The 115,343-nt window shown below is 37.5% G+C and carries 91 protein-coding genes and 1 pseudogene (2 of these 92 running past the window's edge); 50 read left to right on the top strand and 42 right to left on the bottom strand.

Annotated features, from left to right (window positions below):
- Positions 1-3,050, bottom strand: the 5' portion of a protein-coding gene (gene dnaE / locus ND811_RS04655; RefSeq protein ID WP_265350956.1) for a DNA polymerase III subunit alpha. 448 nt of this gene lie to the left of the window's left edge; the window shows 3,050 of its 3,498 coding nt (coding positions 1-3,050); the start codon lies at positions 3,048-3,050; its stop codon lies beyond the left edge, outside the window.
- Positions 3,051-3,213: 163 nt separating this feature from the next.
- Here dnaE and cobT point away from each other — a divergent pair, with 163 nt between their 5' ends.
- Genes cobT through ND811_RS04640 form a run of 3 tightly spaced genes read left to right on the top strand, consistent with a single transcriptional unit; the run spans position 3,214 to position 5,675 of the window.
- A complete protein-coding gene (gene cobT / locus ND811_RS04650) occupies positions 3,214-4,269 on the top strand; it encodes a nicotinate-nucleotide--dimethylbenzimidazole phosphoribosyltransferase (RefSeq protein ID WP_265350133.1) in 1,056 nt (351 codons plus the stop codon).
- A 6-nt stretch (positions 4,270-4,275) separates the two neighbouring features.
- Positions 4,276-5,097 (top strand): adenosylcobinamide-GDP ribazoletransferase, encoded by an 822-nt coding sequence (locus ND811_RS04645; protein WP_265350134.1) that lies wholly within the window; start codon positions 4,276-4,278, stop codon positions 5,095-5,097.
- Positions 5,082-5,675, top strand: a complete 594-nt coding sequence (locus ND811_RS04640; protein WP_265350135.1) for a histidine phosphatase family protein — start codon at positions 5,082-5,084, stop codon at positions 5,673-5,675. The genes ND811_RS04645 and ND811_RS04640 overlap by 16 nt, the downstream gene beginning before the upstream one ends.
- Before the next feature lie 63 nt (positions 5,676-5,738).
- On the opposite strand, the gene gatB is transcribed toward ND811_RS04640, so the two are convergent.
- From gatB to ND811_RS04615, 5 genes are all read right to left on the bottom strand, one after another.
- Positions 5,739-7,202 carry an Asp-tRNA(Asn)/Glu-tRNA(Gln) amidotransferase subunit GatB gene (gatB, locus tag ND811_RS04635; RefSeq protein ID WP_265350136.1) on the bottom strand — a complete coding sequence of 488 codons (1,464 nt, stop codon included), beginning with the start codon at positions 7,200-7,202 and terminating at the stop codon, positions 5,739-5,741.
- A gap of 60 nt (positions 7,203-7,262) precedes the next feature.
- On the bottom strand, positions 7,263-8,366 hold the full coding sequence (locus ND811_RS04630; RefSeq protein ID WP_265350137.1) for a bacteriohemerythrin: 1,104 nt from the start codon (positions 8,364-8,366) through the stop codon (positions 7,263-7,265).
- A gap of 190 nt (positions 8,367-8,556) precedes the next feature.
- The gene (locus tag ND811_RS04625) at positions 8,557-10,032 is read right to left on the bottom strand and encodes an aldehyde dehydrogenase family protein (protein ID WP_265350138.1); all 1,476 of its coding nucleotides are present in this window, start codon (positions 10,030-10,032) and stop codon (positions 8,557-8,559) included.
- Positions 10,033-10,117: 85 nt separating this feature from the next.
- Positions 10,118-12,262: an adenylate/guanylate cyclase domain-containing protein gene (locus tag ND811_RS04620; protein WP_265350139.1), complete on the bottom strand. Its 2,145-nt coding sequence runs from the start codon at positions 12,260-12,262 to the stop codon at positions 10,118-10,120.
- Positions 12,250-14,364 carry an adenylate/guanylate cyclase domain-containing protein gene (locus tag ND811_RS04615; RefSeq protein ID WP_265350140.1) on the bottom strand — a complete coding sequence of 705 codons (2,115 nt, stop codon included), beginning with the start codon at positions 14,362-14,364 and terminating at the stop codon, positions 12,250-12,252. The genes ND811_RS04620 and ND811_RS04615 overlap by 13 nt, the downstream gene beginning before the upstream one ends.
- A 114-nt stretch (positions 14,365-14,478) precedes the next feature.
- On the opposite strand from ND811_RS04615, the gene ND811_RS04610 reads away from it, so the two are divergent.
- The 6 genes from ND811_RS04610 to ND811_RS04585 are packed head-to-tail and all read left to right on the top strand — an operon-like array spanning position 14,479 to position 22,531.
- Positions 14,479-15,708 carry a FliG C-terminal domain-containing protein gene (locus tag ND811_RS04610; RefSeq protein WP_265350141.1) on the top strand — a complete coding sequence of 410 codons (1,230 nt, stop codon included), beginning with the start codon at positions 14,479-14,481 and terminating at the stop codon, positions 15,706-15,708.
- 4 nt (positions 15,709-15,712) lie between these two features.
- Positions 15,713-16,636: a flagellar assembly protein FliH gene (gene fliH / locus ND811_RS04605; protein ID WP_002973208.1), complete on the top strand. Its 924-nt coding sequence runs from the start codon at positions 15,713-15,715 to the stop codon at positions 16,634-16,636.
- Positions 16,633-18,621 (top strand): sensor histidine kinase, encoded by a 1,989-nt coding sequence (locus ND811_RS04600; RefSeq protein ID WP_265350142.1) that lies wholly within the window; start codon positions 16,633-16,635, stop codon positions 18,619-18,621. Before fliH ends, ND811_RS04600 begins: the two co-directional genes overlap by 4 nt.
- Positions 18,618-20,615, top strand: coding sequence for a 7TM-DISM domain-containing protein (locus tag ND811_RS04595; protein ID WP_265350143.1), 1,998 nt, complete (start codon positions 18,618-18,620; stop codon positions 20,613-20,615). The genes ND811_RS04600 and ND811_RS04595 overlap by 4 nt, the downstream gene beginning before the upstream one ends.
- 12 nt (positions 20,616-20,627) lie before the next feature.
- Positions 20,628-21,254, top strand: coding sequence for a Crp/Fnr family transcriptional regulator (locus ND811_RS04590; RefSeq protein ID WP_265350144.1), 627 nt, complete (start codon positions 20,628-20,630; stop codon positions 21,252-21,254).
- Positions 21,255-21,304: 50 nt separating this feature from the next.
- Positions 21,305-22,531: an NnrS family protein gene (locus ND811_RS04585; RefSeq protein ID WP_265350145.1), complete on the top strand. Its 1,227-nt coding sequence runs from the start codon at positions 21,305-21,307 to the stop codon at positions 22,529-22,531.
- A gap of 9 nt (positions 22,532-22,540) precedes the next feature.
- Here the strand turns inward: ND811_RS04585 and ND811_RS04580 are convergent, their stop codons facing one another.
- From ND811_RS04580 to ND811_RS04565, 4 genes are read right to left on the bottom strand one after another with little or no spacing between them, the layout of a single operon-like run.
- The gene (locus tag ND811_RS04580) at positions 22,541-24,313 is read right to left on the bottom strand and encodes a nitric oxide reductase activation protein NorD (protein ID WP_265350146.1); all 1,773 of its coding nucleotides are present in this window, start codon (positions 24,311-24,313) and stop codon (positions 22,541-22,543) included.
- A 9-nt stretch (positions 24,314-24,322) separates the two neighbouring features.
- The gene (locus ND811_RS04575) at positions 24,323-25,105 is read right to left on the bottom strand and encodes a CbbQ/NirQ/NorQ/GpvN family protein (protein WP_265350147.1); all 783 of its coding nucleotides are present in this window, start codon (positions 25,103-25,105) and stop codon (positions 24,323-24,325) included.
- Positions 25,106-25,108: 3 nt separating this feature from the next.
- On the bottom strand, positions 25,109-26,458 hold the full coding sequence (locus tag ND811_RS04570; protein WP_265350148.1) for a cbb3-type cytochrome c oxidase subunit I: 1,350 nt from the start codon (positions 26,456-26,458) through the stop codon (positions 25,109-25,111).
- A gap of 9 nt (positions 26,459-26,467) precedes the next feature.
- On the bottom strand, positions 26,468-27,172 hold the full coding sequence (locus ND811_RS04565) for a c-type cytochrome (RefSeq protein ID WP_100720157.1): 705 nt from the start codon (positions 27,170-27,172) through the stop codon (positions 26,468-26,470).
- Between the two features lie 306 nt (positions 27,173-27,478).
- On the opposite strand from ND811_RS04565, the gene ND811_RS04560 reads away from it, so the two are divergent.
- Complete coding sequence (locus tag ND811_RS04560) at positions 27,479-28,051, top strand: cytochrome c oxidase subunit 3 (RefSeq protein ID WP_265350149.1); 573 nt, start codon at positions 27,479-27,481, stop codon at positions 28,049-28,051.
- A 10-nt stretch (positions 28,052-28,061) separates the two neighbouring features.
- A complete protein-coding gene (locus tag ND811_RS04555) occupies positions 28,062-28,292 on the top strand; it encodes a prokaryotic cytochrome C oxidase subunit IV (protein ID WP_265350150.1) in 231 nt (76 codons plus the stop codon).
- On the opposite strand, the gene mtnC is transcribed toward ND811_RS04555, so the two are convergent.
- The 3 genes from mtnC to ND811_RS04540 are packed head-to-tail and all read right to left on the bottom strand — an operon-like array spanning position 28,289 to position 31,428.
- The gene (gene mtnC / locus ND811_RS04550; RefSeq protein WP_265350151.1) at positions 28,289-29,020 is read right to left on the bottom strand and encodes an acireductone synthase; all 732 of its coding nucleotides are present in this window, start codon (positions 29,018-29,020) and stop codon (positions 28,289-28,291) included. The two genes, ND811_RS04555 and mtnC, sit on opposite strands and share 4 nt — an antisense overlap.
- A 21-nt stretch (positions 29,021-29,041) precedes the next feature.
- Positions 29,042-30,406: an MFS transporter gene (locus ND811_RS04545; protein ID WP_265350152.1), complete on the bottom strand. Its 1,365-nt coding sequence runs from the start codon at positions 30,404-30,406 to the stop codon at positions 29,042-29,044.
- Complete coding sequence (locus ND811_RS04540; RefSeq protein WP_265350153.1) at positions 30,403-31,428, bottom strand: hypothetical protein; 1,026 nt, start codon at positions 31,426-31,428, stop codon at positions 30,403-30,405. Before ND811_RS04540 ends, ND811_RS04545 begins: the two co-directional genes overlap by 4 nt.
- 126 nt (positions 31,429-31,554) lie before the next feature.
- On the opposite strand from ND811_RS04540, the gene ND811_RS04535 reads away from it, so the two are divergent.
- Positions 31,555-32,367, top strand: a complete 813-nt coding sequence (locus ND811_RS04535) for a WecB/TagA/CpsF family glycosyltransferase (protein ID WP_265350154.1) — start codon at positions 31,555-31,557, stop codon at positions 32,365-32,367.
- Between the two features lie 100 nt (positions 32,368-32,467).
- Here the strand turns inward: ND811_RS04535 and ND811_RS04530 are convergent, their stop codons facing one another.
- On the bottom strand, positions 32,468-36,130 hold the full coding sequence (locus ND811_RS04530; RefSeq protein ID WP_265350155.1) for a hypothetical protein: 3,663 nt from the start codon (positions 36,128-36,130) through the stop codon (positions 32,468-32,470).
- A gap of 156 nt (positions 36,131-36,286) precedes the next feature.
- Between ND811_RS04530 and ND811_RS04525 the strand changes: the two genes are divergently transcribed.
- A complete protein-coding gene (locus tag ND811_RS04525) occupies positions 36,287-37,165 on the top strand; it encodes an early set domain-containing protein (RefSeq protein WP_265350156.1) in 879 nt (292 codons plus the stop codon).
- An 18-nt stretch (positions 37,166-37,183) separates the two neighbouring features.
- On the opposite strand, the gene ND811_RS04520 is transcribed toward ND811_RS04525, so the two are convergent.
- From ND811_RS04520 to ND811_RS04490, 7 genes are read right to left on the bottom strand one after another with little or no spacing between them, the layout of a single operon-like run.
- The gene (locus tag ND811_RS04520; protein WP_265350157.1) at positions 37,184-37,510 is read right to left on the bottom strand and encodes an ATP-dependent Clp protease adaptor ClpS; all 327 of its coding nucleotides are present in this window, start codon (positions 37,508-37,510) and stop codon (positions 37,184-37,186) included.
- A gap of 15 nt (positions 37,511-37,525) precedes the next feature.
- Positions 37,526-38,491, bottom strand: a complete 966-nt coding sequence (locus tag ND811_RS04515) for a transketolase family protein (RefSeq protein WP_265350158.1) — start codon at positions 38,489-38,491, stop codon at positions 37,526-37,528.
- A 2-nt stretch (positions 38,492-38,493) separates the two neighbouring features.
- On the bottom strand, positions 38,494-39,660 hold the full coding sequence (metK, locus tag ND811_RS04510; protein ID WP_265350159.1) for a methionine adenosyltransferase: 1,167 nt from the start codon (positions 39,658-39,660) through the stop codon (positions 38,494-38,496).
- 24 nt (positions 39,661-39,684) lie between these two features.
- Complete coding sequence (locus tag ND811_RS04505; protein WP_265368866.1) at positions 39,685-40,422, bottom strand: lysophospholipid acyltransferase family protein; 738 nt, start codon at positions 40,420-40,422, stop codon at positions 39,685-39,687.
- A complete protein-coding gene (locus ND811_RS04500) occupies positions 40,419-41,111 on the bottom strand; it encodes a Rossmann-fold NAD(P)-binding domain-containing protein (protein ID WP_265350161.1) in 693 nt (230 codons plus the stop codon). The genes ND811_RS04505 and ND811_RS04500 overlap by 4 nt, the downstream gene beginning before the upstream one ends.
- A complete protein-coding gene (locus ND811_RS04495; RefSeq protein ID WP_265350162.1) occupies positions 41,108-41,470 on the bottom strand; it encodes a PilZ domain-containing protein in 363 nt (120 codons plus the stop codon). Before ND811_RS04495 ends, ND811_RS04500 begins: the two co-directional genes overlap by 4 nt.
- Positions 41,471-41,502: 32 nt before the next feature.
- A complete protein-coding gene (locus ND811_RS04490; RefSeq protein WP_265350163.1) occupies positions 41,503-42,963 on the bottom strand; it encodes an MBOAT family O-acyltransferase in 1,461 nt (486 codons plus the stop codon).
- Positions 42,964-43,092: 129 nt separating this feature from the next.
- Here ND811_RS04490 and ND811_RS04485 point away from each other — a divergent pair, with 129 nt between their 5' ends.
- A complete protein-coding gene (locus tag ND811_RS04485; RefSeq protein ID WP_135745598.1) occupies positions 43,093-43,599 on the top strand; it encodes a DUF3332 family protein in 507 nt (168 codons plus the stop codon).
- A gap of 52 nt (positions 43,600-43,651) precedes the next feature.
- Positions 43,652-44,725, top strand: coding sequence for a hypothetical protein (locus ND811_RS04480; protein ID WP_322113435.1), 1,074 nt, complete (start codon positions 43,652-43,654; stop codon positions 44,723-44,725).
- Positions 44,726-44,776: 51 nt separating this feature from the next.
- Here ND811_RS04480 and ND811_RS04475 read toward each other — a convergent pair whose 3' ends face one another.
- Complete coding sequence (locus ND811_RS04475; protein WP_265350165.1) at positions 44,777-45,130, bottom strand: single-stranded DNA-binding protein; 354 nt, start codon at positions 45,128-45,130, stop codon at positions 44,777-44,779.
- 157 nt (positions 45,131-45,287) lie between these two features.
- On the opposite strand from ND811_RS04475, the gene ND811_RS04470 reads away from it, so the two are divergent.
- The 4 genes from ND811_RS04470 to ND811_RS04455 are packed head-to-tail and all read left to right on the top strand — an operon-like array spanning position 45,288 to position 50,850.
- The gene (locus tag ND811_RS04470) at positions 45,288-46,787 is read left to right on the top strand and encodes a PAS domain S-box protein (RefSeq protein ID WP_265350166.1); all 1,500 of its coding nucleotides are present in this window, start codon (positions 45,288-45,290) and stop codon (positions 46,785-46,787) included.
- Positions 46,784-47,185, top strand: a complete 402-nt coding sequence (locus tag ND811_RS04465) for a response regulator (RefSeq protein WP_265350168.1) — start codon at positions 46,784-46,786, stop codon at positions 47,183-47,185. Before ND811_RS04470 ends, ND811_RS04465 begins: the two co-directional genes overlap by 4 nt.
- 29 nt (positions 47,186-47,214) lie before the next feature.
- Positions 47,215-48,777: an FMN-binding glutamate synthase family protein gene (locus ND811_RS04460; protein WP_265350169.1), complete on the top strand. Its 1,563-nt coding sequence runs from the start codon at positions 47,215-47,217 to the stop codon at positions 48,775-48,777.
- Positions 48,778-50,850, top strand: a complete 2,073-nt coding sequence (locus ND811_RS04455; protein ID WP_265350170.1) for an adenylate/guanylate cyclase domain-containing protein — start codon at positions 48,778-48,780, stop codon at positions 50,848-50,850. It begins immediately after the preceding gene.
- On the opposite strand, the gene eat is transcribed toward ND811_RS04455, so the two are convergent.
- The gene (gene eat, locus ND811_RS04450; protein ID WP_265350171.1) at positions 50,847-52,142 is read right to left on the bottom strand and encodes an ethanolamine permease; all 1,296 of its coding nucleotides are present in this window, start codon (positions 52,140-52,142) and stop codon (positions 50,847-50,849) included. The genes ND811_RS04455 and eat overlap by 4 nt on opposite strands.
- A 258-nt stretch (positions 52,143-52,400) precedes the next feature.
- On the opposite strand from eat, the gene ND811_RS04445 reads away from it, so the two are divergent.
- The 9 genes from ND811_RS04445 to ND811_RS04405 all read left to right on the top strand — a co-directional run bounded on the left by ND811_RS04445 (position 52,401) and on the right by ND811_RS04405 (position 60,968).
- Positions 52,401-53,222: an LA_0442/LA_0875 N-terminal domain-containing protein gene (locus ND811_RS04445; protein WP_265350172.1), complete on the top strand. Its 822-nt coding sequence runs from the start codon at positions 52,401-52,403 to the stop codon at positions 53,220-53,222.
- Positions 53,223-53,227: 5 nt separating this feature from the next.
- Positions 53,228-54,097 (top strand): Ig-like domain-containing domain, encoded by an 870-nt coding sequence (locus ND811_RS04440; RefSeq protein WP_265350173.1) that lies wholly within the window; start codon positions 53,228-53,230, stop codon positions 54,095-54,097.
- Positions 54,098-54,199: 102 nt separating this feature from the next.
- Positions 54,200-55,003, top strand: coding sequence for an Ig-like domain-containing domain (locus tag ND811_RS04435; protein WP_265350174.1), 804 nt, complete (start codon positions 54,200-54,202; stop codon positions 55,001-55,003).
- 138 nt (positions 55,004-55,141) lie between these two features.
- Positions 55,142-55,948 carry a carboxypeptidase-like regulatory domain-containing protein gene (locus ND811_RS04430; protein WP_265350175.1) on the top strand — a complete coding sequence of 269 codons (807 nt, stop codon included), beginning with the start codon at positions 55,142-55,144 and terminating at the stop codon, positions 55,946-55,948.
- 261 nt (positions 55,949-56,209) lie between these two features.
- Entirely contained in the window at positions 56,210-57,664 is a 1,455-nt protein-coding gene (locus ND811_RS04425) for a TPM domain-containing protein (protein WP_407658858.1), read from the top strand.
- A 149-nt stretch (positions 57,665-57,813) separates the two neighbouring features.
- Entirely contained in the window at positions 57,814-58,752 is a 939-nt protein-coding gene (locus tag ND811_RS04420) for a hypothetical protein (RefSeq protein WP_265350177.1), read from the top strand.
- Between the two features lie 64 nt (positions 58,753-58,816).
- A complete protein-coding gene (locus ND811_RS04415; protein ID WP_407658859.1) occupies positions 58,817-59,323 on the top strand; it encodes a DUF1993 domain-containing protein in 507 nt (168 codons plus the stop codon).
- A gap of 376 nt (positions 59,324-59,699) precedes the next feature.
- The gene (locus tag ND811_RS04410) at positions 59,700-60,464 is read left to right on the top strand and encodes a helix-turn-helix transcriptional regulator (protein WP_265350179.1); all 765 of its coding nucleotides are present in this window, start codon (positions 59,700-59,702) and stop codon (positions 60,462-60,464) included.
- Positions 60,465-60,551: 87 nt separating this feature from the next.
- Positions 60,552-60,968 (top strand): DUF1761 domain-containing protein, encoded by a 417-nt coding sequence (locus ND811_RS04405; protein WP_265350180.1) that lies wholly within the window; start codon positions 60,552-60,554, stop codon positions 60,966-60,968.
- Between the two features lie 133 nt (positions 60,969-61,101).
- On the opposite strand, the gene pckA is transcribed toward ND811_RS04405, so the two are convergent.
- Positions 61,102-62,694, bottom strand: coding sequence for a phosphoenolpyruvate carboxykinase (ATP) (gene pckA / locus ND811_RS04400; protein ID WP_265350181.1), 1,593 nt, complete (start codon positions 62,692-62,694; stop codon positions 61,102-61,104).
- A 70-nt stretch (positions 62,695-62,764) separates the two neighbouring features.
- Here pckA and ND811_RS04395 point away from each other — a divergent pair, with 70 nt between their 5' ends.
- Entirely contained in the window at positions 62,765-64,195 is a 1,431-nt protein-coding gene (locus ND811_RS04395; protein ID WP_265350182.1) for a glycogen/starch synthase, read from the top strand.
- 56 nt (positions 64,196-64,251) lie between these two features.
- The gene (locus ND811_RS04390; protein ID WP_265350183.1) at positions 64,252-65,775 is read left to right on the top strand and encodes a hypothetical protein; all 1,524 of its coding nucleotides are present in this window, start codon (positions 64,252-64,254) and stop codon (positions 65,773-65,775) included.
- Positions 65,776-65,993: 218 nt separating this feature from the next.
- Here ND811_RS04390 and ND811_RS04385 read toward each other — a convergent pair whose 3' ends face one another.
- Positions 65,994-69,398 carry a chitobiase/beta-hexosaminidase C-terminal domain-containing protein gene (locus ND811_RS04385; protein ID WP_265350184.1) on the bottom strand — a complete coding sequence of 1,135 codons (3,405 nt, stop codon included), beginning with the start codon at positions 69,396-69,398 and terminating at the stop codon, positions 65,994-65,996.
- A 367-nt stretch (positions 69,399-69,765) separates the two neighbouring features.
- On the opposite strand from ND811_RS04385, the gene ND811_RS04380 reads away from it, so the two are divergent.
- The 4 genes from ND811_RS04380 to ND811_RS04365 all read left to right on the top strand — a co-directional run bounded on the left by ND811_RS04380 (position 69,766) and on the right by ND811_RS04365 (position 74,562).
- Complete coding sequence (locus ND811_RS04380; protein ID WP_265350185.1) at positions 69,766-71,391, top strand: hypothetical protein; 1,626 nt, start codon at positions 69,766-69,768, stop codon at positions 71,389-71,391.
- 176 nt (positions 71,392-71,567) lie between these two features.
- Positions 71,568-73,175, top strand: a complete 1,608-nt coding sequence (locus tag ND811_RS04375; protein WP_265350186.1) for a hypothetical protein — start codon at positions 71,568-71,570, stop codon at positions 73,173-73,175.
- A 143-nt stretch (positions 73,176-73,318) separates the two neighbouring features.
- Entirely contained in the window at positions 73,319-73,696 is a 378-nt protein-coding gene (locus ND811_RS04370) for a DUF1304 domain-containing protein (RefSeq protein WP_265350187.1), read from the top strand.
- Positions 73,693-74,562, top strand: a complete 870-nt coding sequence (locus tag ND811_RS04365) for an RNA polymerase sigma factor (protein WP_265350188.1) — start codon at positions 73,693-73,695, stop codon at positions 74,560-74,562. The genes ND811_RS04370 and ND811_RS04365 overlap by 4 nt, the downstream gene beginning before the upstream one ends.
- Here ND811_RS04365 and ND811_RS04360 read toward each other — a convergent pair.
- Positions 74,530-75,426, bottom strand: coding sequence for an AraC family transcriptional regulator (locus ND811_RS04360; RefSeq protein WP_265350189.1), 897 nt, complete (start codon positions 75,424-75,426; stop codon positions 74,530-74,532). The genes ND811_RS04365 and ND811_RS04360 overlap by 33 nt on opposite strands.
- A 147-nt stretch (positions 75,427-75,573) precedes the next feature.
- Between ND811_RS04360 and ND811_RS04355 the strand changes: the two genes are divergently transcribed.
- Positions 75,574-76,422, top strand: coding sequence for an NAD(P)H-binding protein (locus tag ND811_RS04355; RefSeq protein ID WP_265350190.1), 849 nt, complete (start codon positions 75,574-75,576; stop codon positions 76,420-76,422).
- 322 nt (positions 76,423-76,744) lie between these two features.
- Entirely contained in the window at positions 76,745-78,292 is a 1,548-nt protein-coding gene (locus ND811_RS04350; RefSeq protein WP_265350191.1) for a hypothetical protein, read from the top strand.
- Between the two features lie 48 nt (positions 78,293-78,340).
- Here ND811_RS04350 and ND811_RS04345 read toward each other — a convergent pair whose 3' ends face one another.
- Entirely contained in the window at positions 78,341-78,751 is a 411-nt protein-coding gene (locus ND811_RS04345; protein ID WP_265350192.1) for a DUF5329 family protein, read from the bottom strand.
- Positions 78,752-78,979: 228 nt separating this feature from the next.
- On the opposite strand from ND811_RS04345, the gene ND811_RS04340 reads away from it, so the two are divergent.
- Positions 78,980-79,651, top strand: a complete 672-nt coding sequence (locus ND811_RS04340) for a TetR/AcrR family transcriptional regulator (protein ID WP_265350193.1) — start codon at positions 78,980-78,982, stop codon at positions 79,649-79,651.
- On the opposite strand, the gene ND811_RS04335 is transcribed toward ND811_RS04340, so the two are convergent.
- Genes ND811_RS04335 through ND811_RS04325 form a run of 3 tightly spaced genes read right to left on the bottom strand, consistent with a single transcriptional unit; the run spans position 79,648 to position 88,527 of the window.
- Positions 79,648-81,288, bottom strand: a complete 1,641-nt coding sequence (locus ND811_RS04335) for a sulfatase-like hydrolase/transferase (protein WP_265365515.1) — start codon at positions 81,286-81,288, stop codon at positions 79,648-79,650. The two genes, ND811_RS04340 and ND811_RS04335, sit on opposite strands and share 4 nt — an antisense overlap.
- Complete coding sequence (locus tag ND811_RS04330; protein ID WP_407658860.1) at positions 81,275-83,401, bottom strand: transglycosylase domain-containing protein; 2,127 nt, start codon at positions 83,399-83,401, stop codon at positions 81,275-81,277. Before ND811_RS04330 ends, ND811_RS04335 begins: the two co-directional genes overlap by 14 nt.
- A 56-nt stretch (positions 83,402-83,457) precedes the next feature.
- The gene (locus ND811_RS04325) at positions 83,458-88,527 is read right to left on the bottom strand and encodes an alpha-2-macroglobulin family protein (RefSeq protein WP_265350196.1); all 5,070 of its coding nucleotides are present in this window, start codon (positions 88,525-88,527) and stop codon (positions 83,458-83,460) included.
- Between the two features lie 146 nt (positions 88,528-88,673).
- Here ND811_RS04325 and ND811_RS04320 point away from each other — a divergent pair, with 146 nt between their 5' ends.
- Together ND811_RS04320 and ND811_RS04315 are read left to right on the top strand one after the other, a co-directional pair.
- On the top strand, positions 88,674-89,108 hold the full coding sequence (locus ND811_RS04320) for a hypothetical protein (protein ID WP_322113423.1): 435 nt from the start codon (positions 88,674-88,676) through the stop codon (positions 89,106-89,108).
- A gap of 44 nt (positions 89,109-89,152) precedes the next feature.
- Positions 89,153-91,531, top strand: a complete 2,379-nt coding sequence (locus ND811_RS04315; RefSeq protein WP_265350198.1) for a PAS domain-containing protein — start codon at positions 89,153-89,155, stop codon at positions 91,529-91,531.
- Here ND811_RS04315 and ahpF read toward each other — a convergent pair.
- The 3 genes from ahpF to ND811_RS04300 all read right to left on the bottom strand — a co-directional run bounded on the left by ahpF (position 91,517) and on the right by ND811_RS04300 (position 94,718).
- Positions 91,517-93,076 carry an alkyl hydroperoxide reductase subunit F gene (gene ahpF, locus ND811_RS04310; RefSeq protein WP_265350199.1) on the bottom strand — a complete coding sequence of 520 codons (1,560 nt, stop codon included), beginning with the start codon at positions 93,074-93,076 and terminating at the stop codon, positions 91,517-91,519. The genes ND811_RS04315 and ahpF overlap by 15 nt on opposite strands.
- A gap of 44 nt (positions 93,077-93,120) precedes the next feature.
- A complete protein-coding gene (gene ahpC / locus ND811_RS04305) occupies positions 93,121-93,684 on the bottom strand; it encodes an alkyl hydroperoxide reductase subunit C (RefSeq protein WP_265350200.1) in 564 nt (187 codons plus the stop codon).
- 116 nt (positions 93,685-93,800) lie between these two features.
- Positions 93,801-94,718, bottom strand: a complete 918-nt coding sequence (locus ND811_RS04300) for a hydrogen peroxide-inducible genes activator (protein WP_265350201.1) — start codon at positions 94,716-94,718, stop codon at positions 93,801-93,803.
- Positions 94,719-94,810: 92 nt separating this feature from the next.
- Here ND811_RS04300 and ND811_RS04295 point away from each other — a divergent pair, with 92 nt between their 5' ends.
- From ND811_RS04295 to ND811_RS04245, 11 genes and pseudogenes are all read left to right on the top strand, one after another.
- Complete coding sequence (locus ND811_RS04295; protein ID WP_265350202.1) at positions 94,811-96,736, top strand: PP2C family protein-serine/threonine phosphatase; 1,926 nt, start codon at positions 94,811-94,813, stop codon at positions 96,734-96,736.
- Positions 96,737-96,745: 9 nt separating this feature from the next.
- On the top strand, positions 96,746-97,483 hold the full coding sequence (locus tag ND811_RS04290) for a LytR/AlgR family response regulator transcription factor (RefSeq protein WP_265350203.1): 738 nt from the start codon (positions 96,746-96,748) through the stop codon (positions 97,481-97,483).
- 125 nt (positions 97,484-97,608) lie between these two features.
- Positions 97,609-97,980, top strand: coding sequence for an LIC20211 family lipoprotein (locus ND811_RS04285; protein ID WP_265350204.1), 372 nt, complete (start codon positions 97,609-97,611; stop codon positions 97,978-97,980).
- A 59-nt stretch (positions 97,981-98,039) separates the two neighbouring features.
- Positions 98,040-98,387 carry a hypothetical protein gene (locus ND811_RS04280; RefSeq protein WP_265350957.1) on the top strand — a complete coding sequence of 116 codons (348 nt, stop codon included), beginning with the start codon at positions 98,040-98,042 and terminating at the stop codon, positions 98,385-98,387.
- Positions 98,384-98,725 (top strand): hypothetical protein, encoded by a 342-nt coding sequence (locus ND811_RS04275; protein WP_265350205.1) that lies wholly within the window; start codon positions 98,384-98,386, stop codon positions 98,723-98,725. The genes ND811_RS04280 and ND811_RS04275 overlap by 4 nt, the downstream gene beginning before the upstream one ends.
- Positions 98,697-101,210, top strand: coding sequence for a TonB-dependent receptor plug domain-containing protein (locus ND811_RS04270; protein ID WP_265350206.1), 2,514 nt, complete (start codon positions 98,697-98,699; stop codon positions 101,208-101,210). The genes ND811_RS04275 and ND811_RS04270 overlap by 29 nt, the downstream gene beginning before the upstream one ends.
- Complete coding sequence (locus ND811_RS04265; RefSeq protein ID WP_265350207.1) at positions 101,210-101,713, top strand: hypothetical protein; 504 nt, start codon at positions 101,210-101,212, stop codon at positions 101,711-101,713. The genes ND811_RS04270 and ND811_RS04265 overlap by 1 nt, the downstream gene beginning before the upstream one ends.
- A gap of 1 nt (position 101,714) precedes the next feature.
- Positions 101,715-102,329, top strand: coding sequence for a MotA/TolQ/ExbB proton channel family protein (locus tag ND811_RS04260; RefSeq protein ID WP_265350208.1), 615 nt, complete (start codon positions 101,715-101,717; stop codon positions 102,327-102,329).
- Positions 102,330-102,331: 2 nt separating this feature from the next.
- Positions 102,332-102,733: an ExbD/TolR family protein gene (locus ND811_RS04255; protein WP_002973390.1), complete on the top strand. Its 402-nt coding sequence runs from the start codon at positions 102,332-102,334 to the stop codon at positions 102,731-102,733.
- 170 nt (positions 102,734-102,903) lie between these two features.
- Positions 102,904-103,383, top strand: a pseudogene (locus ND811_RS04250) (energy transducer TonB); the annotation flags it as partial.
- Between the two features lie 10 nt (positions 103,384-103,393).
- Positions 103,394-105,310 (top strand): sensor histidine kinase, encoded by a 1,917-nt coding sequence (locus ND811_RS04245; RefSeq protein WP_265350210.1) that lies wholly within the window; start codon positions 103,394-103,396, stop codon positions 105,308-105,310.
- Here ND811_RS04245 and ND811_RS04240 read toward each other — a convergent pair.
- The 9 genes from ND811_RS04240 to ND811_RS04200 all read right to left on the bottom strand — a co-directional run.
- Complete coding sequence (locus ND811_RS04240) at positions 105,282-105,854, bottom strand: SCO family protein (protein WP_265350211.1); 573 nt, start codon at positions 105,852-105,854, stop codon at positions 105,282-105,284. The genes ND811_RS04245 and ND811_RS04240 overlap by 29 nt on opposite strands.
- Positions 105,836-106,906 carry a multicopper oxidase domain-containing protein gene (locus ND811_RS04235; RefSeq protein ID WP_265350212.1) on the bottom strand — a complete coding sequence of 357 codons (1,071 nt, stop codon included), beginning with the start codon at positions 106,904-106,906 and terminating at the stop codon, positions 105,836-105,838. Before ND811_RS04235 ends, ND811_RS04240 begins: the two co-directional genes overlap by 19 nt.
- Positions 106,907-106,931: 25 nt before the next feature.
- Positions 106,932-107,243: a PLDc N-terminal domain-containing protein gene (locus ND811_RS04230; RefSeq protein WP_265350213.1), complete on the bottom strand. Its 312-nt coding sequence runs from the start codon at positions 107,241-107,243 to the stop codon at positions 106,932-106,934.
- An 18-nt stretch (positions 107,244-107,261) separates the two neighbouring features.
- On the bottom strand, positions 107,262-109,232 hold the full coding sequence (locus tag ND811_RS04225) for a right-handed parallel beta-helix repeat-containing protein (RefSeq protein ID WP_265350214.1): 1,971 nt from the start codon (positions 109,230-109,232) through the stop codon (positions 107,262-107,264).
- A 77-nt stretch (positions 109,233-109,309) separates the two neighbouring features.
- A complete protein-coding gene (locus ND811_RS04220) occupies positions 109,310-109,936 on the bottom strand; it encodes a TetR/AcrR family transcriptional regulator (RefSeq protein WP_265350215.1) in 627 nt (208 codons plus the stop codon).
- Complete coding sequence (locus ND811_RS04215; protein ID WP_265350216.1) at positions 109,933-111,879, bottom strand: ABC transporter permease; 1,947 nt, start codon at positions 111,877-111,879, stop codon at positions 109,933-109,935. Before ND811_RS04215 ends, ND811_RS04220 begins: the two co-directional genes overlap by 4 nt.
- Before the next feature lie 3 nt (positions 111,880-111,882).
- Positions 111,883-112,827, bottom strand: a complete 945-nt coding sequence (locus ND811_RS04210; protein WP_265350217.1) for an efflux RND transporter periplasmic adaptor subunit — start codon at positions 112,825-112,827, stop codon at positions 111,883-111,885.
- A complete protein-coding gene (locus ND811_RS04205; protein ID WP_265350218.1) occupies positions 112,817-114,169 on the bottom strand; it encodes a TolC family protein in 1,353 nt (450 codons plus the stop codon). Before ND811_RS04205 ends, ND811_RS04210 begins: the two co-directional genes overlap by 11 nt.
- Positions 114,170-114,381: 212 nt before the next feature.
- Positions 114,382-115,343 carry the 3' portion of a SulP family inorganic anion transporter gene (locus ND811_RS04200; protein ID WP_265350219.1) on the bottom strand. Its footprint extends 649 nt past the window's final position, so only the last 962 of its 1,611 coding nucleotides appear in the window; its start codon lies off the right edge, out of view — the gene reads right to left on this strand; it ends in the stop codon at positions 114,382-114,384.

Raw genomic sequence — 115,343 nt, 5'->3', positions numbered from 1 at the left:
TCCCCTGTTTGGTCCTCTAACATAAAATTAACAAACTCTTCTTTTTTCTTTGTGAGTTTGACTACTTTTTTAGAAAGGACACCCGCAATTTCAACTTTTGATTTGGGCTTGACCTCTTCTAAGTTTTCAATGGTAGTTGGTTTTAACGTTTTTAGTTGTTCTGTAAATTTATCTAGTGGGTGGCCGGAAAGATAAAGCCCGGTAGTTTCTTTTTCTCTCCTTAGTAGCTCATCCCCATTCCATTCCATTCCATCTTTTGGTAAATTGAGGTTTTCTTCCCCGCCACCATTCACACCACCAAACAACGAAAACTGGCCTTCTTTTTCTTCCGCCTGTTTTTTGTTAGCATAGCTTAGAATCATGTCCGTTGATTCAAAAATGGTTTTTCTTGTATAACCAAAAGAATCAAAGGCTCCCCCTTGAGCAAGGGACTCCAATACTTTTTTATTAGCAAGCCTTGTATCCAATTTCTTTGTGAAGTCACTTAATTGTTTGTAACCACCAATGGCATTTCGATTGACAATGATGTTTTCGGCCGCAAGCTCTCCCACACCTTTGATAGAAGAAAGACCAAACCTCACTGTTTTATCATCAGTAATTTCAAAAGAAATTCCCGATTCTTTAACATCAGGTCCTAAAATTCGAATTCCCATTTCCTTGGCATTATTGATGTATTTCACAACATCCGTAATTTTCGAATGATCCCCAGATAACAGGGCCGTTAAATATTCAATGGAATAATTAGCCTTTAAGTAAGCAGTCTGGTATGTAACAAAAGCATACGCTACTGAGTGGGATTTGTTGAACCCATATTCACCGAATTTTTCCAACTGCTCAAAAAGTTCCGTGGCAAGTTTTTCACTGATCTTTTTTTCGATCGCCCCTTTTACAAACTTCTCTTTCAATGCAGGAAGTTTAGATTTGTCTTTTTTGGCCATCGCCTTACGAAGAACATCCGAATCTCCCACTGAGTATCCACCCATAATCCGTGAGATACCCATCACCTGCTCTTGGTAAACTACTACTCCGTATGTTTCACCCAAAACTTCTGCCAAACTTTCATGTGGGAAAACAACTTTCTTTTTACCGTTTTTACGGTCTAAATAATCATCCAACATCCCAGATCCCATTGGACCAGGCCTATATAACGCTAGCAAGGCGGCGATTTCTTCAAATTTTTGCACCTGTGCTTTTGCAAAAAGGTCACGTATCCCTGAAGACGAATCCAACTGGAATATCCCAAGGACATTTGCCTTTCGTAACAAACTAAATGTAGCTGGATCGTCCAAAGGAATTTTATCCAAATCAAGAGAAATCCCGTGACGTTTTTCAATGAGTTTAGTGGCGTGATGGATGGTCGTTAAGTTTTTTAAACCCAAAATATCCATCTTAATGAGTCCCACTTGTTCCGACATATTTTTGTCGTATTGAGTGACGATAGAACGACCATCTCTACCGGGTTCGCTCACTGTAGACAAAGGAACAATTTCTTCCAAAGCAGTTGGTGCAATCACAACACCTGCTGCGTGTCTTCCCACCTGACGGTAGTTACCTTCCAGCTTTTGAGCAATGGAAAATACCTTTTTATTTAAATCTGATTTTTCAGCAAGATCACGAAGATCTTTAGATGTATCAACGGCTTCTTGGATGGTAATTCCCAATTTTTTAGGGAAAAGTTTACTCATTTCGTTTACTTCAGAAAACGGAACATTGAATACGCGAGCCACATCTTTTATGGCAGCTTTTGCTGCTAACGAACCGAAGGTGATGATTTGACCAACCCTATCTTCACCGTATCTTTGTTTGATGTAATTGATTACTTCTTCCCGTCTTTCTACACAAAAATCTGTATCAATATCAGGCATATCCTTTCTGTCTGGATTGAGAAATCTTTCAAAAAGTAAGTTGTAACGAATGGGATCCACATTGGTGATTCCAAGGGCATAAGCAATGATAGAACCAGCGGCAGATCCTCGACCCGGGCCAACCGGAATTCCAGCTCGCCGAGCAAAGTTAATATAATCCTGCACAATAAGAAAATAACCAGCAAAATGCATATTCCGAATCGTTTGCATTTCGTATTCAGTACGCTCTCGCACAACAGGTGTTATCTCTTTGTATTTTTCTTGGATTCCTTCCCAAACCAGTTTTTCCAGGTAACTATCTGTATCAAAACCTGTTGGAACTTCAAAAGGAGGTAATAAGGGATTCCCAAATTGAAAGTTGAGAGAACATTTATCTCGGATGGCTAAAGTATTATAAAATGCATCAGTATGGTCAGGAAAAAGACCAATCATCTCGGCTGGAGATTTAACATAAAAGTTCTCATTGAATCCAAATCGCATTTCATCATCAATGTTTTTGCGCATTCCTATTCGAAGTAAGATATCTTGAGCTTCTTTATCGTCCTTCGTTAAAAAGTGAGAATCGTTTGTGAGTACAAGTGGGATTCCTGTTCGTTTGGAGAATCCCATAACAGCTTCAGCAACAGTTCTTTGTTCTGGAATCCCGTGGTCTTGGATTTCTAAATAAAAATCTTCTTTGCGGAAGATTTCATGCAACTTCCCAGCTAACGCATACGCCTTGTCTTCTTTTCCTTCTAAAATCTTTCGATTGACTTCTCCTGCTAAACAGGCAGTCAAACAAACAAGACCTTCACTATAACGTTCTAATAAATCATAATCAATTCTTGGTTTTCGGTAGAACCCCTCTGTAAAGGATCGACTTGCCAGTTTGATGATATTTCGATAACCGATTTCGTTTTTACAAAGTAAGATGATGTGATAAGCACCACCATCTGCAATTTCATCCAATTCCGTTTCAGCACTTCGCGAAGGAGTAACATAAAACTCACATCCAATGATGGGTTTGACATCATGTTTGACAGCTTCTTTATAAAATTCAATGGCACCATACATGTTACCGTGGTCTGTAATGGCGACAGAACTCATACCGAGTTCCTTCACACGTTTCATGAGATCACTGATCCGTATGGCTCCGTCCAACATGGAATAGGTAGTATGCAAATGAAGGTGGGCGAAATCTTGCATGGCTTGGTGACATAGTAACGCCAATGGGTTCCTACGTAAAGCGCCCCAATGAAAGAAATTCCGATTTTTTTCGGCCTAAATTGCCAATTCCCAAACCTCCCTGTCCCGTCCAAGCCCAAAAACGATGGAAGCTGGTGGAGGCTAGTTTAGATTGGTTTTGTTTATGTCCCCATTTTCCCTACCCACGATTTCTCCATTAACCGACGTTTTGCGAAGTTCCATTCGTAGTAAAATAGACAATAAAACTAAACCTTTGGGATCTCTTGGAGATTTGGAAACCATAGCCCTACAATTGGCAGAAATCCAAAATACCCTCTCCCCGGAGTTAAAAAATCCGAAACTCATTCTCTTTGCGGGAGACCACGGAATCACTGAGGAACCAGTTTCCTTATATCCAAAAGATGTTACTTGGCAAATGGTTCTGAATTTTTTATCAGGTGGGGCCTGTGCCAATGTCTTCGCAAAACATAGTCATATCGGTGTTGAAGTGATTGATGCAGGAGTAGATCATGATTGGGATGATAATGGCCTAAGACCCATCGAAAGAAAAATTAGAAAGGGTACTTCCAACTTTTTAAAACAATCAGCTATGTCTTTGGAAGAAGCAAAAGAAACTATTACTCATGGAATAGAACTTCTCTCTGAAGAAAAATATACAACAACCAATATATTTTTATTCGGTGAAATGGGTATCGGCAATACATCTTCTGCCTCGCTCATTTTGTCTCATCTAACAGAAATTCCTCTAAGAAAACTCGTAGGACGAGGTACTGGGCTAAATAACAGCGGGAAGGAAAACAAATTCAAAATTCTTACAGAAGCATTTCAAAGAACAGGGAATTTAAAAGATCCATTGGAAGTTCTTTCCGAATTTGGTGGATTCGAAATTGGAATGATGGCTGGAGCTATGATTGGAGCAGCAGCGCAAAGAAAAACTTTTGTAGTAGATGGTTTTATTGCAACGGCAGCCTTTGCCATTGCATTTGCACTGAATCCTATAGTAAAAAGTTACGCAATTTTTTCGCATCTATCTGAAGAAGAAGGACATACAGTTGTATTGGAACATTGGAAAGTAAGACCACTTCTTCGCCTCAACCTTCGTTTAGGAGAAGGAAGCGGTGCCCTTGCCGCTTATCCACTGATTGAACTGAGTGTTAAGTTTTTAAATGAAATGGCTTCCTTTGCAGATGCTGGTGTAAGCAATTCGGATTCAAAATAATTTTTTATGAATTGGATAATCACCGAAATTCGCCTATTTTTTGTTTGTTTATCTTTTTTATCCCGAATTCCTTCACCGAAGTGGATCGGCTTTAAAGAAGATTGGTTACATAAATCGATTAAATATTCTCCCACGGTGGGTATTGTACTTGGATTCTTACAATGGACGTCATTCACCATTTTCCAAATGTTTTTTGGGCCGGGGATCGCTTTTGTCATTTCCCTTGGATTTTTGCTTATTTTAACTGGAGCTTTTCACGAAGATGGATTTTCTGATTTTTGTGATGGGATTGGTGGCGGTTGGAAAAGGGAAGACATCCTTAGAATTATGAAAGATAGCCGGGTGGGGAGTTTTGGTGCCGCCGGAATTTCTCTTTTGCTGATCCTAAAAATCTTTGGTGGTTTTGAATCGCTAAAAACTACTAAATTCATTTGGAATCAAATATCTTTGGAAGGTCTATACCAACTAACTACCGTATTGCTCTATTTCCTTTCAGCTCATAGTTTTAGTCGTTTTTTTTCCGTCTTAATGATGAAGTTACTTCCTTATGCCAAGGAAGAAGGTTATGCAAAACCAATGGCAAAGGAAATCACATGGCCTCAAACCCTATTCGCAAGCATTTCTGGTCTATTTCCATTTGCAGTACTCGTTTATCTACATCCGAAATTTTCACTAAGTCTGGTTTTGATCCTTCCTTGTTTATATTATATGTATTCATTAATGAAACGTTGGATCGGTGGCTTTACCGGAGATTGTTTAGGAGCCACACAACAAGTGGTAGAAACTTGTCTTTGGATTTCAGGAGTTTTTATATGGACCTCTATTTAATTCGTCATCCAGAAACCATTGCTCCCAAAGGTACTTGTTATGGGCGCACTGACTACCCGCTCAAATATCCTGTGGAGGATACGGCTGATTCAACATTTGCTTATTTGCCACCTTCATTCGATCATTTCCTTTCTAGCCCAGCACCAAGAGCATTGAAACTATCTTCTGCTTTATTATCTAAATACAACTTTTCGCTGACAAACCATGATTCAATTTCAACTGACGAACGTTTGTGGGAAATGAACTTTGGGGATTGGGATGGAAAACTCTGGGAAGAAATTCCAAGAAAAGAAACTATTCCTTGGATGAAAGACTTTGTAAATGCAAAAACCCCAGGAGGCGAAGCCTTTACTGATCTCATCTATCGAATGAATTCATTTATAGATGATTGGAAGTTTGGTGGAAATCTTAGAACCAAATGGGAAAAAACAAATAGTAAATCCTTAAACTCACTGATCGTTGTTTGCCACTCAGGTCCCATCCGTGCAGCTCTATGTAAACAATACGGAACCCCTTATGAGGAAGCTTTTAAATCTCCGGTGGAGTTTGGATCGGTTCACAAACTAGAAATCAACTAATATTTGTTAGACGGCAGAACAACCATTAAAACTGAATCTGCCGTTATTTTCTAAATAAAAAGACTATACCTTCTTTTTCTCACCTAAAGGACCAAGTTTTGCTAGGATCAATTCGTTCACGAGTTTCGGATCGGCCTTACCCTTAGTTTCTTTCATCACTCCTCCAACAATAGCACCAAGCACTCGGTCTTTTCCGTTCTTCCAACCTTCCACTGATTCTGGTTGTGACTCTATCACTCTGATAACAATTTCTTCTAATGCTTTGTCGTCACGAACCACTTTCAAACCTTTCGCTTCGACAATCGTTTCCGGTTGGTCTTTGGAGGTTAACATATCTTCAAAAATAGTTTTTGCAATTTTTCCTGTAATTTCACCAGAGTTGATGAGTTTAACAAGTTTACCTATACGCAATGGATCGATGGCAAACTCTTGGATGGAAATATTTTCTTTGTTTACAATTCCAAGAATCTCATCCTTAACCCAGTTCGATGTCTTTTTTGCATCCCCAGAAATAAGAAGAGCCTCTTCGAAATATTCAGCTATCTCGCGTTCGCTGGTTAAGACTTCAGCATCGTATTCAGGAAGACCAAGTTCCGTTTTGTATCTTTCTTTTTTTTGCCTTGGAAGTTCAGGTAAAGTTTTACGAATATCTTCAATAAATGAATCCGAAATCTGAATCGTTGGGAGGTCTGGCTCTGGGAAGTAACGATAGTCATGACTCATTTCCTTGGTACGCATAGGAATGGTTTTAAGTAAGGTAGCATCCCAAAGTTTTGTCATTTGCCGAAATGTTTCCCCACGAGAATACATATCTTTTTGCCACTCAACTTCATAGTCTATTGCTTGTTTAACGGCCTTAAAAGAGTTAAGGTTCTTTATTTCGACACGAGTCCGAAATCCTTTTTCCCCTTTTGGTCTTATGGAAACGTTTGCATCGCAACGAAGAGATCCTTCTTCCATATTACAATCAGATACTTGAATATATCGCAAAATAGTTTTAAGTTCATTCAAATATACATAAGCTTCATCCGAAGAACGTAAGTCTGGTTCGGATACAATTTCGATCAAAGGAGTTCCGGCACGATTATAGTCAACGTATGAACGGTTGATGGAAGGGTCGTGAGAGTGTATTAGTTTTCCAGCATCCTCTTCCATATGAATCCTTGTTAGAGGAATAAATTTTTCTTCTGTTTCCCCTTTTAGTCTAATATGGATTCCCCCTTGCGTTGCATAAGGTTTATCGAATTGCGATATCTGGTAACCCTTTGGTAAATCGGGATAAAAATAATTTTTACGATCAAATTTGGTAAACCGCGTGATTTCGCATCCTAATGCCACACCAGCACGCACAGCTTTTTCCAATACCACTTCGTTTAACACTGGCAATGTGCCTGGAAGCGCTACACAAAGTGTAGATATATGCGTGTTGGGGCTACCACCAAATTCATTTGTAGCGGTAGAAAAAATTTTAGATAGTGTGTTGAGCTGGACATGTACTTCCAGACCGATGATGACTTCGTATTCCATGCGTTTGATAACAGGATTTTCCTGGAAAATGAACCTGGCAATTCAATTTCCGCAAGGAAATCAATCGAGAGGGTCAGGAGCTGATTGCATTACTAATTTATATAGGTTTTTTTGCTCTCGAGAGATACTAATTTCTCCAGTTTGGTGCAATTTTTTCGTAAACTCAGAAAGTTCTCTCACCCGTGATTCGAATGCGAGTCCAATTTTTTTATCTTCCAGAGCAATATGAGACAATAGCCAATTTCGAAGGTCTTGAACCAAGTGGAGTCCAGCTCGTGGGTTCCCCAATTTAAATTCATCGTTTCTTGTTTTGATAAAATCTATAAACCGCTTGTGTTGGTTCATGTGGTTCACAACATCTGTGAATCGAAAATAACGCATAATTTTATCTTCCACACCAAAATGATCTTTGGTGTATTCAATCGCAGCTGCAATAACTTTCTGAAAGGTTGCGCTTGAACCATCACCTAACTTCAATGAATGATCCAATTCAACGATCATTTTCAAAAGCCAGATGTGTTGTAAATCGATAATGGGAATTCCTGTTGAAAGATTATATGTTTTCCATATATTTCTTATTTCCTGAATTGTATCAATGGAATGTTCCTGGAGCGAAATATGTGTTGTATCCATTTGTACAATATTTTGATAAATCAAAAGTTGTTCTTTGGAGATAGGATATTTACCAGATTTTAAAATTTCGTTACAGTAAGATTTTAAATCAAGACCACTTGCCTTAAAAAATTCAGCATAATCCGTATCATCATGTAAGATATGTTGGAAAAGCCATTTTTTAAGGATTTGCAAAATCCCTAAGGCAGCCATTTGGCTATCTTTCGCTTCGTAATATTTTTCGGTTAACTTTTCTACAAATTTACGATGGCCCTGTATATGTTCTGAAAAACGCGGATAATTAAAATGTTCAAGGATATCTTCTTCTAATACAAAATGTTCCGCTACATAATCTAACGCCTTTCGAAACGAAGAATGAACATCCACTTCTGATCCATCTTTCTCAGATTCAACAATGATTTCTTCTAATTCAAGGATGATATGAACCAACCACACATGTTGGAGGTCGATGATGGGAATTCCCAAATGGAAAGGTTCACTTAACCATGTGATTCGCAAGGAATCTAAATGTGCAGAGTAATCCTTTTGCATAATTCCACAAAAAAGTTAATCATTTGGATGTCACGGATTTAGAATCATTTCAGAAATTGATATTTATCAGTATTTGAGAGAAAACGAGTAGATTGATAAATTCATTTTTCCTACTGGTTCTTTTAACCAATGGATAGTGAAACACTCCCAGTTAAAAACCAGGAGTGTTAAAATGGTAAGTGGGACAAAACTAAACAAAAAATTTGGTTGTTAATTTCACCATTAATCTAACAAAACCGGAGTATGGTGGATACATCAACTTAGCGATGGAAGCCTTAGGTGTTTGTAAAACAGACCTTTCATGTGAAAAAGTTTTGAACCCAAAAAGTCCGTGGTAACTACCATGACCAGAGTGATTTACTCCGCCAAATGGAAGATTTGGATTTACCAAATGAAGAATGACATCATTGATAACAGCACCACCAGAACTAGTTCTACGAATCACATACTTAGATGTACTTCTCTTTTTCGTAAAAATATACAATGCCAATGGTTTTGGTCTTTCGTTAATGATATGAATCGCTTCATCTAGAGTTTTATAAGTAACAATAGGAAGAAGTGGTCCAAAAATTTCATCCTCCATAATACGTGCATCTAAAGAAACATTTGTTAGGATAGTAGGCGAAATAAAATTATCAGAACTTCTTACCTCTCCACCATATGCAATCTTTGCACCCTTTTTCACTGCATCTTCAATATAAGAAGTTACTCTTCCAAAGTTTTTTGCATTCACAATACGACAGAAGTCTGGGCTAGCAGTAAAATTTTCAGGTTTGGACTTAAAAAAACTCTCAGTAGTTTCTTTTGCATATTTTACAAATTCTTCTACTTTGGATTCAGGAATCAAAAGATAATCGGGAGCCACACAAGTTTGGCCTGCGTTCAAAAATTTCCCCCACATGATTCTCTCTGCAGCGACTTTTAAATCAGCATCTTCTGCCACAATCGAAGGCGATTTACCACCTAACTCTAATGTCACGCTAGTAAGATGTTTTGCTGCAGCTGCCATCACAATTTTTCCAACAGGTGTCGACCCGGTAAAAAAGATATGATCAAAAGGAACTTCAAGGAGGGCAGTGGCAACGGACACATCTCCTTCAAAAACTGCAACTTCATCTTCGGTGAACACTTCACTTAACATCAATTTAATGACATCAGCAGTATGAGGAGTGAACTCAGAAGGTTTCAACATGATTGTGTTACCGGCAGCAATTGCCGCTGCTAGTGGAGCAATTGCTAGATGGAAAGGGTAATTCCAAGGAGCAATGATTAGGCAAACACCTTTGGGTTCGTAAACAATTCGGCTAGTGGCACCAAGTAAAGTTGGCGGTGTCATTACGTTTTTTGGCCGCATCCAATGTTTCACATGGCGGATAGCATCATTGATTTCCGCAATGGTTGGCAAAATTTCAGTGATGTCTACTTCACCAGCAGATTTTCTAAAATCAGAATGAAGTGCCCCTTGGATTTCTTTTTGGTATTTGAGGACTGCGTTTTTTAGTTTTTTTAATTTGAGGATACGAGTTTTGAAATTGGATAAACGAAGTTCCAAAGCCTTTTTCTTTTGTGCTTGGAAGATTCGGTCTATATCAGAGGGAGTAAAACTTTTGGTTTGGATCACAGCCTTTCCAGAATTCGAGGTTTGTGAAAGAGTGGCTTGGGTCATGGGAGTCTCCGTATTACTGACTCTCGTTCATTTAGAGAGGAAGTTCAAGAACTTTTTCGAAAACCGGGGCGAATCTATGTCTTTTTTATGCCAAAAAGCCTTTCCCAAATCCTGGGGGAGGCCCATTTTGCGCATAAATTTCAGTTCGCTCTAAATACAATTTGGCCGCTTTATCAGATGAATCGATTTCAAAAACTGCCCGAAATCCTTCCCCGGCTTTTTCAAATTCTCCATCCCAAAATAAATTAACACTCTCTTCAAACTGTTCTTTGGTTTTTAGCTTCAGATCAAAAGAATCTTCCACACCTTCTACCAAAACTTGCGCAATTCCGATTAACTTTTGTTTTGCTGGAATTTTAATAAAATCTAATAACCTGTGCGGATAAGAATCAGGACGTTCCAACTCAAGAAGTGCATCCAAACTAAGTATGATTTTTGCTCCATACTTTTTGGTCATTGATTCCAAAGAATTTGCAACACCCATAGAATCTGATAACACAGCTGATTCTATTCTTTGTTCTTCTCCAATGATTCCTAACATCAATTCTCCGAAATGAATTCCAACCCCAATTTGGATATCCCCTACTCGATGGGGCCGAACTTCCTTATTCCACCTTGCAATTGTTTTATGCATTTCAATCGCAGCAGATAAGGCATCTTCCGGTTGCCTTTCAAACAAAGCAAAAACAGCATCACCAACATATTTTTCGATGAACCCATTATGTGATCGTATGGTTGGACCAACTTGTCTTAAATAATCATTGAGAAACAAAAATGTTTCCTCAGGACTTAAGGTTTCTGAAATTGCCGTAAAATCGCGAATATCCGATGACAAAACAGACATTTGTTTAACGATAAAATCACCACGTTTGACTCTAGCCTTCGATACTTTCGAAAACAATTGAATGAGTCGCAACGGAACAAATTTTGCATAAACTTGGTTAGATGCCTCCAACCGATTGTTTACTTCAATGAGTTCTGTTGTTAAAGTATCCATCGATGAGTAGAACCGGGCATTTCTCCTGGCAAGAAGAATGCTCTGAAACAAAAAGAAGACAAACAAGGAAAACGGCATCAATGGTTGTGATTGAAACCAGTAATTCCCGGCCATCAAATCATGCGTTGATCCAATCATAAGAAGTAGTGATCCATAAAATACCAAGCTACTATCTCTTTTTTTCTGCTTATAAATCTTTAAAATCACATAAAAAGAACAAACACTAAAAAACAAAATTACAACTTGAGAAAAGATGTTAGTTTTCGTGAATAGTTTTGCATCTGTTAACAAAACAAAGGAAACGAAACAAGCCGTTATGCTCCAACAAGAATACAACATCCATTTTGGAACTTCAGACCTTCCAGGAAACAAACTCTTTAAATAACCCAAAAAGAAACAAACAAGAAGAGGTGCGGAAGTATAATCCAAAACCTGCATCCAATGCCAGGAAAAATCTGGAATTGCATATACAATATAATAGTTATCAAGAATTACCAAACGCAGACCAGTAAACAAACAAAACAAAGCAAAAAATAGAGAACTCTTTTCCTCCCTTCTAAAGAAAAACACTGTTAGTTGGTATAACGACATAGTCAACATCGCACCAAAAACAAATACTTCTCCGGCAGAATAGATTAGGGACTGATTTTGAATGACTTCTTTGGTTCCAATTTCGATAGGTTTTCTATAACCACCTCGTGCATGGTGGAAATTACTTACCACATAGAGTATCTCTTGTTCAAAATCTTCTGGTTGGAAGGACACATATTGAATTTGGTATTTTGGAACCGCACTTAGTTCATCAGTACCTACCTTTCCTGAACTTGCAATTTTTTGCCTGTTGATATACAGTTCATACGAACTTGTGGCAGGTTGAACCCTTAGGTAATATCGAATTTTGGGATCTGGAACTTTTAGGGTTAGGCGAAAAACTGCATAACCATCCCCACCTTCTCCCTCCGGTCTATAAGAATTCCAAGTGGAAGGAACTTTCACATAAGTCTTATTAGGTTCTTTAATTTTTTTAAATAAACTTTCACCATAAACTTCTCCCCAATAGAATTCCCATTCGCCACCAGTAGAAAGTTTTTGATTGTTCAAAACAGCTTCAATAGGAAGTTCGAGATAACCTTTGACTGCTTCCCTTGAGGAATTGAAACTACAGGAAAAAAACAAAAAAGAGGAAATAAAAAAGAATAATACAAAAAGGACGGTTTTATTTATTTTTCCCATGCGGAAACCCCATCCCAATCTTCGCCTACTCCAGCTATTTGGTAATATTCACATCTTTCAATATAAATCTGAGCAGCCAAATCTTCAGGATTATTTGCAAATACTTCACGAAAACCTTCTAAGGCGGAAACAAAATCAGCCCGTTCATAATCAAAAATGGCCGCTTCAAACCTGTCCTTATTCTCAATTTTTTTATTGGAGATGATATCGATGTCAGGAATCAAAACCTCCGCAATCATTACTGTTTCTTGTTTTCCTTTGACACGAACAAAGTCCAAAATTCGATAAGGAATTGTGTCCAAATCTTCGTGTAACATAAGTGATGTTAGACTAACAAGTATTCTTGCGCCATATTTTTTAGTTAATCCTTGGATACGACTTGAAAGATTGACTGTATCAGAAATGACAGTGGATTCTAATCTTTCCTCTTCTCCCAAAATCCCAAGCATTGTGTCACCTGAATGAATTCCTATCCCAGCGTGCAGAGGCAAATACCCGAATGTTCGTCTTCGTTCATTGTATTTTTCCAATTCCCATTGAATGTCTTCTGCCGCCTTGATCGAATTTTGAATCCCTCCATCAAATAGCGCCATAATCGCACTTCCGATATATTTATCGATAAATCCATTGTTTTTGCGAACACAAGGTCCAATTCTTCCCAAATAAGAATTAGTAAACAACATGCGATTTTCTAAAGGAATGGAATAAATGATATCCCAATACTCCCAAATGTCCGCAAAGAGAACTGTCATTTCTCGCTCACTACTATCACCTAACCGAACTTCCTCGATACTTTCCTTTCCTAAATGAGTCAAAAAATCACGAGGAATAAACTTGGCATAAAAGCGATTTGTTAGAATAAACTGTTCATTGATCGATTCGAACTCTTCTTTTAATAAAACTTTTTTATGGAAGGTTCTAGTTGTACGAAGTGTAACAATTGTGGACTGGACTCCAAAAAACAGAAATACTGCTATTTGAGATAGTGTTGATTCTCCTTCGTCGCTATAAGCGAGAAATACATCATAAACAAAACCAAAAAATAATACCAAATAACCTAAAAAGAAAATTCCAGCATCGGGTAATCCTCTAGCTACCATTTGGTAGAGCCGAATCCCCAAAAATACTGCATAAACAACACCCAATACTTGAAATACAACTTCAAACTGAGTATAAACTTCTGGTTTAATGATTAAACCATAAACTAACATAAATTGCACGAAAGCACTGAAATAAAGAATTAACTTTGTATCAATAAATCTCGGGAATAGGCCGTCAACAAACCACAAAAATAAAATACCTAAAACAAAAACGGATGCATATTCAACATAAATTACTAACTCCCAAGGAATATTGGGAAAAACTGCATAGATCGTTTTACTTCCGATAAAAGGAATTCTTGCGGCAAAAACTAAACAAAAAAATCCAAAGTAAAATGCTTCTCTTTGTTTGTTCCGATAAAAGAACAAAATAAAATGGTACAAACCGAACATGAATATAGCGCCTGTTAACGCCAAATCGATTGTACTTTGCGCCAAAATATAATTTTGAACACTTTCAGCAAGACCAAAAACTGGCGTATTGAGAAGGCCTCCTTCTTTATGGTGGAAATTACTTACCTCAATACGGATTTGAATATGATCTTTTGCAGAAATTGTAAAACTTTGCCCCTGGGCACTTGGGATCGTTGTTTCTTTTGTCTTGCCAGGCATCCCAGACACCAAACTTCTGTTTCCCGCCTCAAGCCGAAAAGCTGTTCGAACCTCAGGTAAATAAACCGAATAAATCTGGTTTTCTTCGGGAAGTTTGATATCCAAAACATAAGTGCCATACCCTTTTCCATCCCCAAAACCAGAACGGAGTGGCACCTGGTTCCAAAGGGCCGGAACGGGGAGAAGTGTAGGAGCCACTGCATCGGAATCGATATGGAATTCGTTTGGAAAAAATTTCCAATCTCCCTTGAGTGCTAGTGCAGATCTCGATTCGAAGGGGAAATTCTGCAGATCCAATTCGCCTGAATGAATTTGCGGAGATGGGGCCACCATACGACAAGCCGTTGACAAAAGCACTATGAAAAGATAAATGATTGTCTGACGGGTCATCCCTAACCTTCAGAGACTCCCGAGGACACGAATTTGGAAAGGAAGTTTTCGAATTAAAAAAAATAATATTTTTTAGTTTGTACGACTGTATCATTCCGCTATTATGTCACCTAAATGAAAACTCCATCCGGACCCAACAAAGCCGCCTTAGCCTACCAAATCCTAGGTCGCTATTTACCGGATGAAGTGTTCGCGCATTTGAGTGACGCAGAAATTGAATCACTTCTGATCAAAGTGGAATCAAATCCTTCCCCAACAAGGGGCCAGGAAAAGGACATCCTCCTTTCCTTTACCAATTTCCTCCAAAAAAATAAGCAAAAGACAAAAGGAAAATACCCATTCGAGACGGGGCTTCCAGGGAATTTACAATCTAGACCTGGAACTCAAAAAATAGGCGGTTATACGAACAACGGCTACCCACCCAATTCACCGGCGGGGAAATATGCGAAGAGCGGTGATTTCCTTGAAAAAGCAGGGAAATCTGAACTTCCAATCGGAAATTCACCCCTCAAAAGCGGCTTTTCGGATCGCAATGATCAACACGGAGATCTAAACGAATCATCTGACGGAAGATATACGAATAGCGAACATCCAGATTCAAGTGAATTGTATTCGCTCATCCAAGAAATCCTCAAAGAAGAAGAATCCAAATCCCAATCCCCTCTTTGGCAAGAACTACCCAGGTATTCCGTGGAAATGCTTCGCCATTTGACAATGGACGAGTCTTCAGAAGTGGTGGCCAGGGTTCTTAGTTTTTCCGATCCAGAGACGGCTTCCGAGGTTTTATCCGAATATCCAGAAAACCACAGGGAAGATATTATTTTAGCACTTTCTGAAGTTGATTACCATTCGGACCGGGAACGCGACCAACTGGAGCGTTTTCTCAGGTTCAAAATGGAACTGATCGAGAAAAAAATGCCAGTTTCGAAGATCCGCAGCCGCAAAGCCAAAACGGCAGGGGAAATTCTCACCAGACTTCCTTTTTTGCCATCTCAAAATTTAATTGAACGAATTCAGAAAAAAAGCCCAGAATATGCCGAAACTATAGTAGAACACTACTTTCGTTTGGAAGACCTCCTTCATTTAGGAAGGACGAGTCTCACTCGGTTCTTTTCAGAGATCCATCCTCTTGTCATTGCTTGTGCACTGAAAGGAGTGGAAACGGATTTTCGCGACCAAGTATATTCCAATTTGGAATCTTGGCTTGTAAAAGAAATAAAGATCGAATGGGATTCATTAGGCCCTGTGTCTTTAGCAGAAATTGAAGAAGCCCAAAAGGGAATCTTGGATCGACTGCGCGAGGCAATGGACGAAGGCAAAGTGAAACTCTGGAGATTGAAGTAAGTATATGGCAAAACTCGTCTTTAAACCTATTCAAATTGCCGACTTACAAGAAGAAGTTGAGATTCAACTTCCTGATAAGTACAAAAAATTTCATAAAACCGACGAACAAGAAGACTTCGAGATAGACCAAGAAGGAAATATCATCGAACAATACCAAGGTCCATCGATTGAAGAGATCGAAGCGGAACTCCAAAGGTATCGCCAAGAAACAGAAGAACAAGTTCGTCAATTATTAGAAGACGCAAAAAAACAAGCCAAAGCCATTGAAGAAGAAGGTAGAACCAAAGCCTTCCAAATGGTTCAAGACTCTAAAGAAAAAATCAAACTAGAAGAAGACTCCGGCCGTGCCAAAGCGGAACAAATCTTAGATCGTGCTAAGATGGAAGTCGAACGTATGATCAAAGAAGCCGAAATGAAACAGGCTGAGATTGAGCATGAGGCATATCAAAAAGGATATGATGCTGGTCGCGAAGTTGGATTCAAAAAAGGCCAAGGTGAAGTGAGAAGACTCATTGACCGCCTAGGAACTATCATTGGTAAGGCGATCGATATTCGTGAAGAGATGATTGCAGCGTCGGAAAAACAAATGGTAGAGATGATTCTTGTTATTGCAAGAAAAGTCATCAAAGATGAAATTATTGAACGTAAAGAAATCGTACTCAACAATATCCGCGAAGCAATGAAACGAATCAAAGATCGCGATAGGATCGATATTCGAGTTAACTTTGCCGACTTGGAACTTACCACTGCACACAAAGACGAACTTATCAAACTAATGGAATCCCTCAGAAAGGTAAACATCTACGAAGACTCTCGAGTGGATCGTGGTGGCGTGATTATAGAAACAGATGTGGGAGCTATCGACGCAAGAATCTCTACTCAGCTCAAAGAAATCGAAGAGGCCATTCGAAACGTCGAACCGATATGATTTCGAATACCTTTATTTACCGATTCGTTTTCGGTTTCGCATTCGTTTTAATGCCAACTTTACTCGGTTTGGCGGCAGATCCATGCGGAACTTTAATTACTTCCTTTGAAAAACCGATAGTTCTAAAAACTGACTGGTTATTTAGAAAAGGTGACAATTTAGATTGGCGAGACGAAACTGTAGAAGAATCTTTCTGGGTCAAACGTTCAGTCCCCGATTATGGAATTTCTAAAACGGAAAACCTAACAGGCTATCACTGGTATCGCTGCTCTTTCTTTTTGCCAGAAAATTACACAACACCTGTGGAACCAATCGCGATCCAACTTGGACGTATCCGAGACATCGATGAGTTTTATTTAAATGGAACTCTCATTGATAAAACTGGAACGGTTTTACCTAAAATGGAAGTGGATTTTCAAAAAATTCGGATTTACTCCCTTCCCACTCACCTTCTCAAACCTGGCCTAAATATTATGGCCATTCGCATTTATGCAGCAACAAATCTAAATGGGCTAAAAGAAGCACCTACGATTGCCAAGGAACGTCTGTTACGTGAAAATGTTTTTTCAAAAGAAGCATTTGCTATGGTATGCGGATATGTATTTATTTTTATGGGGATTTACTTTTTAGTAGGTTCGATTGTCCGCGGCCGAGCAGGTGAAAACTTTTTCTTCGCTTTGTTTTCTATTTTTATGGGAATTTATGTTCTAATTCGCACACAACATCGCGACATTTTATTTGAAAGTTTTACTTGGTCCTATGTTGCTGAACTCTTAGTTCTCATCTGCCTTCCTGTATTTTTTATCAACTTCATGCACCAGTATCTAAAGATGAAACGTAGTTTGGTGTTGCTTGTTTATGAAGTATTTCTTTTTGCACTATTTGTAATTACTTTATTCTTTAGAACTCCGAAAACTTGGATTTTAGTCATCGCCCTCTTTAATTATACCTTACCTGTAGCAATGGGTCTCGTAATTTATCTGTTTGTAAAAAATGGAAAAGAAAACATTGCAAAAGTTAAATACATCCTTATCGGAATTGCTTGTTTATTACCTACAATCCTGATTGATAGTCTCTCTGCATTAGAAATCATTTCTATGCCAGGAACATTATATCTTGGATTTTTGATATTTCTTGTAATGATTTCTATTCAACTTTCTAACGATATTGTCCTGGGATTAGAAAACTTTATTGAACAAGAAAAAGAACTCATCCAAATGGAGAGAGTAAAGACAGGATTTTTAATTAATTTATCTTCTGAATTCAAATCAGGAATGGAAAAAATTAAAAAAGCTATCGATAATATATCATCAAACCAGACCAAAGTTTCAATAAAAGAACAAACGAAAACAAACCAAAAACAAGCGGCAAAAAAGAAAACAAAGCCTAAAGTCAATAACACAAAACAAGAACTAGATCCAATTAAACAAGCAGAAGACCATATTTCTTACATGGGATATATGGTTGAAGAAGCAATCCTCCTACGTAAATTAGAGGACAAAACATACATACCTTTTTACGAAAATTTTTCCGTATCTGAATTAATCAAACACTGTGTTTCTAATATCGAAAACCATTTAGAGCAATACAGAAGATCTACTACAATCGATGTAAAACCGAATGACTTAGAAATTTACTTCCCCAAAGAATTACTATTCTGTATCTTAAGAAATCTTATAGAAAATGCGTATCAATACACTGATCCAAAAACAGACATTAGCATAGAATTTTTTAACCGAGACGGATATCATCAACTTGTTGTCATGGACGAAGGTATGGGTCTTAGCCAATTAGAAATGGAAACTATATTTCAAAAATTCGTTAGAGGATACCGTGATAAAAAAAATGAAATTCCAGGTGCTGGCATTGGATTAACTTTAGTGGAAGCTACCGCAAAATTTCTTGGTGGTACGGTGAGTTTAAAATCTAGCGAAGGGATGGGAGCAAAATTTACAATTCGTATCCCGGAGAAAATAAAAAAATGAAGTTCTTTCCGTTCAATCGAGCCCACATACTTTGCTTACTTTTCTTTGTTTCATTTTGTTCGCGTTCTACAGGCGAAAACACCGTAGTATTACGATTAGATGGTGAGGATTGGGGAGTTTATTTCAACAATAATGCAGACATACTTAGTAATGATTTTAATGCGAACAATTTAGACATCACCACTGTTCCAAGCAATTTTAGAAACCTAAACAAAGGTTATCGTGGAGCCATTTGGATCAGAAAAAGTTTTGAAATCACAACGGAACAACACCAAAAATCATTAGCATTACAACTTGGAAAAGTGTACCAATCAGATGAAGTATTTATCAACGGAGTTCTTATAGGCAAAAATAATTCTGCTTTCGGGAAAGACCCAGATGAGTTTGCTTTTGGTAGGCCAAGGATCTACCCCATTCCTCATGATCTATTGTTAGAAGGTGAGAACGTTCTTATTATCAAGATCGACTCTTCATTATCGACTTCTGCTGGCATCATTACTGGCCCTATCCGCATCGTTACTTACGAAGAGGCTCTCAACGGAAATCTTTACGATTCGCTTGTTGAATTAATTTTTGTAGGTTTTTATCTCTTTATTGCATTATTCTTCTTTATTAACTTCTTCAATCTTCGAGATAAAAGGGAGTATCTAAGTTTTAGTATTCTAGCTCTCATCTTTTCTGGTTATGAGTTATCAAAAAACGAAGTTCGATTCTTTTTAATCAATCAATTTGCAATACTTAAGTTTATAGAGTATTCATTTCTACTTATACTTCCCTATGGATTCATAAAATTCATCCAAGATTTCTTTGAGCTAAAGCCTTTTAAATATCAAAGATTATACTTATTAACTCAATTTCTCTTTATTGCCGTTTTTGCGGTTATCCCAAATCCAGTATTTTGGTATAACTTTATCGGTTACTGGGACATACATTTACTAGCAGTGATCGGATATGCGATTTACGTAACATTTATTAAATTCCGAGAACAGAAACGAGGATCCGCAATCCACTTATTAGCCCTAATCTATTTACTTTATTCAATTCTTAAAGAAATCTTAATTGAAAGAGGTTATCTAAATTCGCCTTCCTCTCTTGAAACAAGTTTCTTATTTTATTTAATTTTGATGACACTCGCATTGCGTTTCCAGTTTTTAATGATGAAACGTAAACTACAGAACCGGTATGAAAGACTAAAGGAAGCTGATTCACTTCGCGAAAAGATTTTTTATTATATGGATGCTATGATTTCGGGTCCCCTGAAATCAATGAAAGAAAAGTTGATCATTTATCGCGAATCTACTCAAAAAACCAAAGACAAAAGTTTGGTAAAAGAAGTCATCGAAGTTCAATCATCCATTGACAATGTAATGGATGATATCATAGAGCTTTCAAGACTAGAAGTACTCAAAGAAGTACCGTTCAAAGAACAAGTAAACTTTGTTTCCTTTATTAACGAAGTGATTCCAGAAGATGACATCACTTATTCAATTAAGGTAAACCCAGAAACAGAAATACATAATAGTTTGGATTTAATCAATTCTGTTGTTGTCAGATTAGTTGATTTTCCACCTTTTAAAGAATTCAATCATAACGATTTAATCATCACTCAGGATCTAAAAGGAAATGTTCACTTTCGCTTTTTATTGTTTCATAGCAATCCGAAAGTTTCGCAGAGACTATTTAGTGATCTAGTAGAAAACTATAACACTCTCACTCCCGTAAAAGTCAAATGGGCCATTATTCTTGAGATTGTTCGTTTATTAGGGGCTAAGATAGATTTCAAAATTATCAAAAAGAAATATTTAAAGATTGATTTGGGTATTGCTGCGATTGTTCCTGTTTCCGAGTTACAACCAATCAAAGAGCCAAAAACCTCTACTCCATCAGCTTCAACTAAAACAGAAAAGGAAGATTGGAAAGTGACTTTAAAAAGAATTTGGAAATTTTTAAAAGAAACCGAAATAAAGATTCCAAACTTTAAAAAGAAAAAATAGATTCTAGAATCCATGATTATAAAGTATCTAACACAACCAAATCCAGAATCCTTAAGAAAGGCCTTTGAAGGTTGTCAAGAACTCACATTCTCAAAAGATGAATTTCTATTTCATGGTGGTGATCCAGTTGCTTACATGGATCTACTCGTTTCAGGTGATCTCCAAGTATTCAAATACGATGGGAACATGAATGAAGTGACCTTAACATTCTTTCGACCAGTCAGTATCATTGCCGAGTGGGCAGTCATCCAAGGAATTCCATATCCTGCATCTGGAAGGTTCACTAAAAGTAGCACAATCTTTAGAATGCCGCTTTCGGAAGTACAAACACGCATTCACAAGAATATCGAATTAAATCATATTCTAATGCACTCATTGATGAATAAAATTGATACCTTAAATTTAGCAATCAATCGTGGACTTACAATGGATGCAATGCAAAGAGTGGCGCATTTTTTATTTTATGGAACACCCGATTCTCTGGCATTAAAACAAACACAAATGGCATCCCTTCTCTACTTGAGGCCAGAAACATTTTCCCGAATTCTAAAACAATTAAAAGAACAAGGCCTTATCGATAACCAAAAAGGCGAAATTTCCATTTTGGACAAAGAAGGTTTACTAAAAATTTTGGCTTAGTTCTTGATTTGAATCAATGAAATGATTCTAATTTCCATTAGGATCAAATCATGAAGACTTCTTTTTTTCAGTGGAGTTTATGGAATACTGCCTTCCGGCCTTTTTTTTGGTTCGGTTCGGTTTATGGCATTTTAGTGATCGGGATTTGGTTATTAGTACTTTCCAATGCGATAACCAATCCCATTCAAATTAACTCCATTCATTGGCATTCTTATGAAATGGTCTTTGGATTTTCCAAAGCCATTGTCCTTGGATTCCTTTTTACTGCGGTTCAAAATTGGACAAACTCTAGTATCTTAAAAGGAAAAAACTTATTTTACCTCCTTCTTTTTTGGACTTTCGGTAGGTTTTCGATGTTTCCTCTGGGTCTTGTATCCTATTTATCATTCGGTTTAGACATCAGTTCCGATTTGATGGTCATTCTTCTACTTTATCCCAAATTAATCGTTCCAACCCAGAAACACAACCGTCCCATTTTATATCATTACGGACTATTCACCGTATTTCATTTGTTAGCAGGGTTTTCTGCAAGATCGGTGATGGATTCAGAAAAAACTTTATTATATATTCATTTAAGTATTTTTGTGATCCTATTCCTAATCTTGATCATTGGAGGACGCGTAGTCCCCTTTTTTTCCGGCGTAGTCATTCCTGGATATTCGTTCAAAAGAATGCCTAAATTAGAAACAGCTATCTTATACTTGCCGTTTGTATTTTATGTTTCTCAAATGGCCCAAGGTTATTTAGTAAATCATGAATCATTTAACATTGATATTTCGAATATCAATTATGGCAGTGCGATACTTTTCTTCACTTTTTTCGTTAGTTTTTCACTGTTTGTTACCAATCTGATCCGTTACTTATCATGGAAACCTTGGCGATCCTATAAAAAACCTATCCTCTGGATTTTGTATACTGGTTACTTCTGGGTTTGTTTAGGATTTTTATTGTATAGCCTTGTATCTTTGGGATACTTTCCGGTTTCTTCTGCAGTCCACAGTTTGACTGTTGGTGGGATTGGAGTTTTTATCTATGGAATGATCACACGTGTGAGTTTAGGCCATACAGGCAGAAGTATTGTGGCATCCCCACTCACAATATTTGCATATCTCATCTTAAATTTTGCGGTAGTCGTTAGAGTATTTCTCCCTCTCATTGGAAAATACAATATGGCTTACCACCTTTCCGGTATCGCTTGGATTTTTGCTTTTGTATTGTTTATCATCCAATATACAAAAATACTGTTTAGTCCAAGACCAGACGGAAAACCATCTTAAACGATTTGGTTACACTTTTATGGCTCTTCGAAAAAACTCTTGGAGAGAATCGAGGAGCCTTTCGGGGTGGAATAACATTTGGTAACTTGCATTTCTCATCATCGCAGGAATCGTCGGCTTTTCTTCAGTTCCGATTGCTAATGTGTAGACCTGAACTCCATTTAACAAACATTCACCGACTGCTTTATTGACATCCTCAATTCCATATTTTCCTTCATATTTATCATAATCATTTGGACGTGCGTCTGTGATGAGGATGATCCACTTCTGTTTATAAGAAGTATCCTTTAGAATAGAATTAACGTGACGAAGAGAAGGACCCACTCTAGTGTATCCAATAGGAGAAAGAGGACCTAACCGATCACGTGCACTTAGCCAAGGTTCGGAAAGTTGTTTTATATGAATCAATTGATTAAAATTGCGAGTCCTAGAATAAAAACCAGCGATTCCAAATGGGATTTTTAAATCCTCCAAACATTCCGAAAACAGAAGTAAACTTTCTCTTTCCACATCCAATACACGTTTTTCTTGGATCCAAGAATCAGTGGATAAACTCAAATCAACTAAAAAATACAAAGCCATATCGGATACATCTCGAATTGGATTCATATAAATAGATTCCGATGGGCTAATCTTAGCTTTGATATCCGCATAACGATCCACAAGTGCATCCAAATCAATATCTTCTCCTGATACCAATCGTTTTTTGATTCTTGTTTGGTTTAGAAGTGCCATCATTTTCTTTTTAAGATGAATCAAAGTAGAATTTTGTTTTTCTAATACATGTTTTGTGTAGGAAATGTCTTTTTGAATTGGGAATTCTTCAATGACATTGCAATAATTTTGTTTATAGTTTTTTAATTTATAATCCCATTCAGGATAGGAAAAACGGTTTCCCAGGTAAGTTTCATCTAAGATTTCCAGTGTCGTTCCGGCCCCAGATTCACTTCTTCGAGTGGTATGCACGGGGTCTTCTGTGCGAATGATATGTTTTAAGTTTAGCTCTTGTAAGGCTTCTTCTTCCTCCATATCTTCTTCCCCATCTATATCACGCCACTGCCCATCAAACTCTTCGACCGTTTCTATTTTTTCAAAATTATGACCTAATGTATATTCCTCGATTTTTTTCTCATCCACTTCCAAAACTTCGGCATCACTCGGATCCAATTTTTGTTTTGATTCTTTCGACTTAATTTTTTGTTTATCAGTTTGTGATATAAAATCTTTTCCTGTTGGAAACTCATGTTTCAGATCGGAAACAGAGGAAGACGATTGAATTAATAATGAAGTGATTTTTTTGTATTGGATTGGATCTTTTTTTCGAATCTCAATTCTTTCCTTTTTAATTTCTTTCCAATCAGTTTGAATACCAGGAAATACTTTTAAGAACCTTCGAAACTGATAGAAAAAATTTTCTTCTGTTAGCGATATTTCCTCATTTATTTTTTGATGATTCTCTTTCTTTCTTTTTTTTACTTCTTTATCATTCGAAAGAAAAGAAAGATACGCTAAGTAGATACGAACAAATTTTTTAGAACTGGTTTCAGATAAGAACCAATATACTTCTTCAGGAAATTTTAAATAATTTTGGCCAAGAGAAATGGTTTCACCGCCAAGAATCAAAGTGGTAGGTTCTTTTTTTAAGGTTTGTAAATAACGAAGGATTCGAACTTCTTCTAACCCCATTTGATACGCATAATATGGATTTGGTGGAGTTAGCTTTTTACGAATTTTTTTCCAAAGTTTATGGCCTTGGTAGAATACAAATTGGTCCCATTCCAATGAATTGTCCTAAAAAATTAGATCAAAACTATCTTGTAAAGCTGCGACAGTATCCGAATCGTCCGAGAGTGGCAAAATAATTGCAGTTCTTCCTGCCAAGCGTGCCGGTAGACCTTTCGCCATCAACTTAGCACAAGATACAAGTAATCTAGTCGATACCGTTTCTGCCAAACCTAACTCCGATTTGTTTCTTACCAAACCTGCAAATTGGACTAGTTTTTTCGACATAGAATCACTGATTCCTGTTTCTCCCACGATGATTTTTTCTTCTACAGCAGCTTTCGGATAAGGAAAGTCCATTCCAAGAAATCGTTGTTTGGTAGAAGGTTTTAATTCTTTAAATCCTCTTTGGTATCCTGGATTATAGGAAGCTACAAGTAAAAAGTCAGGATGTGCTTGGATTTCTTCATTTTTTCTTTCTAAAAATAAAGTACGACGATGGTCGGTTAAGGAGTGAATGGTTACAAGAGTGTCTGGTCTTGCTTCTGCGACCTCATCTAAGTAAACAATGGCTCCTTCTTTGACTCCTGTTGTCAAAGGCCCATCCATCCAAATGGTATCTGCCCCTTTCACTAAAAATCTTCCAACTAAATCTACAGAAGATGTTTCATCATTACAAAGAATCGTGATAAGTCTTCGGCCTAAAATATGAGCCATATATTCTAAAAATCGTGACTTACCAGATCCAGTAGGACCTTTCAATAAAAGCGGCAGAGAATTCTCTGCCGCCATTTGAAAGATTTCTATTTCCTTACCGATTGGTTCGTAATAGGGTGCTTTCTTCGTTAACATAAATTAATCGAGATCACCGACGTTTTTCCCAACAGCTTCATCGGATGGAAGGCCATGACGAATGAAATCGACGATAAAGTAAGTGATCCCAACTGTAAATAGGGTAGCAGCAAGTAACATTCCAATAAAATGGAATATAATTTCTTTTTGAACCACAAGGAAGTCCATACCCAATTTACGCTCAAGATACACTTGTGTGATTCCCGCAACAGCGAGAGCTCCAGTCATTCCTAACATTCCTATATTCGAAGCCCAAAATGCTAGATATCCAGACATTCCGGTAAATAGTTTCCTTCCTGTTAGATTTGGCATTGCATAGGATATTACAGCTAACACTAACATAGCGTAGGCTCCCCAGAAAGCAAGGTGTCCATGCATTGCAGTGATGAGTGTTCCGTGAGTCCATTGGTTGACGGAAGGCCAAGTATGCGCAAAACCTAAAAAGCCAGCTCCGATGAAAGACATCATAGCACTCCCCAAAGTCCAATAGAGAGCAATTTTGTTAGGATGGTCTTTTCCTTTTTTACGATACATATTGAGGGCCCAAATCGCCATTCCAAGAAAAGCAAGTGGTTCCAAAGCAGAAAAAATTCCACCAACCATAAGCCAATACTTAGGAGTTCCGATCCAATAGTAGTGGTGACCAGTTCCAAGAATCCCAGAAAGGAAAGTTAAACCGACAACCACGTAGAGCCATTTTTCAATGACTTCCCTGTCCACTCCGGTAAGTTTGATGAGTAAAAAAGCAAGGATACCACCCATGATGAGTTCCCAAACTCCTTCCACCCAAAGATGCACTACCCACCAACGAAAGTAGGAATCGAGTGTTTGGTTGTCGAAGTAAATCATACCTGGCAAATAAAGTAGAGCCGCACATAACAGACCAAAGAAAAGAACAAGCTGTGTTGTACTTCTTTTTTTAGCTTCCCAGATGGTCATGGCGATGTTAAACAAAAATGTTAAAACATTCACAACAACCAAGTAATCAAGTGGCCTTGGAATTTCTAAGAACTTACGACCTTCCCACCAATTGAAGTGAAATCCAATGATGGCAATCACTCCAACAACAACCCAAGAAAGAAGTTGGATGTAAGCAAGTTTAACACTATACAACTCTCTATCAGATTCTTCGGGAATGATATAGTAAGCAGCTCCCATAAAGCCAGTTAACAACCATACAACGAGTAAATTTGTATGTGTGGCACGAGCGGTATTAAATGGAATAAAGTCATGTAATCCATCAAAACCAATACGAGCAAAACCCATAATAAAGCCATAAACGATTTGTAAAGATAAGAGTAACATACAAGTTGCAAAGAACCAATATGCGACCTTTTGTGATTGGAATCTCATTGTTTCTCCTTATTTCAACGCCGAAAGATAAGTAACGATATCTTTTCTTTCTGGATCAGTTAACGGCAACTTCGGCATATTTGTTCCCGGTTTGATGGCTTGTGGATCTGATAACCAACGATTGAGATAATCAGAATCGAACTTTGAACCTACATGATCAAGCGCTGGTCCAACGTTCCCACCCTTCCCACCTACAGCATGACAAGCAACACAAAGTTGAGAAAACTTTTCCGGTTGAGGCATGGCAACTGCATTCGACTTTGCTTGCGGGACTTGCGGAGTGGCAATGGAATCGATTGGAATATTTGGTTTTGGAGGCCATCCATTGGCATCAATTTTACCAACCCAATCAAGAAAGGCAATGACTTGCCCCTTTTCTTCCTTAGTGAAGTTGTATTTCACCATCTTACGTTCTCCAGGAAACATCGCTTGTGGATCGTCTAAAAACACATCGATCCAAGTGGCCCCTCTTCTTTCGACAACCTTTGTCAAATCAGGAGCGTAATAAGCACCTTCACCTAACAAAGTATGGCATCCCATACAATTGTTTTTTTCCCAAATTTCCTTCCCCTTCAAAACATCCGATGTCATGTTTTGTACATTGGTTCGGGAATCGTTTTGTCGCAAGGTATCCACAGTGAGAAACACAAAGATAGCACTGAACAAAAAGGTGCCTCCCAAAAAGAACGCCCTGGCTTGCGATTTAGATAGCATCCTTGCCTCCTAATTTCAATTTTTTGAATTGTAGATGCAGATTTTAGTTTTTGCATTGATTTATATCAAGTACGAATTTGAATTTTTCTAATAACATAATGAATGAATATAGAAACAGAGAGAATGGGTTGATACTTAGAATCAATTAAAGATATCAAGAACCATGTTCAGGTATTATCAAAAGGTACAAATTGTTCACTTCTAGAGGAAAACCCTAAAAAATCCCTAAGGACCGAACAGGACAAAGAAGATTAAATAAATTGAACATTCAATTATTTATAAGTAATATTTAGAAAGGAGATTTTGATGCACGAAAATAACATAGAAACAAACCAATCCTTATGGTATCCGCCTGGTGGAATTTTAATTTGGATGATTGTCCTTGTCGAAGTGCTGACATTCTGTTTAGGAATCGGCTCTCTTGTTTATGATAAGTCAAAGGATCTCACTACTTTTACTTATATGCAGTCACATTTAAACAAATCTTTTGCTTTCTGGAATACTGTATTTTTACTCACCAGCGGGTTTTGTATCGCAACCGCAGTGCATTACAGAACTAAAAACAATTTTAAGTTTTTTACAATTTTGTTATCGATTTCCATCGTTTTTGGATTTGCCTTTCTTTTTCTTAAATTCTATGAATTTCGAGAAAAGTGGTTACTCGGATTTGGTCTCGAAACAAGCCAGTTTTTTAGTTATTATTGGTTACTCACTGGATTTCATTATCTCCATGTGGTAGTTGGAGTTATCATTCTAATTATAATCTATATTAGCCGAAAAACAATTTCATTCGAAAATTTAGAAGCCGGAGCTGTATTTTGGCATATGTGTGATTTGATTTGGCTATTATTGTATCCGGCTTTGTATTTAATCCAATAGGAGTTTGGTGATGAAATCGATTTTACTTACTTATGTTGTTCTTTTGGCTATTGTTTATTATTCTTTTTTTGGCATGGGTTCCCTGTTGCCAGCCACTTGGAATTTGATTCTAATGAGTGCGATCAAGTTTCTATTGATTTGTTTTGTATTTATGAATTTGAAAACGGCTCACCCATTTTGGAAGGTGGCCTTTCCGGTTCTCATCGGAATTTATTCCATGAGTATTTGGTTTTTGACTTAAAAATGGTCCCAGATAGGAAAGGAATGTGGTTTTTGCGGTATATTTCCTGGCCGATTTAAAATTACCACATCCATTCCGATCGCATGCGCTGCATCTGCTTCCTCAACAATATCAGTAAAAAAACGAATTTGATTGGGAGAAGACTTTAGTTCACGAGCGATATTTTCATAACTTGTTTTTTCTCTTTTTCCACCAACAGCTGTATCAAAATAAGATACAAAATAGTTTCGAAGATCACCTAACTCTGAATATTGATAAATCAAAATTTGTGCTTCCACAGATCCCGATGAATAAACATGATTTTGGATTCCTGACTCTTGGGCCTTTTTTAAGAATTCAGGTACATCTGGATAAACCGTACTTTTGATTTCTCCTGATTCATATCCCTCTTTCCAAATTTTACCTTGGATTTCTTTCAATGGACCAAACTTCCGATCCTTCTCAATTAAATATTCGAAGTAAGAAGGAATAATATCTGGTGAAAAAACAATCGATTCCATTTTAGTCAGAGAATTTGGGTTGCAAAAGCGAGATAAAAAACCTTCCTCTCGGAGATTCCTATCTTTTTCAAATTCCGATTGGATTTCCTTCATTCGGACTTCCGAAAACTGGAAATCTTTTAAAAAACGTGTTATATGTTTTTTAGCATAAGGAAAAAGGATCTGATGGACAAAAGCAATTGGTGCTGTTGTCCCTTCAATATCGAGTAAGTTGTGTTTGATATTCATCTAACTAAAATAATAAAAAATTTAGGCTTTGGAAACATTTTGTTTCATCAACTGAAGCATTCTATCTTCATCTTTTTCATAATTAAATAAAATTAGTAACCATGCCAATGCGCAAGGAATCCAAAAAAGAATCGAAATAGACAAAGCAAGTCCGCGGTCAGGAGTTAACCCTAAAATCACTGCTGACATCACAGGACCAAGTCCCTTTCCTAAATCATCAGTTAAGTTGTAAATAGAGAAAATAGCACTTCTTGATTTCGGTTCATTCACATTGAGTAACACCGCACGTACGTTAGGTCCTGTGATCGAAATCATAATCCCTGTAAAAATATTCAATGCAATGAAAAGACCCATATAAGGAACGATATCGAATGAATAAAGTAGTAATATCGCAGGAAATACTCCAAAGAAAGTGGTTCCAATACAAAGTAATGGTTGGTATGTTTTTTTGATATTATACAGAATTTGTCCAAGCACTCCACCAAAAAAAGTTCCAATAAAAATTCCTACAGCTGAAAAAGTAATCATACCTGCTGAAATTTCTTTAGAAAGATGGTATGTGTGTTCATAATAATCTGCTAAATAAACAAAGAAAACTCCCCAAGGAATACAACCAGGTAGGCCTTGTAAAAAGGCTCCTAAGTTGGTTTTACTTTCAAAAAGTAATTTAAAATCTTTTAAACTGATTTTATGTGATAACTCATCACCAACAATTCCTTCCGCACCACCACGTTTTGGTTCCTTACAAAAAAATAAATAAATCGCAGCAAATAGAAAAGAAGGAGCAGACATATAAATAAAGGATGCACGCCATCCGTTGATGGGATCAGCACCACCTAAAATTCCACCAAGAAGTTGTCCAACCCCTACCCCAAGTCCCATCGCCAAAGACACGTAACCCGTTGCAATGGCTCTCGATTGGCTTGAAAAATAATCTCCGATCAAACTAAAGAGGAGTGGGAAAATTCCACCCAGACCAAATCCACATAATGTTCTTAAAATCAAAAACTGATCATAAGTCTCTACATAGGCAGTCAAAAAACATGGAATTTCACCAAGAAGGACAGTGGCGAGGAGTAAGTTCTTTCGAGAGAAAGTTTGCGAGAGGTATCCCATAGACAAGGACACAACTCCACCCAAAATAAAAAACAAAACGGGGATGATACCACCTAACTTCCAATCCACTTCATTTGGATCTGTGATCCCCAAGGAAGCACCAATGTTTTTCATATTGGGAGCAATTAGGTTCTGGTCGCCAAACAAAAAGAAGGCCATTCCTAGGATGACCCAAAATGCTAAAATTCCTCTGGCACCATGATCTGCAAGTTCGGCGAGGCCAAAAAATCGTAGATAGGTTGTTTCTCGTTTTGTTTGTTTTTGGTTCATGGATTGTTTTTCCTTTCTCTTTGTTTTCGATACACAAAAATAAATGAGAGCGTAAATAAAAATCCAAGAAACCCAATCACTGCAAAAAGGGATAGGTCCCAACTGGTCAGGATCGAACCATTCCAGATTTCGGGATTTGGATTGTTAGACATTGTGGGAAGTGGTTTTCCACCAGAGAAAGTAAACTCAACAGTAGTTCCGAAGTCCAAAGAACTCAAAACATAAGCACTAAGCCCTGGCGGAACATCTTTGTCAAGTTTGGTGACGGGAGTTTTTTCTCCAGTTTTGATTTCCATATCTTGTGGTTTGACAAAGATAGGAAACTTTCCATTCTCTGACTCAACTAACATACGCTCGCTGAAAGTATCTTGGTTATTTGGAATAAAATAGGAAATTTGCATTTCCGAAACACCAGGAAGAATGGCACGGTCCAGTAACCTTCCTCCATTTGGCCCTTCTGGGATTCCCAAAGGGATAGCCATCTTACTTCCTGGTTGTTGGATTTGTGCCAAAATTTCTGTCGCTCCCGTTGCTACAGAGTATTCTAAAGGAGAAGACTTTGAATCGTAAGATTTCGGAGGTTTACTTGAATTATCTATCAAAAATAATTTAAAAACACGGAGTCCTTTTTTCTCTCGCATAACTTGCATTAAACTCTTGACTGCAACTTGATTCCGATTTGCACCTGTGTCATAAACCAAAACATCTTGCGGAGATGTACGAAACTTGGTGGTTGGCGGAATCATTTTATTATAATTTACGCCTTGGTATTGGATTTGTAAAAGTATGGGTGCTCCTTCCGGTAAATCCGTTTCCGGAAAACGAAATTTACCAGACTGTGGACCAATGTCCGCTAAAGGAACCATAGCTCCTTGTAAAGCAAGCATTCGAATGGAATCTGCTTTGCCTGGTCCACCAGTGGTTCCATTTTGTATCGTTCCGAAAATGGATAGTTTTTCCGCATAACTTGCGCTTGAGAGAAAAAAGAGAATCAAAGTTGAAAAAAGATAGCTACGAAACATTTTGATACTTTTTCTCTTTCTTTCGATTCCAATCCAAGTGAAAAAACGGAAGTTTTTAAAAATTTAGAGGCGACAATTGAGGGTACTGGACATAATGTTTTAGATAGGAAAGGAAAGCCCGGCTACATGAAGCAATTGAGCGAAATCGTTCACAATTCCTCAAAAGATGAGAGGGATATACTACTAGAATACCAAAATATCGATGTTTCCAAGCTAGAAACTCTAAATGTTTTGGGAATTCCCATCGACAACGTTACTACTGACGAAGCGATAGCCAAACTCTTTCGCGTGCTTGAGAAAAAAGAAGGCATGCACCATGTTTTATTTTTAGATCCCATCAAACTCATGAGGATGCGCCCGAAAAAGTCCCTACATCGCATAGCAGAAAAAGCAGGAACCATTCTCGTGGAAGGGGCAGGAATTGGTTGGATGACCTCAGGAAAACTGAAAGAGAGAGTCACCCCTATTGCAGTGATGATGGATCTCATTCGTTTGGCAGAACTTAAAGAATTCACAGCGTTTATCTTTGGAGCCAAAGACGAAATTGTAGAACGAATTTATTTTAACCTTACAAGACATTTTCCAAAAGTTAGAATTGTCGGAAGGCACGCGGGACATCTCGATAGACAAAGAGAAATGCGAGTCAAAGAGGCCATTCGTAAAACGGGCCCCGATATCATTTTTCTTGCGATGGATTTTCCAGACCAAGAAATTTGGATCGAAAACAATACCGGTTATTTTGGCAAAGCGGTTGTGATTGGTGTAGGTGGCGCCTTGGATATGTTATCTGGTGCTGACAAAAAAGCACCTGAGTGGTTTAAGGAAAGAGGACTCATTTGGCTTTGGAGGATCATCGCAAGACCGTACCGTATCCAAAGGATGTGGGAAACTTTTTACTTCTTTCTATTAGGAATCCGAGAACGTTTCCGAAAACATTAATTTAAGACGGGATCTGTAATAAAACAATTTTGGAGGATAGAAATCATCTGTCCTCCACGCCCAACTTTCTTTCCTAAACCTAAAGCCAACTTTACTAAATTTATTTTTTAATCCGATCCAATCGGTCAAGAGTTGGAGCCAACCAATCTTCAAGAAGCGGCTCTCGATCTAGTTTGGCTCTGGCAAACACCAAATCTTTGTTAGAGTTTGCAATTTCACTCACTGACCCTATCTTTCTAGCGGTTTCCATTGCTTTCCAATAGTATTTTAGGGCATTGATGGTATCTTGTTTTTTCTCATACACTGCCCCAATATTATTATAAAGAGCGGTGAGTGTTTCATACACTTCTCTATGGTCTGAATTTTCTGTATCAATCCTTCCCAAACTTTGTTCTTTCAGTTCAAAATCATCTTTTAACTTCAGATAGTTGCCAAGAGCTGCATTGTATTGTCTTGTATAATAGAATGCATTGCCTTTTCCAAAAAGTAAGGTTGCATTGTTATAAATATCTTCTTCTGGAAGTTCTGCCCAAAAATCCAAACTTTGTGCAAAATCTCCATGATTGTAATCGATCCAACCCAAATAATAATAACATTCTCTAACTATCTTTGGATCTTTAGAGATATCACGATCGAGGGCCGCAAGAAAAGATTCACGAGCCATAAAGAGTCCGTTTCTTCTTTCTTTTTCTTCATAAGACAAAGTACCAATACTACGTTCTGGATAGATTTTTTTACCAGGAAATTCTCGTATATTGTCTGTTACATTAATGCCGGCCGCTTCTAAAAATTGGATTTTGCCTAAGTTAAACGAAATCCTGCCAGGGCTTCCTTCGAGTAAGGTTTCATCCTCATCTCTTTCCCCGAGTCGGTCTCTATAATTTTGGTAACGATCATCGGCTTCTCTAAGTAACTTTACGGCTTCATCATAATTTTCTGTTTGGATATAATATTCTGCCATCAAAAGAACTGCTAAGTAATGGCGAATGTCATACGTAGATGCAAGTTCCAATTGTTTGAGACCCCGAGCTGCCTCTTCTTTTTTGAAATAGAACCTAGCGCGTTGGTAATATCCTTCTGCAAATTTAGATCCACCTTCTTTGCCATAGGCAATGTTCAAAAGGTATTCCACATTATCATCAATTTCCATCCCTGTGACTTGGTCTTCTGGGTTGATATTGTATTTGATCCTAACTTCTTCAGAATCCAAATCGATATAGAAGGATGCAAGTTTCGCTAATACAAATAGAGATAATTCATCTTCTATGTTAAGAGCATTACGAACTTGTCTGTGGTGGTTGAGAACATATTGTGGATTTTTATCTCGTTTCCACATTTCGATATATGTCGATAGAATTCCACCATGCCCAATGGCATTTTTGGGATACTTTTCAATGATATCGTTATAATATTTAACAGCTGTTCCAAACTCTTGTTTGTTATAAAAAATCTTAGCAATCCCGGCAATGGCATCAACATTATCAGGATCTCCTCCATCAGTAAACACTCGTTTGAAATATTCAATGGCAAGATGGTCGTTTTTGTACTTTTTACGATTACTACCAGGTGGAACTTCGATAAAATCCTTTCTATGGAATGAGTGAAAAGTTCCGAGTGCAATATATGTATCAATATCATGAATATTGTATTTGAGGCGAGAGGCAATGTATGCTCCTGCTTTTAAAACCTTTCTTGGAACTTTGTCTTGTGAAGTTAAGTAAAATGCAAGTTCTGGTAATGGCCTACGCCCTGCTGTTTCGACACCTGAATCGTTCCATTCTGTTTTTTTCGCAAAACTAATGTTTGGTACTTCTTTTCTGTTTTCCCAAGCACGTTTGTGTTCCTTATCCTCTGGTTCATAACCGAAATCAGGTTCCACTTTGCCAAAACATTTTTCAAAAGCTCTTTCATACTGCCCCGCTTTGGTATAGGCAATACAGTATTTATTCAAAAACTCTAAGTTATGCGGGAAAATCTCTTCCCCTTTGATAAAATAATTTTCAGCATCGGCGAGAAGTTTTTTCTTTTCTAATGCATCCGTTTCATAACTAAATTCTTCAATTTTCTCAAGACCAAGTGCATACTGCGCTTTAGCACGATACGGTACAATCACATACTTCCAAAGAGTGACAATCCCAAATACAAGAAATACTGCAGCAGCGGATGAAAGAATAGTTCTACGAACTAACTCTCGTTTGCGGGCAGCACCTTCTTTGGTGTAAGCATCACGACTAGCAATGATCGGCACACCATCGGCGGCAAACTTTCCAGTAGAATCGCTAAGTTCGACTCGTTCCCCCAGAAGGCCACTTAAGTAACTGGCGATGTCTTCTGGTTTTTGTTGCGCCTTAATGAGTTCAATGATTTCTTTTTGATTACGAACCGGTATCCTTTGGTTCACAATCGTATCGATGATCGTTCTTCGTAGCTTCGGTGGATAACGAAGTAACTCTGATTGGATGACTGCTAATTCTTCATCGGTTAGGTTTGCCTCGAGCGACTCTTCTGGTTCTTCCTCTTTTCCAAGAGACATGAGGTCTTCCTCAAAACCGCCTGGACCATCGGAACCAAAGTCATCCATCGTAGAGACAGGCATATCATCAATGGATGGTGCCAAATCATCAAAAGAAGGAGCCCCTAAGTCATCATCCAGACTTGGTGGTTCCATACCGACACCCAAGTCTCCAAATGGATCATCAAACCCACCACCCATGTCAGCAGGTTCATTGTCTCTAGATGGAGTAGAAGGACTATCATCTCCACCTAAACTTGCAAAAGGATCATCGCCAAAACTTTCTGTAGCTTGGGGTGGGGAGCCCATATCCGCAAAGGGATCATCGCCGAAAGAAGGTTCTCCGCCTGCACTCGGAGTAGAAAGATCACCAAACGGATCATCGGCGGAACCTGTATCTGAAGCAGAACTATCATCCCCACCTAAATTTGCAAAAGGGTCATCTCCAAAACTTTCTGTGGCTTGGGGTGTGGAACCCATATCCGCAAAGGGATCATCGCCACCAGCGGATGGAGTGTCCGCTTCGGCACCAAAATCAAAATCATCCCCCGAAGGAGTGGTTTCTTCTGATCCACTATCAAAACCAGCAAACAGATCTTCGTCTGTGGTCTGGGGACTGTCCTCTCCACCTAAGTTGGCAAAAGGGTCATCTCCAATGACAGGTGCCGGTTTGTCCTCAATGGGAGCTTCATCAATCGCATCTAAATTAGCAAAAGGATCATCACTAAAACTTTCCGTTTGGGCAGGGGTCGAACCCATATCCGCAAACGGATCATCCCCGCCAGCAGATGGAGAGTCCACATCGGATGCAAATGGATCCGTATCGTCAGGAGCGGACGATGGTGCATCAAAGTCAAAATCATCGGCCGCTTTTTGGGTTTCGGTTGGTGGGGGTTTTGGACCGTCCTCACCTAAAAGTTCGTCTAAATCAATGTCGTCATCTTCTTCTGCTTCCCGGTTCGGAAGTTTGGGAGGACCGAAATCGTCGTCCTCTTCTAGGCCAGAAAAAGGGTCTCCTGCATCGGAATCACTTGTGCCTTCGTTTTCAAAGTCATCAAATGTTGAACCTGAATCTCCTTCTGGTTCTGGCTCGGAAGGTGCAATGGGATTCACATATCCCAGTTTCTCACGCAAAACCTTCGCCATCGGATTCAGTTCTTCCGATGAGAGCGGATTTTTATTGAGAGCCGAAAACATCGTCTCGATTTGTTTGATTTCTTCCGGACTCAATTTGTCTATCGGCTCAGCCATTTGAAGGTCTATTCCTAATGAATTATCGGCCCCTTCTAAAAATGACAGAATATTTTTTTTATTATGTCAGATGGTTCTTTCAGAAAAAAACCTTTCACTCTCTTTTTTCAATTCTGCCGAAAATTATCTAGAAGGACAGTTTACAGCCAAACGACTATGATGAAATTGAAATCCGTTCGTATCGCCATCATTTTACTCTTTTTTACAGGAATTGGAATCTTTGCCGAAGACGGAATGGATTGGATTGGAAGTTTTTCCTCAAAAGAGCTGGAAATGTCGGATGAAACGGAAGACCAAGATACGGTTTATTATCTCTGGCAGCTAGAAAGCCTGAAAAAAAATATCGCCCCACGTTACATTCGTTATCTCGATGTAGAATCCTATGTTTCTTCAGGCAAACTAATACATAGAGGGATCCTTTTTACTTACAATGGCTTACGCGATGAATCTGTAGAAATATGTGGAAGTTTTAATAATTGGGAATGTTCTGATATGAAACGGAACCAATACGGGATTTATTATATGGTGATCGAACCTACACAAATCACCGATACTTATGAAGATGATCCTATATACGAATACAAGTTTCGCGTAAACGGACTTCTCACTTACGATCCAGAAAACTTTGATAAGGTGGAAGATGGGTCAGGCTCTTACTATTCACGTTTTGTTTTAGAAGGAAAAGATACAGACCGCCAAACAAAAACGATAGTACTCGAGGATTCTCTGCACGAGGAAAGAGACCTTCGTACTGTAAAATTCCAAATTTATTTGCCCAATGCAGAAGTGGTTCGAGTTGTCGGAAACTTTAATGATTGGAACCCTGAAAATGATTTTCTAAAGAAAGACAGGAAAGGTGTGTTCACTCTCGAAAAGAAATTGTTACCTGGCGAATACCATTACCAATTCATTGTTGATGGGGAGTATATGTTGGACACTTACAATCCTGCAACGAACATCAAAGTGGACACCAATGAATCCGTTTCATCGTTGTTAGTTCCAGAAAGAAATTATGCCTTAGAACGTAAGATGTAATCTATTTTTAGGCAAATCTTACTGCTCTAAAGTAGCAGTCATAGATCCTTTAGAAGAACTCATACGAGGGTCAGGACCATAGTTCAAAATCCGTTCGTGGACAAATTCTGCATGTTCCAACTCACCAAAAAAAACTATGGTTTTTTTTCTAGTATCCACTTCCACTGCATGTTGAAAGGCCTTTTCCCAAGGCATCTGACAAACATCCATCAACATCTCGATGACATACTCATAAGTATGAAAGTCATCATCCCAAAGCACAACCTTCCAAGGCCCATCGCTAAGACGGGGCTTTCGTTCGGTTTCTTCTAAAATGGAAGGTTGGGATGCTCCAAAGCTGGTCATAACCCAACCATAACCTTATTTTTTCTTTTTGGAAATAGCGATTTCTGCGTGAGAAACTACATCTTTTGCGCGGAGACCGAAGTAGTCGAGTAAACCACTCCAAGTTCCTGATTTACCAAAAGTATCTTTCATTCCTACTTTGATCACAGGAACAGGATACTCTTCGGAAAGTAGTTCCGAAACTGCAGAACCTAGTCCACCCACCACATTGTGTTCTTCACAAGTGACGATAGCACCACATTCTTTTGCTTTGGCGATGATGGCATCTTTGTCCAAAGGTTTGATGGTAGCCATATTGAGAAGGCTTGCATGAATCCCTTTTTCTTTAAGTTGTTCCACAGCTGTCATAGCTTCGTTTACCATGACACCGTTGGCAATGATACAAACATCTTTTCCTTCCGAGATGACTTCAGCTTTTCCAATTTGGAATTTATAGTTTTCTCTTTCGATGACAGGGATGGCTGGTCGGCCAACCCTTACATACACAGGACCATTGTAATCAGCGATTGCATGAATGACTTGTTTTGTTTCGTTAAAATCAGAAGGGCAAATCACAGTCATTTCTGGAATAACTCGCATGATGGCAAAATCTTCAATACATTGGTGAGAAGCACCGTCTTCTCCCACGGTGATTCCACCATGAGAAGCCACAAGTTTTACGTTTAACTTTGGATAAACGACGCTATTTCGCACCACTTCCCATGCTCGCCCGGATAAAAACATCGCAAAACTGGAAGCAAAAGGAACAAATCCAGAAATCGCAAGGCCGGCCGCATGGCCAACTAAGTTTTGTTCCGCGACACCTACGTTAAAAAATCGGTCAGGATATTTTTTCTTAAAATCTGCAGTTTTAGTGGAACCAGAAAGATCCGCATCTAAAACCACGACGTCTTGTCTAGATGCACCTAACTCAACTAAGGCTTCACCGTAGGCATCTCTTGTTGCTTTTTTGTCTGCTGTGGATTGGCTAGGTGCTCCCATACTTATCCTTTTTTTAAAGCTTCTGCTTTATCAGTTTTTTCCCAAGTAAATGTACTACCTGTTCTACCAAAGTGACCATAAGCTGCAGTTTCTTGGTATTTTCTTCCTTTTCCAAGAAGATCCAATCCTTCTACGATGCCTTTTGGAGTGAGTTTGAAATTTGCCAAAACTCGTTTTGCAATTTCCTCATCAGAAATATTTCCTGTTCCAAATGTATCAACTAGTACAGATACCGGCTCTGCCACACCAATGGCATATGCAAGTTGCACTTCGCATTTATGAGCAAGACCAGCTGCCACGACGTTTTTCGCAATATAACGTCCCATATAAGCTGCAGAACGGTCCACTTTAGATGGATCTTTTCCAGAGAACGCTCCACCACCATGACGACCCATTCCACCGTAAGTATCCACGATGATCTTACGTCCAGTAAGACCTGTATCACCATGTGGCCCACCGATTTCAAATTTACCAGTAGGATTAATAAAATAACGCGTGTTAGTTAAGAGTTCCTTAGGAATCATTTTTTTGATACATTCCTCAATCACTGCTTCTTCGATTTGTTTGTGAGTCACACCTGGTTTGTGTTGCGTAGAAATAACAACTGTATCAACACGTTTTGGTTTTCCATCTTCATATTGGATGGTGACTTGCGATTTTGCATCAGGACGAAGCCATTCAATTTTGTTTGTATGGCGAAGTTCCGATAAATGTTCTAAAAGTTTATGAGAGTAGTAAAGAGGAGCAGGCATAAGCTCTGGAGTTTCTGCAATCGCAAAACCAAACATAAGGCCTTGGTCACCAGCACCTTGTTCTGTATGAAGTCCCTCGCCTTCGTTTACCCCTTGTGCAATATCAGGAGACTGTGCATGCACGTGAGATGCAACTACAGCAAAATCTGCATCAAAATACATATTGATATCGTTATAACCGATTTTGCGGATCACATCGCGAGCCACTTCTTGAGTGTCTACTTTTCCTTTACTGGTGATCTCACCTGCAATGACTACAAGATTAGTTGTCACAAGAGTTTCACAAGCAACACGGGATTTGGGATCTTGGGCTAAATACGCATCGAGAATGGCATCGGAAATTTGGTCGCAGACTTTGTCTGGGTGTCCTTCAGATACGGACTCGGAAGTGAAGATATAGTTTTTGAGAGATGACATTTTTTTACCTTACTTGGTTAAAATTTAGAGTTTAGGTGGTACGTCAATAGAATTGTCGGAGGATTGTCCACGCACATAAGATTCCAGGATTTCCGCATTTTTTCCCATAGCGATTTCCAATTTTTTGGCATATTCATCCATTTGGCTCTCCGAAAGGCCCTTGGGTACAAAGAAAGGTTCCCCATACTGGATGTATAATTTTGCCCCGAATTTTGGAAAAAAATGCCTGTCCCAACTTTTGAATGTATAAGCGCGGTCGTAACAAGAATGCAAATATAGAATGGGAAATCCAGTCAGAGAGGCAGTTACGATCACACCAGGTTTCACCTCACGTCTTGGGCCTTTCGGACCATCTACAGTAAAAATGGGAACAGCACCTTGTTTCATCTCTTTTAAGATATTCCGAAAGGCACCTGTTCCGCCTCTAGTGGATGATCCCCGAACCGAACGTAACCCTGACCGAGCAAAGGTTTGGTGGATGATTTCTCCATCTTTGGATTGAGAAACAAGAGCCACCATATCTGCTTTTTTCTTTCGCTTCAAATACTGAGTCGCATGCCGGTACAAAGAAAGTGTTGTTTCATGAAAAACAGCAATGATGTAACCGGATCCTTTTTCAATGACCTTGGCACTTTCATCTGGAATGATAAACTTTTGGTTTCGAACAAATAGATACCAAACTCGGACAATAAAATGAACTACCCAACTGAGAATGATGTATTTGGTTTTGGAATAGGGTTTTTGTTTGTTATCAGGAATCAAAAAGAATGGTCCTTGCCGATCTCCCAAAGGACATCGTTTTCATATACTTTTACTAGTGGGGAAGTATCTTGATTTGGTTTATCATGTAACAAAGAATAAATCATGGACTTGGCAACATATTCACCGGGAATTGGTTTGAATTTTTTGAGTCCGAGAAGTCCAAAAGGAATGAGGTTTCCAAGAAACTCACCTACCTTTTCTCCGATTCGAACTTCCTCTCTTTCTCCAATAAGAAGTGAAGGTCTAAAAATACCAAGGAAGGGAAATTGTAATTTACGAAGTTCTGATTCAATTTCCCCTTTCACCCTATTATAGAAAATAGATGAGTTCGCATCAGATCCCATTGCCGTAACAATATAAAATCCTGGAACCATTTTTGCTTTAGCTTGTTTGGCGGCAAGGAGTGGATATTCATAATCGATTTCTTTAAATTTCTCTTGGCTACCCGCTTTATGAATTGTTGTACCCAAACAACAAAATACAGCATCTAAACCATCTGGAATCGAAGTTTTCCCGGATTGGAAATCTTCCCAACTTACTTTGACAACTTCAATGGGAACATTGGGACTAGATGCAGATTGTGAGTTTCTAGCCCAAACAATTACCTTTTTGATTTGTGGATAAAAAACCAAGGAAAGTAACACTTGTTTGCCGATAAGGCCAGTGCCACCAAGAAGTAGTATTTTCATTTAATCTCCAAACTGCGCGCAAGCATGGAATCAGTCAGATTAAGCCTTTCTAAAAACTGAATTCCGGCAATATAATAAACTACATTTTTAATTTTAGAAGTTTGAGTCCAAATAATCGTTCCTTCAAAAAACATTCGCTTGGTGCCTTTTGCCCAAACAATACTTCCTAGAACTTGAGATTCTATTTCATCGCCAAGTAGGTCATCCTCGCCTAAAAAACAAAGACCTTCTTCCGAAATATTCCCTAACTTTCCGAACAAAGTGATCCCTTCCAAATCCAATTGAACCTCAAACCCGGAAAAATCACCGGGAGATATTCTTGGAAGCCTACGCTCACTTTCCATAGCAACAAGATACAAGGATTCCTATTATTGGAAACGAAAAAAGCAAATTAGAATTGAAAGTAAATGAACGGAACGGAATTTTCTGGTGTAGCTAAATTTAAGACAAGAAAGAGTATCGGATACAGGGCAAACTCCAAACTAGCCGGGATTTGTTTACCTTTTCCCCTTTCAAAGATAAAATACCCTATGATATGGCCCAAATACAAAAAGCCAATGATCCAAAGGAAATCCTTCCACATATAAGGTCGAATATGCCCAGACTGGAAGGTGAAGATCCCCTGAATGTGAATCCAAGCATTTTCCCAAGTGAGAGAACGAAAAAAAACTGCCCCCAAAAAGAAAATGGAGCTATTCAGAATATTCTGAAAAAACCAAAGAGGGACCCTATACCAACTTCTGGATTCAATTTCATTTTTTTTGTTAGGAAACCATTCTTTCCAGATTTCCTCCAAAACATAAAAAACACCGTTAAGGGAACCCCAAAAAACAAAGGTCCATTGGGCCCCGTGCCAAACCCCACTCACAAACATGGTAAACCAAAGGTTGAATTTACGTCTTACGGATGTTACTCGACTTCCGCCCATAGGAATATAAATATAATCCCTTAACCAAGAGTTTAAGGTCATATGCCAACGACGCCAAAATCCAGACACAGATGTCGCAAGAAATGGTAAATTAAAGTTAGTGGGGAGTTTGTAACCGAGTAACATGGCACTTCCAATGGCCATATCAGAATACCCACTGAAATCCAAATACACTTGGATGCCACCGAGGGCAGCAGCAATTAACAAAGCATAGGCGTGGTGTCCAGTAGGATCAGCATATATCGTGTCGATGGTGGGCGCCACCATATCAGACAATACTGCTTTTTTAAAATACCCTAACATAAAAAACCGAATCGCTACACGGAACTCAATGTCTTCGAGTTTTTTCGGAGTGTACAACTGTGGCATAAAGGTTCTTGCCGTCACAATAGGACCTGCGACTAGTTGCGGGAAAAAACTCACAAACAAGGCAAACCGAATGAAGTCTGTTTCAGCAGGAATTTCTTTCCTATAAACATCGATGGTATAAGATAAAGACTGGAATGTGAAAAAAGAAATTCCAGCAGGCAAAATGATGTTTAAGACAGGCATTGCATCAGCACCAAACATAGGATTGGTGATTGTATTTATTGATGTCACAACAAAATTGTAATACTTAAAAAATCCTAAAATAAAAACTAAGTTTGTGATCAAACTAAATAGTAATAGATAATATCTAATGTTTTCCCTAGTTTCTTTAGCAAGTCGAAGACCCACATAATAATCAATGGCAGTAGAAAGTAAAATGAGAGCACCAAAACGATAGTCCCAAGACATGTAAAAAAAATAACTACTTACCAGTAGGAAAACATGTAAGATTCGAGTTTCTTTAGATTGATTAAAAAAAATCGCAGGGAATAGGTACCAAACCGTAAAAAAGACAAAGAGAAAGAAGACAAAGTATTCAAAATCAGAAAAGATCAATGGGTTATGCCTTCTATTCCGACCAGGCTCTTTGAAAAAATATGTCTGTCAATCATTTCGACTTGCAGTCTTTGGAAGAATGTTTTAAGATTGGAGCCTAGTTCTTGAATTAGAAACTATGAGGTTACGATGAAAAAAATATTAAAAGCAACCGTTGTAGGACTTTTGTCCTTCGGTCTATTGTCGAATTGTTTTGGAAAATTTGGAGCAGTGAAGGCCGTTTATTCTTTTAATGGAAATATCCAAATTGGAAGTGGAAAAGTTGCTGGGTTCTTCCGTTCCCTTCTTATGATCTTCCCTCTTTACTTTGCTTACGGGATTGGAAGTTTCTTAGACATCGTAGTATTCAACTTAATTGAGTTCTGGACTGACAAAAACCCTATTGCTATGGCAGAGTATGATTTTGACGGAAAGTTAGTGAAAGAATACAACCATGAAGGTCAAACCATCACTCTAACTTACACAGAGTGGGGAAAAGTATTAAAAATGGAAGCTCCAGGCCAAAAAGGAATGGAAGCAATTTATTTCTTAAAAGATCGACCTGAAAAAGCATTCCGTCAAGTAAACGGAAAGTATGTAGAAATCATCCAAACAAGTGGTCCAATCCTCCCTCCTGCAGGCGTAAAACATATCTAAACTTACCCATTGCCCCTAATTTTAGGGGCAATCTATGTCCGATACTTATAATATGAATCGTTTGTATTTTGTTTCCTGCCTGTTACTTTTCGTCATCGGATGCCAAACACCGCAACAGACAGTCACACCGACCTTCCCCAAACACACGGAACAAATCAATCTCAACCGAATCAAAATGATCACCAAATCAGAACCCCTTTACTCCGATACCAAAGAGGGAAAAAAACCTTTGGCCTTAGAACCTGGAGTCAGTATCGAATACTCGGAGAACAAAATTCCCTTCATTCAGTTAGATTTGTTTTTTGAAGATGCAGGAATCAGCATCATCGAGGAAATCATCGCAGGCACTATTTTAGATCACCATATTATAGTTCTAAACCAAAAGGGAGAAATCATCGCCAAACAACCAGTAAACTTCCAAGCTTATGAAATTTTGGAAACAAAAACGGAAGTTATGAGAAACAAAGTGATTGTTGGTGAATCTAAAAAACCCGTTAAAGTCAACAGTACAACCCCTGAAACAAAAATCTCCAGAGAAGCCATTGAGAGACAATACACGGACCGCGACACCGTCCCACAAGTTTTAGAAATTAAGGAAGGAAAAATTCCCGCACTAGGTGAATATATCAACATCTATTTGGAACTAACCTATGTTAATCCACAACTGGAACCAAACTGCGAATCTTACGCAGGAAATTGTAATGGTGCCAAACAAAAATTCTTTGAAGATATAACTGGGCGTAATCGTAGAGAACTAGACATTCTACGAAATCGATATGTGGAAGGGGAAGTAGCACAGTTTCCCAGTTTAACTGAAAAAGAACAGTTAGACTTTAAAGCCAATATCAAATCAAAAATAGATAATTTAAACGGAGTCTTTGGACCAAAACATGGTTTCACAAAATTTATGTTTCGTGAATGGAACTTAGTTTCTTCTCCTCAGTACTTTCGTATCAATTCGATTAACAAAAACGGGAAACAATCATTACTAGATGAGCGTAATGAAGATAAATTACAATCCGATGAATCAGCAGATAAATCAAAATCTGATGGAAATGATTCGCATTCTATTTTTGATTCACCAACTCATTCGAAACATAAAAGAAGAACCATACCTACACCTTAAAATTCTAAAGAACAAAACGGGTGTAGGGAAAATCCAACACCCGTAAAGGCATCAAGCTACCTTTTTTTCTTTTTTCCCCATACTATCAAAGCGGACTGTGGAAGCCGTGACTTTTACCTTAGATCGGGATTCCCCTTCAGGACTTTTCCAACGGTTTTGTTTTAAGTTTCCCATTACCGTCACCTTACTCCCCTTTTTTAGGTATTCCACGCAGTTTTCCCCTAATTTTTCCCAGGCCTCCACTTCAAAGTAAGAAACATCGTCCTTATCCTTTCCTTCTTGGTTGTTGGTTGTGTGGTTTACGGCAACTGTGAAATTTGCCAAAGACTTCCCTCCCGCAATGTTTCTTTCTTCTGGATCTGCGGTTAAATTTCCGTCCAGAATGACGTACGATAGATTTTTCATTTGAGTATCCCTTAAATCAATTTTGTGGCCACAAATTCTTTGGTTCGTTTTTGAGTGGATTGGTTAAAAAAAATACAATGGAAACTAATTTTACAAAATCCCTGTTCCTATTTACATTTGGGATAGACAATCCAAAGGAAGTGAAAAGAATTTTCCTGTGGGTCTTCCCGATTCCGAAATACTACATTTAGTAACAGCCATTAGTCGAGAATTAGTTTGTTTACATGAATCCGACGGAACCTATATTTATGTAAGTCCTAACTCAGAAAATATCATTGGATATAAAGCTGAGGAACTAGTGGGCAAAAATCCATATGATTATTTTCACCCTGACGAGAAGAGACTCATCCAAGAGAGATCTCACCAACCTCTTCTCCGTGGTGATGAAAACATCCACACTACTTTTCGTTTTTTGCATAAAAATGGAAACTATATCTGGCTACAGTCTGATAATCGTTTAACGATTCATCCCACCACTGGAAAAAAATATCTACATACTTCTTCGCGTGATATTTCAGAGAAAATTGATACCGAAGCCAATTTAGCACTTTCCGAACGTCGGTTCAATACGTTATTTCATGACTCACCAATAGGGCTTGTACTGACTGGAAAACATGGTTATATTGATGAGACCAATGATTCCTTCGCCAACTTTTTAGGTTATAAAAGTTTTGAAATTATCGGAAAACATTTTTCAGAAATCAGTGCCGATGAAGAACTCGAAAAAAATTTAAAATATCGAGATGAAGTACAAAAAGGAATCATCGACAACTATTCGATTGAAAAACAATACCTGCACAAATCGGGAAAAAAAGTTTGGGCGTTTACCACAGTCACTGTTCTACGCGATGAAATGGGGCACCCCATCCACTATTTGGCACAAATCGTTGATATCAATGAAAGGAAAAAAACGGAAAAACTGCTTCTTGAAAATAATGATCGTTTGAGGTCCATTACCAACTCAGTTTTAACCCAAAACAAACAACTCCAAGCTTACAATCAAATCATCTCTCATCATCTACGTGCCCCCGTCAGCAATTTAAGAAGCCTTCTGGATTTGATGAAAGTGACAGACAATCTAGAAGAAATTAAGGAATTTGAAAATCATTTGGATGAGGTTACAGTCACCTTAGAAACAGTTCTCTCCGAACTCATCTCTACCTTGAGAATACAAAATCCGGACAATTACAAACCGGAACCTGTCCAAATCAGCCAATCTTTCTCAAATGTAATCCAACTTTTAAAAGGAGAGCTGAAGGACAAAGAGGTCGAAATCCAATCAGATTTTTCGGGAAGAGAATCCATTTTTTTCTCCAAAGAGTATCTAGATACGATTTTCCTACATTTACTGAGTAACTCGATTCGGTACGCCCACCCAGACAGAAAGTTACGTATTTCCGTAGAATCCTTCCAAATCGGATCCCAGACCGCCATTTCTTTTTCCGATAACGGAACAGGGATCGATTTAGAGCGTTATGGTGATCAAATTTTTCAGCTAAAGAAAACTTTTCATCGTCATATCAGTGGTAAAGGACTCGGGTTGTTTCTAATAAAATACAAAATTGAATCTGCCGGTGGCAAGATTGAGGTTCGTTCTAAACCAGGAGAAGGTGCCACTTTCCTTATGTACTTTCCCGATGGGAGAGAAATCATATGAGAACTCCCAAAATTTGTGTGATTGATGATGACAAGATTTACCAATTCACCACAAAAAAAATTATCTCCAACGCCGGGATCAAAGGCGAGGTTTTGGTGTTTTCCGATGCGGAAAATGCTTTGGATTTTTTTCACAAAGAAATTCAAAACAAAGACCAACTTCCCGATATCATCTTCCTGGATATCAATATGCCATTTATGGACGGATGGCAATTTTTAGAAGCCTTTGGCGAAATCTTTCCTCAATTCCCAAAATCCATCGAAGTGTTTCTAGTGAGTTCCTCTGTCGACGAAGCAGATACTGATAGAGCAGCAAAAATCCCGATCATCTCTGGATATATCTTCAAACCGTTTACTAAGGAAAAACTTTTGGAATCTTTGTCCCACTTCCAATCTTAGCTTGTCATCTTTTTGCTTTTGATATAGAAATGGACGCACCCCATATGGACCAGATACTGACTTGGACTAAAACCTATCCCCTATCTTCCACGCTGATTGGATTGTTCACCTTCCTTGTGATCGTCTTTATCAGAGACATCACTCAAAAAAAGCACACGATTCAACGAAACTTTCCGATTGTCGGTCGCCTTCGTTATTTTTTAGAAATGATTGGGCCCGAACTAAGACAATACTGGGTAGCACATGACAAAGAAGAACGTCCATTTGATCGAACGGAAAGAAGTTGGATTTACGCAACAGCCAAAGGTCAAAACAACAACTTTGGTTTTGGAACCACCGAAATCCAATACGAACCTGGATATCCGATCATCAAACATAAAGCCTTTCCTTATCCAGAAACAAAGGCCTATATCCACAAAAATGATGCCAGCTGTATTCCTTGTTTAAAAATCATTGGATCCAAACGTAAGTTTCCATACCGACCTTATTCGATAATCAATATCTCTGCAATGTCATTTGGATCTCTCGGAAAAAATGCGATTATGGCATTGAATAGAGGAGCTAGAGATTCCGGCGCCTATCACAACACAGGCGAAGGTGGTTTAAGCCATTACCATATGGAAGGTGCAGATATGGTTTGGCAAATTGGAACTGGTTACTTTGGTGCAAGAGATAAATCAGGAAAATTTAGTTTAGATGTTTTGAAAGAGAAAGTAACAAAGAATCCTTGCATTAAAATGATCGAAATAAAATTGTCTCAGGGCGCCAAACCAGGCAAAGGTGGAATCCTGCCGGCCAAAAAAGTCAATGCTGAGATTGCCGCGATCCGTCATGTCGAAGAAGGAAAGGATTGTATCTCACCAAACTCGCATAGTGAGTTTACGAATGTAAAAGAACTCATTCAATTCATTGAAAAAATTGCAACGGGAACTGGACTCCCTGTAGGTATCAAAAGTGCCGTCGGTGAAATTGAATTTTGGGAAGAACTCGCTCGTGAAATGAAACAAAGTGGAGAGGGACCTGACTTTATCACGATCGATGGAGGGGAAGGTGGTACGGGAGCCGCTCCCCTCACCTACGCGGATCATGTTTCCTTACCTTTTAAAATTGGATTCCAAAGGGTTTATACTCTCTTCCAAAGTTCGGGTTTGTCCGAACAAATTGTTTGGATAGGGTCAGGAAAACTCGGATTTCCTGACCGGGCCGTGGTTGCGATTGCTATGGGATGTGACCTCATCAATGTGGCAAGAGAAGCCATGTTATCCATCGGTTGTATCCAAGCGCAGAAATGCCATACGGACCATTGTCCTGCCGGCGTTGCTACGCAGAATTGGTGGTTACAAAGAGGAGTCGATCCTGAAATCAAAGGAAAACGTGCGGCAAAATACATCCAAGGATTTCGAAAAGAACTCTTAAGTTTAGCTCATTCCTGTGGATATGAACACCCAGGACAGTTCACTGGCCAAGATATAGAAATTAGTATGGGGATGAATCGTTACCAAACCTTAGAAGGATTACTCGGTTACAAACGAGATGAAGTTAAGTTTACTAAACTAGAAGATTATACAGTATTTCCGAAACGACAAGCCTAAATGAAAAAACTCCTTTTTGTTGTTATGTTATTACATTTTAGCTGCCTTTCCGAAGAGAGGAATACAAAAGCAGAAGCACAAAAAGGTTTTTTAGATCTCAGCCATCATTCCTTTACAAACCAACCATTCGTAGCCTTAAATGGAGAATGGAAATTCTTTTGGAATACGGCCCCTTCGCAAATTCAGGAAACAGATTCCAATTTATTTCTTAACCTTCCAAAACATTGGAATGGATTCCAAATGAATTATGGCACCTTGGGTGGGTTTGGACATGCTAGTTTTAGGATCAAACTAAAACTACCAGACAACCTTCCAGAAACAATGGCTTTAACGGTTCCCGAACAGGACACTTCGTACGCTATTTATATTAATGGGAAATACTTGGGAGGATCAGGGAAACCAGGGGCAAACGGAAACGAATACATTCCCGAAGTAAAATCAACAATGGTAGTTTTGCCGCAAACTTCAGAGATTACCATTGACCTTTATGTTGCGAATTACATTCATAGAAAAGGTGGAATTTGGAATGATATTGTCATTTCCACTTACAATAAAGCAGAGAGTCGGCTCACCAAACGAAAGATCAACGAAACAATGTTGTCCACAGTCCTGGCCTTTGTTGGAATTTTCTTTTTGGTCATGTATTTTTATAATCGAGATGGAAAACATACCATCGGGATCTTTTTATTTTCTACTGCTGTATTACTGAGGACCATTTCGACCGGGGAAAGAATTTTAATAGAATTTATTGATGTTCCATATTGGCTCTTACTACGATTAGAATATCTTTCTTGGTACTGGTCGGCTCCATTACTATATCATTATTTTTATACGGTCTTTCCGGAAGATTTTTCGAAAAAAATTGGTACCTTCTTTTACACCCTTGCCTCAATCTTAACATTCGGTCTTTTATTACCGCCAATTTATTTTACAGAAACTGCTTCTGTTTATCCCATTGCATTTGTCGCTAATGGAATTATTATCTTCGTTTATTTGTATCGTGCTTACATGAAAAAACGAATGGAATCAAAACCATTATTATTTGGAATGTTTTTAGTTTTGATTGCTGCCACTAACGATGTTTTACATGCAGAGTCTTACATTCATACTATGTACATTGCACCTGCGAGTGTTGTTATATTTGTTTTTTTACAAGTCATTACTTTTGGACGAATTGTTCGCCAAAGTATGACAAAAACCTTAGAATTCGCACAGGAGCAAAAACAACTCAGTAATTCTTTTAGTCGTTTTGTTCCAACAGAATTCTTATACCACTTAGGCAAAACCGACATACGGTACGTTGACTTAGGAGACCAAGTACAAAAGCGAATGACCATACTCTTTGCTGACATCAGGTCTTTTACTGAATTTTCAGAGACACTCACACCTAAAGAAAACTTTGATTTTTTAAACAGTTATTTACAACGTGTTGGCCCTATCATTCGACATAACAACGGATTCATCGATAAATTTATTGGTGATGCCGTTATGGCACTATTTCCCTACGATATCAATGATGCGGTAAAAGCGGCAGTCGAAATGCAAGACGCCATTCGTATTTACAACGGCCATAGAGCCAACTGCGGATACATTCCAGTAGAAGTGGGAATCGGGATCCATACAGGAAACCTCACTTTAGGGATATTAGGTGAACACAAACGAATGGAAGGGACTGTTATATCCGACGCAGTTAACTTAGCATCTCGTATCGAAGGAATCACAAAACTTTTTTCCTCTCGAATTGTTATCAGTGCAGATACTTTCATCGAAGCTTCCGAAGGATTGGGATACCATTACCGATTGCTTGATCGTGTGGCGATCAAAGGCAAAACAGATTCGGTGTTCGTTGTAGAAGTATTAGATGGTTATGAACCAGAGAAAGCAGCAAGACTTATCGCCATTAAAGATGATTATACTTTAGCATTAGATGCATTTCGCCGGGAAGATTTTGAAGAGGCAATAGAAGGATTTTCAAAATTGTTAGATAAAAACCCCGACGATTCTGTTTCTAGGTTATTTTTAGATCGTTGTCATGAAGCCAAAGAAAGAACTAAGATGGAACTTGGTAGCTAATTCCGTCTGTTTTTGAAATAAAAACCTATTCCCAAAAGCAAACCAAATCCAAGAACTCCGAGCCCTAAATATGGCTCAGAAACAAAAACGGAACCACAAGCAACAATCCCTAATACAAGAGCAATTCCTGGCAAAATCGGATACAATGGCGCTTTATACGGTCTAGGCATTTGAGGTTCTTTTTTCCTCAATACAAAATAAGATACTAAACTCAAAAGGTACATCCCACATGCACCTAACGCTGAAATTGTGATTAACTCTGCGGTGTCCAAAAAACACATACAAAATATCCCGAGTAATCCACCGCTAAGAACCGCATTTTGCGGGACAAGAGAACCGGAACTTAGTTTCGATAGATATGTTGGCAAGTAACCTTCTTTGGCCATTGCGTAAATCAATCTTGAGTTTCCAAGGATGATTCCAAAAAGGGAGGCCACAAGGCCAAACAAACCGATAAAGGTAAATATAAAAGGCCAAATTTCTTCCCTACCATATAACTTTTGCAATACGTATGATAAAGGGTAATCCAACTCCGCAATTTCTTTGGTATCAACAACAGAAGCTGTAAAAATAAAAATAAGTCCCGCCAAACAAAGTAAGGTGAAAATACCCGCAGTGTATCCGATGGGGATATCACGAGCAGGATTACGAACTTCCTCAGCCGCCAAGGCAACCCCTTCCACTGCCAAAAAAAACCAAATGGCAAACGGTATCGAAAGAAATGCAGATGACCAGGATATAGAACTAACGACAGGAAAATTTGGAATTCGGTCAAAAGAAACATGGGGCCAAAGGAATACCAAATAAAACAAAAGTCCAAACACTGCAACGATGGTCACCAAAAGTTCAAAACGTGCAGTTTGTTTGATACCAGTAAGATTGATCAAAAGCAAAAAACAAAACATAACCATACCGGCACCAAAAGCAGGTATCACCGGAAAAAGAAAATGGATGTATCCACCTAATGCAGATGCAATGGCGGGAGGTGCCAATAAAAACTCAACAAGAACCAAATACCCAGTGATGAGTCCAAACAAATCACCCAGGGCTCTTTTTGCATAAGCAGAAGGACCACCTGACTGAGGAATGCTGGCAGCAAGTTCAGTAAAACAAAGTGCAAAGATTACGTAAAAAGTGGCAATCCAAACCACGGCCATACTAAATTCCCAAAAACTTGCATGGGACCAACCAAAGTTCCAACCGAAATAATCACCAGAAATAACAAGTCCAACGGCAATGCCCCATAAATGGACAGAATGTAAAACTTTATGCATCTTCCCGTCTTCTTTCATGTTACCTCTTTGCAACATCGGCCAAAACCAATTCATAAGCAAATACAATGCCATTGGTATATAAAAATCTCATTTTTTCATAAGCATTCCTTGCGCAAATTTCTGTTTGAACCGTCAGATTGTGTTTGGCGACTCTCACCTAATCGAATCCTACCGGCACGAAATTTCCTAAAGTATTTCTCTGAAATAATTAAATTAGGTATTGCAAATGAATCTAATTCCCAATACTATAGGGAAAATACTAATATAGGTTCCGTGATGCGAAATTTAAAACTATACATAACTTTCCTTTTATACATTTTCATTTTTCCCTTAAATGCCGTACAAACCATCCTTCTCAAACAAGGTAAGTCTATCAAAGGGATTGTCACCAATCAAAATGTGGATAGTGTCGAAGTAGACACACAAAACGGAAAACACATGGTAATTTCTAAAAAAACCGTTTTAAAAATTATCTATAAAGATATTGCGGAATCAGAAGAAGAAATCATCAGAAAAGAAGAAGAAGAAAAAAGAAAACAAGAAAAAGAAAAAGCAATCGCAGCCAAACAAGAAGAGATCCGCAAACGGAGAGAAACCCTCGCACAACAAGAATTGGAAAATCGCAATCAAAAGGGAGAAGGTACAAAGGTCACACATAGCCTTCGAGACTCCTTTGTCCTCACATCGGTTGCCGATGGAAATATGATCACTCTTGCCCCTGAATCAGCAAAATGCCAAACCTTTCAAGAATACCCAGAATACTTTTGGTTGTTTGGTGGACTTAGATTCAAAGAACCAGATTGGAATGTTTTACTTCCAAATGACAGTCGGCCCGTACGAATCCGTCAAACTTCTACTTGGAAAGACTTAGCGATCACACTTCTCGGTGGGTTTGCAATCACCATCACAAGAAAAACCATTATCGTAGATGTCTGCGAAGGAAATGGATTTCGTATGGTCTCTGATTCTGAAATCAATCGTATCAAAGAAGAAGCAGTTGAACAAATCAAAACAGAACAAGAGTTAAAAGAAGCACAAGAAAAGTACGAATTAGAACTACTTGAAAAAGATTTAGAATCATTGAAGAAGAAAAAATGAAATTGATGAACCAAATAAATCAATTGAAACAGTTGATACAAATTTTTGATCAGTTCCATCTTCTAAAACGGAGAATCCTATCAAAGGGAATTTGTATATTCCTCCTCCCGTTTTTGATGTTTCAAAATTGTTATTTGAATCCATTTGTGTATGACTTACTGAATCCAATTTTAGAAGAAGAGAAAAAAGCTGGCCTCTTGGATGGAGGTCTTTTGCTGGCACTGAATGGATTCTCATCTTCATTGTATATAACGGGTGTCATCCGAAATGGATCGGGTATTGCTCAGATTAATAAAGAATATTCCGTCATTGCATCCGAAAGTAATACGTTTGGACCGGACAGCTCTGGAATCACTGATTCCTCTGGAAGATTTTTCTTAAGCATTGGACCCGGAGATACAAACGTTCGTGTTACAGAACTAGGAGAAGATCTCGTGACATTTACATTGAATGTCAGTGGGCCCGAATTCATCCAAGTGAAAAATGTAAATCCAATTAATTATGAGATTAGTAGTATAATTCCATATGCACCAACCAATAAACCTGCATTTTTTGAATTGATCAGCACCTCGCCAGCAAATAACGAAACTTATATTGGAGTCTCTCCTGACTTAACTCTTACATTTTCTGATACACTACCCGAATGGGATTTTTCGACTTTGACAACGTTAGTTGCCAATAATGTATCAGTTACACCCTCAGGTATCAGTTTGCTGAGTCCAAGTTTATCGCCACCAAATACGATTATTATAATGACGAATGTATCGACATACGATATCGAATATACTGTTCAAATTGGTCCTGGTTTTTATTCGACAAATGGGATACCGTTAACTCCTCGTTCAGTCAAATTTCGATTAGAGACTCTTCCATAATAAATTGTAAAATTCTAGATTTTTACAATTTATTGACTTGAGTATTCTACTATCATCTTCTAATATTAGAAACGTTATAGAAAGAGTAAGAGGAAACAACATATGCGATCGGTTCTATTTTACATTTCTTGTATTTTATCTTTTTCATGTTATTTCAATCCACTCGTCAATTCCATTGTAAGCCCGGAAAAACCAGAGGAAAATAATTCCTTCCTTGGCCTTTTAGGACTTTCTGGTCCCACACTTTTAATCACTGGGCAAATCATCGATGCCAATGGGCTGGGGGAAGCAGGACTTGTTTTGCAACCAGGAAAATCCTTTGCTCCCCAATCAAAATCAACAAGTTCAGGTTATACAACAGTTGCTGGTGGTAGATTTTATATCCCTTACCAATCAGGGCAGGTCTCTTTTACGGTATATAAAGAGAATTTGTATTATTTTGAATTTACATTAGATATTGCAAGCACTAGTCAAATCACCTATAGTTTGTACGGTGCTGCTCCAGGGATTCAAATCAATGGACTTGGAGCAATCAACATCGCAGATCAAACAAATGTATTTGATTTGGTAAGAGCGTATACAATTGACGGACAATCAAACCAAGTCCCTCTTAATGCAAATGTAAATGTATATATCAGTGCAATGATTTTTGAATTCTCAGAGGCTCCAATTCATGCATTAGCAAATGAATTCGTAAATGCTTGGATTTCTGAAAATATCAGTGTTTCTCCTGCAACTTCTTTTGACAATGTCATGAATGTTTCAGGTAATACCCTTACCATTTCTCCAATGGGATTAGGAGGAATGACGGCTTATGAAATTACTCTTGGATCAGGAATCCTATCTGCAACTGGCAAACCATTAACACCGAGAACGATACAATTTTTCTATCAATTTAATCCTTGATTCTAAACTTAGGATAAACTGTAATTTCTTCAATAGATTCTCCCGCCTTTTTCCTCTTGACATGATATTTTATTATATTCAATATTTCCTATATTGAGTTTTACTCACGTTCTCTACTCACAATAGGAATGTACGACAATGAACCGAATTCTTAAGACCTTTATTATCCTCCTCTCTATCCTTTTCGTTTCAAATTGTTACTTCAATCCCATCCTTCAAAAATTTGTATTCACGGAACCCGAAAAAGAAAACTCACTTTTGCAAGGCCTATCCTTACTAGCACTACCCTCAGGTCCCTTTGCAATCTCAATCACAGGTCAAATCCGCAATGAAAATGGGTCGACTGTCACAGATGCTCTCCTAACAGTGACCAGTCGCACAAACGAATTGGATGGATTGGATGCAAGTGCTACCACGGATGAAGGGGGAAGGTTTTTCATTCGTGTATCCTCTGGGACAACGACATTTGCCGTTTCGCAAGAGGGATCCCCGTATTTTACATTCAAACTACAAGTCAATTCCCCAACGGACATTCAGGTTGTGGAGATAAGTGACAATTCCTTTCCCGTTGAGGTTGGTAGTTTTGTACCCTATGAACCAGGGAACCAACCTAGTTTTTTTGAATTGTTGAGTTCCAATCCATATCAAAATGAAGTTCGTGCCAATACACCAGAAGGATTTGAATTTTATTTTACAGAAGATGTAGCTGGACCAATACAAGGACAAGACGCGCAGTGGCTTTCCGATAACCTAACGGTCGTTCCGAGTCTTACGTTTGGCCCAGTGGAAATGAGCACGAGTTTTTTTTACGTTGGAACTTTCAATTTTACCAATGGAACAACCTATCAAATCACTTTGACATCAAATTTGCGTTCTTCAGTCTCAGGGATCCCTCTCACTCCAAGGACGATCACTTTTAGTTGTATCTCCCAATGTGGACTGTAACTCATACTTGACAAACCAACAGATTCTTCGTATGTTCTTGAGATCGTGAATCTAGTGAATCCCATTCAATCCCATTCTAATTTCCAAACGACAAAACAAATCCCAAACCAAAGTCACAAAAGACGCGCGGGAATTTTCCTAATTGGTCTTGTTTTGATTTTCACTGGATTACTCAATTTACAATGTTCCGAATCCAATGAAGATTCTCTCGATGCCCTCGTTGCCAAAGTTCCCAATCCCAAAACACTACGCAATAGTTGGGTGGAAGACAGCGCTGGAGTTCTTACAGACACGACAATCATTGACCAAATGATCAATGCGGAAGAACAAAATTCCGGTTTAGAAATTGCTGTTGTTACTCTTCCCACTATTGAAAGTTATGTGCCAAAAGATTTTGCCGTCGCCTTATTTAATCATTGGAAAATTGGTAAAAAAGGCAAAGACAATGGAATTCTCATTTTACATGTGATCGACCAACGTCGTGTGGAAATTGAAATTGGTTATGGCCTGGAAGGAGATCTACCAGATGCAACCGTCAAACGAATCATCGATACCTATACAATCCCAGCATTTAAGGCAGATAATTTCCAAAAAGGACATGCTGATACAGTCGCAGCACTGATTAACAAAATAAACCATCCCGAAATTCCGGTGGAAGATTTAGTTTCAAATGTCACTGATACAAATACTTTAGCTGATACAAGTGTTTATCCATCGAACAATGCTACATCCAATGAATTCAAACGAACTGATTATTATGATTATCAGGGAAAGTCTTACATTCACCTCACAGAAGATGAAAAGAAAATACTAGAAGAAACGATTGAAAAATTTAATACCACTGGAAATTATTTTTTAAACGATGAAGAATCAAGGTTATTAAATGAAAAAATAACAGAACAAGAAAGAATCGAAAAAGAAGAATCATTTCGTTATAAACAATTTTTTATTTTGGGATACCTTGCCCTTTTTGTAATTTTAAATTTACTCCAAAGACTCATTGTTTGGATGACTCCTTCGCCTACGGCTAAATACCACATTGTTCACAAAACAGATTTTATATTGTTTTATGGTATTGTCATTAGTCCCGTCATTATAACAATCACTCTACTTTCTTTGGTTTTGGAGGATGCTTTATTTCCTGTGTCTATCTTTCTTATCATAGGCAGTATTGTCATATTTTTCATTTTCTGGGGTGACTTACGAATGCGTAAGTTAAACGAAAGACTTTTGAAAATTAGAAACATTCCGAGAAAATGCGGAAAATGTGAAACCGTAATGACAAAACTTTCCGAAGAGGAAGATAACATACATTTGTCGAAAGGTCAAATTTCAGAAGAACTTGTCAATTCCATTGATTATGACGTATGGGTTTGCCCAAGTTGTGATTCCAATACCATTTTAAAATTTCCTAATATCAATCCTGAGTACATATACAAAGGAACATCCTTTAAAAAGATTAAGGTTTGCCCCGAATGTAAGTTTGAAACCTTTGTTTGTAAATCAAGTAGCATCATCTCAGAGGCGACTTACAGCAGTTCGGGGAAAGTGGAAGTGAGAAGAAATTGTGCTCATTGCAAACATAGTGCCACCGAGTATGAAACCATTCCCAAAAAACAGAAAAGTAGTTCTGGTGGTTCCTCTGGAGGCGGTGGCGGAGGGGGAAGTTTTGGAGGAGGCTCCTCTGGCGGGGGCGGTAGCGGAGGAAGTTACTAAGGGCGTTTGATTGACAGATCGCACCAAATAAACCGGACAAGAAGAAAACCAAACATAGTATTTATCCCTACTTAAAAATTCTTCTTTTCCGGGCCTACCGCATACACATTCCCCTATTCCAAATAGATACCGATTTAGAAAATGGATTTATGTACAATTTGTATTCCCACAGAAGCAAACAACCGTTTGTTTCCACTAAACATAAATTTTACTTTTTGATTGTTTGTCTTTTGTTTGGTACTGCCATATCTTCCGAGGAAACTGTGGCACCCGTTACCATTCATGAAAAAAAAGGAACCTGGAATATCCAATGGGGTTATAATAGAGACTATTACACCCAAAGTGATATTAACTTTCGGGGTCCCGGTTACAATTATAGTTTAAAGTCAGTGGATGCCAGGGATAAACCAGAATCTTTTAAAGCTGATGTTTATTTAAATCCAACCAAATTCGAGATTCCACAGTACAATTTAAAATTCAGTTATTTTTTTACCGATCGATTCTTTTTATCCTTTGGTGAGGACCATATGAAGTATGTGGTAACGCAAGGCCAGCCAGTAAAATATTCAGGTTATATTGACCCGGGTGTGATTGCTAAAAACCAAATGGCCTTATCCACAGAAGCTGCTCTTTTTATTTACCTGTTTCCTGGACATGTTCAGGAAATGGCAGGCTATCATGGAGGAGACCAATCAATCGCTTTAACTCCCGATATTCTAAAATATGAACATACAGACGGTTTGAATTATCTTTTTTTAGATTTTGGATGGATCACTCCCCTTTATACTTCAGCAGATGGTCTGAGTGGTATTAGTTTAGTATCCTCCATCGGTGGTGGTCCCGTGGTTTGTCGTAGCGACGTACGCGTGTTAGGTAAGGGTCAAAACAATAATTTCCATCTATCTGGTTATGGTGTGTCTGGTTATGTTGCGACTCGTTATGAATTTTCTCGTACTTACTTTTTAGAGTTTGGGGGAAAAGGTGGATACATAGATCTCACCGATGTTTTGACCACTGGAGGTTCCAACCGCGCATCTCAAAATTTTGGATTTTTAGAACTGATTCTCTCTGGTGGAATTGCGATTTAGAATTTTTGATTTAATGGATTGATTTTGTTTAAGCTCAAATTTGAGTAGATTCATGAATGAATCCATTATTTATGAAATTTCTGTCCAATCGTTCAAAAGAGGGCTTGGAAATTTAATTAAAATTTTAGAAAAAGCAGAAATCCATTCGGAAACAAAGAAGTTCCCTTTTGAGAATTTGCTGAATGCCCGATTATTTCCAGACCAATTCCCATTAACCAAACAAATCCAAATTGCCTGTGATACCGCAAAACTTTGTGTCGCTCGCATTTCAGGAAAAGAGGCACCGGTTCATGAAGATTCAGAAACAAACTTGATTGAATTAAAACAAAGAATCCATTCTGTGATCCAATACTTAGAAACCTATCAAAAAGAAGATTTTAAATCAGTTTCCGAAATTAAGGTATCCCAACCGAGATGGGACGGAAAGTACCTAACTGGATTTGAATACCTAACCAATCATGCGATTCCAAACTTTTATTTCCACATAACAACAGCCTATGCGATTCTCCGACATAATGGAATAGAGATTGGTAAAAAAGATTATTTGGGTGAGATGCCTTTTAAGAAATAAAATCCATAGAATTGATTCGAGTTTGTAAAAACTCGAATCATTGCAAAAAGACAGAATTTAGATATGTAAATCGATGATCCATCAGAGGTTCCAAAACAATTGTTTGAACTCATTTCAATTGATTCAATCGAATTGATACGTTTAACCCCCCGCGCCAGGGATCCAAAGGGCTCGGTCTGCCTTTGGGCAGACGGGAGCGTTAGCGCACCCCGGAGTGAGCCCGATCGATTTTTGGATAAAACAAAGATCACCTAACTGATTCGAGGCGCACATTTTCTGAATGTTTAAATCTTGATCACATGCCTCAACCTCCTACGCTATCGCTATCAGGAAAATCCTTTACAAAGAGTCAGAATTAGGTTCATTGGAATCACCAATGGAGCCGACTGTCACTGAATACAAACCTGGGCCACAACTCATTCGTTATATCGAAAGTTATCTTATCATCCAATGTGATGAGAGTTTTAGTAAGTCGATCATTCCGCATCATTCATTTGTTTTGACGATCAAACTCAAAGGCAACCATGATTATCGTATCCATTCCGATCGGAACCAGCTGCCACCTATTTCTTTATCGGGACTTCGAAAGAAAGTAAAACATAATACACTTTCAAAAGGTTCAGAAATCATTATTGTCAAGTTTCAACCCTGGGGTGCATTTTCTTTTTTCAATCGGCCGATGTATGAATTGAACGAGATTGGCATTTCAGGGTATGATTTATTGAACAAAACGGCTCTAGATGAGATGCACTCCCAGTTGTTGGAAACAAAGGACAATCGCTCCAAGATAGACGAACTGGAAAAATTTTTATGGAAGGCAGTTAAAAAGCAAACGATAGACAAAAGGATCATCGAGGCGATTTCACAAATGAACCAAACCCAGGGTAATATCAAAATCAATGAGGTTGCCTCTATTGTGAATTTAAGTATAGATACGTTTGAAAAGAAATTTAGAGAAATCACCGGAGGCACACCCAAAAGAATTTCATCTATCATTCGTATGAGTTCTGCGATAAGAGAAATTCCAAAGTATAATTCTTTTACTAGACTTGCTTATGATTTTGGATATTTTGACCAATCGCATTTTATAAAAGAATTCAAATCCTTCACTGGAAAAACTCCAACACAATATTTGGTATAAAAAATTCCTCCACCCTGATTTTTTACAATCGTTCCTTTGAAAAATCCGCTATAAAGGGAAAACTTATTGATCAAAGGAAAATTGTTTATGTTAGAAATTTTTTTTAGTTTGAACTGGATTAATGTGTTTTTGGCATTATTTCTGTATTCTTTTCTAGGGTTTATTTGGTTTACGATTTTGTTTAAGAAACAGTATCGAATTTCCCTCGGAAAAGAAAATGACACCGAACCACCGTTAGCAATGATTTTTGTACTTGGCCCGATGCTTTGCACACTTGTGATTATAATCACCACAGCCATCTTATTTTCTAGATTAGAAATCGAAAAATCAACCGATGCCCTGGTTTGGGGGAGTTTCATTGGAATTGGATTTTTGTCCGCGAATACCTTTAATATTGCCATCAATCCGAATATTCCAAAACCGATTCTCTATGGTGCGATCTCCAGTGCTTACCATCTTGTAGGGATCAACGTCGCCTCTTTGTTACTAGTTCAAAAATTCTAACGTTATAAAGCCTAAATCCATAAAAAAAGCCACCCCAGGGATTCCCTTTGAGTGGCTTTCACAATTCATCCTTTACACTATACCAACTTACAATTGCAAGTTGGCAATGTTTGATGAAATCTTTTTTTACAACTTACGCTACTGGACCGTATTGGCTGTAATCAAATTCTTTGGAACCAGTGAGGTATTTTTTGTAGTTCTCAATGAATTGTTTTGCAAGGTCAGTTGCTGTTTTGTCGTATTCTTCTTTGTTTTCCCATGCATTTCGTGGGTTGAGGATATGTGCATCCACACCGTTTACGGATTTAGGGAAGGACACTTGGAATACTGGGTGTTTTTCGAACTCGGATTTTTCAATGTTTCCGTTTAAGATTTCATTGATGATTTGGCGAGTGGCAGGAAGGTTCATACGTTTTCCTACACCATACTTTCCACCAACAAGACCTGTGTTGATGAGGTAAGCATTCACTTGGTGTTTTTTCATTTTTTCACCGAGTAACTTTGCATAGTATGTTGGGTGGAGTGTCATAAAGGCCTGACCGAAACAAGCAGAGAAAGTGGCTTGTGGTTCTTTCACACCGCGCTCCGTTCCCGCAACCTTAGCTGTGTAACCAGAAAGGAAGTGATACATTGCTTGTTCGATAGAAAGTTTAGAAACTGCAGGAAGAACACCGTAAGCATCATAAGTAAGGAAGATCACAGTATTTGGGTGACCTGCTTTGGATCCTGGTTGGATGTTATCGATGTGGAAAATTGGGTAAGATACTCTGGTGTTTTCTGTTTTTGCAGCAGAAGAGTAATCTACCTTTTTAGTAGCCGCATCAAACACAACGTTCTCTAGAAGTGCATCACGACGGATGGCTGCATAGATTTCTGGTTCTGTTTTTGGATCGAGGTTGATGGTTTTTGCATAACATCCACCTTCAATATTGAAGATTCCATTGTCGTCCCAACCGTGTTCGTCATCACCAATAAGGCGGCGGTGTGGGTCTGTGGAAAGAGTTGTTTTTCCTGTTCCAGATAAACCAAAGAAAAGAGCACTATCTCCATCTTTACCAACGTTTGCAGAGCAGTGCATTGTGAGCACATTTTTTAGTGGGAGGTAGTAGTTCATTACGGAGAAAATCCCTTTTTTCATTTCTCCACCGTATTCGGTTCCACCGATGATACAGATTTTTTTCGCTAAGTGGAAGATCACAAACACTTCAGAATTGAGGCCGTGTTCTTTGTATTTTGCGTTTTTGTAACCAGAAGCGTTGATGATGGTAAATTCTGGATTTAGTTTTTCTAGTTCTTCCTTAGTTGGGCGAAGGAACATGTTCGTGCAAAAATGGTGTTGCCAAGCTCTTTCCGTAACCACACGGAGAGAGATACGTGTATCGTTATTTGTTCCTGCATGACCATCAAAAACATAAAGTTTTTTGTTATCTAGGAATTTGGTTACTTCTGCGTAAAGTTCGTTAAAAATTGCTTCGGAAACTTTCGTGTTTACTGGTCCCCACCAAATGTTGTTTTGGGAAGAAGGTTCATCGACAAAGTATTTGTCTTTAGGGGAGCGACCCGTAAAAATCCCGGTATCCACCATCATCGTTCCATTATCAGAAGTAACACCTTCTTTGTTATTCAATTCGTGCTGGTAAATTTCTTCGTATGATAAGTTATGGAAGACTTCGGACGGTTTTAGGCCGAGTTCAGCAAGGCCTTTTAGATTAGTAGATACTGACATGGATCTCTCCTCGATTTCACTTTGTGTTTTTCTAGCTTCTTACTTTGCGAGTCGGTGTCAATAACAGAAAATGAAGATTCTCCACGCATCCGCAGAATATTTTCCCTACATTAAGATGGGTGGGCTTGCCGACATGCTTTCCTCCCTTACCAAAGAACAGGCAGAGTCTGAAGAAGTTTATGTCGCATTGCCTTTCATCGCATCGATGGGAAAAGAACCCAAATGGACAGGGAAAGAGTTTCCTGCTCTCCTCCCAGCCGATTCCAAAACGGATTCCCTTGTCATTTCCATACTCAAAAACTCTAGGTTTCTGGAAGCGGAAGAGTCTCAGGTCAAATTGTACTTTTTTGAATCAGACTTATTCCAATCCTTAAACTCGATTTATGGACATGCAGAAGAACATTTTCGATTTGCAATGTTCTCTTACGCCTGTTATGCGCTAAGTCAAATTTTAAAAGTAGATGTATTTCATGCCCATGATTGGCATACAGCCTTGTCACTTGCCTTACAAAAAGATTCAGCTTTCCCTATCCCATCGGTTTTCACAGTCCACAATTTGGCTTACCAAGGAGACCACCCCTATTGGATGACCGGGTTTTTAAAAGAAGAACCTTTTCGCCTGATCACAAGTCCCTTTGACAATGACGGAAAATGTAATTATATGAAAGCAGGGATTCTATCAGCATCCCAAATCACAACGGTGAGTCCCGGATACAAAGAAGAAACCTTGTCTGAACCAAATGGTTTTGGTCTTAGTTATTGTTTAAAACAAAGATCTTCCGATTATTCTGGAATTTTAAACGGAATCGATACGGAAGAATGGAATCCAGAGAAAGACAAAAGAATTTTTAAATCTTATTCCGAAAAAAACTGGAAAGAAGGAAAATTAAAAAACAAAGAAGAGTTATACAAGGAAATTGGAAGGCCTTTTTTACCAGTAGATGTACCTTTGATTGGACTAATTGGAAGGCTTACTTACCAAAAAGGTTTTCCTACATTTTTACAAGCCTTTCTGGACAGAAGGCACCTTCCACACCGTTATGTGGTCCTTGGTTCAGGTGATTTGGAAATGGAAAAAGCTTTTTTTTATCTCTCCGATCACTTTCCGGACATATTTTATTTTTACAGAGGATATAACGAAAGTTTGGCTCACAAAATCGAAGCCGCTAGCGATTTTTTCCTTATGCCTTCTTTGTTTGAACCTTGTGGACTCAACCAAATGTATAGTCACGCCTATGGAACGATTCCCATTGTTTCTCGTGTAGGAGGTTTACGAGATACAGTTGAAGAATCTACTGCATTAAAATACAAAACAGGAATTGTTTTTGAACCAAATGATGCGAGTTCCATTGGTTATGCTTTAGAACGTGCCAAAGACTTATATCATTCTGAAGACCATGCTGCTGTAGTGAAAAACATTATGAAATTAGATTGGAGTTGGAAAAAAAGAAAATTAGAATATGATGAAGTCTATCAAAAAGCGATTGATCTAAAAATATAAGCTATTTCTCATTCCATTGGGAAATTTTTTATTCTCAATTGTTGAAAAGTAAGTATATGAATTTTTTTTATTTTGTCGCAGTTTTATTTACGATATTTACTTTTTCTTGCAAACTCAATCTAAACAATCCCAGTGACCCAAGATCCAAAGATTTTTTTCTAACTAATTTATTAAAGGCCTTCCTACTTTCTGATCCTTGCCTCAATTTTCAAACTTGGAAAAAAACTTATGGTACCGGCGTTTACAAAACAACTGGATCTGATTTAATCATATTATCCAACGGGGATTATTTAGTTTCTGGGATTACTAGAGAATATATAGTTCCTGGCTCACCTACAGGTGTCACAAATAACTTTGCGGGAAGCCCCGGAATCAACCTCAACACATTTTTGATGCGAGTCTCACGCACTAATGGTGAAATCTTATGGGTCGATTATCTAGGAGAGGCTGGTATAGAAGTCAGCTATAGACCAAAATTAAGAAAGTATTCCAATGGAGATATTTCTGTTGCATTCATTGTAAAAGGAGCTGAACAACCGGGAACGATCAACGCAAAATCGGGAGTTGGTACAACTTCCGCACTATTTGTAGGAAGAATTCGAGAAGATGGAACACGCATTTGGTTTACTTATTTAGATTCTGCAAGTATAGGAGATTTTGTGGTCTCTGCAATGGATACTTCCAACCGTTTGCATGTATTTATCGAAAATCTGGGGGGTAGTCCTGCTCATACTTCCTTTGTTGACGGACCTGCAATCAGCAATTCATCGTTAGGTGACAATACTGATCATGACACAATTCATCTAATTGTGAATGAAAATGGAGCCATGATCTTCCAAAAATTTTTTACAAGCGCTGGAAGTGATTTTATCTTTGGAGCGGAAGCCAATGCCAATGGACTTTTTGTCACCGGGACCTCTTCCCAAGGTGCCAATGGAACTACCCATCCCAATGCAACTTACCAAATGCCCTTCGTTATGAAACTAAACGAAACGGATGGAACAACCATTTGGTATCAATATTTTGGAACTACTATGGAGTTGGATTACGGTGCCTCTCGTTTTTTCCTGAAAGATGATATGATTTATATGATTGGCTCAGGTCGATATACTTATGGAAGCCCCGTTGAACCAATCATTGGCGCAGATGGAACGAACAAACATTTTATTTTAACAAAGTTGAATACAACTGGCAATGTATTATGGAATTCTTTTTTAGGAAACGCCGCAGAAAATGTAATGGAAAGAACAGAATCAGAACCAATTCTTCTCTCCAATTCTCAACTTTTAATTCGCATGCAAACCACTGCCATCAATGGCCAATTCAGTTCCCTTCCCGATTCTATTACTGGTAGTGGATCTGGCCCTTATACACTGGCCGATGTTTTTGTGAACTCACAACAAGGAACATTCAACAGGTTTCATTATTCTTCCAACTTAAGTCTGCCTGCCATGGAACAAACCGACAAAATACGAGAAGTATGTTCCGGGAAGTTAACTCGTTTGAATTACACAAGATTTACCACAACTCCACCAATTGAAGCCACACAACTTTCCATCGAAAATGTAAGTGTGCCTTAAGAATCGTAAGTTTGGGCGCCTCGCAATTGCTTAAGTGTATCTATATAAAATGATGTAAGCGACCACGCTTTACGCTCCAATCTTTCGCATCGCGAAAGGATTTCCGCTGCAATCGCTGGCGCATAGTTTTTATTAATAAATTCCTGTTAAAGTTTGGCACTAACTGCCTTAACATTAATTAACAACTGTTTATTCATTTAAAACTTTTTCTATTCTGATTACCATATCACCAGCTTAGGGTTACCTGCACCGAATCCTTTGACTGATAAAACCATTAACTTACCGGATATTGGGTTTATAATAGATACAGGATTTGCCATCGAAGAATATTCTGGATCAGGAGATATATTTTTATGACTACAATTGTTGCCATCAAGTTCACATTGAAATAAACTTAATTTGCCTGAATTAGAACTGTTGTGCGTAACAACTAAGAGTTTTTGATTTACTATATCAATTTTCAGATTAGGATAACTTCCCGAGCCTGCTCCTTGTCCTACCGAAAGGTCATTATGGTTGCAATTGCTTCCATCTAAATTACACCTATATAAACTAGGTTTACTGCTGTTAGCGCCATTCGTTGCCACTACGAGTAATTTCTTATTCTTAAAATCGATTTTGGCATTCAGATTTAAACCAGAATTTGTACCTTGACTTGATGAAATATCTGTATGATTACAATTGTTCCCGTCTAAATCACATATATTTAGACTAGGTTTGTTATTGTTTGTTCCATTCGTTGTAAGAATCATTAACTTTTTGTGAAAAGAATCTATTTCCAAATTATGGATATATCCACTACTATTGTTTTGTACAGAAGATATGTCTTTGTATTCGCAGTTGTTACCATCAAGATCGCATCTAAATAAATTTAGAAGGTCACTACTCCCACTTTTCCTAGTCAGAATGATAATCTTGTTGTTAATCGAATCCAAAATAGCTTTCGGATCTAAACCGGAACCTATTCCTTGGCCAGTGGTTGTCGAAACATCTTTATGAATACAATTATTCCCAGTTAGATCACATCGAAATAGACTCAATTTCTTTTGATTACGGTCATGCTCAGTAGCTATCAAAAGTTTTGCGTTGATTGTATCAACTACTGCGCTTGGTTTCCTTCCCGATCCATCAGCTTGAGTTAACAAAACTGCGTCTGAGATATTTACCATTGAACAATTTAGACCATTCAAATCACAACGTGTAAAATTTAACTTTCCTCCGGTTCGATTTGCTTGAACACTAATTGTAGCTAAAATAAGTAATTTTTTATTGATCGGATCAATTACCATTTCAGGGTACATTTGCCCTGCCGCTGCAAAATCTAAATATATTCCGGTTTCACTGGATCCAGGCGCACTTGCAGTTGTAATGGCTACACTCTCAAACAAAGAAATCGTACTACTTCCAAACGAATTACTTGCCACCACCCGAAAGTAATACAATGTCCCACCATTGAGTCCTGTAATCGTTGCATAAGGATCAGCTACTGGTCCAAAACTAGTCGCTGCTGTTGTGACTCCAGGACTTGTGCTATAGTATACTTCGTACGATGTGGCTCCAGTCACAGGCCACCACTGAACCACGGCACTGGTTCCTCCGGCTTGCGCTTCTACAAAAGCAGGTGCATTTGGTGGACCCACATGGAAACTTTGGTTTCCGGCAGTGCTTAAGTTTCCTGCCAAGTCACGAGCCAAGTATTTGACTTGGTTGCTACCATTGGATAAGGCCACAGGAGAAGAATACACAGTTCCATTGGTAACGGAACCACTCCCATCAAACGCGGGTTCTGCGCCATTTAATGTATAAATAATTTTATCACATCCAGATCCGCCAGTATCAGAACAACTGAGTTGGAGTTGGGTTCCCGATGCAAAAGGTCCTGATCCAGAAGGAGAGGCCATCGTGACGATAGGAGCGGTTGTGTCTTTGTTTGTAGTGCGAGTTGTAGATCCAAAACTACCGATTAGGTTTGCGACACAAATGCGAAGGGCATTATCTCCTTCCGCAAAATGCGAGTTGGCAATCGTAGAAGTGATATCTGTAGCAGCAGCAGCATTGCCAGTCACATTGGCGTTACTTCCGGTATTGGAAAGAGCCGTTCCCGTGGTACAACTAGATCCTCCCAAACGAATATGATATGCTCCTGCTTTGGAACTTTGCCAACTCACCGATACATTTGAAGATCCATTGATGGCTGCTGTATGGGAATTCACGGTGATGGTGGCCACTTGTGTGTCCACAGTATAATTTTGAGAACTTACATTAGAAACATTTCCTGCTTTGTCACGAGCCACAAACTTAGTATAGGTGACAGCTCCATCGGTCATGGTTATGGCTGCAGTGTATAGGCTTCCGCTACTTACCGTTCCTGTCGTACCTTGGATGGCAGGGTTTGAGGGTGCAGAACCAGCTTGCACTGCATAAGCAACCTGCTCACATCCAGAACCACCAGTATCGGAACAAGATAGAGAAACAGAAGTTGCCTCTCCATAACTTCCCGCACCAGGAGATGCGGTGACAGTGGGTGCAGTATCATCTCGTTGCAAACTCAAAGAAACAAATCCAACGAGTCCATTGGAAGCAGTCACACAAATACGATAAGTCTTTGTACCTTCACCAGTGAAGTGAGTGTGAGAACGAATAAAGGTTTGGTCTACATTGGCAGTGACAGAACCAGTAGTGGCGACGGTTCCCGAATCACAAGAGCTTCCCTCTCTTACGGTAAAAGATCCAGAGCGATCGGATTTCCAAGTGGCTGTGGAACTAGATATGGCACCAACACTGGCACTAATCGCAGTTGCCGATTGGCTCACAAGTGTCACTGCTGGGATTTTGGTATCGATCGTATAAACAATGTTTATCGGTGTAGAAAAATTTCCCGCTAAGTCACGGCAGAGGGCTTGGAGGGTATGGGTTCCTTCTGTGGATAAAGATACTGCTTGGGAAGACTTTGCAATGACAGTTCCATTTACGGGTGAGAAACTAGGAGCCGAGGCATCCAAGGTATATACAATCGAACCTGGTGCTTTGTTATCCGAACATGTGAGAGTTGTGGTTTGTGTAGTGGAGAAAGTTCCCGTTGCCAAGGAACTGGTGATGGTGGGTGGAGTTGTATCACCAAGGATGGTAACAATCGCGGTATCATTCGGTGTTCCATCCCCATCGGTATCAAAACCAAGAGGGTTGCCACTTCCATCGACTATGATGACCACAGGATTTCCTGTCCCTCCGGGGCCTGTCGTAAGAAAACCTGGAGGGTTGGGGCTAATGTAATAATCGGGTATCCCGTCCCCATTGGCATCGACTGCATCGGGAGTTCCATCTCCATTGGTATCGATTAAGATAAGATTGGGAGTTGTGCCACCAGTTAGGTTGATTCCATCGGAAACACCATCCCCATCTGAATCCACTAAGGTTCCATCGGGTTTACCATCACCTGACAGGTCTACGGTGGCTCCTGGGCTTAGGTTTTGCGCTGAGGATGGGGAGCCTCCCAAAAGACCGAGTAAAAATGCAAAAGGACTAAAGTTTTGTTCGTTGTTTCCATTGGGCAGGAATAAAAGACATCGATTAGTGAATAAAACAAAAAAGATAAAAAGAAAAATTGATTTTGGAATTCGCATGAAAAAGTTAGCCTAGAAATGTAATATGCAAATTTTAATGTATTTAATCGCAAAATTTCTGAACAGCTAATTTTCATTAGCTTATAGAAAAACCATACAATTACTTTGTAAATTGTTTGAATCCTTTTCCTATCTACTTTATTCATTCTAAAAAAATGATTCGTTTTCTGATCAGATAGAGAAATCAAATCTAAAAAAATTATAAAATTCACTAGGACTATCCACAAAATTCTTAACAATTTTCTTATCATAACCCACAAAAGACTTGTGAAATTTTGTATTTCGATTCCTTTAGGAAACCGAATTTTATTTTCTAATTCCATTCTTCCTCTTTTTCAGATTTTTTGAATGGAACCGAAAGGGAACTATGTCGATATTCAACTTTAATCAGAAAGCTCCGACTATCAAAATCTTAATACTAACACTTTTATTTTCTCTATTTCCAATTAATAACTGTAAACTGGAACTAAACAATCCGAGTGATCCAAGATCAAAGAGTTTTTTTGAAACTGCACTCTGGAATTTCTTTCTAAATTCTTTATGTAATCCAAATACAAGCGGGTATTTTCACTTTGGAAGTGGCAATACTTTAATCATACCTTTATCTCTCAAAGTATTAAATAGTGGAAATACAGTCGTTACTGCAATATCGGGAGAACCACTTTTTTGGAATGGGAGTGCAGGTGGAGTTAATGCAAACCATCAAAATTCGACATTAAATGGAGTTGTTTTCGTCATAGACAAAAGTTTTTCAAGAATATTATGGCTGGATTATATTGGTGAAATGAGTTATGGAGTTGGTGATTGGCCAATACCAGAAACCATCTCGATTGATGAATTTTCCAACGGAGATTTGGCAGTTTATGCTTTGGTAAATGGTGCAGGAAGGTCAAATGTAACCAATGCAAAAACAACTACTAATGCATTCTACCTTGCTCGGCTTAAACAACATTCTGGAGAAATTGTTTGGCAAGGTTATTTGAATAAAGACAACACAAGACTTGAAAAACAGAGTTATGCGATGTCCATCCTTAACTTGGATCGAATTGCACTCCTTTTCCAAGGAATTTCGGAGGCTTCAACTCCAACCCAAGACAATATAGGGCTAGGATACCCAGGTCTTCCATATCCAATCTATGGCTCAAGTGCAACAACGGTAAGCCAAAAGGAACTAGGAATTGCAGTTGTTGATGGAAATGGAAATGGACTTAGTCAAAGTTTTTTGCCTAATACTGGAACTTTAACAGAAGCAGTTTTATTCAAATCAGATGGAAACAAAATTTTAATTGCTGGAGGAACATCAAACAATTTTGTTTCTACTTCAGGTCACCCAAGAGTGAATGAAAGCAGAGTTTTTTATGGAGTTATAAATTCCGGGTTAACTTGGGATGCATTGAGTTATTTTGGACCAACTAATACAGTTGGTACTTTCAATTTACAAAAAGCATTATTTGCTAACAATGAAGTTTTTTTGATTGGAAAAACTGAGGAACCGTATCCTACACCTAACACGTTCTATCCTTTCCAAGGAACATCAGGTCGCAGAAATTACCAAATATTAAAACCAGACAAAGGTAATACTGGTTTAATCTGGGGACAATTTTTGGGAGCCAGTGCCTACAATGTACCAGAAGTATTACCAGGAAATTTAGCATTCAATAGTGGAAGGCAAGAAATCGTTGGGAATCTATTGGCAATAGACAATGGCAATGTATTCACAGGTATATCTCCTGATATCTCTTCAGGGACTTTCCAGTACCCACTGGCTCAAGCAAGATTGAAAATCAATCCTTCTAATGGTGGATTCAAACAATTACAATACTATGATGCAACCTCAGACGTTAGTGGTAATAATGGAAAGTTTCTCACCAATCAAGTGGACGCATGTTCGGGAAGAATGGTAACAATCCATTCCAAATTCGGTGACATTGCAAACTTTAGTACTGGTAGAAATTTTGAAATCTCAACAAAGCCAGCGAGTGCAGAACCATAAAACCATATATACGTAAAAAGTAGTTCGATCGATCTCTAAACAAATTTTTGTTTCGTACTGTATGAAGACTACCCTCTCTTAGGGAAATCGACAAAGGAGTTGAGAAATTCGTCACTTCCCATAGCATGGCCAAAAAAAGAAAAACCTTTCGAACCGAAAGGTAATTTAGTTTGGCGATGAAAGAACAAATATATTTTAAAAAAAAGTTTTCTACACTTCTCATTTTTTCTATTCTATTCATAGAACTTAACAACTGTAAGCTGAGTTTTAACAATTCTAGAGATCCTTTTTCAAAAAGTTATTGGGAAACTTTGCTTTGGGAAGAATATCTTCGAGGATTGTGTAATACGAATTTACGTGCCTCTGTTCGTTTAGGATCAGGTACATACAAAATCTACCCTTACAAATTACTGAAACTTAAAAGTGGAAATTTTGCTGTGACTGCGGGAGTTTATGAAACAGTTAATTGGAGTGGAAATAATTTTGGAAAGAATTTTTCATTTTCTGGAACACAAGGTACTGACCTAAACGTAGTTGCATTCATTGTAAATGGTAAAACTTTTCAAATAGAATGGTTAGATTACCTAGGCCAGCTAGCATCAAATTCTGATAGTAAAGAAATGGTACCAATTACAGAATTATCGAATGGTGATGTTGTTGTAAGTGCTTACACAAAGAGTCCAATACAAGGAACACCGATCTCTTCCAAATCCAATACAAATTCATTAATCATGGTTCGTTTTGATAATAGCGGTAACCGAGTTTGGAGTACTTATTTAGATAAAGTCGACAACTCTATTGTTGAATCCAGGTTTGCCTTGGTTACTGATGATGTAGACAATATACATTTATTTTTTAACGGACGGGCAATTTCAATGACTCCAGATACAAATGGGTTTGGCGAATTTCCGGCTACAGAAGTTCCTTCTAATGCAACTAATACTGGTACAGAAGAAATTGGTTGGGCAATTATTTCGCCAGAGGGTCAGCCTATAAGGCAAAGGTATTTACCATCTTACGGAAGAGTTGTCGTCTTAAATGCCACATATAGTTCGGATCGTTCTATTATACTTTTTGGGGGAGCAGACGATAATTACGTTGGTTATACTGGGCATCCACTACCATCGTATAACTACCAAAGACCAATGGTTACAAAATTATCGCTTTCTGATTATTCGATTCTGAACAAAAACTACCTTGGGTCGAATAGCGTAAGTAATACGATTGGTGCAATTTATGGAATTGCTACGTCAACAGATGGAATTTATACGACGGGTCTCAATTCAGGAAGTTTCGGAACCTCATTTCATCCATTCCAGCTTTTTCCAAGTTCCACTAATTTCCGAAATAATATTTTTTCAAAGTTTGATTGGAATGGAAATCTTATTTGGAATCAATTTCTCGGCTCTACATCGATTGATTCACTCGAAATTCCACCTATCATTAGTTATTTATCTGAAAGTAATAAATTAAAAGCATTTGCATTTTCTCCAGAAAATGGAACGCCGTATACTGGATTAACAATTCCAACAACTGGAAATGGTTTCAATCCACTTCAAAAAACTACCCTAAACATTGAAGGTTCCAACGGACATTACCAATCAATCCATTATGAAACCAGTTTTTATATTTTTCCCCCCACAGCACAAGAACCTATACACAATATAATCTCGGCGTCTGACGCCTGCGGCGGTAGACTTGTTCGATTGCAAAGTATTATAGATTTAAATACTGAAGTCGGGGTGATGGAAGTAGCGACAAGGCCAGCCAGCGAAGAACCATAAGATTTTCTTATGACTAGGTTTGAAATTCAAGCCAGTGATGGAATTCCGAAAAAAAAATCTTTTTTCCGTTTTTTGTTTTCTATTTTGTCACAATCGATAAAATCAATTGTCCCAAGAAGTAAACAATTTTTTAGGAGAATTTTATGAAACTTTTTTCTCTCATCCTGACTGGCTTTGTGGCAGTGGAACATGTGTTTATTTTAGTATTGGAAATGTTCCTCTGGAAAACTGAGTTTGGAATGAAAGTATTCCAACTAACACCGGAAACCGCAGAAATCACAGCAAAGTTAGCAAAAAACCAAGGACTATATAATGGTTTTTTAGCAGCAGGACTTTTTTGGGCAATTCTCTTTATCAAAGACCAAAAACAAAAATTCCAAACCATTTTATTTTTTCTAATTTGTGTGGTGGTAGCCGGTATTTATGGTTCGGCAACCGCTAAGTTTTCGATTTTGTTTTCGCAAGGATTGCCAGCTTTCCTTGCCCTTGTAGTTCACTACATAACTAACAAAAAAAAATGATCGATGATCCGCATCTTCCTTTATTAGAAAATTCCCTGTCAGGTAAAACAAGTGCTTTGGAGGAATTGATCCAAATATTCCAACCCAAAGTTTTTTCTCTGGCGCTGAAATTTTTATGGAATCCAGAAGATGCGGAAGACGCTACCCAAGAAATTTTAGTCAAAGTGATTACGAACTTAGGAGGATTTCGAAGAGAAAGCAAACTTTCCACTTGGATTTACCGGATAGCAAGTAATCACTTAATCAATGTACAAAAATCAAAAATAGAAAGAAGAAAGGTGCACCTTCGCGTGATTCGCGAAGAATTACATAGAACACAAGTCCCCTACAATCAGAATTCCCAAATACCAATTCATCTCCAAGAAAACGAATCCGAACCTAAAATCTCCGAACTGGTTTTACATGTACAAGTTGCTTGCACCTATGCCATGTTACAAGGCCTCACGAGACCTTACAGAATGGCTTATATTCTTGGAGAAGTGTTCCAAACATCAAGTGAAGAAGGCGCCTCTGTAATGGGAGTTCGATCAGAAACTTTTCGACAAAGATTGTCTAGATCAAGAAAACAAATGGAGACCTTTCTTGGAAAAGAATGTAGTTTAACCAACGTAAACAATTCCTGCCAATGTAGCAATCGAATCACATACGCAATGAAAGCAGGTAGGATTAAATCCTATCTCAAACTTTCAGAACAAATGAAACAAGATGGAAGATGGAAAGAGATAAAGCCAATGATGTCAGATACTTCGAAAATTCGCAAAGCAGCAGAAGTATTTCGAAATCAACCTGAATTTCTACCTAAAAAGAACCAATTAGAAAATATAAGAACATTATTAGACAACTCGTTTCCACTCGCGACTCGGTGAACTTCCGAAGATCCGCTTATATGCTTTAGAAAAAGAAAAAGCTGACGCGTAACCTACATTTTGCGCAATTTCTTCAAGGCCCATATTGCCCTTCTGAAATAATTGTTTGGCTTTTTCCATTCTGAGTTTTGCCAAATATTCCATCGGTGGAATCCCTAGAACATCACGGAATCTGTTGGCAAGGTTTGCACGAGATACACCAGTTTCTTTTGCTAAAGATTCAATCGTCCAATCTTTACTATATCCATTGTGCAACTTTTCCAATGCGTATAATACTAATGAGTCATGAAAAGCTTTCACCCAACCAACTTGCGAGGATACATTTTGATTTAACCACATTCGCAACATATAGTATAACAAAATATCTGTTAATCTTTGAACGATTAAATCTGTTCCTAAATTTAATTCTAATTCACGAGAAAGGATTTGAATGATGTCACCAAGTGCGTGGTGGGCCTGGATGGTTTCAAAAGGTACATAAATATAATCAGGCAGTTCTAAAAAAAACGGATGTGTTGGTCCAGGTGGTACTTCATAACGAACCGAAACAAAAGTAGTAACAGGTTTTTCTTTTTTTATACGAATTTCTTGATCACCTAAAAACCGTTCAATGGTTACAACCTTTGCCTTCGGATCAGATAAGAGTTCATGATTGACACCTCGGGTGATAAAAACTAAATCACCTTTATGCAAAGGAATGGTTGTATTACCCATCCTCGCATAACAGCTGCCTTGTGTCACTACATGAAAACCACCACTTTTTTCACAAGGGAAGTGGAATCCAAAACTATCGTAAATTTCCCCTTTGGAAAGTAGGTCGTTTTTCCAACCTGCTGAAGCTAAGATATCAGAAAGTAGATCCATAACCCATTTTCTCCTGCAAATTTCCAAATGTCTATCATTTTATACGATTGGATATATTTTAAATATTTTATGACATAGACAGTCTATATTTTTTAAAGTAAATTATACACACAATCACGGATTTGATTCCGAAATGAAGGATAAACTATGAAAGTATTTGTATACGGCGGTTCTGGACTCGTCGGTGGCCATTTAATCAAAGAATTACTAAATGGTGGGCACGAAGTTTTTGCCGGATCGAGAAAACCCGAAACGCAAAAGAGTTCTGCTAGTCTAAACTGGGTCTTCGCTGATTCTAGCGAACTTACCAAAGGACAAGAAGTTTTAGAAAAGGTTGATGCTGCTTTTTTCCTCAGTCCTCCCGGCCAAACCAACCAGTTTGAAATCTTATCGCCTTGGATTGAAAAAGCAAAACAAGTGGGTCTTAAAAAAATAGTTTTGATGACCGCAATGGGTGTAGACCACGCACCACCAGAAGCACCATTCCGCAAAACAGAAATTATGCTCGAAGGATCGGGCCTACCTTGGAATATCATACGCCCAAACTGGTTCATGCAAAACTTTCATACCTTTTGGATTGCAGGAATTAAACAAGATGGAAAAATCTATTTTCCAGGTGGCACTGCAAAAACAAGTTTCATTGATGCGCGAGATATTGCTTCTGTGGCAGCGGTTCTACTCACTAGCTCAAAAAATGATAACCAGGCATTTACTTTAACAGGACCTGAATCCATAGACCATAATGTAGTCGCAGACCATTTAACAAAAGTAAGTGGAAAAAATATTGGATATGTTGATGTAGACCCAAAAGTATTTGAAGCTTCGCTTGTTTCTGCCGGACTCACAAAAGACTATGCTGCATTTCTTGTTATGATTGCTGGCGCATTAAAAGAAGGATTTGCTTCTCCAATCTTAGATACAGTAAAAACTCTGACAGGGAAAGATCCAATTTCTTTTAGTCAATATGCAAAAGATTTTGCAAATGCTTGGAAATAAGAAATTCAATCATTGAATTAAATGTCTATTTGATTAATTTAGGATTGAATTTTAATCTACGATTAAGATCCGGTTGGTATTTTCACCAGCTGGATCTATTTGCATATTCCTTAATATCAATTTAAGAAAGTTAAAAATACAAATCGAAAGATCACTGCAATCAAAAATTGGGAATTTCCCTTAGCTTATCCTATGGAAGTGATCGCGATGGTATCTTTTAAGATGGTAAAAAACACTACAAGATATCTTGTTTTTCCAACCTTTATATATAGTTTGATTTACAGAACCAAATGATGATCAAAAAAAAATCGTAACCTAACCTATGAATCGATTCAATGGCAATATTGCATTAATTGGTAATGTTATGTTTTACAGATTCTTTTTTCTTAATATTTTAATACTCCTTTTCTCCTGTAAATTAAACCTAAACAATCCGAATGATCCAAATACAAAAGACTATTGGATAAGAGCTTTAATTCAGGACTATTTATTAAATGATGGATGCAGAAATTTTGCAGAGTGGAACAGGCGTTATGGTGAATCTACTTCATCAACTTATGGGGCAGACTTTCTATTTTTGTCCAACGGAGATATCATTCTTATTGGTATAACTAAGAATCCTATCCAACCTGGAGTTACAAGCGGGATCACGGGATCTTTTGAAGGTACACCAGGCGCAGCTAAAAACCTCTTTCTGATGCGCATTGCGAGAAACAATGGAGACATCCAATGGATAGATTACTTAGGACAAGTTTATAGTTCTCCAAACAATCTAAAACTTCATCAATTTTCGAACGGAGAATTAGCTGTTAGCTTTATTGCTTTAGGTTCTGGACAATCAGGATCTGCCCTTATCTCCCCTAAATCAAGTTCAGCGGTGGATAAATCTGTTTATCTTGGAAGACACCGTACTGATGGTAGTCGTGTTTGGTTTACTTATTTAGATTCTTCATCAATAGGTGCAAACCTAGTTACAGCATTAGACAAAAGCGATCGGTTTCATTTATTCGCGGAAAACGATGGTAACACTGGACATATATCTTTCTCTGAACTTCCATCTAGTCAAAATGTCTCACTCGGTGGGGAAAGCGATACAGACATACTCTACGGTCTTGTTGACTCCAATGGGAATGGTGTTTTCCAAAGATACATTACAAGTTCCTATAATGAATCACCATCCAATGCCGTTTATTCCAACGGATATCTTTACTTAGCTGGTATTTCATCCGGGAATTTGGAAGGAACTAGTCACCCATACTTAGGTGGTGCTCTTCCTTTTATTGCAAAATTCAATGCATCCACTGGAAATCGGGAGATGTTTATTTATACAGGATACCCGAGTGCCTCTTTTGATTACAGTAGGCAACTTGTAGTCAGTGATACTTCCATTCTGCAATTGCTAAGAACCAATTTACCCTGGAGTTCTGTGGTCAGAGAACCTATGCAAAGTGATACAGAGCATTATGCCTTTGCACAATATGATTTGAATGGTGGCCTACAATGGGTTTCATTTTTAGGATTTTCTAGTGGTGATGTAGCTACATTAGAAGAACCACCAACCTTATTTGAATCCAATGGACTCTTGAGAAATAGGTCTCGTATTCCCGCATCATTGGGACGCTATACATCTGGAATATCGGTTAGTTCAGGCACTGGCTCAGGAGACTACCAACTAGCAGATGTTTGGATTCGTGCAAACTCAGGATATTTTGAACGTATCCGGTATAGTTCTAATATAAGTGGGACAGAAAATAAACGAACGGATCAAATGAAAACACTTTGCGATGGAAAATACGGATATATGGACAGAGTGTTTTTCTCTGAATCAGAAGAACCAACACAAATAGAGTTCCAAACAGCCCAAGAGTAAAGTGATGCAATTAGTCCTCTATCAGCAGATGAGAAGTTTAACTAACCATTACTTACAATTTTCCAATTGAGCTAACTCAGCAAATAACCAATCAGCTGAAAATAACTCCTTACCTTGTGAAAACTGAATCCGATAAGGAGTTCCTGTTAGAAAGGATTTTGAGGCAATTTTTTCAATGAAAAGTTTAGCAGTCCAATCTTTTGGATCGGGAGCAAAAAATGAGTTTTTTGCTTCTTCTAATTTGTAACGGAGATGTTTTTCTGCTTCTGCTGGAGTGTGACTGTCTCCGTTACGAATAAAATTACCTTGGATTTTACCTACTTTCTTTAATAGTTTTTCAATTTTTTGTTCTTCTGTTAATGGATTACATGATTCAGTTTTTGCATATAGATACGAATGCACAGGAACCAACTCGAATGAAATAAAAAATAGAATCCAAATAGGCCGTAGAGACTTCATAAACATTCCTTTTCCTTGACTTAATTCAAAGTTAATATCTGTGTACAAAATCATTTTTAATCGAAAACAAAGAAATCATTGCGAACAAAAGGTTTTTTTAACTATCAAAAGAATCAGATCCATGACTGTCAGTCATAGTTAACTGACTCAGAGTTGTTTCAAATTGACCTTTAGTCAATAGTATATTTTTTTCTAGCATATTTTTTAAGATTTTCGCATTCTGGAAGTATGAGCCGCGCGCCAATGGTAGAACGTTCGCCCAAAAAAAGAGCCGTATTGGAAAAAGATAAACTTTCCAAACGAACTTCAATTCTCCAATCTGCAGCATTTCTTTTACAAAAAAAAGATTGGGCGGAACTATCAATGGATGAAGTTGCGAAACGAGCAAAAATTGCCAAAGGTACTTTGTACTTATACTTTCCAACAAAGGAAGATCTTTGCCTTCGAGTACACAATGCAGATTATGAAGCCTGGTTTTTGGATATGGAAAGTTTTCTAAAAGAAACCAAATTAGTCGATGCGGAAGTGTTTTCTAATTGGTTTGTTGATTCGATGGATAGACATCTGCGTTTTTTAAAACTATTACCCATAGTCCCAACCATTTTAGAAAAGAATGCAAGTGTGGAAACCATTCGGGAATTTAAACTCAGCCTAAAAGATCAGATATATAAAATTCTTCCACTTCTAATCAAAGTATTTCCTTTATTAAACGAACAATCAGCATTTTTATTTCTGATGCAATGTCATGCTTTAGCTATTGGATCTTGGTCTCATGGATTCCCTTCTAACCAAGTCAAAGATGCAGTTAAAGAAGATGGATTGGATATGTTCGTTTTAGATTACAAAAAATTTCTGCGAACATCTATTCTTACACTTTTAAACGGATACAAAATCACTTAATGAATTCCAGAAATAATTTGATTTACTAACTTATCTTTTAAGCGAACGTCAGTTACTTGTTTCCTATTTCGATCATCTAAGTCCATCTCCAACAACTGATCACGATCACTGTGGTAAATGTATTTTTTGTCCAACGTAATCCAAGATTTTTGAATTTCAGAATTCCAAGTTTTTGAAAATAAATTTAGTTTATAGTCAGCTGAAAAAAAATTTTTACTTTGATCCAAATGGACCTGGTCTTTATCCTCATCTAATAGCCCTAGAATTGTTGTCTTAAAATCTACAGAGGAACCTTTTTTCGGACGATAGATTTCTCCTGATTTGACAAAATACAATAGGAATGGTACATCCGTTTCCTGATTATATAAAGAATAATTGTGCGCATGGGCACCTTCTTCTCCAAAAGATTCACCATGATCTGCCGAAAGAATAACGACAGTTTCACGACTCGAATGTTCTTTCCAATAAGAAATAATCGAATCTATAACTTTTACTTCTTCTTGTAATGCTACCTTATAACGAAAAGAAGGTGATTTCCATTCAGATTCAGAGCGATTTTTTGAAATGAAATAGGGACTATGCGTTTGGCTAAGTCCAACCAAAACAAAAATAGGACTATTTGTTTTTTGGATCATTCTTTTTTGTGCAGAAAGAATTACTCTATCATCCATTCCCCAACTAAATGAGGAATATAGCGAACCATACTCTTTTTCTAATGTAGTTTTATCCCAAACTGATTGAAAAATTTTAGGAAAGAAACTCTCCATACCTTCGAAATAAATAGATTGAGTATAAATCATAATAGTTTGGTAATTATGATCTCTATGCAATAATACGGGAAAACTTGATTCTAAAATAGATTTATCTATATTCAATCGACTAAGATTGAGTTGCGATTGTCCAGTCATCCATGTGAATAAACTTTTAGATGTATGCGGCATAGGAATCCAAAAATGAGCTCCTTCTAACAGAGAAAAATTAATGTATTTTGATGTTTGAGTAGATAAATGTTTTCTAGAAACGCCTTCCAATAATACAAAAACAATATTGGGTTTATCATGGATAGATTCCAAAACCGACTTCACCCTTTTCGCTTGAGATAAGGAAACGGGGAGGTATTTACTAACATCCAATTCCTCATTCTCAGAAATAAATGATAGAAAAAACAAAATGACAACGGACAATGAAATAAAAATCTTTTTTCGATTCTTATTTAGAATCCAATAAAATCCTATAAACAAAACAATCCACTGCGACAACTTCCATTGATATAAAAAACCAATGATATCGGTAGACAGAAGACGAATATGTTTGAAAAAGTATAGAAACAATTCAAAGTTAACAGACGTTTGATACACTTGTTGGTATCCCAGTAGGATTAAATACAAAGTCCATAATATAACACGTAAAATTAAACTATATTTAATTCCTTGGATTTGTTTGTTTCTTAAATAAATTTCTAAAATTAAGACGACAACGGTAAAGGTATTGAGAAAAAAACCATGAAAGTATACCCAAACTCCTATTGCACCAGAAAAGAGTCCCTGAAAGCAATATAAGGACAAATAAATAAAAAACATAGGAGTATTTTTCAAGCTTGATAAAATAGCAGTGATTAGAAACTTATTTAACTTCAAAGTCTACTGTTGCCTTTTGTACGTCACCATCATACAAAACTAATGATTGTTTACCGCGAAAGATTGGCAAACGTAATTCACCGTTAGGTGAAGGTATTAATTCTTTTTCTCCATTCCAAATTAACTTTGGATCTTTTAAGGTTTTAATTTCACGGATTCGAACTGGAATACTCTGTGTCTCTTTTTCATAAGAAGGATGGTATAAATAGATTTGTCCTTTTGAAGGATAAACAAAACCAACTCCAAGTATTAATTTTTTTGTATTACCAGAGTGTTCATCGCAAAATTCAGATGGAATGACTTTTTTTCTTACTTGTAACCCAATAGCGGGACATTTTTCCAATGCTAATTTACCTGTGAGTCGACAAAACCTTTTAGTCTCAGTAAAATTTGGCATAAAGTCTTGTTTTGGTTTATCTTTCATTAAATTTCGGAATATATTTTGTACAATACGTCCTGCACCAAACGAACCAGAAACATCCATTGTCCTTTCACCTGAAAAATTCCCTACCCAAGCACCAACCACATATCTCTCATTAAATGCAACGGTCCATGAATTCCGATAGTCTTTTGATGTTCCTGTTTTAATTGATACGGAAAAAGGGAAATCTAAATAACTTCTTCTACCAAAAGCTCTCTGTCGCAATTTTGGATCTTTTAAAACAAATTTAATTTCTTCGGCTGTATCTGGTGAAAACAAACGTAAAGTGGAACCATAGTATAAAGGTTTTTTATCGATCGAACCAAGACGAATTTTTGGCAGTATTCCGTTTAATACAAACGACCCATAAGCACGAGTTAGCTGCAAAAGACTTGTCCCTCCTGCTCCTAAAGCTAAACCTGGACCATAATACTGCGGAGATTCTTTTAAGTGAGAAAATCCTGCTAACTGAAGAAATCGGAAAAAAAATGGAATACCCATTTGGTTGATTGCCGTGACTGCTGGAATATTCCGAGAATTACCAAGAGCCTCAGCTAAAGTTAAATCTCCCCAATACCTTAAGTCTGCATTTCTCGGAAGATAATTGCCTCCTTGGCCAAGCGAAAAAGAATATTTCTCATCAGAGAAGATTGAATTAACTTTATAATAACCCTTTTCTATAGCAATCGCATATAACAACGGTTTTAGAGTGCTTCCGGCATCCCTATATGCTAGACTACCATTTACCATTCCATTTCCATCTTCGAAGAAATTTTTAGATCCAATCATAGCCCGTAGTTCTAACTCATCTTCTTTGCCAGGCATCCGTTCCAATACAATTGCCGACGCATTCGATACATTCCATCTTGCCAGTCCTTCTAATTCAGAATTTACTATCGAATGCAACTCCGAGTTCAGTTCCGATGAAAGTGAAGATACAAATTCTTCCGATGGAACAGAAATTAACTTTCGAATCCAATTTAGAAAATGTTGGTTTTCGCCTTTCCAATCTTCGGCAAAATCATACTTACTTTTAAATTGAGAATATTCGATCAGTTCGGCTGGATTTTTTAATATCGGAAGTTCATACGGAATTCGATGGACAAGATTGTTATAGCGAGTCAATAACTCTTCTAAACTTGGTTTGTTCTTTCGAATTAAAACCGTTAAGTAAACAGCCTCTTCAATCGACAAAAAACGAATATGTTTTCCAAATATCGCTAGTGAGGCGGAAGGGAATCCAACAAGATTCGAATGAATGGATACAGAATTTAGATAAGCTTCTAAAATTTCAGGTTTTGTAAGCCAAATTTCGTATCGTATAGCTTCAATGATTTCAAAAATTTTTCGCAAAGAAAAAGGATAGGAACGAATCTCTGGATTTTGAATCCGAACAAGTTGCATGGTAATCGTTGACGCTCCACCTCTTTTCCCTTTTGAAAAAAAGTAGGAACGAATTGAATTAAAACCTGCAAATAAGTCAACGCCATGATGAGAATCAAATCGTTTGTCTTCTGCAATTTTTATGATTTCAAAAACAAAGTTTGGATATTCTCTGATTTTTTCCCAATCTTGTTTGGTTTGATTTGAGTTTCTCCCTCTACCAATTAGAGTTCCTTCCTCTGTTACAATACGAACTGTTGAATGATTTCGCAGTGACTCAAAATCAACAGGTCTAAATAAAAACACCATTAGAGTGGCAACGAATATACCACCTAACGGATATATAGTTAAATATTTTTTATAAATCAATCCACTTTCACTCGAATCGTATTGGTATTGCCGTAAAATTGAGGATGATACATTAAAAAAGTTTTAGATGCAGGTAAAATGGAATTTCCTTTTGCTACTGGTCTAAGAATATAATTAAACTCTGTTTCCCCTTTGGAAAGTCTATCGTCTGAAAAGATGACACGATCATCTCGATATTCTTTATATCCTCCGTAGTAACTTTCTGTGACATCGGTTTCTTCAGCATCCGATTTTTTTTCCGTCAAAAATGATGTGTTCACAATTTCAGCATTACTAGGAATCGGATCGACAACCATAGCAAATGCATGTTCAGTGTTACTCAATATTTTCACTTTCACGAGGTAAGTAGACCCTCTTTGGAGATTTGTTACTTCTTTTAAGATTGGATTTCCATTAGAATCTCTCCCATCGATTCGATATAGAATTTTACGAATTTCCAATCCGTTAAACTTTTGTGTGGTGGTATCTTTTACGGGGACATACAATAATCTGGATTGAAAATAAATCCTTCCTTCGGGACTAGTGCGTTTAAAAAGCAAAGGTCTCCCAGAAGGATCTTTGGAATCAAACAAACGATCAAAAGTTATTTCTTCTTTATAAATGGAATCGGATGAAGGAGAAAAAGATTCATTGATCAAAGTTTTTTCGCCAAAAATTGCTTGTCCTTCAGTATCCACCGATGTGGATTCAAATCGATTTCTATATTCCGACAATGCTAATGCTATGGTTCCCACACTATGGCTATCAGACCAAAAATGGTTTTGTCTATCCATCATTATGGATTTTACTAAATCAACTATACGAGGATTTTTAGAATCTACCCGTAACAACAATCGCAAATAATTTCCAAGCACTGTTGAAGAATTATAATAGGAGTAATAGTATGGTTCATCTGTATTTTCCTTTAAAGGTTTTAACGAGAACAACTCCTTTTCATACGAAATGTACTTTGTATATTCTAAAAATAATCTTTTGAATACTGAATCAGATTCGTAAGATTCTAGTTTATGCGTCTCTGCATAAGAAGTAAGAAAAATTCCACGAGATTTTAAATTAAGTTCTTCAAAGTGATCAATTAATGTTTTTTCTAATGAACGGACCTCTTTTTTGTCTTTTGAAAGTACCGAATAAATCAAACTTAGAGTTTGATAAGAATTGATTGAAGTTTCTGTAGGATTTTTTACATAATTTTGTAAATACTGAATAGCGGATTGATAAGCCTGTAAATTTGATCTTTTACCTTTCTCTTTTCCGATCTGCATTACAGATGCAATATAGGCAGTTAAATATGGATAACCTGTTCGCCCAGCCTCTTTCCATAATTTAAAACTTCCATCCGATGCTTGGAATTCAGACATCTCATCTAAAAATAATTTTTCAATTTGCGTAAAGTCATAAGAGTCTTTTGTTGGAGCCTTATATTGAAATTCTTTCAGCAACTCACCTGCACTTAAAGAAAGTAGATAGGCTGAGGTTCTCTGTTCCATACAAAAATAAGGATTAGATTCGTAGAAATCAAAAGCAGATTTTAATGCAGTCAGTGCAGTTCCAGACATCCTAACGTCTAATGAACCTTTATTTAGTAATATAGATTCTTTTTTGGGGACGTTTATGATAGTTTTATATTCCGAATCGGTATAACCAGAAAACTGCACTGAAGTTACTGGATCAAACTCTTTGATCGGGATACTTACATTTAGCGAATCAGAAAGATCCGATTTTTTCAAATCTGCAAATTCTGAAACATTTTCAGGTTCTACTGAAATTTGATAGGACAACTGAATTTCATCCTTTGGATGGTCCATTTTTAGTTTGACGTATTGTGATTCAGATATTTGAAAGGCTCGAAGGACTTCTTTGGTTTGGCCAGCAGCTAATTCAATAATAGACCAACCTTTGCTCTCAGATAAAAAACTAGAATCGATTTTATATTTAAATTTTCCTTTTTTCTTTGTATTATTGGTGATACTACCACCTAACTCTAAACTATCGCCAATACGAATAAACCTTGTAACTGTCTTTTGTAAAACTAAATTCTTTTTAACAGTAAACTCTACATTAGAAGCGCCAAATTTTCCATTGGCAGAGGAGGCAACCATCACTCGAAATGTTGTCAGGTTATCAGGTAATGTAAAACTTAAATCTGCATTTCCATTACTATCTGCAATTACAACCGGATTCCAATAAGCTGTGTATCGAAAGTCTTTTCTTGCACCAGATTCTGATTCAGCAGAAAACCCACCGCCTGAATCTTCACCATAATCTCCCCCTGGACTATCTCCTTTATTTTCATATATATAATGTTTGATGATCATACTACGAAGTTCGAAAGTTTTTACTATATTGTACCAGTACTGGTAGAACATCTGTACCGGACTTTGGAATGAATAACCAACTAAATCTAAAACTCCTCGGTCTGCTACCGAAACTGTAAGTTCAGCACCAGGATTTGATTGGATAGACAACTTAACTTGTTCTCTAGGTTGATATTCTTTTTTATCCGTTTTGATCACAACAGGTGCGGTTCTGGATGCTAAATTTACTTTTAAGGTAACGGAACCGGTTTTAGCTTTAGGAGCACCTAAGTCTTGTTCATTGAATTCTTTAATATCGTCAGCAGAGAGACTTTCCGGAACAGGAATTCTTCCTGATAACATAACAACATTAACATCTACGTTAGGTAAATAAGACTCTTCGATAGGAATTTCTAAAGGAGCGCTATTACCTTTCATCAAAAAAGATTTTTTATAATAAACAGAATCTCTTTCGACAGTTACGATAACTCGTGCATTCTGCAAAGGGGATTTAATTAATATTTTTGCCTTATCACCAATCTTGTATTCCTGTTTATCGGAACGCAGCTCGATCGAATCATCGCCACGAAAGTCCCAAGTATAATACGATTCCTTTTCATAAGCATAAAAATCTACTCGTGAAAATACTTTATCGCGATTCAAAACTAAAACTGTATAACTTCCAGGTTCTTTAGCTCGATAATCGAAAGAAATACCATCTGCTTTAGAAATAAGTTTTTTCGTTTCAACAACTTTCTTTGTTAGTTGATTACTCCTAAAAAAGAACTTACCCAATCCTTTTGATAAAACCGAAGTCCAATCGTTATAAATGATATATGCCTTTAGCTCAGCACCTGCAACGGCTTTACCCTGCAAATTAACGGCAATGGCCCCGAACTGGAATGGTTTATCTAAAGTTTGGTATCTATCGTTACATTTTAAACCAACATAAGTTTCAGAAGGGTTGTAAGGTATACTTGATGATTTTGTAACTGACTTCCCATCCACGTCATATACAGAAGATTCCACAACTAAATGAAAAGGGTCTGCGATTTCAATATCTTCACCATCAGTAACAAATTTGCGAGTCAACTCTTGGACAGGAATATCCAAACTATAAAGTCCTCGGCTGTCCAAAACTCCTTCAGCACCGGTTACATAATCAGAATTGCCACCTGAATACTCGTCTTCATAATCATACCAGGTATCTGAAAAAACGTAGCTAGAAAACGAATCGAAATCTATAAATCTTTTTCTTTTTAGAACCGAATAGCTAACCTTAGCTCCTCCCATCGGAGCACCAAACATATATTTTCCTTCTACACTTCCTTTTACATTTTGATCTTTGTTTACAGCACTTGCCAAATTTACATTGACCATGAAGTTAACAGGTCGGAATTCTTCTACCTGAAAGGTATCATAGGTAACCGAACCATCTTTACCTGGCAAATAAGCCGAAACAGAATAATGTCCCAAAGGGGCATCCGTAGAAATAAGATAACTTGAGGTTATACCTCCTTGGACGGTGGAAGTAAGATTTGTATTTGTCACATCCTTACCACGGGAATCTCTAATTTGTAGATTTACTGATTTGGAAGAATAAGGTACCAATACCCCATTTTTTCTTTCTGCCAGTACAACTTTAATTTCAACGCGGTCTCCAGGCCTATATAACTTTCTATCAAAGTATACCTTTCCTTTTACATTGTTTTCCGTATAATAATCGCTATAACCTTCGATATGGGTTTCATTAAAATGAAGGAATGCTTTGTCTCCATTTGGATCTTCAGCAATTAACACTGATTTATCGAATGATTTTGTATCACTCAGAGTTGGGAGATTACAATATCCATCCTTATCTGTTTTACAAGTTCCGCGTAAACTTCCTTTTTCATACAAACTCATATTTGTATTAAAAACTGGTTCTGCTTTAGATAAACCGTGCACCCAAACATGGAGCTTATTTGGATCTAGTTTTGTTGTGATACCTAAGTTTGTGGACTGTAAAAAGATGGATTCTCTTTTGAACTCTTCCTTATTATTTTCTCCGATAACATTTGCGCCTAATTGTAAAGCTATCCAACCTTTTGTATTGGGTTTCGATCCAAAAAAATGATCAATGTCCATGCCTTGATTGCCAAAAGAGTTTACCTTGAGTCCTGATTTCCAAACTGAGTTTTTCCAATTCAATTGACTTTCAAATTCGTAATATCGATTACCCAATGTTGCCACTGCATTTACAAGTGTAGGTATCGATAATTCTGCTGATCGAATTTGAAATTCAGGAACATTCGAAATGGAAATCGGAAGTACTTTGTTTAAATTAGATTCAAAAATATTCTCACGTGACAAAGAGAAAGAAGGTTTATTAGTCATCACGGGAAGTTTAAAACTAACGGGTGTTTCTAAGAAACATTCGTTCTCTGCATAAAATTTTCCAATTTTGATTTCATAGGCAACACCAGGATCAAAACTCCAAGAATCGAGAGAAAACTCACGACTTACATAATCTGGAAATTCGGTAATGGGATTAGATGGTTTTGGTACTATTTGAAGTGACGATGCTAACTCTTGCAAGTTGGTATCTTCTGAGACAGTAATACGGTAATCCCAAAGATCTTCTAAATATTTGAGATCTGTTGTGTCTAATTTGACTTCGATTCGGCAACTACTTGGAAAAATCGTACGTTTGATGGACCGAAAAATTCCGCTAATAGAATTACAAGAACTAAAAAAAAGCAAAAAACCTAAGGCCAATACTAACTTACGCATGAGAACTCCGAAATTCGAATGTTCTCTGTTCTACGACGGCCAGTCCTTATTGCCAACTCTTTCCTGAATGAAAAGGGAAATCTTTATATATTTTTTTATCTGGATCAGAATTTTTGCTATGCTATTCTAATTTTGAAATTTGATTGATGACGATGTCACTATCACAAATTAAAAAACAGTTTTGGGACTTAAAAGCACCGAGTTCCTTTCCTGCCGGAAATTACAAAGCAGAATGGCTCGGGCCTAAATGGTTTCAGGTAGGTGCTAGTTTTAGCCTAAATTTTATGTCGTTTCGCCACTGGTGGGGAAAATCTTTTGATGGCTCAGACATTGCCTACAATTTATTTTTACCGCCTAAAACCAGTGAATTCCAAATGCGTTTTCCTATGAAATTGTCCCATGCAAAGTCGCCGCTCGACGGAAACCCTAGCCTTATCTTAGAATATACGAAAGAAGCCCCCTTCCCTTGGCCCTATTTTGTAGACGAATTCCGGGTATGGAACGATACCGACCTATTGGGTATGAGCTACAGTAAATTTACCCCCTCGTTGGCACTTCCCTTTCTTATTAGAAAATCCTAATCTAATTTGTTAGATCCCTAAAAAAGATTCGTCCAATCTGGAGTATGCGTCCTCCTCCGCCATCATTGGAAATGCAGATTCTCTCCGCAATGGAGGAGGTAATTTTTTCGGCGAGTTTTCCAGAATTAGAAATCATCTATATTAGTCCCTCTGCAGAAACGCTAACCGGATATTCCAGGGAGTATTTTACAGAGGCACACGATAACTGGAAAAACTTAATCCACCCCGAAGATAGATCCATAGTCGAAACAGCTTTAAGTTCACTAAATGCTGATGATAAAATTAGAATTCGTTACCGAATTCAAACTAAATCTAAAAATATAAAATTTGTCCAATGCCAAGGGCGATTGATTCGAAACGAAGTAGGAGAAATTTTACGTTTTGATGGAGTGATTGCCGATATCTCCGAATTACTTTCCTTACAAGATATTATTAAAAATGAGACAGGCGAAATAAAACAACTGTTACTTGAAAATAATATTTTGTTTAATGGAAGTCAAGATTCGATGTTTCTAATAGAAGTTATGGATGACAACGAATTTGTGATTCGACGTATTAATGCTGCCTATGAAAAATCAACTGGTGTCACTCAATCTTTCATACAGGGAAAAACGCCAATTGAACTTTTAGGAGAAGTTCTTGGAAGTCCAGTTATTAAAAATTATCAAAAAGTATTAAAAGCGAAAAAAACAATTACCTATGAAGAAAGTATTCCCATGCCTGCGGGAACAAAAATTTGGACTACAGCCCTCACTCCGATTGAAGTGGATGGAAAATTCAAATTCATTGTGGGAGCAAGTAAGGATATTACTGAACAGAAAAGAGCAGAATACGCACTAAAAGAATCTAACGAACGCTATTCGCTAATTTTAGAAGTCAGCTCCGATGGTTGGTTTGATTGGGATTTAATTAACAATACAGTCATTTACTCTAGAAGATGGTGGTTAGAGTTCGGTAATGATGAAAAACCAGAAAGCGTTCCAATTGATTATTGGAAAAGTCTGATCCATCCCGATGATTTTGATTGGGTTACAGAATTTTTAGAAAATATCATGCTCTCACAAAGAGAAACATTTGAATTTAGTTTCCAAATGAAAAAACGAAAAGGGAATTATTCTCATGTTTTAACACGATGTTATATCCAAAGAGATTCATCTGGAAACAAAATAAGAATGGTTGGTTCCAATTCAGACCTAACCGAAACAAAAAAAATAGAATATACACTTCGAAAAGCAAAGGAAATGGCGGAAGCTGCCAATATGGCAAAAGGCAACTTTTTAGCGAACATGAGTCACGAAATTAGAACGCCACTCAATGGTATTATCGGATTCACAGAACTATTATTACATTCTACTCTTACGGAAGAACAAAAGGAATCATTACAAAACATCAGACTTTCTGGAAAAAGTTTGTTATCTTTAGTAAATCAAATTCTTGATTTTTCAAAAATAGATTCTGGTAAAATGGAACTGGAATTGATTAGCACGGATTTAACGGATTTAGTCCAATCAACCGTAGATCTATTCAAAATTTCTGCGGCCTCCAAAGCAATTCAATTAAAACTTCATTTCGACCCTCACTTACCTCGGTTTGTATCTTTGGATCCTTTGCGAGTTAGACAAGTTCTTTCCAATTTAATTGGTAACGCTATTAAATTTACTCACGAGGGAGAAGTAAACGTCTCCGTAAAACCAATCAAACAAATTGAAGATTTTATTGATATTGAGTTTTCCGTATTGGATACAGGAATAGGAATTGATCTCAATTCAAAAACAAAATTATTCGATTCCTTTTCACAAGCGGATACATCCATCACTCGCAAATACGGTGGGACTGGTCTTGGTCTCACAATTACAAGCGAACTGATTCAAAAAATGAATTCTCAACTACATATCGAAAGTGAGCTTGGAAAAGGAAGTAAATTCAGCTTTATTCTATCACTACAGATAAATGCAAACGGCTCAGTATCATCTAACTTATTTGAAGAAAAACAATCAACATCAGACGAATCTGTGATCGTTGAAAACAATCTTATACAAAGTGATATTTTAATCGTGGAAGATAATGATTTAAACAAAAAACTATTATCAAAAATGTTACTAAAAAGATATCCGCACATCCATCTAAGATTTGCCTCTGATGGAGCCGAGGCAGTAAGACAGTTCCAAATTAAAAACCCAGATTTAATTTTTATGGATCTACAAATGCCAATTATGGATGGTTATACGGCAACGATTGAAATCAGAAAACTAGAAAAAGGTACGAACAATAAAACTCCCATCATTGCACTAACGGCAGGAGCTTTTTTTTCCGTAAAAGATACAGCGATAGAATCAGGTATGAATGATTTTCTTACCAAACCTATTTCTACCACCGACCTATATTCTACAATTGAAAAATGGCTGCCATCAAGCCGCATGTAAAAGATATTCAAAAGCGCTAATCGCCGCCTTCGCTCCCTCTCCCATTGCGATGATAATTTGTTTATAAGGTGTGTTTGTCACATCCCCGCAAGCAAATATTCCATCTACATTGGTTTTACATTTTTCATCGACCAAAATTTCCCCAAAACGATTAGTTGCCACCAATTCTTTCACAAAACTACTGTTTGGTACAAGTCCAATCTGAACAAAAACCCCATCAATGGGAATAGTTTCTGATTTTTCAGTGCTTCTATCCTTATAAGTAAGTCCTGTTACTTTCACATCATTTGTTTGAATTTCAGTTGTCTGTGCTTTTACTAAAGTTTTGATATTTGGAGATTCTGCCACTTTATCCAATAACACTTTGTCCGCATTTAACTTATCACCAAACTCTATCAAGGTGACTGACTTTACGATCCCACTAAGATCTAACGCTGCTTCTACACCTGAGTTTCCTCCTCCAACGACTGCAACATCCTTATCCTTAAAAAATGGACCGTCGCAATGTGGACAATAAGCCACGCCTTTTCCAACAAATTCTTTTTCACCAGGGACATTGAGTTCGCGCCACTTTGCACCTGTTGATAAAATCACTGTTTTTGTGACAATTCGTTCGCCTGTATTCAAATGAATAGTTTTTAATTTTCCTGCTTCAATTTTTAACACACGGACATTTTCTTTCTTTTTGATCTGGTTTTTAATTAGTTGTTCTGATAATACATTGGTGAGCTCAGGGCCTGTTGTATAAGGTAAGGAAATTATGTTTTCGATACCTAACGTGTCCTTAACTTGACCACCTAACCTATCTGCGATGACAAGTGTCTTCAATCCTTTTCTTGCAGAATACACTGCCGCTGTTATGCCAGATGGACCACCTCCAATCACGGTTACATCATAAACTTCGGAAGAACTAGAAAGTTCGGAATTAGCTTCCACTGAGTCAGAAACTGTATACAATTCTAAAAGTTTATCAAAGATAATGGATGCTTCTGCTTTTCCAGATAGGAATCGTTTTCCATTTAAAAATACCGCAGGAACCCCTTGGATGTTTTTCTCCTTCACAAGTTCTGGATACATTGCCCCATCGATCATATTATGTGAAATAGAAGGATTCACGAGTGCAAAACTATTGAGAGTTTGAACGACTTCGGGACAGTTATGGCAATCCAATGAGATGAATGTTTCAAAATGTAAATTTTCTTTTAATTTCGAAACTGCGGAAAGAATTCCTTCTTCTAATTTGATTGGGTTTCCACCAGATTGCAAAATTGCCAAAATCAATGATGTAAATTCATGTCCCATAGGAATTCCAGAAAATTCAATACCCGTAGGTTTATCTTCAGAAAAAATCGCAAAACGTAGACCATCATTTTTTTCTTCAGAATGTTCCAATGAAATTTGAGGAGAAAGAGAAACAATATCATCTAAAAATGCAACTAACTCTTCTCTTTTTTCATGTTCGCCTGAATACAATTGTATCTTCACAGGATTCTTAATCCTTTCAAAGTATTGTTTGACTTGTTCTTTTGTTGATTGATCTAACATAATAACCTCCCAGTTTAGGCGGGATTAAACCCGCCTAACGTAATTTAGATTTTTCCAACCAAGTCAAGACCTGGTTTCAAAGTTGTGTTACCTGGTTTCCATTTTGCCGGACAAACTTCTCCATCGTTGTTTGCAACATATTGCGCAGCTTGAACTTTACGTACAAGTTCGTCGGCAGAACGACCGATTCCAAGATCATGGATTTCAGCAGTTTTGATTACACCTTCAGGATTCACTACAAAAGTTCCTCTAAGTGCTTGACCATCTTCTTCAATCATAATCCCAAAACCTCTCGTGATCTTTCCTGAAGCATCACCTAACATTGGGAATTTGATTTTTTTAATGGTATCACTTGCTTCGTGCCAAGCTTTATGAACAAAATGTGTGTCAGTGGAAACTGAATACACTTCAACTCCCATTTTTTGAAGTTCTTCGTAATGATCTGCTACATCTCCAAGTTCCGTAGGACAAACAAAGGTAAAATCCGCAGGGTAAAAAACAAAAACGGACCATTTTCCAAGAACGTCTTTTTTGCTAATTTTTTTAAAAGCACCGTTATGAAAAGCTTCCGTGGTGAAATCTGGAATTTGTGTGTTGATATTGGACATTGAATATCCTCCTTTCGTGTTAAGAAGAATATATCCCGAATTGAATCATTTGTAAAATAAATATGGTAAATGATGAGATTTACAAAAACTATGAAACTGGTTTTGACTCAGTCCATTTAATCTTGGTTCAAAGACACCCCAATGATTTTATACTTCTCTTTAGAATGGTATTCACTCGGTATTACTCCAAGAATCAGACTTGTGAGTTTTTTCAAAATTCTAGTTTTATAAAAACCTTTTTTATAAACCAAACTAATTTCCCTAGCAGGTTCCGGAGAACTAAATGGAACCACACGTTCCGATGTAGAATTTACGGATAATTTTGGCAAAAGAGTCACACCGATCCCCATATCTACCATTCGTTTGAGTGTTTCCACACTTCCACTTTCAATTTTTGCAAGCGAGTTTCTGTTACATATTTTTAAGGATTGATGACGAAAACAATGTTCTTCACCAAGTACAAGCAAGGGATATTTTTCAATATGTTTCATTGAAACCGATCGGGATTTTTCTTTGGCATCTTTAGGATAATAAACAACAAAAGGTTCGTAATATAGCGGGTGTTCTACGATATTTGGAATTTTTAGTGGAGTAGCAAGAATCCCCAAATCAATTTCTTCTGATTCTAATTTTTCGAGTATGGTTAATGTAGGTAATTCAGAAATTCGAAAATTAACTTTTGAAAATTCCGTTTGCAAACTTTGGTAAATAGAAGGAATTAAATAATTACTTACTGTAGGGATAATTCCAATAGAAATATTGCCAGCGGGTTCATCTTTCCATTGTCCTGCAATTTCAAAGAGTTTATCTGCCTCTTTTAATGTATTTTTTGCCTGGTCTACTACCGCTTTTCCTAATTTGGTAGTAATGACAGGATTTTTCTTTCGATCAAATAATTCGAAGCCAAGTTCCTGTTCGACTTTTTGAATTTGTAAACTCAAAGTCGGTTGAGCAACTAAACAATGTTCGGCGGCTTTTGCAAAACTTTTAAACTGATCCAACGCAACGATATACCGAAGTTGAGTGATTGTCATTTAGATTCGCTCCAAAAAAATAACTAAATCATATTAGAAATTAAAAATCAACTTGCTTTCTCGATGTACACAACTAACTTTATCCGGTAGTGATGAGATCTCTCTCATTTATTTTCCCCATTTTACTTACAGCAGTTTATTCACTTTCCTCGGAACCGCTAAAAGTAAGTTCGCAGGACCTTACGACTATTTCGGAGGGCTGGACATTTACGTCCCAAGGGAAAACCATACCTGTTCAAGTCGGGAAAGGGCTCGCTCTACAAGGAATGAAACCACCGATTCACGGCTCCTATAAAATTTCTTTTTACTATGAACCAAATCACAAACCACTCGGTATCTACTTAGACCGAATCCAGGAAGTCGACAAACTTTTTGTGAACGGAATCCTCTTAGGAGAAACTGGTTCTGTTTCTAACGACGGATTTTATTCCCCCAATTGGTATTACAAACGCCTCTATTTTATACCAAGTTCGGTTCTTAAATTAAACGAAGTTAATGTACTCGAATTAGAAATTCATTTTCGGAACAAAACATTTCAAGGCGGATTGTTTAGAAAAGTTCCAGTAATGGGGAACTACGATTTGCTCCAAGAATTCATCATTAAAGAAGATGGTCGTGATTTTTGTTTCATCATGTTGTTTTTTGGAATTGGAGCTTATCAAATTTTTTCCATCATACTAAAAAGACAGGCAAAATCAAATTTTTATCTCTTACTTTCTACGCTTATCTTTGTTATGTGGAGATTACCACTCTTAAATATTAGTTATACTTATACCAATTTTCCTTTTATTTTTTGGCTAAAAGTTTTTTTCACGGCTCAAACATTACTTCCAATTTCTATCTTTTTGTTTAGTTATTCTCTATTTCAAACCAAACTCCAGCTCAAAGAACGATTATTAATTTTCTTTCTTCTTTGCCTTGCTTTTTTGCAAACCTTGGAATTAGAAATTCCAACAAGAATTTTATTACTCCGTATTTGGGAATTCTCTTTAATCCCTATGGTGTTTTTTATCATTCGAGGAGTCATTCGGGCAGCAAAAGCTAAAAAAGCAGAAGCATATTTTCTGGCTGTTGGTTTTGTCTCTATCTGCATTGGTACAACTATTGATATAATTATCGATCTTACATCGGGAAAAAATATTTATTTAACACAATATGGTTTTTTGATCTTAATGATTCTTTCTGGAGTTGCTATCTCCTATCGACATGCAAAAAATGAAAAAGAACTTTCAATACTCACAAAGGATTTAGAAATAAGAGTTCGAGAAAGAACATTAGAGCTCCGTGAAAAAAATCAGGATTTGGAACAGGACTTATTCTTTGCATCCCAACTCCAAAGTTATCTTCTACCGAAAGAACATCCAAACATAAATGGAATCAGAATCCATACTACTTATTTACCGATGCAACAAGTGGGTGGTGATTTATATGATTGGGTGGAATTGGACAAAAATCGCCTACTTTTATTAATTGCTGACGTTGCTGGACACGGGGTTCCTGCGGCCTTTGTATCTTCTATGGTGAAGGTTCAATTTAGAGAATCTACAAAAAAAATCAATTCCCCAAAAGAAGTATTAGAGCATATGAACCAAGCACTCACTTCACTTGTGAGTAGATATTTTATCACTGCTTGCTCTGCATTGATTGATACAAATTCAAATACGATCACCTTTTCTACTGCGGGCCATCCTAACCCACTAATTTACAATCGAGTGACAGGTAAGTTCGAATTTATGAATATCAAAGGTCCCATCATAGGCTGGAGAGAATCATTTACTTATAGTGAATGGACTCATAATATGAAAACCGGTGATCGTTACTTTTTTTTCACTGATGGTGTCACAGAAGCCCGGGCCGAAAATAAATTGTTTGGTGAAAGCAAAATACTTGATCTACTGGAAAGAGGAAAAGAAAAAGATATAAAAACATTATCCCAAGAGATAATTGTGCAGATTTCAAGATTTTCGGAAGAAGAACTTAAAGACGATGTCACATTTTTCTTTGTTGATGTAACTTAAAATAATCTCATGGTATCACCTCCTTACTCAGTTCTAATCATCGAAGACGAATATCCTGCAAGAATGCTCATGATGGATTATGTAATGAACTGTTCTGAGTTAAAATTAACTGGAATTGCAGAAAGTGGTGATAAGGCATTGAATCTCCTTGAGGAGAAACAATTCGATTTGGTTTTTATGGATATCAACCTTCCTGCAGTCAATGGGATGGATATCCTACGAAAAGAACATAACAGATCTACTTTTTTTATCATTACAACTGCCTATAGTGAACATGCAGTGGAAGCCTTTGATTTAGATGCAACAGATTATTTGCTTAAACCATTTTCTTTCGAAAGGTTTAGAAAGTCCGTAGACAAGGCTTTACGTTTTTTGCAAGAAGCAAAACAAAATAAACAACCTTCCAAAGGAAAAATAACGAATCTCAAAATACAGTCGGACTCTGCCGTATTTTTACTTGCTCTAGAGGATATACAGTTCATTTCTGCAAATAACAAAAGTTGTGTGATACACACCTCGCAAAAAGATTACGAAACTTCAAAATTACTAAAAGAAATTGAAGAAAAACTACCTACAGAACAATTCATTCGCATCCACAAAGGATTCTTGGTGAACTTAAATTATGTGACAAGCCTTCGTTATGACAAAGGTGGATCTTATACCATCCAACTAAAAAACGAGGATGAAACAACCCTTCCTGTTGGCCGTTCCTTTGCTCAAAACCTAAAAGAAGCCCTAAAATTGTAGACCCACTAAATTTCACTCCGGAATAAGTAGCGTTCATTCCAAGTTAAGTAGTTAATCGTCGTTAGTATAATTATTCCATTGACCAAACTTATATGAATGAGATTTGGAAGCTGACGGAGTTTTTTATGAAATATTTTTTTACAGTGGCAAGTTTTTTCTTTCTATCTTTAGGTTTAACTAATTGCGCCTCTTCTTCCGTTGGAATTGCTACTAGCAACAAACCAATCCCCAATGTTCCTTACGAAACTTTAAAAACCGTAGAGAAAACCTTTACATGGTATGCTTTAGATTTTATTATCTTTGGTTTGCCGTTCACAGAACCACCGATCACTGATTTGTATGAAAAAGTTATGGAAGAAGATGCAGGTGATGCACTCGTTAATATTCGATATTGGAATGACAAATCTATTTTTGGACCATTAACCAGATATCGATTCACAATTAAAGGTGACTTAGTTCGTTTTGCAGCACAACCAACGATTAAAAGCAAAAAATAGATTCACGAATGAAAACTTCATTTTTAAAATTTGTTATAAGTTTCTTTTCTGCTTTGATTATGGCGATGGGATGTATCGGTTCCCATGTACCTAAAGAAATTTCCCTATTTGATTCAGCAACAGTAGTTCGTTCCACTGACTATAAAATCTTAGGCAAAGGAAAAGGCCAAGACTCCGCTTTTTATTTACTCGGCATGATTCCTGTGACAAAAGCACCAAATGTAGAACTTGCGATGAGTCAAATTCTGGAAAAATATCCTAACGGAAAAACTTTAATCAATATCAAAATTCAAAGAGAAGATAAAGCTTATTTTCCATTAGGTCTTGTTACTGTTGTAAATGTAACTGCAGACGTAGTTGGACAACAAGAAGAAACTGAAAACCCAGGATCAAAAGGTACTAAATGAGACTTTATATGGTGATTCTTCTTTTACTGGCTGCATTTGTCATTAACTGCGGTCCAGGAATTGATCGTGTGGATACTAATGATGCACAAAGCCAAGTGTATTCAGCAGCAAAATTTGCAGCCGAAAAATGTGGTAACCCTATTCCCAATCCCCCTTTACTTATCTTAAATAAGCCAATCCAAAGAAATTTAGATTTATGTACGATTGCAATTACACGTACAGAATGTCCGTTCCTTGGATATCCATTACCCTGTACTCTCATTTATCTTGAACAAGAAACGGGAGATATCCCTTGGTATTTAAACTTCAATGAAATCAGCAAAACTCAAATTAAATAAATTATTATTCGGGATTTTTCTTTTTTGTATTGGATCCCCTTTATTCGCAGTTAGTATAAGGGCAAAACTCATCAACCCGAAAAAGGAAATCGCCGAAAAGAACCTATCAGTTCTAATTTTTGAAACAAAAAAATTCGCGCAAACAGATGCAGAGGGAAATGTCACATTAGAGTTTCCATCTTCCGGAGAATACACCTTGCGTTTGTTACGTGACACAGGAATCCAAGAAATAAAAATCTCAGTTGGATCCGAAGATGAATCAAGAACCATTTATACCGAAAAAAAAGCAAGCGCACCAAGAACAGGAATTGTTGTGGAGGGAGAACGAGAGAAAACCGTAGCTTCCCGAACCAAAGTCCGTTACGAAGAAATCAAACGGATGCCTGGTACTTTTGGAGAAGCTCTTCGAGCATTGGAAACACTGCCTGGAGTCATCCCTAATATTGGATTTGGTGGTGGGGCAAACGGAATTATTGTTCGTGGTGCTAACCCAAATGCAAACACTTACCTATATGACGATCTTCCTATCTTGTACCCTTTCCATTTGGATGGATTAACTTCTGTCATTCATAATGATTTAATTAAGTCGATTGACTTATATTCTGGAGCTTATCCAGCAAACTTTAATAATGCGACCGGCGGTATTATAGAAATTGAAACTGTTGACTCTGTGCAAAAGACAAAAGGTGCTTTTCAAGTTTCATTATGGAATACAACTGCTTATGCGGCAACTCCCACTTCTGGCGGGAAAGGATATTTGGCTATTGCCGGTAAACTGGGATATCTGGATAAATCCTTAGGAGCAACAGGATTATTACCAGAAGGAATCCGTCTTCCTCGTTATAACGACTCTCAAATTAAATATGTCCATAACTTCACACCTGAGCATCAAATCGCATTCTACAATTTAACTGCGCAGGATAACTTCGCCATTAACGTTCCAAATAAACCCGTTAATGATCCAACAAGCTCTGCCTTTGCTCTTCTCAGTGGTGCTAAAGCAAGTTTTGGTCAGAGTTTTAGGACCACAGCACTTAGATACACTTGGATTCCTGGAGATAAATTTCAAAACCGGATTACATTGATTAACTTTGACCCTATCGGAGAATACAACGTAGGTTTTGGATCCATACAAGGAAAACAATACCAACGAGGAAGTTATGTAGGTGTTCGTCAAGATGCTTATTGGACAGCAACAAAGTTTCTAAAAGTTGATTTCGGAACTGAAGTCAGAAAGTTTTCTTTCAGAGATTATGGAACTGAAGTCGCTTTACGCGATCCAACGAATCCATCACCGAATCCTTATAATTCAGCTAACCCAGATTTCGTCGGAAGACCAATCAGCATTCGTGGAGTATCGCCGTATTACAATGCATATACGACTCTTCACTTTAAGTTCGGGAATTTTTTATTCGAGCCTGGAGCCCGCTACGATTATATTCAAGTGACGGGAAATGGAGCCTTAACACCCAGGGCCACTGCGTCCTATACCTTTCCTGAAATTGGAAAAGGAATGACTGTTTATGGAAGTGGAGGAGATGTTTCGAGGTTTCCGTTAACAACTAACTTTAACGCAGAAACTGGAAACCCTGACTTAAGATTTGAAAGGGCAAGGAAAGTCAGTGCAGGTATTGACCAAAAGATTGATCAAGTATGGCAAGTAAAAGTGGAAATGTTTAAAAATCAATTCACTGATACCATTATTGACGATCCTTATGCATCTACTCCGGTGGGTTTAAATCCAGATAAAGGCCAATGGTTAACACAACCCATCGTCGCCAATCGTCCGTTAAACTATTCTAACCGAGCGACTGGTTGGTCTCACGGTTATGAACTTTTGATACGTAAAAACGCACGTCCAGGAACTAGAGATTGGTTTGGTTGGATTTCCTATACTTGGTCTCAATCTTTTCAAAATACAAATTTATACCAAATATACGAAGGTGATAATTCGCAAATTGGAGGAATTGAGAGAAAAATCCTAGCGGCATATTTTCCGAACTCAAAAGAACAATTAGCACCTTGGGATAGGACTCACGTTGCCAACTTAATTTACGGCTGGAGGATGAACGAAGGTTTTCAAATTGGAGGTCGATGGAGTTATTTAACATCGATTCCATCAAGACCAGTGGTGGGTGACGATGGTGGTAAATTTTCAAATCCATTGAATGGTTTAACCTATTGGAATCCGCAGTATTCAAATAATCCATATACTTCTGAATATGGTAATGTGAAACGTGGAACTGATTTCCATAGATTAGATATTCGATTTGATATCTTTGAAAACTATTCTTGGGGATATCTAAACTGGTATTTAGAAATCGTAAACGTTTATATGAGAAAAAATAAAAATGGATATGATTTTGACAATTCTCGTCCATTTTCTGCAACAAATCCAAAAGAGAATGATACCTTTGGAACCTTAGAACTTCCTGGTGGAACAGTAATTCCATTCTTTAACGTTGGTATGGAGGTTCATTTCTAATGAAATCTTTGATTTTTCTTTTAGTCAGTACCATTTTCATTTCTTGTTCGGAACCAAAAAAATTTGAGGATTCCTATAAAGAAACTGTGTTGTTACAATACCTAACAACAGTAAATGCACCTCAAGAAACATGTGAATCAATGATTACAAACAAAGATTTATGTTTTAAAGCATATGCGGATTCAATAGGAGCTACATTTTCTAATACTACAGCAAGTATAAAAACAAAAACTTGCCAAGACTTACTTACAAATCCTCTCTATAAAGATATGTCAGGAATTGCACAGACTTGTGCTTTTGACTGTCAAGTCACGGACTGGAAAACAAAAACTAATTCGGGAATTTGTACGAAATCGACAATTCCAGCCCTCATTGAATCAAGTCTAACTTCTAGTTCGGCAATTTCTTGTTTAAAATCTTGTTTTGCTTCTACAAACAACCAAATTAGTAACGAAAAGATTCCATTATATTTATTATTTAATAACATTCAACACGGAGAATAGTATGCAAGAGTATGTAGAAATAGGCGAAGAATTAATTTTTATAGCAATGGCATTTGCAAGTGTAGTCGCATTAGCAGTGTTTGCTGAAAGACTAATTTATTACAGAAAAAGTTTAGGTAAAAAAAACGAGGATTATTTATCGGAAGTTAGAACTTCTTTACAAGAAGAACCAGAAATTCATTGGAAAACAGATGCCGGAGAAGATTCTATTTATACAAGATTTTTACAATTTGCTCTCAAACAATTAAAAATGGGAAGAAAGGGATTAGATGAAAGTTTGGATGGCCAGATTCTTTCAGAAAAATTGGAACTTGAAAAACGTTTACCGATCCTAAACACATTAGGAAATAATGCTCCGTTTATTGGTCTACTCGGAACCGTTCTTGGTGTCATCAAAGCTTTTTATGGTTTGGGTACCTTAGGAAGTTCTGGTGCAGAAGTGGTCATGCGGTCCATTTCTACCGCTCTTCTTGCGACGGCAGCCGGTCTTGCAGTGGCGATTCCCGTGGTTATGGCAAACAATTATTTTTCTAGAAAATCTAAAGTCATTCTACAGAATTTGGAAATACTTAAAAAAGAACTACTCTCTTATCAAATGAATAAGACAAAGGTATAATTATGGCTGGAGCATCAGGTTCTCAAGACGAAGAAATTGGAAGTATTAATATCACTCCTATGGTGGATGTGATTTTAGTTCTTCTTGTAATTTTTATGGTAACGGCAAACTTTCTAAAAAAAGAAAGTTTAAATATCAATTTACCAAAAGTGCAAGCTGCCGACCCTAACGTTGCCGAATCGGTTCAAGTAGCACTGACAAAAACTGGCGCGATCCTTTTAGAAGGAAAAGACACTGATATTTCTGGTTTGGTGCGAAATCTGGAAAGAGAAGCAAAAATTAGACCTAACATGCGTTTAACTCTTTCTGCAGATGAAAGCCTCCCTTATGGAAAAATTACGGAGCTGATGGGAATCATCCGAAAAGCGGGTGTAACAAAGATTGCCCTCAGTGTAAAAAAATGAATCGCTTCGCGGAATTATTGGATTCATTCAAACATTCGGTCAAACAAAATAAAGAACGAATTTTTCATCTTTGTTTGATTGGTAGTTTGTTTATCCATACCGCAACTTACGCTGGTTATAAGATTAGTCAATTACGAGGTGATGAGGTTACTGAAGAATCGAACTTCGAAGATGTAGATGTTAGTTTTGAAGAAATTCCCCCCGAACTTATTGGCGGCACCTCTTCACCAGCTCCAGTCGAAAAACAAGAATGGGTGGAAGGAAGTAACAAAGACAAGGCGGATGAACCTGATAACTCAGACATCAACCCAAACCAACTTTCTGGGAATGGAACTGATAAAGATGGATATCTTTTCTCTTTTAATGGAGACAAAATGCCTACTGCAATCATTGACTTTGATTTAAAGGAATATTTTCCTCCGCAAGCCAAAGCAGCAAATATTGTTGAAAAACAAGTTGTGTTATTAGTCCAAGTAAATGAGGACGGAAGCCTACAGTCGGCAAAAATTGTATCCGGTCGGGCAGGATACGGATTTGAAGAAGCTGCAATGAAACTGATCAAACGTGTACGCTTTAGCCCTGGTTACGTGCAAGGGCAACCTAAAAAAATGGCACATAGGCTTCCGATTTTGTTTTCATTAGAAGACTAATACTTGCTATATGGGAAATCTATGGATCAGATTTTTAGAAAAACCAACTCTATCAATCTGCCTCCTTTCTCTCGTCATCACTGTCTCCTTATCTTCATATGCTTACTCCCTACTAAAACCAACCGATAGTTCTTTAGCAGAATACTATCTTGCAGAAAATACAGAATACTTTGTTGGCGATATACCAACAGATGATGATGGCAAAATTGATTTTCAAAAAATGCATAAAGTGTATTGGGAATCTATCTTCGGCTGGATCAATGATTCTGAACTCCAACGAATTACAGATTCGGAATTTATTTGGTTACGCTCCAAAGCATTTCCAAATCACAGAGGGAAAGAAGAACTTTTTTTATTATTAGAACATGGAGGTTTAAATATAGAAATATTTAATGAATACGGAGATTCCATTTTTAAATATGGAAATTTTTCAGAACAAGATAGACTCCCCAATATTTTCCAATCCAAATTTGATTGGGTTAAAATACCGAATGATGATTCAAAATACTATTATTTAAGATTGTATCACAAAAAAGGGATTCTCTTTCTCATATCTATTGTTGAAAACTTAGTGGGCAAACAAACAGCTCTCTACAGAGAGATCGCTCTAAAAAATTTAACACCTATCTTCTTCCATTCCTTCTTCTTGATGATAGGAATCATCTGTGCTCTAGTATATTCTATTGAATTCAAAAAACGCTATAATATACTTCTTGATTTTGCAGCTTTTTCTTTATGTTTCGGTCTACTCGGTCTCACATCAAATATTCTTATACGATATCTCTTTACAAATTCAGAAACATTATTCATACTTACAACAATATCTTCCAATTTTGTTTTTATCCCTATGTTATCAGGAGTTAGGCGTCTTTTTGGGAGCGGTAGTTACCGAATTCTTGATATTTTAATTTATATAGATGTGTTTATTTGTTCTTTGACCACCATATTGGTTTTTTCTCTTCCTTTCTTTGATCTATCACATACGTTACTTATTAGCAGTAGAACCTTCTTCATCTTATTCAATCTTTTGAATATTCTAGGACCAATTTTCATTACCTTCGAATCTTGGAAAAAGGGAAACCAGGAAGCCTTTGGACATTTTATCGGATTTAGCGTAACACTCCTTCTAGTTATCTTAGAAATTTTCTTAGCCATCAAAGCCAATGACAACTCTGCGAACAAAGTGGTACTCTGGGGTGTTCTCTTTGGTGTGATCTCTCAAGGATTTGCTTTAGAACGAACCATTTTTGCAAACAGACAAAAGGCACAAATATATAAAGAAGATTTGTTAAAAGCAGAAAAGTCACTAAAAGAAAGTCAACTGAAAACTCTACAAACAAAAATGAGTCCACATTATTTGTTCAATTCTTTGAATACAATCCATGCCCTTCATAAAATAAAACCAGAGTTAATTGGAGATGCAATTTTAAGTTTAGCGAATAATTATCGATTCATATCCGATCGAACGGATCGGGATTGGATTCCTTTTGAAGAAGAATGGAATTTTTTAGAAGACTACTTACACCTTCAAAAATTAAGATTTTATGATACCGTACAAATTGATTTCAAAAAATCCGGAGATTTTTCTGCTGTTGTCCTTCCCCCATTGTTACTCCAACCAATCATTGAAAATTCTTTCAAACATGGTTTCCGTGGATCAGCTGATGAACAATTTCAATTATTCATTCATGCAAAAATGATAAGAGATTCAGTTTTTAGTTTTGTGGTATATGACAATGGAATAGGAATTCGTGAGGACCTACTGACCGATAAAACAAAACTTTTAGCCAGGTCTCTTGGAAATATCAAGGAACGATTAAGAAATATTTATTCAGAATTTAATTTCGAAGTTACTAGAAATTTCCCGGAAGGTGCTCGAACAGAAATTGAAATTATGCTTAATTCTCGGGTCCAGCAAGTTCTCTAAGTTTGGTAGCAAGTGCATTTGCTGAAACTCCACCTGGAAAATTGGCAAGTGTGTTCAAATCCTCATCTAACACATAAATAAAATTGGAATGATCGATTCGGTAATTCTTTCCATCTCCGACTTTTTCACGAACAATTCCAAATAAATCTGTTAGTTTTGTTAACGATTCCGCATTAGGAGAAAGAGCTGTTAAATTTTTTCCAGGGAAATTTTGAATGTAATTTTTAAGAGTCGCAGGAGAATCTCTCTCGGGATCAAGAGTTACAAAAATAAAACGGAATCGATTGGATTTTTCACCTAATATCAGTGAGGCCCTACCGAAGTTTGTCAGAGCGAGTGGGCACATATCCGGGCAATGGGAAAACCCAAAATACAAAACCGATTTTTTTTCAGACCAAAATTTTGGCTCTAATAAACTCCCATCAGGTTTAACAAAAGATAGGTATTTCCATTCTTCTTTGATGTGATCTTCTTTAGATTTACAAAAAAAACTGAAGGTAAGAACCAACAAAATAAAAACTGCTTTTATACGGCAACGATCCAACCCATTCCTCCATTCTCCGCCATATGTGTTTGGTGCGGATGAAACATATACCTACCTTTTTTCTTAAGGACAAATTCGATCACCACTCGTTCTGTTTGTCCAAGGGACACGACATCAGAATGACCATCCGGAACGGTTGAACCTAAACTACGAATGATATCAAAAGTTTGTGCATGTAAATGAAAGGTGATGATTGGTTCTCTTTCCATCATATTTTGAATGTAGAATCGAACTCGTTCACCCACAGGGACTTTCATAGGATACCTATCATAAATACCAGCAATACCATTCCATGTATAATAATCGTTCCGGCCCTTACCTTTGGTATCCCAACCAGAAAAAGTTAAAACAAATTCATGCGCTGGTTTTCGTTTGACCGGCGGATCCACAAGCAATGCACCATACAAACCTTTGGCGGTATGTAACATAAGTGGAGGAACATGACAATGATAAGGATGAAGGCCAACAGGCCCTGCTTCGATCTGATATGTCCTTTCCCCGAAAGGAGCTATGGGTTCCCATCCATCTTCTAAAGGATCATGAGTTCCATGAAAGTGTAAGGAATGAGGATCGGGGCTTGAATTTTTGACATGGATACGAAGGGTATCGCCCAAATTTGCTCTAAGGACTGGACCTGGAACAAGTCCATCAAAAGTCCAAGCTGGATAATTGATATTATGAGCAATATTCATACTCAAAGGGAAAAGATTTAAACTAAAATCTTTCACCCTATTTTTCGTATTTGAATAGTTAGGTGGATAGTAGAAGCGTTCCGTATACTCTTCTTTGATAAAAAAAGGTGGATGAGCCATACTTCCATATGTATTCGTGGCTCTTAAACTTCCGCCTGCCCCAATTGAGTTTTGGTAGTTATCACTGACTGCTGGAGTTGTGACAATCCCAAAGTTTGCGGCAGTGGAAGAACTACTAGGATCAGAAGGTCCACAGATTTCCTCAGAATTTCGAGTGTTATTTCTCATGGAACCAAACAAAGATCCCACAAAGCCCATCACTCCAAATCCCAGTGTCGTTAAAAAACTCTTCCGATCCATAAATAAACTCTCTTTTACTTTTGTCTTAAATGTGAGAAATTAAACTCAAAACCCAAACAAGAACAAATACTCCAAACCCACCACCTACAGCGATTTGTTTGAATTTTTTTTCATACTCCTTATCGGCTAACAAGAGATATAGTGCAGGACCAAGAACAGGTACAACTAAAATCACAAGTGACCAAATGATCTGTTTTGTTGTGTCCATATCTTTTTGTTTAGATAAACCAAACAATGCCAAAGGTGCCCATACCATCGTTAAAACGAAAGGAAGGTAATACGCATAGGATCCGATAAAATAAGTCCAAAAACCTGGGTTTGCAAAAGTTGTTTCCATAAATAATCTCCTAAATTATTATACAGACGGTTCCGTTACCGCTGTCATCGCATAACCGGCATAAGCCAGAATTGTAAAGAAAAGTAAAATACCACCAAAAACAACGGTATTCCGAACGACTCGTGAAACCTTAGATTCTTTTGAATACAAATAAACTAAAGAACCGATAAAAGGAACGAGTAAAATCAACCAGAAATAAAAATCTAGTTTTGCACCTTTCGCAGAGAATCGATCCAAGATGGATAGGCCTGTCCACGCCGCAAAAATAGCAAATGGCAATAGGTAACCCATCAAATGGAAATACCAAGTTTTTAAAGTGCCAGGAAAATGAACTCTCCATCCGGAAGTATACATTTGGTTTGTGGCAACATCAAATTCTGCTTGGCTAAGTTTTGGTAACTCCGCTGTTTCAATTAAACCTTTGTTTGTTTCAAAAACATCGTGCGCTGGAATCACATTCGCCAAACTTTCTGTAGGCATGTTCATTTGAGCCGCAGGGATCGGTTGGTTTTTATAGGAACCTAACACAAATTCACGAAGGTTTGCTTGAACAAATAAAGCAAGTAATCCTATACTCGAAGACATATCTCCTGTATGTGGATATCTAAGCCCTGAACATGACTGAAGAGTTTCCAAAAATGGTGGACTCGATACACCGTATGAGTTTCCTTCAAAACAATTTCCAACGTTGACTGGACCACTCAGAGCGATGTCTCCACGGCCGGAATGGTACACTTTATTGTTTCGAATGACGTTATTATTGGAGATCCAAATATTTTCGTCAATATTCATGGTTACTAAAATTCCATAGTTGTTATGGTTGAAAACTAAATTGTCTTCTACTAAGTTTTCGAGTGCACCAAGGAGGGCGATTCCATTTCCGATGGATGGATATTCCAACTTTTTGGAAGGCGCATTGGTATTGTTATTATCATACACAATGTTTTTTTTCACCACAATTTGTTTTTGTGGAGGAAGTAACTCACGATCCAATGTATTAGGCCCAATGCCCAATTGGTTTTTTCTCCAAATGGAAGACAAAAGATATAAGTTACCACTCGAATTCGTACCAGAATAACCCAGTGCATTATTTTCTGAGATTACGTCATTGATTATCGCATTACATGGATTACACTGACCAATATAGAATCCAGAATCAGGAGATCCAGATGCATAGGAATGCTCCATAAGTCCGTCTACCGAATCAAATGCATAAATTCCATAATCGCCGTTGTTATATGCAGTTAAATAAGACCCGCGGTATCCTTTAACACCTGTCCAATACACGCCATTGAGAGTTGCATTTCTAGTTGTTAGGTTTTCGACGGCTACACCATCAGCACCAACAACCATAATTCCGTTTCCACGCAAAAATTCTCCATCAATGATGGTTTCATTACGATCTTCACCGCGAATCACAATGGAAGGAGTGGTGACTGTCACTTCTTCTTTATAGATACCTTTTGCAACAAGAACTAAGTCTCCTGGGGATGCAGCGTCGACAGCGTTCTGAATGGTTTTATATTGGGAAGGGACTTTGCGAGTCACACCTGTCCATTTTTTGGATATCTTCGACTTTGCAATGTTCGTCTGTGGATTGTAAGCGGCATCACCTATCACAGCAACTCCAGTCATTCCAATTTTACCATCAGGGGAAGCATGGAAGGAACAGAAATAAGGGAACACACCTTCTTCTGGGAAGAACACATCGGTATGTGCACCACGAAACATTGCCAAATTCCCAAATGTTTTCTCTGTGGACCAATCTTTGGTAATCGAGATGGCATTGTGAGGGTTGTTTCCTTCATTCACAAATCGAATTTTACCGCCTTTGAATGTCCGAATGACTGGCGGGTGGAAGGCATTGTCCATCATCGTAACATGGACGAAGGCCGAATTGGCGGGGTCTTCCGAACTACAATGATTCATACCGAACGTTATGAATACTGCAATGAAGATTCCCAATAAATATTTTTTGGTCTGTTTCATAGTTCTTTCCCAGAACATGAGGATTTCCTCACATTTTGAGAATTTTACAACTGTGTTAAAACTTTGTCAATGTTAAATCAAAGGAAGGAGGAAAAATATACAAATAAGAGATTTTGTAGTTCAGAGAGGAGCGCCTTTTTTTCCGCCGGTTTTCCCTTTCTTTGCGCAATTTTAACTACTGAATCGACAGTTTCCACAATCATTAGAGAACTATAGTAAGCCCTTTTTTTATCCACCTTGGGAAACAAATAAAGAATTACTTTTTCCGCTAAGGATTTTGCAAAGCGTTCATTACTTTCAATATCTAGTTTTAACAACGCTTGGTTTGTATATAGAATTGAATTGATCAAACGATAACCTTTTACTTCATTTAACGTCCGTTCAAAGGAGTGTAGGGTAAAATCAATGAATTCAGGTGTGAATTTTTTTCTTTTTTTAAGTTCTTCATCAAGAAGTTTGAAAAAAAAGTCATGAAGCATAAAATAACAAGATTCCGCATGGGAATAAATAATAGATTCTTTGTTTGGAAAAAATTGGTAAATAGAACCGACAGGTATCCCACTTCTTTCTGCAATCAAATCCGTTGTTAAATCATCATACCCAACCTCACCTAACAAACCGATTGTTGTATCAATAATTTTTTGGTATCTTTCCTTGGATCGTTTTTGTTGGGGAATTTTCCTTGGATTTAATTTTATATTCATTCTGATCTTAAGGCAACAATGGGACTCAATTTTGCTGCGTATTCAGAAGGCCACCAGCCAAAAAGAATTCCAATCGATATGGAAAATATGAAAGCAAATCCAATAGAAGGAAAGGATAAAACAATAGTCCAGCCAAAGTATTCTTGCAAAAACAAAACCGACAATACTCCAAAAACCAGTCCAACAATTCCTCCTGTCAAACTTGTCAAAGTGGATTCAATTAAAAACTGCATACGAATGTCTGACTCTCTTGCACCAAGAGCCTTCCTAAGACCAATTTCTTTTGTTCGTTCCTTCACTGAAACCAACATAATGTTCATAATTCCAATCCCACCGACTACAAGAGAAACGGTCGCAAGGGCAATGAGTAAGGTTGTCATCGTTTGATTTGTTTCAGAGACTGCGGATTGGATATCAGCCATGTTCATCACTTGATAAATATTACCCATTGATTCGCTCGTTCCATGTCTTTCATGTAAAAAACGTTTTAAGGAAGTTGTGAATTCTTCTGAAGATTCCGTTTTTTCTAATTCCATTTCTAAACTGTCGACAGCATCTTTGTTTAACAACCTTCGCATTGCTGTATTCAAGGGCATAAGAATTACATCGTCTTGGTCACGAAATCCAGCACTTCCTTTTTCAGGTAAAAGGCCAATCACACGAAATAGAATTCGGTTTACTTTCAAATAAGTTCCTACAGGATTTTTTCCTTCATACAATTCTTTAACTACTGTATTTCCCACAAGACAAACTAAGGCTCTTTTTTGATTTTCCTCTTCGGTAAAAAACCTTCCTTCCAATGGTTCTAAATTTCGAAGAGATTCATAGTTAGGACTGGCACCAGTGATATAACTATTCCAATTTCGATTTCCAAAAACAAGTTGTCCTCTTCCGTTTACAACAGCGGAGATTTGTTTTACTTCAGGAAATTTTTTCGACACAGCTTCTACATCAAATACATCCAGTCGATTGACAGTACCGGCTTCTAGAGAAACTCCTCCGCTACGCATTCCACCAGTTCTAACAATGACTAAATTAGCGCCTAACGAAGAAAACTGTTCCTCTACTGATTTTTTTGCCCCTTCTCCAAGTGCCATTACCGAGATAACACAAACAACACCAAATAGAATTCCAAGAGCAGACAAAAATGTTCGCAAACGATTTGATGATAATGAAAACAAAGATTGTAAAAAAATTCCTTGGAAAAGAGGCCACCCGGTTTTCCGTTTCAAATTTGTTTTAGGAAACGAAACTAAATCTTTTTTTTTCTTTTTCCCTTCGTCCGATACAATCTTACCGTCACTGACATGAATGATACGATCGCAAAACTCCGCCATTTCTGGTTCATGTGTTACCATCACAATGGTTTTTCCTTCTTTATGAAGGCGTTGTAATTCCAACATGATTTCAATTTTACTTTTTGAATCTAAGTTTCCTGTGGGTTCGTCAGCAAATATAATTGGCGGATCAACAAGAAGAGCTCGAGCGATGGCTACCCTTTGTTGTTGGCCACCAGAAAGTTCATTTGGAGTATGGAACAATCTACTTTCCAAACCTACTTTTCTCAGTTGTTCTTCGGCTCTTTTTACTGTTTGATCCACATTTGTATACAATGAAGGGAGACTTACGTTTTGGGTTGCATTTGATTTTGCTAACAAATGGAATTGTTGGAATACAAAACCAATCATACTTCCTCGAACGTCGGACAAAACATCGGAAGATTCTCCGCTGACTTCTCGACCAAACAAACGATAGGTGCCCGAATCAACATGATCAAGTAATCCCATCACTTGTAAAAGTGTTGATTTTCCTGAACCCGAAGGTCCCATGATCGCAACAAATTCACCTTGGGTAATTTCTAAATGAATACCAGAAAGTACAGGGAACTTTGAATTTCCAACCGTATATGATTTATTTAAATTTTGAATTTCAATTGCTAACAATAGTTATCTCTTCGGCATTTTGGGTGAAGAAAATGGTCCGTTGCTGCCTGCCTTTTTTTCTTCCTGAATTTTTTTCTTTCGATACACCACTTCGTTTTCTTCTAATCCTGAGAGAATAACAGTATTTTGGTCATCACTCATTCCAATGCTAACAGAGGTTTCAACTAACTCTCCCTCTAGTTTTTTTAATACGATTCCTTTTTTAGAATTTCCTTTTACATATTCATTTGCAAGAAGCAAAACATCTCTTTCTTCTGAAACTATAAAGTCAATCGTTATTGACATTCCACTCCTTAGATATTCAGGAATGGATTTTAATTCTAAATCAACATTGTACATAGTTACATTATTTTCTGTGACGGCTTCATATCCAATATGTGTCACCTTTGCTTGGATGGCGGCATCCGAATAAGAATCTACAGTAATATTTGCTATTTGGCCTATCTTTATTTTTGAAAGATCTGTTTCGTCCACTTTTGCCTGGATCATCAAATTATCTGAAAGAACATAAAGAATATCTTGTTGGGTCACCGTTTGCCCAGGACTAATGTTGGATGCGATCACCAAACCACGTAATGGCGAAATCACTGGAGTTGGTTTATAAAAATCTTCCCATTTTTTGAGTTCTTCTTCCCCTTTGGCCCTAGCCGCGTCTATTAAAGCGGCTCTTTCCGTTGAACTCATCCAAGCGATGATTTTACCTCGTGCTACATGATTTCCTTCATTTACTAAAATGGATTCCACGCGTCCTGCAATCGGTGGTTTGATCTCCAATCGATTTTTGGGGATGGCTGTGCCTGTTGCCCTCACAGTAACAATCAAATCTCCTCGAAACACTTTAGAAGATTCTAGTTTCGTGTTTGGTTTTGATTTCCCAAATCCAAAAAAATATAGGGAGAGTGAAATGATCACTAATGCGACTGCTATCAAAACAAATTTAATCTTCATCAAAACACTTTCCTAAATTTCTCAAATATGTAGCTTCCGCCAATCCCAAATCACGTTTTCCTATCAATAGATTTTTTTCTCGATTGATCAAATCGTTTTCGATGATGTCCCAATTTTCAAAACTAATCAGTCCATTCGAATATTGGGATCTTGCGATCATGGCACGTATCTCAGAGGCTTTATAAAATTCTGTCAATACTATCAGTTGCTCTGATGCATTTTTAAAATTAAAATGCGATTGTTCTAAGGAAAATGCTAGGGTATTTTTTTTGGCATCTCTTGTATGAATGGATTTTTCATATTCCGATTTCGCAATTTTAACATTATAATAATCCCTTCCACCATTAAACAATGGATAGGTTAAGTTTAATCCAAAACTGTAGTTTCTTGGTTTTGGAAACCATACATCATCTTGTCTTGTGACAGTAGCACTTAAATTCAAATCAGGATAGAACCCAGCTTCTGCCACACCGATGTTTGCCTGAGCAGCGCGCACTTTAGATTGTTCTGCCATAATAGAAGGATGAGACTCGAGTAAAGATTCCTTCTCTTTTTCCGAAAACTTTTTTTCCAAAACAGGCTCATAAACAAATTCTGAATTGATATTTATATCCAATCGATTGGATATCACTCTCTCCACTTCATTCACATTACTTTCAAATAATCGAAATGCAGAAGATACTTCAAATTCGGATTGTTTTACAAAAGATTCACTGAGTAAAAAACTTCCCTTATGTTCCCGACCCACTTCATAACGTAGTTTTACCAAATCACGATTTTTTGTACGTCGTTCTTTTATTTTTTCTGAGAGTTGATGTAATTCTTTGGCATACAACATTTGCACATAACCAGACTTTAATTCAAAACAAACCTTTAATCTTGAATCATGTAATGTCTGTTTTGCTGCATGCAATAAAGCTTCCGTTTTTTCAATTCCACTTTTATCTTTAAAACCAGCAAAAAGATTTTGGTTTGTACTCAGTCCCATCGAATAACGATTGATTGCCGTTGGCCTCGATTCTCCTGAACTTGTTTGTTGGTTTGTGTTAGATCCAGTTCCAGAAGATCCATTGATCAAAGGATCATTCACAGTACCTGATCCACTAAAATTGGCAGAGGATTGCCTTGCCGAAGCCAAAACATTAACCGTTGGTAAATAGGCCGCATAACTTTTTTCGTTCTCAAAAAAAGCTTTATCGTAATCAGCCTTTGCCGATAAAAATTCAGGATTGGATTGTAAGGCTGTTTGCCAAAGTTCCTTAATGACAATGGGTTTTGCTAGAAGGTTTGTGACCGAACCCATCATTACAAAAACAATCAATAGAATACTACTAAACTTCACTATATACGAAACCTACGTTTAGAAGAAAAAGTTCCCAATAAATTGATTTTTTTAAAAATATTACCAAATCCCCGTACTACCTCCACCAGTCAAATTGGGAACGCCTTTTCTTGAATGAAAATGGGAATAATAAAAAGAAGAGAAAAAACCAATATTCTCTGCATACAGGAATATTGGTTTTAAAACTAGTAGTTACAAGAATTTTTTGTTTCTTACTTGTGGATTCGCGTGGCTCCATAGTAAGCAGAAATCGGTTTTAAATCTTCAAAACCGATTAGGTTGACTTGCCCACCTCTTAATTCATAGTCTCGTTTGAAACTTTGCAAAAACTCAATGGCTGAGAATCCAATCATTTTCACATTTTTATCAAATTTCAAATCCACTCTTTCACCAGGGACGAGTTTTCTAAGTAAAAGTTTCAATGAAATCATATTGGAGAATAATAAGGCATGTTTTACATCTAACACATGTATTTTATTTTCTGATTTCACAGTGATGTCTGCAACAAAGATATAACGAAGCGGAACCCCAAAATAGATTTGAATTAAAATCGCAGTAACAATTCCACAAAAAACACCAACTAACAAATCCTCAACAATCGTTAGAACTACAGTGACTGTAAAAATAACAATTTGATCCCAACCTTTGTCGTATGTTTCTTTAAAAACATGGGGAGAAGCCAACCGAAACCCCACCATAATCAAAATACCTGCAAGTGAAGCTAGAGGGATCCGGTGGATGAGTCCCGGTAAAAGTAAGATAAAAAATAACAAAAACAAACCATGAAAAAAATTGGACCAACGAGTTTTAGCACCATTCTCCATATTGGCAGAAGACCGGACTACCTCAGCAATGATTGGTAATCCACCAATCCAACCTAAAAGAAAGTTTCCTGCTCCTTTGGCCACCAACTCACGATCCATATTGGATTTTCGTCGGTAAGGATCCGTATTATCAACAGCCGTTGCAGTTAACAAAGATTCAATGCTTGCGATGAGTGCAATGGTAATGACCATCACCCAAAACACTCCATCTTTCCATCGCGAAAAATCAGGGAAAGTAATCCCATCATAAATATGATCGGGCAAATTTACTAATTTTTCCGGTCCAATTTTATAAGTCTGATCGAGTAATGTATAAGAATGTTCATCTGCTAAATCAAAAATGATACCCA

Origin of the sequence: Leptospira soteropolitanensis, from assembly GCF_026151655.1 — a bacterium.
Classification (GTDB): domain Bacteria; phylum Spirochaetota; class Leptospiria; order Leptospirales; family Leptospiraceae; genus Leptospira_A; species Leptospira_A soteropolitanensis.
Note: the sequence above shows the minus strand (reverse complement) of the source record. Positions and strands in the feature narration are given on the sequence as shown.

Excerpts from the sequence above, each read along its gene's own strand:
- ND811_RS04445 (WP_265350172.1), top strand. The coding sequence starts at position 52,401 with ATGCGAAATTTAAAACTATACATAACTTTCCTTTTATACATTTTCATT.
- metK (WP_265350159.1), bottom strand. The coding sequence starts at position 39,660 with ATGTCATCTCTCAAAAACTATATCTTCACTTCCGAGTCCGTATCTGAA.
- ND811_RS04585 (WP_265350145.1), top strand. The coding sequence starts at position 21,305 with ATGAAGACTTCTTTTTTTCAGTGGAGTTTATGGAATACTGCCTTCCGG.
- ahpC (WP_265350200.1), bottom strand. The coding sequence starts at position 93,684 with ATGTCCAATATCAACACACAAATTCCAGATTTCACCACGGAAGCTTTT.
- ND811_RS04620 (WP_265350139.1), bottom strand. The coding sequence starts at position 12,262 with ATGGGAAAAATAAATAAAACCGTCCTTTTTGTATTATTCTTTTTTATT.
- ND811_RS04485 (WP_135745598.1), top strand. The coding sequence starts at position 43,093 with ATGAAAAAAATATTAAAAGCAACCGTTGTAGGACTTTTGTCCTTCGGT.
- ahpF (WP_265350199.1), bottom strand. The coding sequence starts at position 93,076 with ATGTTAGATCAATCAACAAAAGAACAAGTCAAACAATACTTTGAAAGG.
- ND811_RS04280 (WP_265350957.1), top strand. The coding sequence starts at position 98,040 with ATGGCGATGGGATGTATCGGTTCCCATGTACCTAAAGAAATTTCCCTA.
- ND811_RS04395 (WP_265350182.1), top strand. The coding sequence starts at position 62,765 with ATGAAGATTCTCCACGCATCCGCAGAATATTTTCCCTACATTAAGATG.
- ND811_RS04330 (WP_407658860.1), bottom strand. The coding sequence starts at position 83,401 with ATGGTGTTTTTATTTAGACCTGTTGATTTTGAGTCACTGCGAAATCAT.
- ND811_RS04440 (WP_265350173.1), top strand. The coding sequence starts at position 53,228 with ATGAACCAAATAAATCAATTGAAACAGTTGATACAAATTTTTGATCAG.
- ND811_RS04365 (WP_265350188.1), top strand. The coding sequence starts at position 73,693 with ATGATCGATGATCCGCATCTTCCTTTATTAGAAAATTCCCTGTCAGGT.
- ND811_RS04610 (WP_265350141.1), top strand. The coding sequence starts at position 14,479 with ATGAAAACTCCATCCGGACCCAACAAAGCCGCCTTAGCCTACCAAATC.
- pckA (WP_265350181.1), bottom strand. The coding sequence starts at position 62,694 with ATGTCAGTATCTACTAATCTAAAAGGCCTTGCTGAACTCGGCCTAAAA.
- ND811_RS04530 (WP_265350155.1), bottom strand. The coding sequence starts at position 36,130 with ATGGCTGAGCCGATAGACAAATTGAGTCCGGAAGAAATCAAACAAATC.
- ND811_RS04245 (WP_265350210.1), top strand. The coding sequence starts at position 103,394 with ATGGGAAATCTATGGATCAGATTTTTAGAAAAACCAACTCTATCAATC.
- ND811_RS04255 (WP_002973390.1), top strand. The coding sequence starts at position 102,332 with ATGGCTGGAGCATCAGGTTCTCAAGACGAAGAAATTGGAAGTATTAAT.
- ND811_RS04555 (WP_265350150.1), top strand. The coding sequence starts at position 28,062 with ATGAAATCGATTTTACTTACTTATGTTGTTCTTTTGGCTATTGTTTAT.
- cobT (WP_265350133.1), top strand. The coding sequence starts at position 3,214 with ATGTCCCCATTTTCCCTACCCACGATTTCTCCATTAACCGACGTTTTG.
- ND811_RS04475 (WP_265350165.1), bottom strand. The coding sequence starts at position 45,130 with ATGAAAAATCTATCGTACGTCATTCTGGACGGAAATTTAACCGCAGAT.
- ND811_RS04435 (WP_265350174.1), top strand. The coding sequence starts at position 54,200 with ATGCGATCGGTTCTATTTTACATTTCTTGTATTTTATCTTTTTCATGT.
- ND811_RS04455 (WP_265350170.1), top strand. The coding sequence starts at position 48,778 with ATGAAAAAACTCCTTTTTGTTGTTATGTTATTACATTTTAGCTGCCTT.
- ND811_RS04260 (WP_265350208.1), top strand. The coding sequence starts at position 101,715 with ATGCAAGAGTATGTAGAAATAGGCGAAGAATTAATTTTTATAGCAATG.
- ND811_RS04375 (WP_265350186.1), top strand. The coding sequence starts at position 71,568 with ATGAAAGAACAAATATATTTTAAAAAAAAGTTTTCTACACTTCTCATT.
- ND811_RS04320 (WP_322113423.1), top strand. The coding sequence starts at position 88,674 with ATGACGATGTCACTATCACAAATTAAAAAACAGTTTTGGGACTTAAAA.
- ND811_RS04370 (WP_265350187.1), top strand. The coding sequence starts at position 73,319 with ATGAAACTTTTTTCTCTCATCCTGACTGGCTTTGTGGCAGTGGAACAT.
- ND811_RS04430 (WP_265350175.1), top strand. The coding sequence starts at position 55,142 with ATGAACCGAATTCTTAAGACCTTTATTATCCTCCTCTCTATCCTTTTC.
- ND811_RS04325 (WP_265350196.1), bottom strand. The coding sequence starts at position 88,527 with ATGCGTAAGTTAGTATTGGCCTTAGGTTTTTTGCTTTTTTTTAGTTCT.
- ND811_RS04270 (WP_265350206.1), top strand. The coding sequence starts at position 98,697 with ATGAAATCAGCAAAACTCAAATTAAATAAATTATTATTCGGGATTTTT.
- ND811_RS04350 (WP_265350191.1), top strand. The coding sequence starts at position 76,745 with ATGAATCGATTCAATGGCAATATTGCATTAATTGGTAATGTTATGTTT.
- gatB (WP_265350136.1), bottom strand. The coding sequence starts at position 7,202 with ATGGAATACGAAGTCATCATCGGTCTGGAAGTACATGTCCAGCTCAAC.
- ND811_RS04315 (WP_265350198.1), top strand. The coding sequence starts at position 89,153 with ATGCGTCCTCCTCCGCCATCATTGGAAATGCAGATTCTCTCCGCAATG.
- ND811_RS04295 (WP_265350202.1), top strand. The coding sequence starts at position 94,811 with ATGAGATCTCTCTCATTTATTTTCCCCATTTTACTTACAGCAGTTTAT.
- ND811_RS04595 (WP_265350143.1), top strand. The coding sequence starts at position 18,618 with ATGAAGTTCTTTCCGTTCAATCGAGCCCACATACTTTGCTTACTTTTC.
- ND811_RS04225 (WP_265350214.1), bottom strand. The coding sequence starts at position 109,232 with ATGAAACAGACCAAAAAATATTTATTGGGAATCTTCATTGCAGTATTC.
- ND811_RS04570 (WP_265350148.1), bottom strand. The coding sequence starts at position 26,458 with ATGAGATTCCAATCACAAAAGGTCGCATATTGGTTCTTTGCAACTTGT.
- ND811_RS04355 (WP_265350190.1), top strand. The coding sequence starts at position 75,574 with ATGAAAGTATTTGTATACGGCGGTTCTGGACTCGTCGGTGGCCATTTA.
- ND811_RS04405 (WP_265350180.1), top strand. The coding sequence starts at position 60,552 with ATGTTAGAAATTTTTTTTAGTTTGAACTGGATTAATGTGTTTTTGGCA.
- ND811_RS04265 (WP_265350207.1), top strand. The coding sequence starts at position 101,210 with ATGAAATCTTTGATTTTTCTTTTAGTCAGTACCATTTTCATTTCTTGT.
- ND811_RS04545 (WP_265350152.1), bottom strand. The coding sequence starts at position 30,406 with ATGAACCAAAAACAAACAAAACGAGAAACAACCTATCTACGATTTTTT.
- ND811_RS04615 (WP_265350140.1), bottom strand. The coding sequence starts at position 14,364 with ATGACCCGTCAGACAATCATTTATCTTTTCATAGTGCTTTTGTCAACG.
- ND811_RS04235 (WP_265350212.1), bottom strand. The coding sequence starts at position 106,906 with ATGGATCGGAAGAGTTTTTTAACGACACTGGGATTTGGAGTGATGGGC.
- ND811_RS04340 (WP_265350193.1), top strand. The coding sequence starts at position 78,980 with ATGAGCCGCGCGCCAATGGTAGAACGTTCGCCCAAAAAAAGAGCCGTA.
- ND811_RS04460 (WP_265350169.1), top strand. The coding sequence starts at position 47,215 with ATGGACGCACCCCATATGGACCAGATACTGACTTGGACTAAAACCTAT.
- ND811_RS04500 (WP_265350161.1), bottom strand. The coding sequence starts at position 41,111 with ATGAAAATACTACTTCTTGGTGGCACTGGCCTTATCGGCAAACAAGTG.
- ND811_RS04290 (WP_265350203.1), top strand. The coding sequence starts at position 96,746 with ATGGTATCACCTCCTTACTCAGTTCTAATCATCGAAGACGAATATCCT.
- ND811_RS04380 (WP_265350185.1), top strand. The coding sequence starts at position 69,766 with ATGTCGATATTCAACTTTAATCAGAAAGCTCCGACTATCAAAATCTTA.
- ND811_RS04230 (WP_265350213.1), bottom strand. The coding sequence starts at position 107,243 with ATGGAAACAACTTTTGCAAACCCAGGTTTTTGGACTTATTTTATCGGA.
- ND811_RS04420 (WP_265350177.1), top strand. The coding sequence starts at position 57,814 with ATGTACAATTTGTATTCCCACAGAAGCAAACAACCGTTTGTTTCCACT.
- ND811_RS04565 (WP_100720157.1), bottom strand. The coding sequence starts at position 27,172 with ATGCTATCTAAATCGCAAGCCAGGGCGTTCTTTTTGGGAGGCACCTTT.
- ND811_RS04525 (WP_265350156.1), top strand. The coding sequence starts at position 36,287 with ATGATGAAATTGAAATCCGTTCGTATCGCCATCATTTTACTCTTTTTT.
- ND811_RS04625 (WP_265350138.1), bottom strand. The coding sequence starts at position 10,032 with ATGACCCAAGCCACTCTTTCACAAACCTCGAATTCTGGAAAGGCTGTG.
- ND811_RS04480 (WP_322113435.1), top strand. The coding sequence starts at position 43,652 with ATGAATCGTTTGTATTTTGTTTCCTGCCTGTTACTTTTCGTCATCGGA.
- ND811_RS04520 (WP_265350157.1), bottom strand. The coding sequence starts at position 37,510 with ATGACCAGCTTTGGAGCATCCCAACCTTCCATTTTAGAAGAAACCGAA.
- ND811_RS04390 (WP_265350183.1), top strand. The coding sequence starts at position 64,252 with ATGAATTTTTTTTATTTTGTCGCAGTTTTATTTACGATATTTACTTTT.
- ND811_RS04300 (WP_265350201.1), bottom strand. The coding sequence starts at position 94,718 with ATGACAATCACTCAACTTCGGTATATCGTTGCGTTGGATCAGTTTAAA.
- ND811_RS04285 (WP_265350204.1), top strand. The coding sequence starts at position 97,609 with ATGAAATATTTTTTTACAGTGGCAAGTTTTTTCTTTCTATCTTTAGGT.
- ND811_RS04360 (WP_265350189.1), bottom strand. The coding sequence starts at position 75,426 with ATGGATCTACTTTCTGATATCTTAGCTTCAGCAGGTTGGAAAAACGAC.
- ND811_RS04465 (WP_265350168.1), top strand. The coding sequence starts at position 46,784 with ATGAGAACTCCCAAAATTTGTGTGATTGATGATGACAAGATTTACCAA.
- ND811_RS04385 (WP_265350184.1), bottom strand. The coding sequence starts at position 69,398 with ATGCGAATTCCAAAATCAATTTTTCTTTTTATCTTTTTTGTTTTATTC.
- ND811_RS04220 (WP_265350215.1), bottom strand. The coding sequence starts at position 109,936 with ATGAATATAAAATTAAATCCAAGGAAAATTCCCCAACAAAAACGATCC.
- ND811_RS04645 (WP_265350134.1), top strand. The coding sequence starts at position 4,276 with ATGAATTGGATAATCACCGAAATTCGCCTATTTTTTGTTTGTTTATCT.
- mtnC (WP_265350151.1), bottom strand. The coding sequence starts at position 29,020 with ATGAATATCAAACACAACTTACTCGATATTGAAGGGACAACAGCACCA.
- ND811_RS04630 (WP_265350137.1), bottom strand. The coding sequence starts at position 8,366 with ATGCAAAAGGATTACTCTGCACATTTAGATTCCTTGCGAATCACATGG.
- ND811_RS04210 (WP_265350217.1), bottom strand. The coding sequence starts at position 112,827 with ATGAAGATTAAATTTGTTTTGATAGCAGTCGCATTAGTGATCATTTCA.
- ND811_RS04515 (WP_265350158.1), bottom strand. The coding sequence starts at position 38,491 with ATGGGAGCACCTAGCCAATCCACAGCAGACAAAAAAGCAACAAGAGAT.
- ND811_RS04410 (WP_265350179.1), top strand. The coding sequence starts at position 59,700 with ATGGAGCCGACTGTCACTGAATACAAACCTGGGCCACAACTCATTCGT.
- ND811_RS04345 (WP_265350192.1), bottom strand. The coding sequence starts at position 78,751 with ATGAAGTCTCTACGGCCTATTTGGATTCTATTTTTTATTTCATTCGAG.
- ND811_RS04640 (WP_265350135.1), top strand. The coding sequence starts at position 5,082 with ATGGACCTCTATTTAATTCGTCATCCAGAAACCATTGCTCCCAAAGGT.
- eat (WP_265350171.1), bottom strand. The coding sequence starts at position 52,142 with ATGAAAGAAGACGGGAAGATGCATAAAGTTTTACATTCTGTCCATTTA.
- ND811_RS04590 (WP_265350144.1), top strand. The coding sequence starts at position 20,628 with ATGATTATAAAGTATCTAACACAACCAAATCCAGAATCCTTAAGAAAG.
- fliH (WP_002973208.1), top strand. The coding sequence starts at position 15,713 with ATGGCAAAACTCGTCTTTAAACCTATTCAAATTGCCGACTTACAAGAA.
- ND811_RS04600 (WP_265350142.1), top strand. The coding sequence starts at position 16,633 with ATGATTTCGAATACCTTTATTTACCGATTCGTTTTCGGTTTCGCATTC.
- ND811_RS04540 (WP_265350153.1), bottom strand. The coding sequence starts at position 31,428 with ATGTTTCGTAGCTATCTTTTTTCAACTTTGATTCTCTTTTTTCTCTCA.
- ND811_RS04560 (WP_265350149.1), top strand. The coding sequence starts at position 27,479 with ATGCACGAAAATAACATAGAAACAAACCAATCCTTATGGTATCCGCCT.
- ND811_RS04275 (WP_265350205.1), top strand. The coding sequence starts at position 98,384 with ATGAGACTTTATATGGTGATTCTTCTTTTACTGGCTGCATTTGTCATT.
- ND811_RS04535 (WP_265350154.1), top strand. The coding sequence starts at position 31,555 with ATGAAGCAATTGAGCGAAATCGTTCACAATTCCTCAAAAGATGAGAGG.
- ND811_RS04575 (WP_265350147.1), bottom strand. The coding sequence starts at position 25,105 with ATGTTAACGAAGAAAGCACCCTATTACGAACCAATCGGTAAGGAAATA.